The 114998-nt window shown below is 59.2% G+C and carries 99 protein-coding genes, 2 tRNA genes and 3 pseudogenes (2 of these 104 only partly in view); 40 read left to right on the forward strand and 64 right to left on the reverse strand.

The annotated features are described in order from the left end of the window. The 6 genes from AAGW23_RS11345 to AAGW23_RS11370 all read right to left on the reverse strand — a co-directional run. A protein-coding gene (locus AAGW23_RS11345; protein WP_342406595.1) for an isopenicillin N synthase family dioxygenase crosses the window boundary here: on the reverse strand, window positions 1-698 show its 5' portion. The gene continues 283 nt to the left of window position 1, outside the view; 698 of the gene's 981 nt are visible here — the first part of the coding sequence; its start codon is at window positions 696-698; the stop codon falls past the left edge of the window. A 372-nt stretch (window positions 699-1070) separates the two neighbouring features. Continuing rightward, window positions 1071-2015, reverse strand: a complete 945-nt coding sequence (locus AAGW23_RS11350) for a LysR family transcriptional regulator (RefSeq protein WP_342406596.1) — start codon at window positions 2013-2015, stop codon at window positions 1071-1073. Window positions 2016-2057: 42 nt separating this feature from the next. Beyond that, complete coding sequence (locus AAGW23_RS11355) at window positions 2058-2723, reverse strand: TetR/AcrR family transcriptional regulator (RefSeq protein WP_342406597.1); 666 nt, start codon at window positions 2721-2723, stop codon at window positions 2058-2060. A 224-nt stretch (window positions 2724-2947) separates the two neighbouring features. Further along, a complete protein-coding gene (locus AAGW23_RS11360) occupies window positions 2948-3754 on the reverse strand; it encodes an outer membrane protein OmpK (protein WP_342406598.1) in 807 nt (268 codons plus the stop codon). A 393-nt stretch (window positions 3755-4147) separates the two neighbouring features. Then, window positions 4148-5470, reverse strand: a complete 1323-nt coding sequence (rimO, locus tag AAGW23_RS11365; protein WP_342406599.1) for a 30S ribosomal protein S12 methylthiotransferase RimO — start codon at window positions 5468-5470, stop codon at window positions 4148-4150. A gap of 134 nt (window positions 5471-5604) precedes the next feature. Then, window positions 5605-7209, reverse strand: a complete 1605-nt coding sequence (locus tag AAGW23_RS11370) for a sensor domain-containing diguanylate cyclase (protein WP_342406600.1) — start codon at window positions 7207-7209, stop codon at window positions 5605-5607. A 294-nt stretch (window positions 7210-7503) separates the two neighbouring features. Here AAGW23_RS11370 and AAGW23_RS11375 point away from each other — a divergent pair, with 294 nt between their 5' ends. Then, a complete protein-coding gene (locus AAGW23_RS11375; RefSeq protein ID WP_342406601.1) occupies window positions 7504-8982 on the forward strand; it encodes an ATPase domain-containing protein in 1479 nt (492 codons plus the stop codon). Then, entirely contained in the window at window positions 8975-9385 is a 411-nt protein-coding gene (locus AAGW23_RS11380; protein WP_342406602.1) for a response regulator, read from the forward strand. The genes AAGW23_RS11375 and AAGW23_RS11380 overlap by 8 nt, the downstream gene beginning before the upstream one ends. A gap of 19 nt (window positions 9386-9404) precedes the next feature. On the opposite strand, the gene AAGW23_RS11385 is transcribed toward AAGW23_RS11380, so the two are convergent. The 18 genes from AAGW23_RS11385 to AAGW23_RS11470 all read right to left on the reverse strand — a co-directional run bounded on the left by AAGW23_RS11385 (window position 9405) and on the right by AAGW23_RS11470 (window position 27798). Next, complete coding sequence (locus tag AAGW23_RS11385; RefSeq protein WP_342406603.1) at window positions 9405-10475, reverse strand: acyltransferase; 1071 nt, start codon at window positions 10473-10475, stop codon at window positions 9405-9407. Window positions 10476-10516: 41 nt separating this feature from the next. Next, window positions 10517-11515 carry a glycosyltransferase gene (locus AAGW23_RS11390; protein ID WP_342406604.1) on the reverse strand — a complete coding sequence of 333 codons (999 nt, stop codon included), beginning with the start codon at window positions 11513-11515 and terminating at the stop codon, window positions 10517-10519. 114 nt (window positions 11516-11629) lie between these two features. Continuing rightward, entirely contained in the window at window positions 11630-11857 is a 228-nt protein-coding gene (locus AAGW23_RS11395; protein WP_342406605.1) for a hypothetical protein, read from the reverse strand. Window positions 11858-11879: 22 nt separating this feature from the next. Then, on the reverse strand, window positions 11880-12209 hold the full coding sequence (locus AAGW23_RS11400; protein ID WP_342406606.1) for a hypothetical protein: 330 nt from the start codon (window positions 12207-12209) through the stop codon (window positions 11880-11882). 34 nt (window positions 12210-12243) lie between these two features. Beyond that, a complete protein-coding gene (locus tag AAGW23_RS11405) occupies window positions 12244-13461 on the reverse strand; it encodes a glycosyltransferase family 4 protein (protein WP_342406607.1) in 1218 nt (405 codons plus the stop codon). Between the two features lie 144 nt (window positions 13462-13605). Continuing rightward, complete coding sequence (locus AAGW23_RS11410) at window positions 13606-14724, reverse strand: glycosyltransferase family 1 protein (RefSeq protein ID WP_342406608.1); 1119 nt, start codon at window positions 14722-14724, stop codon at window positions 13606-13608. A 16-nt stretch (window positions 14725-14740) separates the two neighbouring features. Then, on the reverse strand, window positions 14741-16078 hold the full coding sequence (locus tag AAGW23_RS11415; RefSeq protein ID WP_342406609.1) for a hypothetical protein: 1338 nt from the start codon (window positions 16076-16078) through the stop codon (window positions 14741-14743). Further along, the gene (locus AAGW23_RS11420; protein ID WP_342406610.1) at window positions 16075-17394 is read right to left on the reverse strand and encodes a hypothetical protein; all 1320 of its coding nucleotides are present in this window, start codon (window positions 17392-17394) and stop codon (window positions 16075-16077) included. Before AAGW23_RS11420 ends, AAGW23_RS11415 begins: the two co-directional genes overlap by 4 nt. Continuing rightward, window positions 17339-18598 carry a glycosyltransferase family 4 protein gene (locus AAGW23_RS11425; protein WP_342406611.1) on the reverse strand — a complete coding sequence of 420 codons (1260 nt, stop codon included), beginning with the start codon at window positions 18596-18598 and terminating at the stop codon, window positions 17339-17341. Before AAGW23_RS11425 ends, AAGW23_RS11420 begins: the two co-directional genes overlap by 56 nt. A 20-nt stretch (window positions 18599-18618) precedes the next feature. Next, a complete protein-coding gene (gene rfaH, locus AAGW23_RS11430; RefSeq protein WP_342406612.1) occupies window positions 18619-19146 on the reverse strand; it encodes a transcription/translation regulatory transformer protein RfaH in 528 nt (175 codons plus the stop codon). Window positions 19147-19194: 48 nt separating this feature from the next. Further along, window positions 19195-19938, reverse strand: coding sequence for a WbqC family protein (locus AAGW23_RS11435; protein ID WP_342406613.1), 744 nt, complete (start codon window positions 19936-19938; stop codon window positions 19195-19197). A 20-nt stretch (window positions 19939-19958) separates the two neighbouring features. Beyond that, window positions 19959-22169, reverse strand: coding sequence for a polysaccharide biosynthesis tyrosine autokinase (locus AAGW23_RS11440; protein ID WP_342406614.1), 2211 nt, complete (start codon window positions 22167-22169; stop codon window positions 19959-19961). A 64-nt stretch (window positions 22170-22233) separates the two neighbouring features. After that, window positions 22234-23163: a glycosyltransferase family 2 protein gene (locus AAGW23_RS11445; RefSeq protein ID WP_342406615.1), complete on the reverse strand. Its 930-nt coding sequence runs from the start codon at window positions 23161-23163 to the stop codon at window positions 22234-22236. After that, a complete protein-coding gene (locus AAGW23_RS11450; RefSeq protein WP_342406616.1) occupies window positions 23164-24690 on the reverse strand; it encodes a polysaccharide biosynthesis protein in 1527 nt (508 codons plus the stop codon). A gap of 22 nt (window positions 24691-24712) precedes the next feature. Continuing rightward, window positions 24713-25894 carry a DegT/DnrJ/EryC1/StrS family aminotransferase gene (locus tag AAGW23_RS11455; RefSeq protein ID WP_342406617.1) on the reverse strand — a complete coding sequence of 394 codons (1182 nt, stop codon included), beginning with the start codon at window positions 25892-25894 and terminating at the stop codon, window positions 24713-24715. A gap of 61 nt (window positions 25895-25955) precedes the next feature. Next, window positions 25956-26729 carry a hypothetical protein gene (locus tag AAGW23_RS11460; RefSeq protein WP_425540826.1) on the reverse strand — a complete coding sequence of 258 codons (774 nt, stop codon included), beginning with the start codon at window positions 26727-26729 and terminating at the stop codon, window positions 25956-25958. 733 nt (window positions 26730-27462) lie between these two features. Continuing rightward, window positions 27463-27539 (reverse strand) — tRNA-Met (locus AAGW23_RS11465). Window positions 27540-27721: 182 nt separating this feature from the next. Continuing rightward, a tRNA-Met gene (locus AAGW23_RS11470) sits at window positions 27722-27798 on the reverse strand. 490 nt (window positions 27799-28288) lie between these two features. Here AAGW23_RS11470 and AAGW23_RS11475 point away from each other — a divergent pair. After that, a complete protein-coding gene (locus tag AAGW23_RS11475) occupies window positions 28289-28519 on the forward strand; it encodes a hypothetical protein (protein WP_342406618.1) in 231 nt (76 codons plus the stop codon). 279 nt (window positions 28520-28798) lie between these two features. Here AAGW23_RS11475 and AAGW23_RS11480 read toward each other — a convergent pair. Together AAGW23_RS11480 and AAGW23_RS11485 are read right to left on the reverse strand one after the other, a co-directional pair. After that, window positions 28799-29599, reverse strand: a pseudogene (locus AAGW23_RS11480) (EAL domain-containing protein); the annotation flags it as partial. 95 nt (window positions 29600-29694) lie between these two features. After that, entirely contained in the window at window positions 29695-31791 is a 2097-nt protein-coding gene (locus tag AAGW23_RS11485) for a carboxy terminal-processing peptidase (protein WP_342406619.1), read from the reverse strand. Window positions 31792-32125: 334 nt separating this feature from the next. Between AAGW23_RS11485 and AAGW23_RS11490 the strand changes: the two are divergent. Next, a pseudogene (locus tag AAGW23_RS11490) lies at window positions 32126-32259 on the forward strand (NAD(P)H-quinone oxidoreductase); the annotation flags it as partial. Between the two features lie 217 nt (window positions 32260-32476). Here the strand turns inward: AAGW23_RS11490 and AAGW23_RS11495 are convergent. From AAGW23_RS11495 to minC, 5 genes are all read right to left on the reverse strand, one after another. Then, window positions 32477-33766, reverse strand: a complete 1290-nt coding sequence (locus tag AAGW23_RS11495; protein ID WP_342406620.1) for a M18 family aminopeptidase — start codon at window positions 33764-33766, stop codon at window positions 32477-32479. Between the two features lie 123 nt (window positions 33767-33889). Then, window positions 33890-34525, reverse strand: coding sequence for an RluA family pseudouridine synthase (locus AAGW23_RS11500; protein ID WP_342406621.1), 636 nt, complete (start codon window positions 34523-34525; stop codon window positions 33890-33892). Between the two features lie 84 nt (window positions 34526-34609). After that, on the reverse strand, window positions 34610-34867 hold the full coding sequence (gene minE / locus AAGW23_RS11505) for a cell division topological specificity factor MinE (protein ID WP_019341568.1): 258 nt from the start codon (window positions 34865-34867) through the stop codon (window positions 34610-34612). Then, window positions 34864-35679, reverse strand: a complete 816-nt coding sequence (minD, locus tag AAGW23_RS11510) for a septum site-determining protein MinD (RefSeq protein WP_102834594.1) — start codon at window positions 35677-35679, stop codon at window positions 34864-34866. The genes minE and minD overlap by 4 nt, the downstream gene beginning before the upstream one ends. A 92-nt stretch (window positions 35680-35771) precedes the next feature. Next, entirely contained in the window at window positions 35772-36503 is a 732-nt protein-coding gene (minC, locus tag AAGW23_RS11515; protein ID WP_342406622.1) for a septum site-determining protein MinC, read from the reverse strand. A gap of 160 nt (window positions 36504-36663) precedes the next feature. Between minC and AAGW23_RS11520 the strand changes: the two genes are divergently transcribed. Further along, entirely contained in the window at window positions 36664-37614 is a 951-nt protein-coding gene (locus AAGW23_RS11520; protein WP_342406623.1) for a lipid A biosynthesis lauroyl acyltransferase, read from the forward strand. Here the strand turns inward: AAGW23_RS11520 and AAGW23_RS11525 are convergent. The 4 genes and pseudogenes from AAGW23_RS11525 to AAGW23_RS11540 form a co-directional block, all read right to left on the reverse strand. Further along, window positions 37604-38449, reverse strand: a complete 846-nt coding sequence (locus AAGW23_RS11525; protein WP_342406624.1) for a pirin family protein — start codon at window positions 38447-38449, stop codon at window positions 37604-37606. The two genes, AAGW23_RS11520 and AAGW23_RS11525, sit on opposite strands and share 11 nt — an antisense overlap. Window positions 38450-38540: 91 nt before the next feature. Then, window positions 38541-39284, reverse strand: a complete 744-nt coding sequence (locus tag AAGW23_RS11530) for an MlaA family lipoprotein (RefSeq protein WP_425540827.1) — start codon at window positions 39282-39284, stop codon at window positions 38541-38543. Between the two features lie 19 nt (window positions 39285-39303). Beyond that, on the reverse strand, window positions 39304-40596 hold the full coding sequence (locus tag AAGW23_RS11535; RefSeq protein ID WP_342406625.1) for a serine/threonine protein kinase: 1293 nt from the start codon (window positions 40594-40596) through the stop codon (window positions 39304-39306). A 406-nt stretch (window positions 40597-41002) separates the two neighbouring features. Next, window positions 41003-41226: pseudogene (locus tag AAGW23_RS11540) on the reverse strand (DUF2061 domain-containing protein). Between the two features lie 268 nt (window positions 41227-41494). On the opposite strand from AAGW23_RS11540, the gene AAGW23_RS11545 reads away from it, so the two are divergent. The 5 genes from AAGW23_RS11545 (at window position 41495) to AAGW23_RS11565 (ending at window position 46262) form a co-directional block, all read left to right on the forward strand. Further along, window positions 41495-41809, forward strand: coding sequence for a DUF485 domain-containing protein (locus tag AAGW23_RS11545; protein WP_102834588.1), 315 nt, complete (start codon window positions 41495-41497; stop codon window positions 41807-41809). Then, window positions 41809-43464, forward strand: a complete 1656-nt coding sequence (locus AAGW23_RS11550) for a cation acetate symporter (protein WP_342406626.1) — start codon at window positions 41809-41811, stop codon at window positions 43462-43464. Before AAGW23_RS11545 ends, AAGW23_RS11550 begins: the two co-directional genes overlap by 1 nt. A 182-nt stretch (window positions 43465-43646) precedes the next feature. Beyond that, window positions 43647-44453, forward strand: coding sequence for an SDR family oxidoreductase (locus AAGW23_RS11555; protein ID WP_342406627.1), 807 nt, complete (start codon window positions 43647-43649; stop codon window positions 44451-44453). A gap of 108 nt (window positions 44454-44561) precedes the next feature. Next, the gene (locus tag AAGW23_RS11560) at window positions 44562-45707 is read left to right on the forward strand and encodes a CynX/NimT family MFS transporter (RefSeq protein ID WP_342406743.1); all 1146 of its coding nucleotides are present in this window, start codon (window positions 44562-44564) and stop codon (window positions 45705-45707) included. 132 nt (window positions 45708-45839) lie between these two features. After that, window positions 45840-46262 (forward strand): hypothetical protein, encoded by a 423-nt coding sequence (locus AAGW23_RS11565; protein ID WP_342406628.1) that lies wholly within the window; start codon window positions 45840-45842, stop codon window positions 46260-46262. 3 nt (window positions 46263-46265) lie between these two features. Here AAGW23_RS11565 and AAGW23_RS11570 read toward each other — a convergent pair whose 3' ends face one another. From AAGW23_RS11570 to AAGW23_RS11590, 5 genes are all read right to left on the reverse strand, one after another. Beyond that, window positions 46266-46496: a YheU family protein gene (locus AAGW23_RS11570; RefSeq protein WP_342406629.1), complete on the reverse strand. Its 231-nt coding sequence runs from the start codon at window positions 46494-46496 to the stop codon at window positions 46266-46268. 10 nt (window positions 46497-46506) lie between these two features. Then, a complete protein-coding gene (locus AAGW23_RS11575; RefSeq protein ID WP_342406630.1) occupies window positions 46507-49269 on the reverse strand; it encodes a 7TM-DISM domain-containing protein in 2763 nt (920 codons plus the stop codon). Between the two features lie 188 nt (window positions 49270-49457). Then, complete coding sequence (locus AAGW23_RS11580; protein WP_148924915.1) at window positions 49458-50657, reverse strand: osmoprotectant NAGGN system M42 family peptidase; 1200 nt, start codon at window positions 50655-50657, stop codon at window positions 49458-49460. Between the two features lie 141 nt (window positions 50658-50798). Beyond that, complete coding sequence (gene ngg / locus AAGW23_RS11585; RefSeq protein ID WP_342406631.1) at window positions 50799-52541, reverse strand: N-acetylglutaminylglutamine synthetase; 1743 nt, start codon at window positions 52539-52541, stop codon at window positions 50799-50801. A 79-nt stretch (window positions 52542-52620) separates the two neighbouring features. After that, window positions 52621-54393: an N-acetylglutaminylglutamine amidotransferase gene (locus tag AAGW23_RS11590; RefSeq protein WP_342406632.1), complete on the reverse strand. Its 1773-nt coding sequence runs from the start codon at window positions 54391-54393 to the stop codon at window positions 52621-52623. A 222-nt stretch (window positions 54394-54615) separates the two neighbouring features. Here AAGW23_RS11590 and AAGW23_RS11595 point away from each other — a divergent pair, with 222 nt between their 5' ends. After that, on the forward strand, window positions 54616-55089 hold the full coding sequence (locus AAGW23_RS11595) for a MarR family winged helix-turn-helix transcriptional regulator (protein WP_342406633.1): 474 nt from the start codon (window positions 54616-54618) through the stop codon (window positions 55087-55089). 27 nt (window positions 55090-55116) lie between these two features. Here AAGW23_RS11595 and AAGW23_RS11600 read toward each other — a convergent pair whose 3' ends face one another. Next, a complete protein-coding gene (locus tag AAGW23_RS11600) occupies window positions 55117-55971 on the reverse strand; it encodes a LysR substrate-binding domain-containing protein (protein WP_342406634.1) in 855 nt (284 codons plus the stop codon). Between the two features lie 95 nt (window positions 55972-56066). On the opposite strand from AAGW23_RS11600, the gene AAGW23_RS11605 reads away from it, so the two are divergent. Next, window positions 56067-56306, forward strand: coding sequence for a DUF1127 domain-containing protein (locus AAGW23_RS11605; RefSeq protein ID WP_342406635.1), 240 nt, complete (start codon window positions 56067-56069; stop codon window positions 56304-56306). A gap of 63 nt (window positions 56307-56369) precedes the next feature. On the opposite strand, the gene mnmC is transcribed toward AAGW23_RS11605, so the two are convergent. Further along, window positions 56370-58343: a bifunctional tRNA (5-methylaminomethyl-2-thiouridine)(34)-methyltransferase MnmD/FAD-dependent 5-carboxymethylaminomethyl-2-thiouridine(34) oxidoreductase MnmC gene (gene mnmC / locus AAGW23_RS11610; protein ID WP_342406636.1), complete on the reverse strand. Its 1974-nt coding sequence runs from the start codon at window positions 58341-58343 to the stop codon at window positions 56370-56372. A 182-nt stretch (window positions 58344-58525) separates the two neighbouring features. Here mnmC and pap point away from each other — a divergent pair, with 182 nt between their 5' ends. Next, on the forward strand, window positions 58526-60007 hold the full coding sequence (pap, locus tag AAGW23_RS11615; RefSeq protein WP_342406637.1) for a polyphosphate:AMP phosphotransferase: 1482 nt from the start codon (window positions 58526-58528) through the stop codon (window positions 60005-60007). A gap of 143 nt (window positions 60008-60150) precedes the next feature. After that, the gene (locus tag AAGW23_RS11620) at window positions 60151-61335 is read left to right on the forward strand and encodes a thiolase family protein (protein ID WP_148924923.1); all 1185 of its coding nucleotides are present in this window, start codon (window positions 60151-60153) and stop codon (window positions 61333-61335) included. A 118-nt stretch (window positions 61336-61453) separates the two neighbouring features. On the opposite strand, the gene AAGW23_RS11625 is transcribed toward AAGW23_RS11620, so the two are convergent. Beyond that, window positions 61454-62845 (reverse strand): class II fumarate hydratase, encoded by a 1392-nt coding sequence (locus tag AAGW23_RS11625; RefSeq protein WP_342406638.1) that lies wholly within the window; start codon window positions 62843-62845, stop codon window positions 61454-61456. 147 nt (window positions 62846-62992) lie between these two features. Here AAGW23_RS11625 and AAGW23_RS11630 point away from each other — a divergent pair, with 147 nt between their 5' ends. The 6 genes from AAGW23_RS11630 (at window position 62993) to AAGW23_RS11655 (ending at window position 69465) form a co-directional block, all read left to right on the forward strand. Next, entirely contained in the window at window positions 62993-63502 is a 510-nt protein-coding gene (locus AAGW23_RS11630) for a DUF2059 domain-containing protein (protein WP_342406639.1), read from the forward strand. Window positions 63503-63517: 15 nt separating this feature from the next. Then, window positions 63518-63817 carry a BolA family protein gene (locus AAGW23_RS11635; protein WP_342406640.1) on the forward strand — a complete coding sequence of 100 codons (300 nt, stop codon included), beginning with the start codon at window positions 63518-63520 and terminating at the stop codon, window positions 63815-63817. A gap of 135 nt (window positions 63818-63952) precedes the next feature. After that, window positions 63953-64888 (forward strand): rhodanese-related sulfurtransferase, encoded by a 936-nt coding sequence (locus AAGW23_RS11640; protein ID WP_342406641.1) that lies wholly within the window; start codon window positions 63953-63955, stop codon window positions 64886-64888. Window positions 64889-64944: 56 nt separating this feature from the next. Next, complete coding sequence (locus AAGW23_RS11645; RefSeq protein WP_342406642.1) at window positions 64945-65577, forward strand: DsbA family protein; 633 nt, start codon at window positions 64945-64947, stop codon at window positions 65575-65577. Further along, window positions 65570-67351: an ABC transporter ATP-binding protein gene (locus AAGW23_RS11650; protein WP_342406643.1), complete on the forward strand. Its 1782-nt coding sequence runs from the start codon at window positions 65570-65572 to the stop codon at window positions 67349-67351. Before AAGW23_RS11645 ends, AAGW23_RS11650 begins: the two co-directional genes overlap by 8 nt. Before the next feature lie 164 nt (window positions 67352-67515). After that, window positions 67516-69465 carry a methyl-accepting chemotaxis protein gene (locus tag AAGW23_RS11655; protein ID WP_342406644.1) on the forward strand — a complete coding sequence of 650 codons (1950 nt, stop codon included), beginning with the start codon at window positions 67516-67518 and terminating at the stop codon, window positions 69463-69465. Between the two features lie 119 nt (window positions 69466-69584). Here AAGW23_RS11655 and AAGW23_RS11660 read toward each other — a convergent pair whose 3' ends face one another. Further along, window positions 69585-70628 (reverse strand): metal-dependent hydrolase, encoded by a 1044-nt coding sequence (locus tag AAGW23_RS11660; RefSeq protein ID WP_342406645.1) that lies wholly within the window; start codon window positions 70626-70628, stop codon window positions 69585-69587. A 135-nt stretch (window positions 70629-70763) separates the two neighbouring features. On the opposite strand from AAGW23_RS11660, the gene arfB reads away from it, so the two are divergent. After that, window positions 70764-71177 (forward strand): alternative ribosome rescue aminoacyl-tRNA hydrolase ArfB, encoded by a 414-nt coding sequence (gene arfB, locus AAGW23_RS11665; RefSeq protein ID WP_342406646.1) that lies wholly within the window; start codon window positions 70764-70766, stop codon window positions 71175-71177. Window positions 71178-71300: 123 nt separating this feature from the next. Here the strand turns inward: arfB and AAGW23_RS11670 are convergent, their stop codons facing one another. Both AAGW23_RS11670 and AAGW23_RS11675 read right to left on the reverse strand, forming a co-directional pair. Further along, window positions 71301-72611 carry an MFS transporter gene (locus tag AAGW23_RS11670; RefSeq protein WP_342406647.1) on the reverse strand — a complete coding sequence of 437 codons (1311 nt, stop codon included), beginning with the start codon at window positions 72609-72611 and terminating at the stop codon, window positions 71301-71303. Between the two features lie 285 nt (window positions 72612-72896). After that, window positions 72897-73787: a LysR substrate-binding domain-containing protein gene (locus tag AAGW23_RS11675; protein WP_342406648.1), complete on the reverse strand. Its 891-nt coding sequence runs from the start codon at window positions 73785-73787 to the stop codon at window positions 72897-72899. Between the two features lie 125 nt (window positions 73788-73912). Between AAGW23_RS11675 and AAGW23_RS11680 the strand changes: the two genes are divergently transcribed. From AAGW23_RS11680 to AAGW23_RS11710, 7 genes are all read left to right on the forward strand, one after another. Further along, entirely contained in the window at window positions 73913-74734 is an 822-nt protein-coding gene (locus tag AAGW23_RS11680) for an FAS1-like dehydratase domain-containing protein (protein ID WP_342406649.1), read from the forward strand. A 70-nt stretch (window positions 74735-74804) separates the two neighbouring features. Then, window positions 74805-75968 carry an acyl-CoA dehydrogenase family protein gene (locus AAGW23_RS11685; RefSeq protein WP_342406650.1) on the forward strand — a complete coding sequence of 388 codons (1164 nt, stop codon included), beginning with the start codon at window positions 74805-74807 and terminating at the stop codon, window positions 75966-75968. 114 nt (window positions 75969-76082) lie between these two features. Next, window positions 76083-76487, forward strand: coding sequence for a VOC family protein (locus AAGW23_RS11690; protein ID WP_342406651.1), 405 nt, complete (start codon window positions 76083-76085; stop codon window positions 76485-76487). Beyond that, window positions 76484-77836 carry an MmgE/PrpD family protein gene (locus tag AAGW23_RS11695; protein WP_342406652.1) on the forward strand — a complete coding sequence of 451 codons (1353 nt, stop codon included), beginning with the start codon at window positions 76484-76486 and terminating at the stop codon, window positions 77834-77836. Before AAGW23_RS11690 ends, AAGW23_RS11695 begins: the two co-directional genes overlap by 4 nt. Before the next feature lie 125 nt (window positions 77837-77961). Further along, window positions 77962-79167, forward strand: coding sequence for a CaiB/BaiF CoA-transferase family protein (locus AAGW23_RS11700; RefSeq protein WP_342406653.1), 1206 nt, complete (start codon window positions 77962-77964; stop codon window positions 79165-79167). Between the two features lie 20 nt (window positions 79168-79187). Then, window positions 79188-80015, forward strand: a complete 828-nt coding sequence (locus tag AAGW23_RS11705; protein WP_342406654.1) for a CoA ester lyase — start codon at window positions 79188-79190, stop codon at window positions 80013-80015. Between the two features lie 54 nt (window positions 80016-80069). Then, window positions 80070-81059 carry a TRAP transporter substrate-binding protein gene (locus AAGW23_RS11710; protein ID WP_342406655.1) on the forward strand — a complete coding sequence of 330 codons (990 nt, stop codon included), beginning with the start codon at window positions 80070-80072 and terminating at the stop codon, window positions 81057-81059. 166 nt (window positions 81060-81225) lie between these two features. Here the strand turns inward: AAGW23_RS11710 and AAGW23_RS11715 are convergent, their stop codons facing one another. Together AAGW23_RS11715 and AAGW23_RS11720 are read right to left on the reverse strand one after the other, a co-directional pair. After that, window positions 81226-81633 (reverse strand): PA2817 family protein, encoded by a 408-nt coding sequence (locus AAGW23_RS11715; protein ID WP_342406656.1) that lies wholly within the window; start codon window positions 81631-81633, stop codon window positions 81226-81228. A 281-nt stretch (window positions 81634-81914) separates the two neighbouring features. Then, entirely contained in the window at window positions 81915-84362 is a 2448-nt protein-coding gene (locus tag AAGW23_RS11720) for an acyl-CoA dehydrogenase (RefSeq protein WP_342406657.1), read from the reverse strand. A 260-nt stretch (window positions 84363-84622) separates the two neighbouring features. On the opposite strand from AAGW23_RS11720, the gene AAGW23_RS11725 reads away from it, so the two are divergent. The 3 genes from AAGW23_RS11725 (at window position 84623) to queF (ending at window position 87299) form a co-directional block, all read left to right on the forward strand. Next, entirely contained in the window at window positions 84623-85555 is a 933-nt protein-coding gene (locus AAGW23_RS11725; protein WP_342406658.1) for an ABC transporter ATP-binding protein, read from the forward strand. Further along, window positions 85552-86331, forward strand: coding sequence for an ABC transporter permease (locus AAGW23_RS11730; RefSeq protein ID WP_342406659.1), 780 nt, complete (start codon window positions 85552-85554; stop codon window positions 86329-86331). The genes AAGW23_RS11725 and AAGW23_RS11730 overlap by 4 nt, the downstream gene beginning before the upstream one ends. A 137-nt stretch (window positions 86332-86468) precedes the next feature. Continuing rightward, on the forward strand, window positions 86469-87299 hold the full coding sequence (gene queF / locus AAGW23_RS11735; RefSeq protein WP_342406660.1) for an NADPH-dependent 7-cyano-7-deazaguanine reductase QueF: 831 nt from the start codon (window positions 86469-86471) through the stop codon (window positions 87297-87299). A 60-nt stretch (window positions 87300-87359) separates the two neighbouring features. Here queF and AAGW23_RS11740 read toward each other — a convergent pair whose 3' ends face one another. Further along, a complete protein-coding gene (locus AAGW23_RS11740; RefSeq protein ID WP_342406661.1) occupies window positions 87360-87629 on the reverse strand; it encodes a DUF4404 family protein in 270 nt (89 codons plus the stop codon). Window positions 87630-87850: 221 nt separating this feature from the next. Here AAGW23_RS11740 and AAGW23_RS11745 point away from each other — a divergent pair, with 221 nt between their 5' ends. Next, a complete protein-coding gene (locus AAGW23_RS11745; protein WP_342406662.1) occupies window positions 87851-88552 on the forward strand; it encodes a VacJ family lipoprotein in 702 nt (233 codons plus the stop codon). Between the two features lie 90 nt (window positions 88553-88642). Here the strand turns inward: AAGW23_RS11745 and AAGW23_RS11750 are convergent, their stop codons facing one another. Next, window positions 88643-88942, reverse strand: coding sequence for a PilZ domain-containing protein (locus AAGW23_RS11750; protein ID WP_342406663.1), 300 nt, complete (start codon window positions 88940-88942; stop codon window positions 88643-88645). A 204-nt stretch (window positions 88943-89146) separates the two neighbouring features. Here AAGW23_RS11750 and rssB point away from each other — a divergent pair, with 204 nt between their 5' ends. Beyond that, entirely contained in the window at window positions 89147-90331 is a 1185-nt protein-coding gene (gene rssB / locus AAGW23_RS11755) for a two-component system response regulator RssB (protein ID WP_342406664.1), read from the forward strand. Then, on the forward strand, window positions 90328-90810 hold the full coding sequence (gene rssC / locus AAGW23_RS11760; protein ID WP_342406665.1) for an anti-sigma factor antagonist RssC: 483 nt from the start codon (window positions 90328-90330) through the stop codon (window positions 90808-90810). The genes rssB and rssC overlap by 4 nt, the downstream gene beginning before the upstream one ends. Before the next feature lies 1 nt (window position 90811). Here rssC and tal read toward each other — a convergent pair whose 3' ends face one another. The 12 genes from tal to AAGW23_RS11820 form a co-directional block, all read right to left on the reverse strand. Further along, window positions 90812-91738, reverse strand: a complete 927-nt coding sequence (tal, locus tag AAGW23_RS11765; RefSeq protein ID WP_342406666.1) for a transaldolase — start codon at window positions 91736-91738, stop codon at window positions 90812-90814. Window positions 91739-91862: 124 nt separating this feature from the next. Then, window positions 91863-92867, reverse strand: coding sequence for a tRNA dihydrouridine(20/20a) synthase DusA (dusA, locus tag AAGW23_RS11770; RefSeq protein WP_342406667.1), 1005 nt, complete (start codon window positions 92865-92867; stop codon window positions 91863-91865). Window positions 92868-93263: 396 nt separating this feature from the next. Further along, complete coding sequence (locus AAGW23_RS11775) at window positions 93264-94352, reverse strand: polysaccharide biosynthesis/export family protein (RefSeq protein WP_342406668.1); 1089 nt, start codon at window positions 94350-94352, stop codon at window positions 93264-93266. A gap of 564 nt (window positions 94353-94916) precedes the next feature. Then, window positions 94917-95822: a GDP-mannose 4,6-dehydratase gene (locus AAGW23_RS11780; protein ID WP_342406669.1), complete on the reverse strand. Its 906-nt coding sequence runs from the start codon at window positions 95820-95822 to the stop codon at window positions 94917-94919. A gap of 282 nt (window positions 95823-96104) precedes the next feature. Continuing rightward, complete coding sequence (gene gmd, locus AAGW23_RS11785) at window positions 96105-97136, reverse strand: GDP-mannose 4,6-dehydratase (protein ID WP_342406670.1); 1032 nt, start codon at window positions 97134-97136, stop codon at window positions 96105-96107. A 160-nt stretch (window positions 97137-97296) separates the two neighbouring features. Continuing rightward, window positions 97297-98058 carry a WecB/TagA/CpsF family glycosyltransferase gene (locus AAGW23_RS11790; RefSeq protein ID WP_342406671.1) on the reverse strand — a complete coding sequence of 254 codons (762 nt, stop codon included), beginning with the start codon at window positions 98056-98058 and terminating at the stop codon, window positions 97297-97299. Next, window positions 98048-98932 (reverse strand): glycosyltransferase family 2 protein, encoded by an 885-nt coding sequence (locus AAGW23_RS11795; RefSeq protein WP_342406672.1) that lies wholly within the window; start codon window positions 98930-98932, stop codon window positions 98048-98050. The genes AAGW23_RS11790 and AAGW23_RS11795 overlap by 11 nt, the downstream gene beginning before the upstream one ends. Beyond that, complete coding sequence (locus tag AAGW23_RS11800; RefSeq protein ID WP_342406673.1) at window positions 98892-100148, reverse strand: hypothetical protein; 1257 nt, start codon at window positions 100146-100148, stop codon at window positions 98892-98894. The genes AAGW23_RS11795 and AAGW23_RS11800 overlap by 41 nt, the downstream gene beginning before the upstream one ends. Window positions 100149-100506: 358 nt before the next feature. Beyond that, window positions 100507-101559, reverse strand: a complete 1053-nt coding sequence (locus AAGW23_RS11805; protein ID WP_342406674.1) for a glycoside hydrolase family 5 protein — start codon at window positions 101557-101559, stop codon at window positions 100507-100509. A 169-nt stretch (window positions 101560-101728) separates the two neighbouring features. After that, window positions 101729-103939, reverse strand: a complete 2211-nt coding sequence (locus tag AAGW23_RS11810) for a polysaccharide biosynthesis tyrosine autokinase (protein WP_342406675.1) — start codon at window positions 103937-103939, stop codon at window positions 101729-101731. A 14-nt stretch (window positions 103940-103953) separates the two neighbouring features. Beyond that, window positions 103954-104391 (reverse strand): low molecular weight protein-tyrosine-phosphatase, encoded by a 438-nt coding sequence (locus tag AAGW23_RS11815; RefSeq protein ID WP_342406676.1) that lies wholly within the window; start codon window positions 104389-104391, stop codon window positions 103954-103956. Window positions 104392-104550: 159 nt separating this feature from the next. Beyond that, window positions 104551-105987: an undecaprenyl-phosphate glucose phosphotransferase gene (locus AAGW23_RS11820; RefSeq protein ID WP_342406677.1), complete on the reverse strand. Its 1437-nt coding sequence runs from the start codon at window positions 105985-105987 to the stop codon at window positions 104551-104553. Between the two features lie 376 nt (window positions 105988-106363). On the opposite strand from AAGW23_RS11820, the gene yegS reads away from it, so the two are divergent. The 3 genes from yegS (at window position 106364) to AAGW23_RS11835 (ending at window position 109200) form a co-directional block, all read left to right on the forward strand. Then, window positions 106364-107293 carry a lipid kinase YegS gene (yegS, locus tag AAGW23_RS11825; RefSeq protein ID WP_342406678.1) on the forward strand — a complete coding sequence of 310 codons (930 nt, stop codon included), beginning with the start codon at window positions 106364-106366 and terminating at the stop codon, window positions 107291-107293. A 123-nt stretch (window positions 107294-107416) separates the two neighbouring features. Next, the gene (locus AAGW23_RS11830) at window positions 107417-108349 is read left to right on the forward strand and encodes a chemotaxis protein CheV (protein ID WP_342406679.1); all 933 of its coding nucleotides are present in this window, start codon (window positions 107417-107419) and stop codon (window positions 108347-108349) included. A gap of 26 nt (window positions 108350-108375) precedes the next feature. Further along, entirely contained in the window at window positions 108376-109200 is an 825-nt protein-coding gene (locus AAGW23_RS11835) for an MOSC domain-containing protein (RefSeq protein ID WP_342406680.1), read from the forward strand. A gap of 83 nt (window positions 109201-109283) precedes the next feature. Here the strand turns inward: AAGW23_RS11835 and AAGW23_RS11840 are convergent, their stop codons facing one another. Beyond that, on the reverse strand, window positions 109284-111215 hold the full coding sequence (locus AAGW23_RS11840) for a transglycosylase SLT domain-containing protein (protein ID WP_342406681.1): 1932 nt from the start codon (window positions 111213-111215) through the stop codon (window positions 109284-109286). A gap of 273 nt (window positions 111216-111488) precedes the next feature. Here AAGW23_RS11840 and AAGW23_RS11845 point away from each other — a divergent pair, with 273 nt between their 5' ends. Then, window positions 111489-113405: an ATP-binding cassette domain-containing protein gene (locus tag AAGW23_RS11845; RefSeq protein WP_342406682.1), complete on the forward strand. Its 1917-nt coding sequence runs from the start codon at window positions 111489-111491 to the stop codon at window positions 113403-113405. A gap of 128 nt (window positions 113406-113533) precedes the next feature. Beyond that, on the forward strand, window positions 113534-114226 hold the full coding sequence (locus AAGW23_RS11850) for a DUF6901 family protein (protein WP_342406683.1): 693 nt from the start codon (window positions 113534-113536) through the stop codon (window positions 114224-114226). Between the two features lie 27 nt (window positions 114227-114253). Here the strand turns inward: AAGW23_RS11850 and AAGW23_RS11855 are convergent, their stop codons facing one another. Beyond that, entirely contained in the window at window positions 114254-114694 is a 441-nt protein-coding gene (locus AAGW23_RS11855; protein WP_342406684.1) for a universal stress protein, read from the reverse strand. A gap of 208 nt (window positions 114695-114902) precedes the next feature. On the opposite strand from AAGW23_RS11855, the gene AAGW23_RS11860 reads away from it, so the two are divergent. After that, a protein-coding gene (locus AAGW23_RS11860) for an MFS transporter (protein WP_342406685.1) crosses the window boundary here: on the forward strand, window positions 114903-114998 show its start. It continues 366 nt past the right edge of the window; the window shows 96 of its 462 coding nt (coding positions 1-96); the start codon lies at window positions 114903-114905; the stop codon falls past the right edge of the window.

Here is a 114998-nt window from a genome sequence, read left to right on the forward strand (position 1 = left end):
CGGTGATTCCAGACTTGCAGGCCGGGTTTGTCGTCCTGCAGCAACAGTGTCAGGCCGCCGAAGTCGGTGTGCGCGCCGCACCCCTTTTGGCCGGGCGCTGCCTGTGCGGGTTGCGGTGGATAGTGCAGCAGCCGCAGGGTGGCCATGGCGTTTTCACAGAAGCCGGCGAAGTACGCCTCCGGCAGCCCAAGCGATAGCGCCAGCCCTGCCATCAGCTGCTCGGCGAGATCGGTCATGGCGGCGTGATAACGCTCCATGGCAGGGCGGAAATCGGGCAGGGTCGCCGGCCACTGGTTCGGCCCGTGGTTGAAGCGTCCCGCCTGTACACGCGGGTCCTCGGCAGAAAGCTCACGGCCCAGGTAAAAGCCTTCCTTCAAGTCGGCCGGCGCGCCTGGTTCCAGGCGCTGTCCACGCAGCGCTTCATAGCCGCGGTTGGCGGACGAGGCGGCTTTGTCCAACGCCCGTTTGGCGTCGTCAGGCAGGTCGAATAGCTGCCGCGCCTGTTCGAATACAGCCGCTTGCAGCGCAGTGTCGATGCCATGGTGGTGGATGTAGAAAAATCCCCAGTCACGGCAGGCAAGTCCCATCTCCTCGGCAACAACGATGCGTGCCTGTGGGTCATCACCGAGCAGGCCGGTCAGATCAATCAGGGGCAGCTGGCATGCGGGTGTGGGGCCTGGGACGAGAGAATAAGCCATGAAAAGCTCCTGCGTACGTAAGGGCTGGGACCCTTTGCGTTGCAGTATCCGCCGCGTCGGTTGTACTCAAAAGAAGAGAATATCGCGCATGCCGATGCCGTTTCGGCATCAGCGCTCGCTGCCTCTTTATAGGGCTTGGGGCGCTCTAAAACGGGGCTTGTGGTTATCCATGCCGTGCGTGATCTGCAGGTCTGAGGGCAGCTTTTAGCCGAAGCCGTGTGCTCCGAAAGGGCGCACTCAGGCGGGTTTTGAGTGAGGCGAAAAAACTTCGCTCTCATCGGATGGCTGGAGCACTTAGCGTGCAGTTCTGAAGGGTTTGTTCTGAGCTGTTGGGAGTGGCAGGGCAGGGGCGCGCCGGAGGGTTGGGGGGCGTCAGTTCAGTCCGGCATCGGTGCGCTCGCGTTGTTCGCGAAGAGTGATTTCCTCGCAGAGCGCGCGAACGAATGCATCCACCGCCACGGGCAGGTAGCGCGAGCTGCGCACGTACACGCCGAGATCGCTGAGCACCTGGCCATTGTCGTTCAGGGGCAGGTGCACCAGGCTTCCTGCAGACAGCTCCGCCTCGATGCCGATGCGTGTCTGGAAGGCGATGCCGGCGCCACGTTTGGCCATCTGCGCGGCAAGTTCCACCGAGCTGGTTTCCAGTGCCGCTTTCTGCGGCGAACGGGTGCGTGCCAATACCGGGGCGAGCAGGTGGTGAATCGAGAGGTCGCTTTTGGCCAGAATCAGGCGATGCTCAGCACAGGTCGAGAAGCTCACCTCGCGCCGGTCGGCCAGCGGATGGCCCGCAGGAACGATGGCGCCAAGGCGAAAATGACCGACGCCCAGCTGTTGCAGATCGGCAGTCCGCCGCAGCGCGAAGGCTATGCCGATGTCGGCCTGGCCACTGACGACTGCGTCGGGAATGGCTTGCGATCCCAGGCTGGTCACTCCGACGGTGATGTGCGGATAGCGTGCTGTCATGCTTTCCAGCACCGAGGGCAACAAGTCGACGGTGACTCCTGAGACAGTGGCGATCTCCACATGGCCGGTGCGCAGGCCTTGCAGCGCGTCGAGTTCCGAGCTCGCGCGCGCCGCGTCTTGTAATACCACGAGGACGTGACGCGCGAAGACTTCGCCGGCCGCGGTCAGGCGCAGGCCCGCTGGAAGGCGCTCGAACAGCGGCGAGCCGATTTCACCTTCCAGCTTGAGGATCTGCCGGTTCACGGCGGAGGAGGCTACGTTGAGCCGCCGCGCCGCTTCGCGGATCGACTGGCAACGCCGCACCATGTCGAAGTAATGGATGGCGGGAGAATGAATGCGCAGGCGTCGGGACATGCAGGATGACGGCTCGGGAACAAACGGTGAGTGGTGCGGCGATCAGCGTGGCGGAGTCAGGCCACACCCTTTGAGAATCACCTGGATGAGCGTCTCGGTGCCGCGCTCGAAATCATCCTTGGTGACGCGGCGTTGACCGGTGATGCGTCGGATCTGATCGGAGAAGTCCGCGTAATGCTGGGTGCTGCTCCAGATCAGAAAGATCAGGTGCATAGGGTCGATCGGGTCCATCTTGCCGGCATCGCTCCAGGCTTGCAGCACCGCTGCGCGACCGCGAAACCACTCGCGATAGTCTTCGTCGAAATGCGCGGAAAGGCATTCGCAACCGCTGATGACCTCCATTGCGAAGATCTTCGAGGCCTGTGGCTGTTTGCGGGAAAACGCCATCTTGGTGCGGATGTAATCAGCCAGCGCAACGGCCGGATCATCCTCGACGGTGAGGTGATCGAAAGCGCTGTCCCAGAGTTCGAGGATATGCCGCATCACTTCGACGTAAAGGCCGAGCTTGTTGGTGAAGTAGTAGTGCAGGTTGGCCTTCGGCAGGCCTGCTCGAAGGGCTATCGCGTTCATGCTGGTGCCCTTGTAGCCGTGGTGGGCGAACTCTTCCGCCGCGGCTGACAGGATCAGCTCTTCGTTCTTCTGGCGAATCCGCCCGGTGCGTTTGCCGTCGGTTGGCGTCGGGGGGAGCAAGGCGTCGAAAGTAGTCATAAGGTCCTTTCCCTGTATGGGCGGCATCAGGCCCGATGCGCTATCGAATGCTAGCCTACTCGGGCTACGGAGACGGTGGCTACAGACCTTCGGACGGGTCGTGCACCTACGCCGAACTGACGCGGGGTCGAGACAGCACAACGGCGGCACCGTTTGGGCGCCGCCGCTCGTGAACAAGACCGTTCAAGGCGGCATACCGCCCGTAGAACGAGCGGCTGTGCATATTAGAAATGCACCTTCACGATGGCATTCCAGGCGCTCTGGTCGGTCGGGCCAACAAAGTTTTCGCTAACGAAGCCGCCGTCTTTGATGCCGTACTTGTTCGACCAGTAGTCATATTCGATACCGACATAGAGCTGACCGGCTTTTTGATACACGGCCTTGCCGAGGTCGTATTTAACCTGAGGGTTGATGTGCAGGTTCTTCGATTGGAAGTCGTCCGAGCCTTCATTCCCGGCATCATTCACGACCCAGTCGATAAAGCCGTCGAACAGAATGTCCGAGCTGCCGACAGGAATGGTGATGGCCCAAGTCGGGGTGATCTGCCACTGGCCTGATGCTTTGTTACGGATGCCATCGGGCTTGCGGTAGTAGGTGTTTATGGCCAGGCGGTCGAAGCCTGGGACCGCCAGGTCGACGGCCGGCCCGAGCAGGTAGTTCTGCACTTCGTCCTCGCCGCGCTCGTAGGTGAAAGCGATCAGTACATCCTTGATCGGGCCGTAGGAGAAATCCATTCCGGTGGTCTTGCCGAGCGAAAGGCGCGGGCTGAACTCGCCGTAGTAGGTCCGTGCGGCGTCGCTGTCGTCCGTACTTTCATTCCACTTGTAGTCGACGAACATGAACACGTCGCCGTAGGTCCAGCCGCTGGCATGTTCGAAGGTCAGGGTGTGCTGGGTATCCGGGTCGACCTTGAAGTCGTTCCCATACAGATACGTCAGGCTGTTGTTCTGCCAGAGCATCGGTGCGGCGATTGCCTGGCCAGCGAGCATCATGCTGCTGGCGAGTGCGGCAGTGGTCAGTATGGATTTCATGTAGCGCTCCTGTTGCGTTATGTGTGCTTTTTTCTTGGCCGAACGGTCAGATGAATCTGACGAAGCAAGTCTTGAGCCAAGTGCTCTCGAGCTGCCTTATGTTCGAATTATTCTTTATTTATCAGTCAGATAAGGCGTCCGGCCGGCTATGGCACCGGGCTTGTTCGGCGCCAGCGCAGGTTCTTGCCCCAGAAAGAACCTGACCAAGCGGACAATGCTTCATCTCGATGCAGCAATGAGCCATTTGCTCTCGCCCAGAAGCCGCACTCATTCATTAAGCGGCCGCAGTGTTGATGCAGGTCGCCGATTCATGGATGACGCATGGGCGCGTTGCCTTGCTGGACAGAAAAAAGCCCCGTGGGTACGGGGCTTAGCGCGTTCAGTTGGGTTTTATCAGATCACTTCGCCCCAGAGGTCGTATTCATCGGCACTGGTGACCCGAACACGGACCCTTTCACCAGCCTGCAGTGGGCGCTCGCTGTCGACATAGACCATGCCGTCGATTTCAGGGGCATCAGCCCATGAGCGACCGATGGCGCCGTCTTCGTCGACTTCGTCAATGAGCACGTCAAGTTCCTGGCCAATCTTGCGTTCCAGGCGCGCCGCACTGATGGCTTGCTGATGGGCCATGAAACGGTCCCAGCGGTCTTGTTTTACGTCGTCCGGTACAGGCTCGAGGGCCATGGCTTCGGCGGGCGCGCCCTCGACGGGCGAATACTGGAAGCAGCCCACGCGGTCGAGCTGGGCTTCGGTCAGCCAGTTGAGCAGGTACTGAAAGTCTTCCTCGGTCTCGCCGGGAAAGCCCACGATGAAGGTGGAGCGGATGGTCAGCTCCGGGCAGATCTCGCGCCACTTCTTGATGCGCGCCAGGGTCTTGTCTTCGAAGGCTGGACGCTTCATGGCCTTGAGCACTTTCGGGCTGGCGTGCTGGAAGGGGATGTCCAGGTACGGCAAGAGCTTGCCGGCAGCCATCAGCGGGATCACGTCATCGACGTTCGGGTAGGGATACACGTAGTGCAGTCGCACCCACACGCCCATGCTCGACAATGCCTGGCACAGCTCCAGCATCCGGGTCTTGACCGGCTGGCCGTTCCAGAAATCGGTCTTGTACTTGACGTCGACGCCGTAGGCGCTGGTGTCCTGAGAAATCACCAGGATCTCCTTTACACCGGCCTTGACCAGACGCTCGGCTTCACTGAGCACATCGCCTACCGGACGGCTGACCAGCTTGCCGCGCATGGACGGAATGATGCAGAAACTGCAGGTATGGTTGCAGCCTTCGGAAATCTTCAGATAGGCGTAATGACGCGGGGTCAGCTTGATGCCCTGCGGCGGGACCAGATCGACGAAGGGGTCGTGATCGATGTTCGGTGGCACCACCTGGTGTACGGCGTTGACCACCTGCTCGTACTGCTGCGGGCCGGTCACGGCCAGGACGCTGGGGTGCACGCTGCGGATATTGTCTTCGGCGACGCCCATGCAGCCGGTGACAATCACTTTGCCGTTCTCGGCGATGGCTTCACCGATGGCGTCCAGCGATTCGGCCTTGGCGCTGTCGATGAAGCCGCAGGTGTTGACCACCACCACATCGGCATCCTCGTAGGACGGTACGATCTGGTAGCCCTCCATGCGCAGCTGGGTCAGGATGCGTTCAGAGTCGACCGTGGCCTTGGGGCAACCCAGGCTGACGAACCCGACTGTTGGCGTTTTGCTCATCGACTTTGAACCTCGAAAACCGCGCAAGAAAAAGGCGCGCGAGTATACAGAACTGGGTATTTTTTAGCCATGTCTGCCGTCGCCCCGGTCAAGGCAGAATCATGTCAGCACCCACGCCGCGGGGTTTACAGCGCTCAAGCGTCCGTCTTGGAATTGTCCTGCAAGTACTGATCGGGTTCAGCGATTTCCGAGCGATTGCGCCCGTGTTGCTTGGCCCGGTAGAGCGCGGCATCTGCGAGTTTCAAGACGCGCTCGATGTCGCTGGCGTGCATGGGCCAGACTGCAATTCCCAGCGAAACGGTGATGTGACCAACCACCGGGATCTGCTCCAGCTCGACGCACATACGCAGGCGTTCGGCTACCAGCAACGCCGAATCGAGCGTGGTATTAGGCAATAGCATCAAGAACTCCTCGCCGCCGCTGCGACAGAGAATGTCGGCGTCCCGCGAGCAGGTCTTCATCAGTCCAGCCATCTGTTGGATGACGGTATCGCCTACATCATGACCATGGGTGTCGTTGATGCGTTTGAAATGGTCGATGTCTAGTGCAATGACTGCAAAGGACTGACCTTCGCTGCGGAGCAACTCTAGCGCGAAGGTAAGGCCCCGACGATTGTGCAGCCCAGTCAGCGGATCGGTCTGAGCATCCAGATTGAGCTTGCCGATGCGCTGATGCAGCAGGCTGATACCCAATTGCATGGCGCGCTTGAGCTGGGCCGCTTCGAAATACCACGAGCGGATACGCTGGATGCGCTCAGCGGTGTTGGGGGCGTCCATTTGGCTGGCGCGCTGGGCCAGTTGCGACAGCGGTCGAGTAATCAGCGTCGCCAGGCCCCAGATGCACAGTAACGTCAGCAGGGCCAGCGGCGCGGTCTGGCGGGCAACCTTGAACATCAGGTCATCGAGCGGTTGCAAGGTAATAGCTGTTGGCCGCTGAGCCACGATGCCCCAGCCGGCGGCCGGTGAGGCCGCATAGCCTGCCAGCATGTCTACGCCTTGGCTGTTTACTACCCGAAGGCTTCCCGACTCCCCTTGCAGCGCCCTGTCGATCACTGCGTTCTCGCTCACTACCGTACCCAGCCGTTTCGGCTCAGGGTGATAGAGCAACCTTCGCGTCTGGTCGACGGCATAGAGGTAGGAGCCGTCCTGATAGAAGTGTTGACCCAACATGCTATGCAGGATGTTGCGCTCGCGCAGATAGATCACCCCACCGATATAGCCGAGGTAGGTCCCATCATCGGCCACGATGGGATGGGAAATCAGGACGACCAAGGTACCCAGAGCCGATATATAGGGGCTGCTGATCAGGGGCTTGCGTTCAGCGAGCGCTTGGCTTGCGCCCGGCGAGCTCAGCTTCTGGCCAACCAGTAGTCCGGTATTCGGGGCGGTTGCGAGAACCTTACCTTCGGCGCTGGTGATGACCACCGCATTGAAACTGTCGGTCTGTTCCCGAAGCCGCCTGGCTTCAGCGTCCCATTGGTTAACGTCCGGGAACCGCGCGGCTATGAGCTCGGCGCTCACAGCCAGTTGTTGTTGGGCGCTACGAAAGAACTCTTCGGCTCCGTCTGCCAACTTCGCTGCATACGCTTGGTTGGCGGCGAGTGTGCTGCCGATCAGCGAGTCGCGCTGGACCTTGTAGCTGGCGTAGAAGCCAATGCCAAGCGTGATCAAGCCACTTAGCATTGCCAACAGGATGATCAGTCGGCGCAAGTCCAAGCGAGGTAGGCGAGCGGTTTGCATAGTTCCAGCTGTAGTCAATCTCGGCGGGATGTTAGGGCGTTTGTTGCCTTGCCTCCAGCAATGACGGCAAACAATCGACAACAGGTCTGGCAGGTTCTGGCGCTGGGCGTGCAGCTCGCGAGACCCTAACACGGTCATCAGGCAGGCAAGCAAGATTATTGATCGCTTCCCCTGTCATACCTTGTATGAAACATGAACAACCGGGCCCGGAAGGTGACCAATGTGCACTGGCGAGTGATCTGGTCCGGGGTGCCTTTGCTACCATGCGCGCACTGATCGAAACGGAAAGCTGCTGTGATCGACAACTCTACCTACTCGCCAACCGCGCCAGCTCATGTTCCGACTGGCGTGCCAGGGTTGGACGCGGTCCTCAAGGGCGGTCTGCTGCCCCGAGCGGTATACATCGTCCAGGGTGGGCCGGGTGAGGGGAAAACCATTCTGGCCAACCAGATCTGTTACAGCTGGGCAGCCCGTGGCGAGCGTTCCCTGTATGTGACCTTGCTAGCCGAAACCCATCACCGTCTGCTTCGCCATCTGCAGAACATGGCGTTCATGGACAACCAATACGCCGGCACTTCGGTGGTCTATGAAAGTGCGTTCGACATTCTCCGTACCGACGGGCTGGACGGCATCCTGCGTTACCTCACGCGCAATGGAAAGCGTCAACAGGCCTCGTTGATCGTGATCGACGGGCTGTTCGCGCTGGAAGAAAACGCCGCCTCGGAGCGTGCCTTCCGCGAGTTCATCAATGACCTGTCGATTTACGCTGACGTAGTTGGCTGCACCATCCTGTTGCTGACCAACAGCAAACGCGACTCTGGCAGCCCTGAGTTCACGATGGTTGATGGTTGGTTGCACCTGGGCAGTGACGAGGATCAGTTCCGGACCTACCGGTATTTGCAGGTACGCAAGTTCCGCGGCAGCGACTTTATTTCCGGTCGACACATGAGTTCGATCACCAGCGACGGTTTCCGTGTGTTCCCACGGCTCGAGGCAGTTACCGGCGAATTGGAATCGGCACCCATGCGCGATGAGCGTCTGAGCACCGGTGTTGTTGGGCTCGACGACATCATTCAGGGCGGTATTCCTTTTTCCTCGACGACCTTGCTGGTAGGCCCAACAGGGGTGGGCAAGACCACCTTGGGACTTAGCTTTATCTGCGACAGCAGTGAAGCCGAGCCCGGTCTGATTTTTGGCTTTTACGAAGATTCACACAGGCTGCGACGTCGAGCGAAAGCACTCGGACTCGAGTTGGAAGCCATGATCGACAGCGGCGTTGTGGAGGTGGTTCATCACACGCCAACCGAGCTGCTGCAGGATCAGCTCGCCGAGGAAATTATCGAGGAAGTTCGCCGGCGAGGCGTGAAACGGCTGTTCATCGACGGCATCGACGCGTTCAAACAGGCGGCGGTCAACGAGCAGCGGCTGGGGCGTTTTGTCAGCACCCTGACGGCCATTCTCCGTTGCGAGGGTGTTACGACTGTATTTACCGCGGAGTTGGCAGAGATCGTCGGGGGGGAGAATGGACTGCAGTTCGCTGCAGTCTCCGCGATCGCCGAGAACATCATTCTGCTGAGGTATGCGGAACTCGAGTCGCGGCTCTATCGAACGCTGGCGATCCTGAAGATGCGCGAAAGCGGCTTCGACCCCTATGTGTACGCGTTCTATCTGGGCGAGGGCGGATTCAAGCTCGGAGGGAGGATGGAGCGTACTGAGGGGGTCGTGACGGGGCAGCCCCACCGTCAAACCTTGACGGGAGGGCGGGATGTGTGACGAGCAGCCCCAAGGTCTCCAACCGCTCGTGTTGCTGGTCGAGGATGAGCTCGGCCTCAGCAAGCTGATGGTGATGATCTTAGAGGACGAGGGTTACCGAGTCGTCGAAGCGGCAAACGGTGCGCAGGGCTTGGTCAAGCTCGAGCAGGAAAAGCCCGCGCTGATCATCACCGACTACATGATGCCAGAGCTCAATGGCTTCGAGATGGTGCGCGCGATACGCAAGAACCCGGCGTACGACGACGTGCCCATTCTGCTGATGAGTGCTGCGTTGCCCCAGCAGCTTCCAATCGACGGTCTGGTCGATCATTTTCTGCCGAAGGGCACCGGCTTGGAGGCACTGGTGGCCACCATTCGCCGTCTCCTCGAGGACGACGGCTCATCCTCGAAGGCGACTCGCTAGGCCGATAAGAGTGTCGCACTCAGGGTGCCGGGCTCAGGCCCGTACCGCTGATACCTTGCCGACTGCCCGGCAGGAAGCGCTTGAGGCGCAACGCTGGCGACTCAATCAGATACCAGGACACTGCAGCGATGGCGATGCTCGCTACCAGACTGATCACCATGAATGCAGGCAACGACAGGTGCGGACCCAACCAATGCATGAGCAGCTGCTGTACTGGAAAACTGAAAATATAGATGCCGTACGAGAAGTCACCGTATCGGCCGAAGCGTGAGAGCCGCGGAATTTTCAGATGCGCCAGATAGATGGTCAGGTAGGGCAATGTCAGGACATGAACGAAGAACCACGATTCGGTCCTGGCACTGAGCAGCGACAGCGAAAGCAGCACAAGCGCGACTTTCCAGTTCCACCGCAGCAGATTGCGATAGAGGTATAGCGCTGCGCCAAGAAAGAAAAACATTCCCAGGCGGGTTACCTTGCGCAGGATATCGCTCTCCAGCCCCAGCTTCGGTACCAGGAAAAAGTGGACAAACATAAGCACGATCGGCACTGCGACAACCGCCACGCGTCCAAACAGCCTGAGCAGCCCTAGCATCAACAGCACCGTGTACATCAGTACTTCGTAAGGCAGCGTCCATACCGATCCGTTGACGGTCTCCGGGAATGGATTTTCAGTAAAGACGCCGGGCAGGTGGAACTGCGTGAACAGCGCCGCATTGGATAGATAGCGGACGGTCTGGGTGTTGAGCAGATACTCCCCGAGCGAAAGCTCGGTGGCCAGTGGGCCGACGACGAAGGCCGTGAACAGCGTCGATACCGCCAGCGCGGGAAATATCCGCAGTGCTCGTTTGCCGGCGAAGTCCAGACCGCTTCGGCTGTGAATCCAGGAGGCGGCGATCAGAAAACCGCTCATGACGAAGAACAGGTTCACCGCAATGTCGGCGGTGTCCATGGAGCCGGTAAACAGCCGCACCGGTTCGACAGCGCCCAGTCCAGAGAGCCAATAGCAATGACCCAGCACCACTGCGGATGCAGCGAAAAAGCGTAGAAAGTCGAAGTTGTTTTCGTCGCGTTGCATTGAGGCGATGTCCATGCACGGCTCCTGATGTTTCTGAAACGCCCGAGGTGGCCAGGTCAACGCAAGGGGAATGTCTTGCTCATTCCTAAGGCACCGGATTCGCCGTCGTGAATGGCTTGCTCAATGAGCGCCAGACGCTTGCGGCTGTTGCGCAGCCGAGCGACGAGGCGCAACAGGGTGAGAAACATCGCTCGGTTGATGCGATGGAGACGGGGGGAAGCAGCCCAGACGTTCTTGTCGAACCAGGCCTGATTGCGTGCGGTGTAATAGGCGCGGAAGTCAGAGTCGCCGAGCAGGAAGGTTTCATAGATGTTTCGAGTGCGCTGTTTTGTGTTCCAGGACTGCTCCAGCTCCTCGATCACGGCTTCGGTAAAGAGAAACAGCCGCCCACCGCTGGCCGTGATGCGCCGGGTGTATTCGGTGTCGTCAACGTAAAGGACGAGCTCCCTGAGCGGCAGACCTATCCGCTCATACAGGCTGCGGTGCGCGAGCATGCCGCCGTAGGGCGCGAAGGGCAGGCTGATGCTTGTCGGTAGCGGGCCGGCTCGCTTGCCCCAAGGCAGTCGCCTCCAGATTTTGTAAGGCAATTGGGCGATGTGAAACCCGAAATAGCTGGAGCGCGGTTGCCGGATGTATCGGGCAGGTATGCCCTGCGCAATGTCGGCCTGTTGGGTCTCACGGTAGCCCAGGACTGCGACTCGATCCGAGCCGAGCAGGCCAGTCAGACGCGTGAGCTCACGGTGCAAGATCGATACTGCGGCGGCGGTGGGCAGGTTGTCGTCGTCCATCATCCAGATGAAATCAGCATCGGACGCCAGGGCGGCCTCAAGCCCCACGGCGTAGCCATTGGCGGACCCTGTGTTTTCGGCCAGTTCAATCACACGGACCTGATCTGGCCAGCGCTGTACCAACTGATCCAGAGACGCCAGCGATGCGTTGCTTACCACCACCACGTTGCTGACTGCGGGAAAACTCAGGGCGCGCTCAATCGATTGCTGCACAAACGGCAGCCGGTCTCCGTAGGTCACGGTGACCACTGTGGTTTTCGAAGTCATGGTTGTCTCGGCGTAGAAACGTGAGCGGCCCGCTACCCTGGGGCGTGACGCTCCCGGCAAGGCCCTTGCGGCGCTGCGGTAGCGGGTAGCGGGAGCGCTAGCTAGTTCTTCTAATCAGGCGATTTGGTTGGATGAAGTGGCGGCGTATGGCTGCGCTTCAGAGGCCGGCTCGACTGCGGTGAATAAGACATCGCGGTCCGGGGTGAACAATGCATGGAAAACACTGATCAATCTGCTGGGCCCGGACGCGTCGCCCGGGTCGGGCGGCGCTTGGAAAAATTCCGTATAGGAATATCCGTCGGCATACACCAGGGTTCGCTGGGTTTGGTCTGCACTGTCCATAGCGACTCCAATATCACGTGGGTTAAAACGAGTAGCGGATGGTTTCGTTTGAACGGTATGGGTTGCCTGCAAGCGGCTTTGCCAGGCGGATCGGCGCGGGTATCACTAGGTCTGAATTGGAACTGCCCGCACACTGCGGGGCGTTCGGACGCATTCCGAGGTTGAACAGAGTTGCTCCGCGAGGCTTCGCACAGCCTGTTTTGCTCTGCATGGAATGGCCAGAGTCATGCAAATGCCCGTCTTTGCTTGGCAAGTCCGATCGGTGATTGGCGCTTGCCGTACCGCCGATCAACAGCGCGAGGCTTAATGCCGAAATGGTTTGAAAGTATTGTGCTGCGGTAGTTGTGTTCATCCTTGAAGCCTCGCAATGGGGAGTGAGGACTCGGTTAGGCATGCTTCATAGGAATTGCCGTCGGGTAAACCTGAGCCACATTCAGAGAGGTGATCGTTGGTAGATCCAGTAGCGCATCCTGCCCTTGGATCAACGAAACCTCTCGAACCCTAGTATCGACGAATGCTTTGATCTCCTGCCTGAATCGTTCGGTTGAAAATCGCTCCGCGCTTGTGCGGCATGTCTCAGGCTGGATCTGATGCGCGTACACCTCGAATCGCTCTACGGCGGCCATTAACGATTCAGGTGTCTGCTCGTTATAGAACACGCCCGTTGGCTCAGGATGGTCGATCCCCCGTACGGTTTCCAGCACACCTCCTTTGCCGTAGGCAATGACCGGCGTGCCGCAGGCCTGGGCTTCGATGGGTGCGATGCCAAAGTCCTCTTCTGCGGCAAATACGAAGGCACGGGCGCGCTGCATATGGTGCAGCAGCACGGCGAAGCTTTGATAACCCATGAGCGTCACGTTCGGCGTGGCGAGCTCCTTGGCCTTTTCCATTTCCGGCCCACTGCCGATCACGATGAGCTTCCTGTCCGGCATTCGGGAGAACGCCTCGACGATCATCGGGATGCGCTTGTAAGGCACCATTCGCGAGGCCGTCAGGTAGTAATCCTCTTTCGCCTCGTGGAGCGTGAACTGACGTGTGTCGACCGGTGGGTAGATCACCGTGGATTCGCGACGGTAGCTCTTGTTGATGCGCCGACCGATGAAGTGTGAGTTGGCGACGAAATCGTCAACACCACTGGCGGTTCGCTGATCCCACATGCGCATGTAGTGAAGCAGCATGCGCGCCAGTTTGGCCTTGAATCCATGATCCAGACTCGCTTCATGCAAGTATTGATGCTGCAAATCCCAGGCATAGCGGATGGGCGAGTGCACGTAGCTGATATGCAGTTGGTTGGGCCCGGTCAATACGCCCTTGGCGACGGCATGGCTGCTGGAGATCACCAGGTCGTAACCCGACATGTCCAGCTGCTCGATGGCCAGCGGCATCAACGGCAGATACTTCTGATAGTGCGTCTTCGCCTTCGGCAATTGCTGGATGAAAGTGGTGGTGGCGCGCTTGCCGCCGAGGTTGGCGCGGTCCTCATCGGAGAGGAAATCGATCACGGAATACAGGTCGGCTTCCGGCCAGACGTCCAGCAGTCCGGCAAGCACCCGCTCGGCACCGGCATAGGTCACTAGCCAGTCATGAATTATGGCGATTTTCATTGCGATGGCCTTTTCTAGGTAGGGGAGTGGCAGCCGTCACTCCTGTTGCAGTGACGGGAAGCGCAGTCGCAGACGCTGACGTGATGCTTCATTCGCCAGCAAGGCGGGGATGTCGGGACCGCTGGTTGCGGACCCGCATCCCGGCTAGTGCTTGGGCTGGCTGATCGGCAGCGGATTGATGCCTTTGACGGCGGCATCGCGCACGCCAGTGAACGCCAGGTCTATAAGTCTGGAGACCTGACGAGCCGAGGTGTTCCAGCAATATCGCGCGACGTTTGCCCTGCCTCGACGGCGCAGGTCCTGACGCAAGGTTTCGTCCCGCAGGATCCGCTGCATGCTCTGGGAGATGTCCTTTACCTTCAGGGGGTCGAAGTACAGCGCGCTGTCGCCGAGAACCTCGGGAATGGATGCGGCACGCGCGGCGATAACCGGGCAACCACAGGCCTGCGCTTCGAGCGGAGGGATGCCGAACCCTTCATATAGTGAAGGAAACACAAAGGCAGCCGCACCTTGGTAGGCCTCTACCAGCTCCTCGTCCGTCAGCCTGCCCAGCATGCGAATGCGTCGACTACCGGCCACGTCGTGGAGGCTCCCCGAGAAAACCCGGTTGGAGTCTCCGATGATGCGCAGCTCAACCTCATCGAGGCCCTCCATGCTCAGGAAGGCCGCGACCATTCGGGCGAAATTCTTGTGCGCGCTGGGCGATGACACGGCCAGGAGGTAAGGCGCTGCCTCGCGTGGACATTGTTGTGCGCAAAAGGGTTGAAAGCGTGCGTCCACGGCGTTCGGCACGACGCAAATACTGCTTGCCGGATAACCGTAATGGCCGGCTATTTCCCCTCTGGAAAATTCGCTGACGGTGATCAACGCCTTGGTTCGGCTAAGCAGAACCGGGGTCAGGTTTCGGTACATGGCTCTGAACGTCCTGGAATAGCTTTCCGGGTGCCTGATGTAGGTGATGTCGTGGTGTGTCGCAATCTGGTTGCCGTAGAACAGCGGGGCGGTGTTGCACAGGGAGACCAGAGGGGGAGAGCCATTGCGTGCCAGCCACATGGGGAGATCCAGTTGCTCCCACAAGTGCCCCCGGTGTCGGCCTATACGCTGGACCTGCAGTTGTTCGGCGCTGTCGTGCAGCCGTATGTCATCAGGCGCGACGAAGACCAGGTCGTCGCGCAAGTCTTTGAGCTGCAAACAGATCTGCTCCGCGAACCGCTGTACGCCTCGCATGTCCTGGGTCAGGAAGCGAGCATTGATCACGATCATCTTGAGTTCCTTCTGTTCAACGAGTCGAGATGGTCAGAGCCTGCCCCGTATCAGGCGAAGCCGCTTCGCCGAGGCTGACAATTTTGGGGAACCGGTCGAGTTCAATCTGCGCAGTGCAGGTACCTGTGGCGCTCGTGCACTGCCAGGCTTTAAAGGATGTCCATCCCTTATCGGGCTGTGCGGTATCAAGCAGCTTCAAGTCACCCGCCGTCTTTCCAGTAGCGGTAATGGTGGCCGGGCGTGGCCGGTCGGGCGCCCACGCGACCAGCAGTTGCTCCTGGCCATTGGAGAACTGCAGCTGGATGCTGTCCGGTGAGTTGCCGACCCGCGCTACGAACTGAAAGTTATCGATGATCGGGCTGATTGTTGCGAGTACGCGATACGCCGGTTTAAGCGAATAGTCCTGCCGGACCAGACCGAAGTTGTGCTCTCGCTCTTGCTTATCGGTCCCATCGTTGCGGAAGTCATACCACCAGTAGCCGCGCACGTTGGGTAACGTTCTGGCAAGGAAAAAGCTTCGTGCCAGATAGGCCGCCTGGAGGGTTTCATCGATTCCGCAGGCACCTTGGTGCGCAGGCCAGGCCATTTCGGTCAGGTAAAGCGGCACCGGTTTGTTGGCGGCGCTCGACAGTTCGAGGTCGACCTCGGCTAGCCATTCGATCCAGGCTTCGGGCGTGTTCTTCCCACGGCTACGGCAGTGGACGTACGGGTGCAACGAGAGGCCATCGACCGATTGCATGATTCCAGCCTCGACCAGGCGCAAGGCGAATCCAGACTCGATGCCCTTGGTGGTCACTGCACCGGCCAGTACCTTGGCGTCTGGGTCATGCTGACGGATGATGCCCGCCGCATCGGTGATCAACCGGGCGTAGTCCTGCGAGAACTGCGGATCGATCGGATCCTCTACGTCCCATTCGTTCCAGACCTCGTAGTGCTTGATGCGACCGCGAAATTGTTGAGCCGTAAAGGCCACGTAGCGATTGAACGCTGCGCGCACCGGCTCGCTGCGTGGCTTTTCTCCTGCGCCGTGAAAGCGGTTGCCGTAGCCCAGAATGAACAGGCTGTCGATTCCCAGCGCTTCGTTGCCAGCAAGGTAGGCTGGCCAATGCCGTTCCACCTTGAGCTGATCGCGCTTGCGCTCGAGGAAGGCCCAGTGCGCATCGGTGCGTACCGACTCGATGCCAGCTTGTCGTAACAACTGCACGCCCTTGCTGGTGCTGTCGCGTAGATGCAGGTCATGCGAACAGACCCCCACGATGAATGGGTCCTCTGCCGGTTGTGCCGATGCTGGCGCAGCAAGAGCCGTCACCGCAGCGGCAAGCGCCAGGCAGCGTATTGGATGTCGGTGTTTCATGGCCGGCCGTCCCTGGGTTTTCGCTTATCAAGCGCTAGTCCGTAATGCTCCGCTGCTGTGGCAACAGTGCACTGACGCTCGCGCGGGCTCAGAACATGGGCAATGGCCATGCCGAGAAAAAGGGTAGCCGTGGTGACTTCCAGTACGTCGGTTGCCCAACCGATCAGGCATGTGCAGAACACGATGCCCAGCAGCGCGTCGCGAATGCGCGGGCCTCGGTCATGCAGGCGCAGCAGCAATGGAAACAGCAACAGGTACAGCAACACTCCAAATACACCGAGCATTCCCCAGAGATACAGTGCTGTGTTGTCGGCGATGCTCAACAGCTCCAGCCAGGCCAACGGGAAGGCTGCCGCGCTGCTGCCCACCGCACCGAAACCAGCGCCCCACCAACCCCAGCCCTCGTTGACGACGACATCGATGAAATTTGGCCAGCTGTGAATCAGCCGGTCATTGAACGACGCTAGCAGGCTGGCGCTATAGGCCTCGCTCTGTGGGATGTTCAACAGCAGGCTGGCGATTGGTAATCCCATGCCCACCAGCACTGCAATGAAAAATGCCGCGGCGCTGGGCAGGCGGTAACCGGCCAGAAACAACATGGCCAGGGTCAGCAGGTATGCAGCGGCGGTGGACTTGTTGGTCGTGAGGAATATCGCGCCAAAGGCCAGCGGGTACAGCAGCATCCGTAGTAACCGCGACCGCAGGAAGGCCGCCAGGAACAGGCTGTACAGGGCGATCATCACGGCCAGGTTGGTCGACATTCGGGCGAATCCGGCAAGTCGGTCGGTACTGCCGAAGGCCCAGGATTTGTTCGCGGTGAGCTCGACGTCGCCCATCATGTAGCTATAGCCCTTCCAGGGCACGCTGGTGAACATGTCCAGCGCAATTCCGAGCAATGACGCAACCAAACAAAAACCGATGACCCAGCTGAGCAGGCCGGTTCTTTGCTCCAGATAGCCGCCGCAGAACAACCCGAACAACAGCGGGATGTAGATGAACAGGCTGAAGCCAACATTGCCCAGCGTGGCACCGTGCAGCAGCGCAAACAGGCTTGAGACCAGTACTGCAAACAGCACCAGCCAAACGCCGGGTTGGCTTCGTGCCCTGGGTACTTCCAGTGCAACGGCTGCGATGCAGGCCAGCTTTGGCAGGTAGAGCAGGGCCGAAACGCCGGCAATATCGAGGTAATAACGAAGTGCGCCGGCGAAGGTTTCGCTGATCAGCAGCGAGGCCGCGATCAGCGTCAGCACCGTGGGTTTATCAATCGCCAGCGGTCTCGACCTGCGATGCGAAATGGTCAGCGAACTCGGGTTCATCGTAGGCGCTCCGGCCGTGCAGCGTGGAATACAGGATCGACTGGTACTGATCGAGCATTCGTTCCGTATCCAAAAAGGGGGCGACGCTTTCTCGCGCCTGGCTGGACAAACGATGACGCAGGCCGCTGTCCAGATAGAGCTTGAGCATGGCCCTGCCGAGGGAGTCGGGGTCGCTCGGGGTGCAGAGCAAGCCATTCAGGTTGTCCTGAATGATTTCCGGCAGGCCGCCCATGTTCGTGGCGATGATCGGCAGATGCTGAGCGCAGGCTTCAACCGCCACCAGCCCGAAGGGCTCGGCCCAGATCGACGGGATGACCAGTACGTCGATTGCCTGCATGAAGCGCTCCGAGGGTTGGTAGCCAACAAACCTCACCTTGGCAGGGTCGGCCTGCTCCTTGAGCTTGGCCTCGTAATCCAACTTGCCGCGACCGGCGATTTCCAGCGTGGCATTGATCGAGAGCGCCTGAAATTGCTCGATCAACCAGCCGACACCCTTGTTTTCAGAAAGCGTGCCGATATAGCCGAAGCGCAGCAGCCCACTATGGCGTGGCCGTGGTCTGGCGGGCAGGCCGCCGTCGGCGTCGATGCTGTTGTGCACGACATGCTGGCTGGCTCGGCCGAAATAGCCCTGGGCGGTCAGACGCTCGAGGACGAACCGACTGACGCCGATGACTGCCGCGACCTGAGCCGAGGCCGTCGCATGCGAATGGCGAAAGGCTGAACACATGCCGCACTGGCGCTCGCAGCTACGGCCCTTGCTGAACATGGTGTCTTTGGGGCAGAGCAAATAGAGATCGTGTAGCACCTGAACGATGGGCAGCCCGGCCGCGCTGATTTCGTCCCATGCGGATATCGACCAGCCTGTGAGGTTGTTGCAGACCACCACGTCGGGTCGCTCCCGCTCGATGACCTGACGCACATGCCGTCGCATGGGGCGGTTGTAGCGGTCTCGATAATGCCAACCCAGCCGCAACAGTCGACTGGGGCGGGACTGAGTGAAATGCCAGTAGAAGTTATCCAGCCCGGCGCGGTAGATCCGCACGCCGTCGAGCGCCTCATCGTAAAGCCCCGGCTCTGGTCCAGTTGCCAGGACAACGATGTCGCAGCCACGGCGCTGGAGTCCTTCGGCTAACTGTCGGACAACTATTTCCGCGCCGCCGCCAATGTGTGGCGCATACAAACTGTGTAGAAAAAGAACCTTCATGGTGCGCCCCTGCTGATCAGTCAATCCGCTCGACAGGCCAGCGACAAGGCTGACTGTGCAGGGATGCTGCAGAGGTAGCGGGTGGGCACACGAACCTTTTGTTCACGCTGAAGCAGGTTCAGCAGGATCACCGAACGCTTTTCACCGTCCGCACTGACGAAAATAGCCTCGAGATCCATGAAGCTGCCGCCATGCACCTGAACCTTTTCGCCGGGCGCGAACTGAGGCGCCTGAGGCGCGCTTGCCAGACGTTGACGCAACTGCTCGATGAGTTCGTCTCTGACGGGTGTCGGCTCGCTGCCGAATGACACGACGCGGGCGACGCCGCGCGTGGAGCGAATCGGGTACCAGTTATCCAGCTGACGATCGAGGCGGATGAACAGGTAGCCCGGAAAGAGCGCTTCGTCCGTTTTTCCGTTCCCTGTGCAAGGCTTTATGGGCTGGTAGCACTCGAAGTGCTGCCGTCGAAGATTGTCTTCGGCGCGGCTTTCCTGCCGTGGTTTGGTCTGGATCAGGTACCAGTGGGAGTTGCTGCTGAGCGAGGTCATTTGAACCGCCTTCCATAGTGAGATTTGTCGATGTCCGTTCTGTCGAGGTCATGCGCCTTGCAATGTGGCTGTCTGCTCTAAGCCCTTGACTAGAGAAAAACGTTTGAGCAGCGCCTGCGCTTCGCTTCGGCTGTTGAACATCAACACGTCGATGATCGACAGCGAAGGTACGAAGGGGTGGTTGAATTGGGGATAGCTCAAGTCATCCATCTTCAGGAATCTCAGCGTCAGCCCGTGCGCTCTGAAAAAGGCGTGGCTGTAGAGCTCCGTGCCGCCGATTGGGTTGATGTACAGCTCCGCGTTCATCTTGTGGGCGATGGTGACCACGCGTTCCTGCTTGTCCATGCGTGCCGGCAAGCCCAGTTCAGAGCCGATGCGGATCGGCGTCGCGATCTGCAGGTAGGCGCAGATCCGGCGGATGGAATTCTCGATGAAGCGCGCCAGGTTGCGCTCGGGGTGCGCCAAGATCTGACGCACCAGGGTCATCACCTCGGTTTTGTGTGGCGCACGGGAGTACACCAGCTCCAAGGTTTTCAGCATCTTTTGCGCTTCTTGCTCGAACTCGTCGCAGAGCCAGCGTTGGTTGATCGGGAAGAACTGGTTGGCTTTTCGCAGTGGAAAGGTGATGAGTTTCGGTTGCCCGGCCGCCAGTATCCTGTTGCGGTTGATCCATGAGCCCTTGACGTACTGAAGGTCGTCGCCCAGCACAAAGACATCACTGCGCGCGATCAGCTGGAAATAGCCGAGATACGGGAACAGGTAGGGCTGCATCATCGAGACGGTTCTGAGCACGGGCATATCCCTCGCGTGTGTCAGGCTTTTTGAGAATAGCTGTAGTAACCGTAGGCGCCGGTCTCGTAGGCGGAGCTCGAAGCCCTGCGTTTGACGCCGTTGAGAATGGCGCCCTTGAGCAGTACGCCGTTCTGCGCCAGGCGCCGTTTGGAGGCTTCGATCTGGCCGGCAGTGCTCAACCCATAACGGGCCACCAACAGGCAGGTGCCGGCCTGTTGCGCAACCAGAACGGCATCGGTTACCGCCAATACCGGTGGTGTATCGACGATCACGAAATCGTACTCACGCTCGGCGTCCTTGAGCAGACGAGCGAAATTCTCGTGCATCAACAGTTCCGAGGGGTTGGGCGCACTATGTCCGCTGGCAATGAAATGCAGGTTGGCTTGATCGGTCTTGCAAACCACGGCGGCGAGCTGCAAGCCGCTGGCCAGGGCGTCCGACAAACCGTTGCGCGGCGCCATGCCGAACATGCCGGCCAGATAGCCGCGCCGCATGTCGGCATCGATCAGCAGCACGCGCTGGCCAGCCTGAGCTATGACAGAAGCGAGGTTACTGGCGACGAACGATTTGCCCACCGCGGGCGTCGGGCTGGTAATCACCAGCACCTGATTGCGTGCCTCGAGCATGGCGAACTTGAGGCTGGTGCGCAGGCTGCGGAGCGATTCGATAGCCAGGTCGGCGGGATCGGCGCGACCCAGCAGCTTGCTTCTGCCGTCGTGAATCTTCCTCAACCGGTACAGGTGCTCCTGCTTCGGCGAAAAAGGCAGCGCGGCATACACCGGCGTCCCTAGATTCTCAATGGTCTCGGGGCTTTCGATGCCGCGGTAGAACACCTGCCGCAGCAGGATCACCATTGCCGACACCAGTAGCCCGATGAAGATCGCGACCAGCACCACCAGTGGCTTGATTGGTTTTGCCGGTTTCTCCACCACCGCGTAGGCGCTGTCGATGATGCGGACGTTACCGATGGTGCCTGCGCGAAGGATGTCCTGCTCCTGGGCCTTGTCCAGCAGCAGCGTGTAGGTGCGCGTGGTGACCTGCATGTCGCGATTCAAACGCAAGAGTTCCTGCTGCGTCATTGGCAGGGTGTCGATCTTGCCCATCAGCGCGGCTTTCTGGGCCTCCAACTGGCCGATCTTCTTCATCAGCGTCTGGTAGGTCGGGTGTTCCGGGGTATAGAGCTGGTTGTATTCGGTGCGCTTGAGGTTGTGTTCGGAGATCTGTGATTCCAGCGCGACGATCTGATCGAGCACGCCCTTGGTCTCGATGCTGATGTCCACCGACTGGGCGCTGGTCTGGTAGTCGTTGAGGGCGGCTTCGGCCTTTTCCAGCTCCTTGCGCACCATGGGTACCTGCGACCTCAGGAACTCCAGGCGCTGAGCCGCTTCGGCGGAGCTGCGTTCGATGTTCTGTCGAACATACAGGCGACTGATTTTGTCGAGCACCCGATTTGCTTTGTCCGAATCCGGGTCCTCCATCGTGAGATAGATGATCCCGGAGTCCTTTCCGGCTTCACCCACCTTGAGGCGCTTCTGGTAGTCCAAGGCTGTGGTCTGCGGACGGCTGCGCACAACGACGAACTCGGTGCCGGGGCGAGCCTTGAGTTCGGCGACTTGCAGACGAAATCCGTCGAGTTGAACGGCTTCGTTGACTTTGCCGGTCAGCAACAATTTCTCTTCAGCGTCATACAGGCGGTATGAGCCCGCAGTGCCGGCACGCAGCAGCAGTTTCTCGCCCAGGTAGGCGTCCGGCACGTCCAGCTGGAAGATGTCGAGTTTTTCTCCACCCCAGGCGTAGCTGTCCAGGCCCAATAGCGGTGCAGCGAGCTCTCCGTCTTCTACGGGGTCGTGCTGGCGGGCCAGGTAGCTGCCGAGCAGCGGGACGTACTTGGGCCGGGCATTGATGTAAAGCCTCAGGTCATTGACGGTATCGCCCAGTACCGCACGGGATTTGATCAGCTCTATTTCGGTGATTGCTTGAGATACCGAGTTCGGCCTGGGCACGGATTCGGGAATACCGGTAATCCCTGACTTTTTAGGCTCGATCTGGATCATCGCGGTGGCTTCGTAGATCGGCGTGGCGACGATGGCGTAGGCGACGCCGAGCAGAGCGAAGAGGGCAGTGATGGTGAAAATCAGCCGCTTGTGATCGAACGCCACGCGCAGAATGCGCGCCAGATCGATCCGGTTGTCTCCATCGTAGTCCAGCGAAGAGCGGGCCATGGCGGTCATTGCGGGTTCCTTCTTTGAGTGTTGCGCCATCGGTGCGGCAGCAGAGGTGATAGCCAGGGGTTGTTCAAACACCTGGAGTCAGCCTGCGTAAAAGATTGATGCTGATGTTCTGAAAAACCTGACCAAGTGCCTGGATCTTGCTGACGGGAGAGATCGACGCGAGCACATGAGCGAACACCTGGACCATGAAGTATTCGTACAGCGACTGGTTGCCGATGCGCTGGTAGTAACGGGCGAGGTTGTAATAGGCGTGTGTGGTCATCTGGATGCGCTGTTTGCTGCTGCGCATGGAGAAGATCCCGCCTTCGTGCACACGATAGGCCGCGGGCTTTATCTCCTCGATGAACTTGCCCTTGCCGTGCGCGCCAAGCAGTGACCACCAGCAGATGTCCAGCACTTCGACGCCGTGCAACTCCGCTGGCAACTCCTTTAAAAGGTTGCGAAAACAGACGGTTAGCGTGGAAACCGGACGCGCCTTTTGCAGCTGGAGAGCGGTTGCGTCCTTTCGATACTTGCCGGTCAGGTGAGGGGTACGGACGACGCCCAGGCTGTTGAACATGAATGCATCGTGGTAAGTCATCACGTAGTCACGATGTTTTTCGAGAAAGTCCACCTGTAGCTGGAGCTTGCGCGGGTCCGTCCAGTAGTCATCCCCCTCGCAATAGGCGATGTATCGGCCACTGGCCTGAGCAAATAGGCGAGTGCTGAACGGTACCCCCAGCCGGTATTGGTTCTCCCGCTGGTAGATCGGCTTGATGACGCTTGGGTAACGCGCGGCATATTCGCGGATGATCGCAGCGGTGTTGTCGGTCGACGCGTCGTCATGCACGATCACTTCGAATGGGAAATCTGTTTTCTGCCGCAGAAAGCCTTCCAACGTTTCCCTAATGAAATCGGCGTGGTTGTAGGTCAGGCAGACAATGCTCAAGAGAGGGTCGCGTCTGTTGCCCCAGTTCGCCATCAGCTCGTGTTCTTCGTTGGTTTGGATATCCATTCAAACGCTCGACTTGGTCATCAGTACGTAGAGCCGCATTACTACCGGCTTGGAGGTGAAGATCACTAGCGCCAGGCAGATCAACCCGCTGACGGCCAGCCCCAGAAGAATGTCGAAGCGGTTGTCACTGGCGATGGCAGCGAACACCGGTTCGCCGATCAGGAGCCCCAGGCCGGTCATGGCCGTGATACGCAACAGGTCCTGTAGCCATGGGCGATGCAGGCGGGCACCGAAGCGCTTGTGCACCATCGACGGCCAGATCAGAAAGGTCAGCATGCGCAACCCGAACCAGGCCAACGCTGCGCCGTAGACGCCATGTTCGAGGGTTGCGTAGACAACCACAGGGATGCTCAATACGGCGCTGATCAGGCTGAACCACACATGAAGACGCAGCTGCCCATAGGCGTATTGCAGATAGAACTGGAAGGCAGTGACGGCCATGATCGCGCTGCCGATCACGTACCACGGCAGTACCAGTCGGCTCCATTGCGCGGCTTCTGCATCGCCGGTCCAGGCAAAAACCAGCTCGGCAGAGTGAAACGCGATCACCCCGGCCAAGGGAAACAACAAACTGCAGACAAACCGGGTTGCGTTCAGGTAGAGCGCCTGCATGTCGGCGGTCCGGTCCTCGGCGACAAGCATCGTCATGCGCGGTAGCAGCGTCTGCACCAGCGGATTGGTCAGCGTCATGATGCCGGTCGACATCAGCGCAACCAACGAGAAATAGCCGTATTCGTTTAGCGGCAGCACGTTGGAGAGCAACACCTTGTCCAGCTGCGTGAGGACGATCCACAGCACCGAGCTGAGCGAAATGCCAGCGGCAAATGGCAGAACCGGCTTGACGACTGCCGAGTTGAAACCGGTCAGCAGCTTTGGATTGGGCATCAAGCTGTACGCCTTGACAGCGAAAATGAGGGTTTCGAGCAGCCCGACAGCCGTCTGGAAGAGAAAGAAGTCTTCCGGGTTTTGGCTGATATTGGCCACCAGAAACAATCCGCCGAAATAACGCAGCGTGGCGACGATGACATTAGCGCTGTTCAGCCACGCATGTAGCTCGAGCCCTTGCAGGCCGCTTTTATACAGGGTGGCGTAGAGCTTGAGCCCGATCATCAAGCCCATCAGGCTGATGCAGTGGACGATGGTGGCGTTGCTCAATTCCGCTGCCTGCAGCCATTGGTGTGCAATCCATCCGCTGGACAGATGAATGCTGAGAGCGGTGAGTAATGCCAGCGGCAGAAATATGATCTCGAACGAACGCAGCAATTGTCCCGGTTCGTAGCGCTGTGTCGCAGTGTCCATGCGGCCGCGGAAATGGGCGATCTGACGAACCAGTGACGGGGACAGACCGGCGTCCAGCAGCTGCAGCCAGGCTTGTAGTACCGCGAAGAATCCGATCAGACCGTAAGCTTCCGCGCCCAGATGTCCAAGGTAGAAGGGCAGGATGAGAATGCCGATGAGCAGGGCATACGCTTGCCCCGCATAGCTCAGACCGGTGTTGCGAAGCATCGATAGATTTCGATCAGACATGACGTCAGCCGTTGCGAATGAATCAGTAAATGCGCTTGCACATAGGGGCCGACAGGTTTGCCCGGTCTTCCACCAGCCAACCGGCAGTGACCTGAGGCCAGATACGTTCGGCCTGCGGTTGGCTGCGATGTGATGAGTCTTTCAACAGCGTCTCGATGACCGTGTTCTGGACATGCCGTGGCAGACCCGGATAGATCGGCAGGCACAGCACCCGACGACTCAGAGCGCGGGACTCGGGTTGAGGGATTTGCGGCTGCACGTAGCTGAGGGTGTCTAAAGAGGGGTAGAAGTAGCGCCTGGGGTTGATGCCCTTATCCATAAGTGCCGCTCGACACCGCAGAAGCTGGGTTTCATCAGTCAGGGCAATGGGGAAATAGCTGTGGTTGCGTTGCGAGTCCGCTTGCTGAAGTTGCAAGTCGAAGTGGTCACCGAGCTGGTGTTCGTAGCGGCTGGCGATTTCTTCGCGCTGCTCCAGAATCAATGCCATATCGTCGAGAATGCACAGCCCCATCGCGGCGGCAAACTCATTGAGTTTGGCGTTGATGCCGATGCCGTCGATGATGTCGGTGTCGACGATGCCGAAGTTGCAGAGCAAACGAATCCTGGCGGCCAGCGCATCATCGTCGGTGACGATGGCACCGCCTTCGATCGTGTGGAAGAGCTTGGTCGCGTGAAAACTGAGCGTGCTGATATCGCCCCAGTTGAACACCGAGTGGTTCTTGTAACGGACGCTGAATGCATGGGCGCCGTCGTAGATCACTTTCAGGCGATGCTGCTGCGCGACCTGCGCGATTGTCTCGACGTCGCACGCATTGCCGAAAACGTGGGTGGCGACAATCGCTTGAGTGTCGGCCTCTATCCTCGCTTCGATCGCCTTGGGATCAAGATTCCAGGTGGCTTTGTCGATATCCGCGAAGATCGGTCGAATGCCCTCCCACTGCAGTGAACTGGTGGTCGCGACGAAACTGAACGGGGTGGTGATTGCGCTGCCGGTGAGGTTAAGAGCCCGATAGGCAATCTGCAGCGCCAAGGTGCCGTTGTTGGTCAGAATGATGTTTCGGACACCCAGGTAATCACGCAGCCGCTCCTCCAGCTCAGTGACCAGAGGACCATGATTGGTCAGCCAGCCGGTGGCGTAGATGCTGTCGACGTAGCCCAGAAATTTGGCTTTGTTGCCAAGATATGATCGGGTGACATTGATCATCTCGATATCCCTATCTGTCGTCACGTCTGAACCAGGCGCAATGAATGTTGCGCCTGTGAGGTCACGCCGCAGGTTGCGTACCCAAGGCTGTTGCGCGTCGTGCTCGTCGCTGATTCAGCTTGAGAATCAAGCGGGTCGCGAGGCTGCCTGCATGCGGATCGCCAAAGTGAAAGATGGCCGTTGCGCGGCGATGATCAGGATCACAGGGCTCGTTTGCATGAAGCGTGCGGTAGCCCCAGAACAGATAGAGGTTGCCGGGAACGAGTTGAAGCTTTTGCGGGTGCAGAAAATTGTGCCGTATGGCTGCGCTAATCAATTTCCGACTCAACGCGTTCTGCAGCAACGCTTTTTCAAGGACATTGATCAACACGTTAGAGCGTATGCGGCGACCATTGGGGAACAACAGCAAATCACCCCGGTCAACGCCATCCTGAGGAATTTCTATCGGTAGCAGCGCTGTGACCAGGCTAGCGTCGTAGTGAAAGCAATTGGACTCACGACGACCTGAAGTCCCTTGTACACAGCGCAGAACTTTAAGTATCTCGTTGCTATAAGCCGCTTGCCCCGCGCCCGCCTGATAGACACTTTCCAGCATGTTTCGAAATTCTGGCGAAGCGCCTAGCGCGCCGAGCAGGGAACTTTCTATTTCGCTGCCACCATGATGCGCGAAATAACTTCCTTTATGTTTTTCGGCTTCTGCTCGGACGCTTTCTTTAAGAGATTTCAGTTGGTCACTTGTTAGAAAGTTGGCAATGCAGGCGCTTCCCTTATTGGATATCTCATAAGTAATTAACTGAAGAGCGGGCGCTTCCATACTGCGGAAATATGTATTCACGATGCACTCCAATTGGATAATACAATCGAATAGAGGCTTTAGAGCGTTTAAAGCGATTGATAATTTCTCGCGGACAGGGCGGTCTATTTGCGGCTCATTTTTGGCATTAAAGGCTTTGAGTCAGAACCGCTTTTTTGGCTTTTCGTTCACGAGTTTCGATCAGGCAAAGCTACCGCACCAGCCGAGGCAGCTGCCTTTGCGTTCTAAGGCATTGGTTGTAGATTGCAAGCTTCGCTCGCTTCAGGCAAAGCTACCGCACTCGGCTAGAATTCGAGATAAGCAAACAATTAGATTTTTGGCGCAGGCGGCAACATTGCTGCAACTGGAGATGCCATCCATGCGCATCAGTACAGCCCGGCTGACTAGTTAGTTCGCCGCTCGAGAAGAGCCGTCTCTTAGCTGTGTGATGTAGTTAACATTCAGAACCTGACGGCAGTCAAGAACCGAAACAAAAAAAATCGCCAGCAATGCGGCCCGTTAGCTCAATACTTTGATTGCAAAGGAACTTTTTAAAAGTTGATAGCGTTGCGCTTTGGGCGGGTTTAAGCGCGCTCCATCTTCTGAACTAAGTCGTTTGATCTACGACTATTTTATCGATGAGCAGAGAGAAGTCGGAAGTTGTTAACCTTATTACGAAATCAAAAGGCTGGTGGCGTTACATATTCGTTTGAAGTTCTTGCGGATGCAAAGCAGAGACCAAAAAAAGGCCACTCAATCGAGTGGCCTTTCTATTTGGTTGCGGGAGCCGGATTTGAACCGACGACCTTCGGGTTATGAGCCCGACGAGCTACCAGACTGCTCCATCCCGCGTCTGTGGGCGGCATTCTACAGGCTAAAGATCCCATGTCAACCTTGCACGTCGATAAAGCGTTTTATTTTCAGGCGTTTAGGCTGGTCGTCAGGTTTTGCCCAGCGAGCGCAGCGCGTAAGTTCAGGTCTTTGCGCGAATCCAAACGAAAAAGGCCACTCAGTTGAGTGGCCTTTTTCGTATTTGGTTGCGGGAGCCGGATTTGAACCGACGACCTTCGGGTTATGAGCCCGACGAGCTACCAGACTGCTCCATCCCGCGTCTGTGGGCGGCATTCTACATCTTTCGGCTAATCTGTCACGGTTTTATTCCAAACCGACCGATATTTCGTCACGTGCTAAGCGAAACATGAGCGCTGTGCGACTCGCTTGCCCGAGGCTGGTTCCGATCCAGTCGGCTATCCGCGGATGGCTTGTGATGATGACGAGCAACTCGCAGCATGCCCCAAAGCATCGCCAGGGCGGCTGCACTCCAGCCAATTACTATCAGAAGAATTACCAGTGGCGCTGTGATCATCGTTGGATTCCTTTCTAACCAGACATCAAGTGCTCTCTGGATATGGGACCGTCGAAAGGAAACAACGGTTCCGCTTGCCTTCTGTCGTTAGCCCGGATCAATGGCCGCAGCCCGTTGCCTAATGTCGAGTATCAGCTCAAGACAAAAGGAGAAACGTATGCGGAGCGATTTGCTTATTGTGCTTGGGGCCGCGTTTGCGGCAGTGGTTACGGCCCAGGCGTCAGCGGGAGATTCGATGCCTGGTTATACGTTGCTGGCCCAGAATACCGGCTCGGTCGACCGTACCCTCGGCAATGGCTCCATGGGCACTGGTGCGGGCATTGAACGACTACCCGAACAGTCTGGGGAAAAGCGCGACGATCGTGAGGTCCGCGATCAGCGGATGGAGCAGGTTTACGAGCAATCCAATCATGGCGACACTGATCCGGATATGGAGCATCGCCCGCGCCGGACGTTGGGGGACTGAGATCAGGATTGATCAGATCCATTGTTTGGACGATTAGGGCAATTGTTCACGGTTATGTTTGTGAGCCGATGATTGCTTGCATCAGCCGCTTGTGGAACGCGTGCGTTCTCGCTCGTTAGGCGCACGAGGTTAACCAGCGCCGGCCGATGAGCCGCCATCGACAAGAATGATCGGCTTGCCTGTTGCGCTAGTTTCTTAATTGCAGCGTCAAGCTTGTTTGCAGGCGGAGCAAGCCCAACAAGCTGAAGAATGCGGTCTGCTTGAGCCTCCGGGCGGCCAGTCAGGGTCGTGGTTGTTTAATGGCGCGTCACGGGTACCTATATCTGGCAGGCACAGGCTAGCGCTGGCTTTTGGCTCCGCTTCCGGACGGCCCAGCAGATAGCCTTGAACCAGATCGACGCCCATGTCTGACAGGACGTGCAGCTCTTCGCCCAGCTCGATGCCCTCAGCAATGACCTGAGCACGTGATGCTCTGGCGATCTTCATGATCGACCCGACGAATTCGCGCTTAACAACGTCCCCGTGAATACCGTCTATGAAGTAGCGGTCGATCTTGACGTAATCGGGGCGCAGCTCAGACCACATGCGCAGGCTGGAGTAGCCCGCACCGAGGTCGTCCAACGCAATTGAAAAGCCCATGTCACGATAGTGATGCAAGGCGGCACGAAGCAGTTCGAAATCGTCGGTGGGCGTTTGCTCCGTTAGTTCGATTACCACACTGTCGGCCGAGATGCCGTACTTGTGCAGCAGCTCCAGGGTGCGGCCCGGCTTGTGTGTGGCATCCAATAATGTTTCCGGCGACACGTTGAGGAACAGTTTGCCCTGTAGCTGCTGCTGGCTGTAGCGGCTACAGGCGCTCTCGCGACAAGTCATCTCCAGCTCATTGAGCCGTCCGGCATGTCGAGCGGCGGCGAGCAGATTGATAGGGGAGTGGAGCGAGGTGTTTGAAGGGCCGCGGGTAAGGGCTTCGTAGCCGAGTATGACGCGTTCGGCAAGCGATACGATCGGCTGGAACAGGCTGGTAATGCTGCTGTGAGCAAGGATGGAATCCAGCGTGCTCAACTGCTCGGTGACGGTCATGAGGGTCTCGTGGCGGCCTTAAAATGCGAAGGGCCGCACAATGGCGGCCCTTCGTATTTCACGACACTTTGATGTCACTTTGATGACGCTCGATGTCAGCGCTCGACAGACTGGTTTTTGGCCATCGCTTTATTCAGTCCCAAGTAATCCAGCAGAATTCTGCCGCTTTCCGAGAGATAGGCATCGGCCTCGGGGTTGATTTTTTTATCCTCGACGTGTGGTGTCGTCTCATCTTCTTTTTCGAGCTTGGCCAGTGGCTCCTCGCCTTTGGCCTCGCGTAAGGTGTTCTCCAAGGCCAGCTGGCGCTTCTCGATGCGCTCCTGCTGCGCCCGGCGCTTTTCCTCGTTGAGGCTAATGGTCGTCTCGTGAGTCAGCTCCTGAGTCAGTGCGAGACGGTCACGCGTGAACACAAAGTCGGGATCCTCATGGGTCCGTCCTTCGTGACGAGACTTGAGTTCAGCAAGGAACGGCTTGAAGGGATTCATATCGGGGTTGACTGCTGCGCGGATGCTGTCCCAGGGCATCGCTTCCGGCAATGCGCTTTCGCCAATTTCCTTGGTATCGACTTCGGCTGGGTAGGAAATGTCCGGAATTACGCCCTGATGCTGCGTGCTTTGTCCCGAGACCCGATAGAACTTGGCCAGTGTCAGCTTGAGTTCGCCATGATTGAGTGGCTGGACCGTTTGTACGGTGCCTTTGCCGAAGGTCTGACCGCCGACGATAAGCGCCCGGTGATAGTCCTGCATGGCGCCGGCGAAGATCTCCGAGGCCGATGCGGACAGTCGATTGACCAGCACAGCCAGCGGGCCCTTATAAAACACACCTTGCTGCTCGTCGGCGAGGACGTCGACACGGCCATCGCTGTTGCGGACCAGGACCGTAGGGCCTTGATCGATGAACAGGCCGGTCAGTTCGGTGGCTTCCTGCAGAGAGCCACCGCCGTTGTTACGCAAATCGATGACCACGCCATCGACGTTTTCCTCTTCCAGCTCCGTCAGCAGCTTTTTCACGTCGCGGGTCGTGCTCTTGTATTCCTTGTCGCCAGCACGCAGGGCTTTGAAATCAAGGTAGAACGCAGGGATTTCGATGACCCCGAGCTTGTAATCGCGGCCGTCCTGATTGAGCTTGAGCACGGATTTCTTCGCCGCCTGCTCTTCAAGCTTCACCGCTTCACGGGTGATGGCAACGACCTTGCTGCTCTGGTCGTTTGGCGCATTGCTTGCCGGGATCACCTCAAGCCGGACGACCGATCCTTTCGGGCCGCGGATCAATTTGACGACTTCGTCTAGCCGCCAGCCGATCACATCGACGATTTCCTCGTCACTTTGACCGACCCCGACAATCTTGTCGGCTGGCGCGATCTGCTTGCTCTTCTCGGCAGGCCCAGCAGGGACCAGACGCACCACCTTGACGTGTTCGTTGTCGCTCTGCAGCACGGCGCCAATCCCTTCCAGGGAGAGGCTCATGTTGATATCGAAATTCTCCGCATTGTCGGGAGAGAGGTATTGCGTGTGAGGATCGTACGATTGCGCAAAGGCATTTATGTAGGTCTGAAACACGTCTTCGCCACGGGTTTGCTCAAGGCGCGCCAACTGGTTCTTGTAGCGCTTGGTGAGCAATTCCTCGATGGCCTTGGGCTCCTTGCCGGCGATCTTCAGTCGCAGCACCTCGTCCTTCACGCGTTTGCGCCAGAGGTCATCCAGTTCCCGTTCGTTCTCCGGTCGCGCTGCATTCTCGCGATCAACCAGCAGCTCCTCGTCCAGCGTGAAGTCAAAGCTGTCGACGCCTTGCTCCAGCAGGCTCAGAGCGTACTGCAGCCTGCTCTGCAGACGCTCCAGATGCACCTTGTAAATGATGAACCCAGGCTCGAGGTTGCCATTCTTGAGGAAGTCGTCGAACTGGTTGCGCCAGGCTTCGAATTCGGCAACGTCCCCTGCAGTGAAATAGCTGCGCGAAGGGTCAAGCATCTCGATGTAGCTATCGAAGATCTTCGCCGCGCGGGCGTCGTTGAGCGGTGGTTTGTTGTAATGATGGCGCTTGAGCAGCTCGACCACGTTCAGGCTGGCAATCACCTGGTCACGGTCAGGCTGCAGATAATCCCAGGTGTGCGGGTCGGCAGGCTTGGCCAGAGTGGTACTTGCCTGAAGACCTACCAGCAAGGCTAGCAGGCCTGCGGTTAATGATCGTTTCATATGGAGAGAGCGACGCGAGGCTGAGTAATAACGCATATTAGGCCATCAAATCAGGCGCCGAGACGGAATCCGCTCGGCGGGAAAAACACAGCCCGATGGTATCTGGCGGCTGGCACGCCGCGATTCAGTTCGCACCGAGGCGGTAGGGCGATTCTCCGCACCGAGGATGCCGATCAGGCAATCCATGGTTTTGAATGGGCGTATCGCTGTGAGGCCTAGGTAGAACTTGATCAGCGGCCTGCACTGCCGGAGTCACGGTTTAGCGGGCGCAGGTATGAACCACTATGGAGGCAGCATGAAGGCATTGCAAGGCATCGAAGGACAGCTGGAGTGAGTGGAGCGCACCGTTGCGAAGTGCGGCAAGAAAGAGGTCAGGATTCAAGTAGCGGCTGCAGGCCTGAACCGTGCCGATTTGCTGCAGCGCGCGGGCACTATCCGCCGCAGCTCGGCGTGAGCGATATCTTCGGATGACCAGGCTAAGTTTCTGGCTGACATTGCAGGCGGATTCGGGCCGCTCTTGGCCAACCAGACGCTTTCTCCACGCCTGGGATGCAGTTTCCCGGCGACGTGGAGGCGCGTTTGCTGCCCTGGCGAGCATTCATATATCGGGGAAGGTTGAGTTGGTTATCGATGCCAGTCTGGTCTGAACAATCCAAGCCAGGCGCGTGCGCCTGGATTTCACGGGTCAAGGCAGCTCGGCGCTCGAATAGAACGCGCTAAGTACCTTCACCAGATGTGCCAGATCCTGGCTGCCGGCCAGCTCGCGGATCGAGTGCATGCCGAAGGTCGGCAAGCCGATATCCACGGTGCGTACACCCAGCTGGCTGGCGGTGATAGGGCCGATGGTCGAGCCGCAGCCCATGTCGCTGCGGGTTACGAAACTCTGCACTGAGACTTCATTTTCCAGACACAAGTGGCGGAAGAAGCCGGCAGTTTCGCTGCTTGTGGCGTATCGCTGGTTGCTGTTGACCTTGATCACCGGCCCGGCATTGAGTTTCGGACCGTGGTTGCCGTCATGCTTGTCGCTGTAGTTGGGATGCACGGCATGCGCGTTATCGGCCGAGATCATCAGTGAACGGTTGATGCTGCGCTGGAAGGACTCGCCTTCAGGCAATACGCGGCGCAGGACTTGTTCGAGAAACGGCCCGTCGGCACCGCACATCGAGGTGGAGCCAACCTCTTCATGATCAGTGCAGACCAGCACACAGGTTTCCTCGGGGCCAGCGCGCAGCAGTGCCTGGAGGCCGGCAAAACACGACAGCAGATTATCCAGGCGAGCACCTGCGATAAAGTCGCCGTTAAGGCCTATCACGGCAGCGCTCTGGGTATCGTAGAAGCTCAGCTCGAAATCCAGTACGACGTCAGCCACCAGACCATGCTCGCGGCTCAGTTGGTCCGCCAGCAGCGCCCTGAAATCCGGGCTGTCTTCGCTGGCGACTTGCGCCAGTATCGGCGGCAGCTCGTTCTGCGGATTGATCGCCCAGCCCTGGTTGGCATCTCGATTGAGGTGTATGGCAAGGCTGGGAATCACCGCAATAGGCAGCTTGAAATCGATCAGCTGGCTCTCGATCCGGCCGTCGCGGCTATAAGTCACGCGTCCAGCCAGGGACAAGTCACGGTCGAACCATGGCGCCAGCAACGCACCGCCATAGACTTCCACGCCGAGTTGCCAGAAGCCCTGCCGCTGCAATTCAGGTTGTGGCTTTACTCGAAGGCAGGGGCTGTCGGTGTGGGCCCCGACCAGGCGGATACCCTGTTCGATGACCGATTGGTTACCTAGCTGGAACGCAATAATCGCGGAGTCGTTACGGGTGACGTAGTAACGGCCGCCGGGTTCGGTGTCCCAGGTTTCGCGTTCTTCCAGCGCCTTGTAGCCGGCGGCCTGCAGGGCCTGGGCAAGGCTGGCAGTGGCGTGGAATGGGGTAGGGGAGGCTTTGAGGTAATCAATCAGACCCTGGTTGAGTTCTTCGCGCATGGTTGGCTCCGGACGGCAATGGCTCGGAGTTTATCGCGGAACAAGGTGCTAGCTACAGGCTGCATGCTGCAAGCAGCCGAAACCGCACCTTGTGTTTTGCTTGAAGCCTTCAGCCGCTTCATTCTAGAAAGGCGCCGGGCAGTCGAAGCGCATACGCTCGCCACTTTGAGGATGGGTCAGGGCAAGCATGCTGGCATGCAGGCAGAGCCGGTCATGTGCGTCAAGGGCTTGCTCATGCGCATACAGGCGGTCGCCTAATAGAGGATGGCCAATCGAGAGCATGTGTACACGCAACTGATGGGAGCGGCCGGTAATCGGGGTGAGCTCGACCCGGCTGTAATCACCGCAGCGCTCCAGGACTCGCCAATACGTTAGCGCATGCTTGCCCAGCTCATGGTCGACCACATGTCGCGGTTTGGTCGGCGGGTCGTAGCGCAGCGGCAGTTCGATGCTTCCACTGTCTTGTTCGGGCTCGCCCCAGCATAAGGCGGTGTACGCTTTTTCTGTCTCGCGGTCGTGGAACTGTCGCGACAGTTCGCGATGGCCGTCCGCGTCGCGGGCAAGCACGATCAGGCCTGAGGTTTCCCAGTCCAGGCGGTGGACGATCCGCGCCTCTGGATAACCATTTTCCTGCAGGCGGGTAACGAGACAATCCTTGTTGTCTTCGGCGCGGCCGGGCACCGACAGCAGCAGAGTAGGCTTGTTGATGACCAGTAACGCGGCGTCTTGGTGAACGATCTGGATGTTGCTCAGTGGCATTTTCGAATTCCGCAAACGACATCGGCGACCGAAGTCGCCGATGAATCTGTCGCTACACAAAGGTGTTTGCGACTACCCAGTCGATCAACGATCCGGCAGGGTGATGTTCAGCTCAAGGATCGAACAGCTGCCCTGATCCTCCAGGGCGACCTGAACCTGATCGCTGTCGATGTTGACGTACTTGCGGATCACCTCGACCAGTTCCTTCTGCAAAGCCGGCAGGTAGTCCGGTTGCGTCCGTTGGCCACGCTCGTGGGCGACGATGATCTGCAGGCGTTCCTTGGCGATGTTGGCGGGTGTTTCCTTCTTCTTGCGTTCACGAAAGAAGTCGAGAAGGTTCATTCGCGGCCTCCAAACAAGCGTTGCAGGAAGCCCTGCTTTTTAACGTCGAGGAAACGATGGTTCACTTCCTTGCCCAGCAGGCGATCCACGGCGTCGCTATACGCCTGGCCGGCATCGCTTTGGTCATCGAGAATCACCGGCACACCCTGGTTGGAAGCCTTCAACACGGCCTGTGATTCGGGAATGACGCCGAGCAGACGGATCGAAAGGATTTCCTCGACGTCCTCGACACCAAGCATTTCACCTTTGACTACACGCTCGGGGTTGTAGCGGGTCAACAACAGGTGTTCCTTGATCGGTTCTTCGCCGTTTTCAGCACGGCGGGACTTGCTGGCCAGTAGGCCCAGCATGCGATCCGAGTCGCGAACCGAAGAGACTTCCGGGTTGGTGACGACGATGGCTTCGTCGGCGAAGTACATCGCCAGGTGGGCGCCTTTCTCGATACCAGCCGGGGAGTCGCAGATGACGTATTCAAACGTTTTGGCCAGCTCGTCGATGACCTTGCCGACGCCTTCGAGCGTCAGGGCATCCTTGTCGCGGGTCTGGCTGGCGGCCAGGACGTAAAGGTTTTCGAGTCGCTTGTCCTTGATCAGAGCCTGAGTCAAGGTGGCATCGCCCTGAATGACATTGACGAAGTCATACACCACGCGACGCTCGCAGCCCATGATCAGGTCCAGGTTACGCAGACCGACGTCGAAGTCGACGATGACGGTCTTGTGGCCGCGCAAGGCGAGGCCGGTACCGATGGCGGCGCTGGAAGTGGTTTTACCGACGCCACCTTTGCCGGAAGTGACTACGAGGATCTTGGCCAAGGTGATTCACCCTAAATATGAAGTACGGAACCGTAGCCGACTCGGCTTACAGTAGGCCCGTTTTGGTGCTTGAAAATTCGCGGCAGTATCCGTTAAAGGCGGGTGATGTTCAACACGTCACCGGATAGCTTCATCTGCACGGCTTCGGCCCAAAGCGGGTCGCGTCTAAGGTCTTCAGCGACCTTGTAATGTCCGGCAATCGAGACCATTTCAGCGGCCAGTTGCTGGCAGAAAATACGTGCGTTGGCGTCGCCCTTGATGCCTGCCAGCGCACGGCCGCGCAACGGGCCGTACACATGGATGTTCCCGTCGGCGAGAAGTTCCGCGCCAGGACTCACTGCGGCAAGTACGATCAGATCGCCGCCCTGGGCGTAGACCTGTTGGCCGCCGCGGATGGGGGCAGTGATTACCCGTGTCGGTCGGTAGAGGGGTTCTGCCGGTTTGACGGGCTCGGCCGGGGTTTTGCTGGCGATGTCGAGCTTGCGTTCACGAGCGTTTGACGGCGGCAGCACGGGCAGATCCAAGCGGCAGGCGGCTTCGACAATCTGCGGGTCGCCTGCACGCAACGCAAGGGTGCGCAGGCCGTGCTTGCGGCAGAGCGCGATGAGGGCGGGCAGGTCGAGATTGCAATCGGCCGGGAGTTTGTCCAGCGCCAACACCAGCGGCGTATTGTTGAAAAAATCCGGGGCCTGTTCGACCTTGATGGCGAGTTGCTGATCCAGGCGCTGCAGGTCGTTCTGCGCCAGCTCCAGCACAGTGATGGCGAGCATGCTGCCCTTGAGCTGGAACACGGGGGCTTGGTCGGTGAGGTCGGCTTGGCTCATGGTCTGCCTGCTGCGGTAAATGGCGAGGACTTATAGCGGGGCAAACTGTCGCCTGCAAGTCTCGCTAGCCTTGTCGGACGGATGCCGTGTATCGCGACACCACCGCATTGATGGGCGATTTATCGCTAGAATGCGCGCTTTTATTGGTTCGGGCTTGCCAATGGATCGTCCTCGTTTCCGTTCATCTTTTCTCCACCCCCGTTTCTGGTTGCTGTGGCTTGGCTTCGGTCTGCTGTGGCTGGTGGTGCAGCTACCCTATCGGGTATTGCTGCTGCTGGGGTGCGGCCTTGGCGCGTTAATGTACCGAGTTGCGCGCTCTAGACGGCAGATCGCACGGCGCAACTTGCAGCTGTGCTTTCCCGAACTGGGCGAAAAGGAGCGTGAGCGGTTGCTGCGCGAGAATTTTGCCTCGACTGGCATTGCCTTCTTCGAAATGGCCATGAGCTGGTGGTGGCCCAAGTCGCGTTTGCAGCAGCTCGCGCAGATCCAGGGGCTCGAACATTTGCAGCAAGCACAGGCGCAAGGGCAGGGCGTGATCCTGATGACCCTGCATTTCACCACGCTGGAAATCGGTGGGGCGCTCCTCGGCCAGTGGCACACCATTGATGGCATGTACCGCGAGCACAAGAATCCGGTGTTCGATTATGTGCAGCGGCGTGGCCGCGAGCGGCACAATCAGGACGCGACAGCGATCGAACGCGAAGATGTGCGTGCCATGCTCAAGGTCCTGCGTGCGGGCCGTGCGATCTGGTATGCCCCCGACCAGGATTACGGCCGTAAGCAGAGCATCTTCGTACCCTGGTTCGGTATCCAGGCCGCAACCGTAACCGCTACGACCAAGTTTGCCCGCCTGGGAAGGGCGAAGGTGATCCCTTACACGCTGGAGCGCCTGCCTCGCGGAAAGGGCTACAGCCTGGTGGTGCATCCGCCGTTGGAAAATTTTCCCGGTGAAAGCGAGGAGGCTGACTGTCGCCGCATCAACGAGTGGATTGAAGACTCGGTCAGGCAGCATCCTGAACAGTATCTGTGGGCACACCGGCGTTTCAAGACCCGACCGGGTGGGGATCCCAGTCTTTACCGCAAGCGCCCGAAGAAACCCGTCAGTCTGTAAAGACGCCGTCGCGGAAGTCCCGCAGCGCCTGCTCGATCTCTTCGCGGCTGTTCATTACAAACGGGCCGTACTGCACAATCGGCTCGCCGATCGGGCGGCCTGCAAGGAGCAGAACGCAGGCGCCGCTGCTGGTTGAAAGTGCCAGCTCGCCCTGATCGGAAAGTCGGGCGAGCTGGTTTTTTCCGAGGCGTTGCCCGCCTACCAGCAATTCGCCCTCGAACACATACAGGATCACTCGCAGCCCGTCGGACAGCTGTGGGCTTAACCCTGTGCCGGCGGGAAGGCGAAGATCGAAGAACTGTGGTTCTGTATTAGGACGCCGCACGGCACCAGCTTGGGTGATGCCTTCGGCGCAGAGCTGGCCGGCGACCACGACCGCTTCGATACCATTAGGCAGCGTTATCCGAGGGATTTCGGCAGGGGAGAAATCACGGTAGCTCGGATCGTCCAGCTTGTTCTTCGCCGGCAGGTTGAGCCATAGCTGGAACCCGCGCATCAGCCCGTGTTCCTGCTGAGGCATCTCGCTATGGATGACGCCGCGAGCGGCGGTCATCCATTGCACGCCTCCACTCTCCAACAGACCGACATTGCCGAGGTGGTCTTCGTGACGCATGCGGCCTTCGAGCATATAAGTGATGGTCTCGAAGCCGCGGTGGGGGTGCGCCGGAAAACCGGCGATGTATTCGTCCGGGTTATCCGAGCCGAACTCGTCAAGCATCAGAAAGGGATCGAATCGCTCCGGCGCGACGCCGCCAAACAACCGTGTCAGGCTGACGCCTGCACCATCGGAGGTGGCACGGCCGGTGCTGATGGAAAGGATTTCGCGCGTGGTCATAGCTTCGCTCCAAGAACAGATGGGCTAAGACTACGGTCAGGCACTCGATCCGTTCATGCGAAATTTGAACCCTTCCTATCGGTCAGATCGATCATTCTTCTATCTGCAGCTTCCGCGCGCGCGTATAGACGTAGCGGACCTTCTCGTATTCGAACGGCGAGTTGAGCTGTCCGTAACGCAGGGGAGTCGTGTAGCGGATGTCGATCAAGCGAAGCGCCGTTAAGCCGAATTCACCGCCGCTGGCTTCGGCATAGCTGAAGTAGTCAACCTGCCGTTCGACACCAAAATCCACTGCCTGGCCAGCGGTATCCCGCAGGTTGGACGGGCCGAGTGCGGGGAGGATCAGGTACGGGCCGTGGGGTACGCCATAGAAGCCCAGGGTCTGGCCAAAATCCTCGTTGTAGCGTGGCAGGCCCATGCGTGTCGCGGGGTCCCAGATGCCTCCCACGCCAAGGATCGTGTTGAACAGCAGGCGCGCCGTCGTGGTCATGGCGCGTTCGCCCTTGAGCTGGGCGATGCTGTTAAAGAGCGTCGGGATTTCCCCGAGGTTATCGAAGAAGTTGCTGACGCCGGTCCGCACGATCTTGGGCGTGACGTAACGGTAGCCGCGAACGGCAGGCAGCATCACGAACTGATCCAGGCGGTAGTTGAAGTAATACATGCGCCGGTTCAGCGATTCCCAGGGGTCATAGATGTTCAGCGCGTCGAAGGTGGCGCGCTCGAATTCGCGCTGGTCGAGGCCGGGGTTGAACTCCAGGTCACGCAACGGATGGGTGAATCCATCCTCATCGACAGTTCCCGTCTGGGCATGGGCAACGCTACTGATCAGCAACATGACGGCAAGCAGAGAGCGTTTAGCCACGGAAAAACTCCAACATATCGTGAGCATTGACCCGGTAAGTGAGATTGCCGCAGTGGCCACCGCGAGGGTAAAGCGTCATGCGCTCGCCGAAGGTGCGGCGAAGAAACCCCAGATCCCCAGCACCGAGAATGATGTCGTCAGCGTTATGCATCACACCGATCTTCGGGCTGTTGCGCATGTAATCCTCAAGCGCGTACAGGCTGACCTGTTGTACAAGCTGCGCCATGCTGCCGCCGTCCTGCTGAGCCCGCCACATGGGGATCAGCTGCTCGGTGATATAGCAATCGAAGTCACAGAGCAGCGCTCGGCGAAAGAACGGCTCGAGGCTGGTGCCTTCATCGATTGGGTATTTTGGTGGCACGATCAGACCGCGGCGGTTGATCAGATCAGAGGTGAACGCGATATCGGCCGCCGAGAAGCGGAATACCGAGCCGATCAACATGGCCATCTGTTCATCCGTCAGCCGCAGCGCGGACTGCTGGAAATCGAACAGCATCGCCTCATCCAGGTTGATCGTGCCTTGCTGCCGGTAGTAGCGCGTGAGCTTTTCCAAGATGACTTCGTAGAAGGTGGTGGTGCTGTCGATGGCATCGACCTGCGTCTGTACCAGCTTGTCGAGGTTGCTGATTGAGGTGTAGAGGTTCACCGGCGGATTGATCATCAGCACGCGCTTGAAGTTAAAACTCTGTCGCGTCTCATCTAGTTTGCTGACGAATGCAGCATTAAGCGCCCCGAGGCTATAGCCGACCAGGTTGAACTCAGTGACGGGCAGTTCATGTTGCTGTGCGCGAACGGCCTGCATCACGCGGTAGAGGTCCTTGGCATCGCCTGGACTGTAGCCTGGTGTGGCGTAGCGCGAGGCAGCGGCGATGAAGTCGAAACTGGTGGGGGAGGACAGTTGCACCACATGATAGCCAGCTCCGTAGAACAGCCGCTTGAGCGACTCGGTCTTGCCGGCAGAGTAGCTGGCACCTGTGCCTGAGATGATGAACATCAGCGGCGCTGGACCGGGTTGTTTTGCCAGCCGGTAGGTCAGCCGTTTCACCGCCCAGAAATTATCGGGCAGAGTGAATTCCCGTTCGGGGCGCAACCTCAGGCTGTAGTCGGCCTGATCGATGTCGTCGTCCTCAGGCAGGTCGGCACGAAAGGGCGCCGGTGTCGTAGCTATCGTCGCCTCGAACGGGTTGCTCAGAGGATAGCCATACTGCTCGATGCTGATGTCTGCCGCGTGGGCAGGCGTAACGACCAGTGCAAGCAGTGCGCTCAGGCACAGCAGCAATCGCATATGAGGTGATCTCCGGTGACTACGGTGGGGTTTGGCTATTGGATATTCAATTTGCGGGTATCGGCAGCAGGGCCGGTATCTGTCAGGCGTGATCTCGACGATTCGGACATCGGTGGCGTCTCAACAGCGGGTTGGTCCGGTCGCAGCGCCCGTGTATTTTCGTGCTCAGATGATGCCTGGAATCGCCTGCGCTATGTCGTTTCGCTGAGCATTGACCACAATTAAGCCGGCAGGTTGCGTGGCTTTCGCCCATTGATAGCAAAAAGCCGGTCATGAAGTCGTGAACACGAACGTGACCATTTGGTCACGGTGCGATAGGCGCAACGGCTAGTGGAGAGTCTTCGCAGGGGCGGCCACTACATGTCGTAACGGCGCAGCTGGGTTCAAGCGAATACGATTCAGTTGCTTAAGCCTGGTGATGCAGCCAGGCGTGAGCTGGAATGTGCTTCTCAGAAGCCTGACGCTTTTCCAGACGCTGCCAGACCTTCTCATGAAAGTAGAATCCTACCGAGTTGCACAGCGGTTCGATAGCGGCAACCAGGCCACCGGCTGCTGCGCTGCCGGTCAGGCGTAGGTGACCGAGAACGCGATGCAGAAGTGCATCAGGGTGAAGGTAACTGTCTTGGTCATGGTCGATTCCCCGCGGCTATCGAGAATTATTCTCTCTTGTTGCGAAGTGTGCTCGTGCCCGCGAAGCGTAGGAAATCGCTGTGTTCGATGGCTTACATAGGCCAGTCCTATAAGCTTACGTTTGCGTAGTCCTCACCGGCGCCAAAGCGTCTGGCACGGGCCTTTCATGAAATAAAAACAAGACCATGGTCGAGTGGCGTTAACACGGGCCGGCCCTAAAGTAGCCGCCCTGCCTTCATGTGTGGGCAGAGACCGTGTGGAGACCCCAATGAACAACGAGACCGTAATTCAGCAAATTAATGCTGACCCACGATTCCAGGACCTGGTTGCCAAGCGTGGTCGTTTCGCCTGGATGCTGGCGACCATCATGCTCACCGCTTACTTCGCTTTCATTCTGGTTATCGCCTTTGACCCTGCGGTGTTGGGAACCCCTTTAAGTGCAGGCTCTGTCACCACTTGGGGCATCCCGGCGGGTCTGGGCCTGATCTTCCTGTCGTTCGTGCTGACCGGAGTCTACGTGCAACGCGCTAACGGGGAGTTCGATCGCATCACCCAGGACATTCTCAACGAGGCTCAGAAATAATGCTTGCTCGTCTGCTGACCGCAGCTGCTCTGATGGCAGTTGCTCCGGCGCTGTTTGCTGACGCCCTGACCGGCGATGTGCAGAAACAGGCCACCAACTGGACCGCCATTTCCATGTTCATCGTGTTCATCGTGTTCACGATGGGTATCACCAAATGGGCGGCCAAACGCAATACCTCCACCTCTGATTACTACACGGCCGGTGGCAGTATCACTGGGTTCCAGAACGGATTGGCAATTGCTGGCGACTTCATGTCAGCAGCGTCATTTCTCGGCATTTCCGCGCTGGTTTTCACCAGCGGCTACGACGGCCTGATCTATTCGATCGGCTTTTTGGTGGGCTGGCCGATCATCCTCTTCCTGATGGCAGAGCGCCTGCGCAACCTGGGCAAATTCACCTTCTCCGACGTAGCCTCCTACCGCCTTGGACAGACGCAGATCCGTATCCTATCTGCCTGCGGTTCGCTGATCGTGGTGGCCTTCTATCTGATCGCGCAAATGGTCGGTGCGGGCAAGCTGATTCAACTGCTGTTCGGCCTCGACTATCTGGTTGCAGTGGTCATGGTCGGTGTGCTGATGGTCATGTACGTGATGTTTGGCGGCATGCTGGCAACCACCTGGGTGCAGATCATCAAGGCTGTGCTCCTGCTGTCCGGCGCAACCTTTATGGCTGTCATGGTCATGTATAACGTCGGCTTCGATTTCAGCCGTCTGTTCTCCGAGGCTGTAGCACTGCACCCGAGCCATCAGGCGATCATGAGCCCGGGCGGCCTGGTTTCCGATCCGATCTCGGCTATCTCGCTGGGCCTCGCATTGATGTTTGGTACTGCCGGCCTGCCGCACATCCTGATGCGCTTCTTCACCGTTGCCGATGCCAAGGAAGCGCGTAAGAGCGTGTTCTACGCGACTGGCTTCATTGGCTACTTCTATATCCTGACCTTCATCATCGGTTTCGGCGCGATTCTGCTGGTCAGCACCAACCCGAGCTTCAAAGATGCCACGGGCGCCATCGTTGGCGGTACCAATATGGTGGCCATTCACCTGGCATCGGCGGTCGGCGGCAATCTGTTCCTGGGCTTCATCTCAGCGGTGGCCTTCGCCACCATCCTTGCTGTGGTCTCGGGCCTGGCACTGGCCGGTGCTTCAGCGGTCGCTCATGACCTCTATGCCTGCGTAATCATGAAGGGCAAGGCCAAGGAAGAGGACGAGATGAAAGTGACCAAGCGCACCACGCTGGCATTGGGCGTACTGGCCATCCTACTCGGCGTCGCTTTCGAGAATCAGAACATCGCCTTCATGGTGGGACTGGCGTTCTCGGTTGCCGCCAGCTGCAACTTCCCGATCCTGTTCCTTTCGATGTACTGGAAGAATCTGACCACTCGCGGTGCATTGATCGGTGGTGCGATGGGCCTGGGTACGGCGTTGCTGCTGACCATCCTGAGCCCGACGGTCTGGGTCGACGTGTTGCACTTCGAAAAGGCCATCTTCCCGTACAAGTATCCGGCCCTGTTCGCCATGATCGCCTCCTTCGCCGGCCTGTGGTTCTTCTCGGTCACCGACAAGTCCAAGACGGCTGCCGAAGAGCGAGCGCGCTTCTTCCCCCAGTTCATCCGCTCGCAGACCGGTCTGGGTTCGACTGGTGCGGTCGCACACTGATCTAGGGTTTTGTGATCGAAAGGCAGCCTTCGGGCTGCCTTTTTTTTGCTATGGGACCAGCCGTCTCAACGCGGCCAATCGGGAGCGGAGCATGCCTGTCATTCAGCATTTCGATAGAGGCCGGAGCCTGCTGCAGCTTTCGCTAGACTCGTGGCAACCCAACGAACAAAAGGTTACAAACGATGCAAAATCGCATGATGGTCACGGGGGCCGGTTCCGGCCTGGGTCGCGAAATAGCGTTGCGCTGGGCACGCGAGGGTTGGCAGCTGGCCTTGTCGGACGTCAACGAGACCGGCCTGGCCGAAACCCTGAAAATGGTCCGTGATGCAGGCGGCGACGGTTTCACTCAACGCTGTGACGTGCGCGACTACAGCCAGCTGACGGCGCTGGCACAGGCTTGCGAGAGCAAGCTTGGCGGTATCGATGTGGTGGTCAACAACGCCGGTGTTGCCTCGGGTGGCTTCTTCGACGAGCTGTCACTGGAGGACTGGGACTGGCAGATCGCGATCAACCTCATGGGTGTGGTCAAGGGCTGCAAAGCCTTCCTGCCATTGGTGCAGAAGAGCCAGGGCAAGATCATCAACATCGCGTCGATGGCGGCGCTGATGCAGGCGCCGGGCATGAGCAATTACAACGTGGCCAAGGCCGGGGTAGTGGCGTTGTCCGAGAGCCTGCTGGTGGAGCTGAAGCAGCAGGAAGTTGGGGTTCATGTAGTCTGCCCGTCGTTCTTCCAGACCAACCTGATGGACTCCTACCGCGGTCCGACCCCTAACATGAAAGCGCAGATCAGCAAGTTGCTCGAAGCGTCGCCTATCTCTGCTGCCGACATTGCCGACTACATCTACCGTCAAGTGGCTGAGGGCGTGTTCATGATCCTGCCGCACGATGAAGGGCGCATAGCCTGGAAGGTCAAGCAACAGAATCCACAGGCGATCTACGACGAGATGGCGCTGTTGGCAGAAAAGAAGCGTAGCAAGAGCAAAACCTGACCGGCTGGTCCGTTTTGCTTGCCCTGGTCCAGGGGCGGGAGTAGGGTTGCCAATCCTTCCCAGTCTGCCTCTGGATTCATTGTGAAAAACCCGTCTCGCTGGCTGCTCATGCTGGCTCTTGTGTTGGCCGCCATCAACCTTCGGCCCGGTATCACTTCTTTTGCACCATTGATCGAACGCATCGCCGAGGAGCTCAGCCTCAGCCGCAGCGTGATCAGCCTCACCACCGCATTGCCGGTACTGCTGATGGGGCTGCTGGCGCCGTTGGCACCTCGTCTGGCCGTACGTTTCGGCCTTGAGCGCACCATCAGCCTGTGCCTTGGCTTGATCGGCCTAGCGCTGTTACTGCGTCTGTTCGGCAAGAGTGCGCCGGTGTTGATCGGCACGGCGGCTATGGTTGGTGCCGGAATCGCGGTTGCCGGGCCGCTGTTGTCGGGCTTCATCAAGCGTTATTTTCTCAAGCAGATGGGCAAGACTGCTGCCTACTATTCGTTGAGCATGGCCGTTGGCGGCACCATCGGCGTGGTGCTTACTGCGCCAGCGGCCGAATGGCTGGGCCAGCGCTGGACCTGGGGCCTGGCGCTGTGGGCGCTCCCTGCGGTGCTGGCGTTGCTGATCTGGTGGCGTCTACCAAACCAGCCGGAGCCGGCCGTGGAGAGCCGTGCCGGTCTGCCGTGGCGCGAACCGCGCGCTTGGTTGGTAAGCATCTATTTCGCCTTGCAGGCCGGTCTCTTCTACGCGCTGGCTACCTGGTTAGTGGCGCGTTACCACGAGGTTGGCTTCAGCCTGCTGCAGAGCAATGCCTTTTTCAGTGGCTTCATGCTGATCGGTTTACCCAGTGCGTTCATCATGCCTTGGCTGGCGCAGCGCTTCGGACGGCGGCACTTGCTGATGGCCAGCTGCGGCGTGCTGGCAACGGTCTGTCTGCTGGTTATTGCCTGGCTTCCGCAGGTCAATCCGCTGCTGGTGTGCATGTTGCTGGGCATAGCGCTGAACGGAACCTTTTCCATGTCGCTGGTGTTGCCAATGTACGAAGCCAGCACGCCGCTTGCGGTCAGTCGCCTGACGGCGATGATGCTTTGCACCGGGTATTGCCTGGCCTGTTTCACCCCTGTGCTGACCGGATTGGGCCGAGATATCGCCGGTGACTATCGTGAACCCTTCTTAGTACTCGCGACCATGTCGGCGGCGATGTCGCTGCTGGCCCTGCGGCTGGCGCCTCGGCGCGATCTGGCTGCAGCGAGCACGCGCTGAAGGAGACCCGACCACCCCGAGGTTGTGGTCTGCGTCACCTCTGCAGCTTGTGCCTTGACCTTGTCTGCAACGGGCGCTGGAAGGCTGAGCGGATTTGGTCGAACATGACGGGCTTTCGCCTGGAGTGTTTCTGTGGAGCCGGAATCCATCGTCTACGGCAGCATCCGTGACTGGCCTTCGACCGATGTCGAGCAGTGCCGGTTGCGTCGCGCGGTCAATCGGCGTGCGCTGTACAGCCTGCCGCAAGGCGAGGGTTGGCCTTTTCTCGGAAGAGAAATGTTCTCTTGCTGTATGGATGAAGGGGTGTACCAGACGCAGGTCATTCACTTCGGTGCCAGCTACCGCGCGGTCGAATATGAGTGGACGCTCTGGGTGCGTCATTTCGAAGAACTGCTGAACGAACTCTACTGGACCAGCGCCGTGGTTCATCTGGAGACCGAACTCAATGGCATTCATACCTTCCGCTGGGAAACCGAAAGCGGCTCGCACAGCCCTCATCAGCGTGATCTGCGCCTGCGCTGCGCCTGGGAACGTGACGGTGGGGTGCTCAGCTGAGGTCTAGTCCTCCAGCCACTCCTTCGGTACGTCGCGCCGGAGCGCCAGCTGGCATTGCTGATGGCCTACGTCGAAGACGATCACCGCGGTGCCTTTGTGCAATGCGTGGCGTACCCGCTCGACACGGATTTCCAGCGGCGTCTCGTCGCCATTGTCGGTGCCCTCGCGGGTCACGAAATCTTCGATGACGCGGGTCAGAGTGTCAGGTTCTAGCTGGTCGTAAGGAATGAGCATTGGTGCCGGATCAGGTGGGATGGTGCAGGTCGGGTTCGTTGATCGGCGCGTTGAGGAACCGGTCCAGGTAAGCATACAGCTGCTTGCTGTCCAGTGGCTTGCCAATGAATTCATCCATGCCGGCCTCGCAACCAGCACGGCGATGTTCATCGAGCATGTGAGCGGTCAGCGCAATGATCGGCACCGACCTCAGCCGCAACTGCCTCTCGAGTTGGCGGATCTGTCTACTGGCCTCGAAACCATCCATCTCCGGCATTTCACAATCCATCAGGATCAGCTGCACCGCAGCCGGATTTTCGCTGTAGGCACTGACCGCTTTGCGCCCGTTTTCGGCCATCATGACCTCATAGCCGCGTTTGCGCAGCAGACTGGACACCACCATCTGGCTGACGGGATTGTCCTCTACGGCGAGGATGAGCGGCTTGGAGCGTCCTGGGTGTTCAATGTGCGCCGCACCGCCATCGGAGGCGGGGTTTGCCTGATGGAGGCGATGCAGTGCTTCGCGTAATGGGACGAGCAGCAGTGGCAACGGCAAGTGGGCCAGGCGCAACGATGACGATGCCGGCGAGGGTTCGCTTTGCGGCGGGTAGAGCAGCATTACCCGTTGATTCGGTTTGAGCTGGTCGGCTACGGCGTTGAGCCAAGCCTGAGGTTTACCTGGCCACGGCGCCATGATTACCAGCAGTGGGGCTGAGGCTTGATCGTCGAGGTAGCGGCGCAGATGCTGGGGCTCCTCGCAGCGGACGGTTCGCATGCCCCAGCGCTGCAGCAAGTTGCCCATTGCATCCAGGGCGCAGATGTCCTTGGACGCGATCACGGCGGTTCGTCCCTCGAGCAGTGCCGTCAGTGGGTCGAGCTTGCCGCTCGCCTCGCGCAGCGGGATGTCGAAGCTGAACTGGCTGCCTTGGCCGGGCGTGCTCTGCACATCGATCTGGCCGCCCATCATTTCTACCAGCTCCTTACTGATAACTAGCCCCAGACCGCTGCCACCATAGCGCCGGGTAGTGCTGGAGTCGCCTTGAGCGAAGGATTCGAACAGCTGGGCAAGGACCTCAGCGCGCATGCCGATGCCGCTGTCGGTGATCGAAAAGACCAGGCTTCGACTGCTTTCCGGGCCCTGGCAGGCGACCTTCAGAACCACACAGCCCTGTTCGGTGAATTTCAATGAATTGCTGAGCAGGTTCATCAGAACCTGTTTCAGGCGGGTCGGATCGCCGCGTAGGCGGCCCGGCACGCCCGGCGCGAGGCTAAGATGCAGGTTCAACTGCTTTTGCAGCGCTTGGGCCGTGAACAGGCTGATGGTTTCGGAGACCAGCTCTTCCAGATCGAACTCGATGTCCTCCAGTACCAACTTGCCGGCACCGATCCGCGCATAGTCAAGGATGTCGTTGATGACCGTCATCAGCGAGTGGCTGGAGCTGGAAACAGTGTCCAGGTAGAACCGCTGGTTACGGTCAAGCGGGGTTTCACGCAGCAATTGCAGCATGCCCAGTACACCGTTCAATGGCGTGCGGATTTCATGGCTCATTTTCGCCAGGAAGCGGCTCTTAGCCTGGTTCTCGCTCTCCGCCCGCTCGGCTGCCTGGCGTGAACGGAAGCCTTCTTCCTTAAGCAGGTTGATGCGGTCCGCGAGCCCGATCGACAGGGTGATCAGCTCGAAGGCAATGCCAGCTTTGACGGTCGAGGAACCATACAGGCCTAGGAGGTTGAAGCCCAGAGAACCGGCCGTGACGATGACGAAAGTCGCCAGCAGCACGCCCCAGGCCAGCGTGTAATACAGGCCATAGCGCACGCCGCGGCTCCAGACGAAAGCACCGGTCAGCAGCAGCCCGATCGACGAGCTGATGACCATTACACTGGCCAGTACGCTCCAGACCTGCGTTTCCAGAACGAAACCGGACAGCAGCGCGCCCACCGACAAGATCAGTGCCACCCGCAATGCGAAGTCCAGTCGCGGAAAGTACTCTCGGGTATGCAGGAAATGGCGGCTGAACTGGATCGACACCAGGCAATGACTGAGCATCAGCGCGTAAATGCCCAGCGCGATCAAGCCGCCTGCATCGTTCAGCCACTTGACCAGCATGCCATCGAAGCTGAGCGCAAACAGGCCAACGTTGAGGTTGTAGATCAGATACCAAAAATACGCAGGCTCGCGCAGGGAGAGGAACAGAAAGAAGTTGTAGCAGAACATCGCAAACAGCACGCCATAGAAGGCTCCGGCCAATCCTGACGAATCCTCGAATGATTCGGCATTTGCTGCATAGCTGCTGAAGTACAGCGGCACGTAGAGAGTGCTGGTGCTTTCCACACGCAGCAGCAAGGTCGAGGTACCGGGTTCCAGTTCCAGAGGAAACCAGAAGTTGCTGACCCTGACCGCTCGTTCAATGAACGGATGGTTGTCGCCGGAGCGCTGCTGGCTGATGCGGCCGTCCGGGTGACGGAGATAGAGCTGAATGTCGTCGAGCAGGGGGTAGTTGATCTCGACGAAGCCGCCGATGGGGTCGTGCAGTTGGTTTTCCAGGTCGACACGGAACCACCAGACCGAATCGTTCTTGCCCTTGTTGGGATGTACCCCGGACACCGGTACGAAGGTTTTTTCCGGCAGTGCGAAGACTTCATCCACGCCGAGCTCAGCAGCCGGGTCTCGCAAAAAGTAGCTCCAGCTACCCAGTGCCTGGCGGAAATGCTGGGAGTCCACCGGCACGGGCTCGAACGCCGATGCCTGAGCGGTCAGACAGAACAGAAGAACGGCCAGAAAAAGACGCGGCAGCATGTTATTGATCCAAGGAGTACACACTCGCAAAACGCAGTTTCCAGTCGCGCGAATGGCAAACCCTGTTCGCTTCATGCCTGACTGGCCAAGCATTCATATGTTTCAGAGGCTTGCGACTTTGCCCGGATCAGCGCCGCCTCGCAATCGGCAAATGCCTCAAGTTGGCGGCGCATCATGAAACACCATAATCAACCTGAAGAATCATCGGTGGGCTTGTCGAAGATTGAATCGACTGCCGGCACGCGAGTGTCGTTTTCCATCTGCGTCACGTGTTCGAGTTGGTGGCTGAAATTCTCCAGGGAATCTTTGCCTGCATGGGCATCACTGGTGAACACCGGTGGGCTCAGCAAGTAGGCTGAAATCAAGCGGCTCATGGCGGCCAGGCTGTCGATATGAGTGCGCTCATAACCGTGTGTTGCATCGCAGCCAAACGCCAGCAGCGCGGTGCGGATATCGTGCCCAGCCGCGATCGCCGACTGCGCATCGCTGTGGTAGTAGCGGAACAGGTCGCGCCGCACCGGTACCTCATTGGCTTCTGCCAGTTTGAGGAGGTGTCGGGACAGGTGGAAGTCGTAAGGCCCACCCGAATCCTGCATGGCGACGGTGACTGCGTGTTCGCTGGATTCCTGGCCCTTGGCCGTCGGCGCGATGTCGATGCCGACGAACTCGCTGACATCCCAGGGCAGGGCGCCGGCTGCGCCAGACCCGGTTTCCTCGGTGATGGTGAACAGCGGGTGGCAGTCGATGGGCGGCTCACGACCGCTTTCGATCACCGCTTTCAGTGACGCCAGCAAGGCTGCCACTCCAGCCTTGTCATCCAGGTGGCGCGAGCTGATGTAACCGCTGTCGGTGAACTCGGGCATTGGGTCGAATGCGACAAAATCGCCTACATTGATGCCCAATGCGAGGGTGTCTGCGCGGCTCGCGGTATAGCCGTCAAGGCGCAGCTCGACGTGGTTCCAGCTGATCGGCATCTCGTCGACGGCGGTGTTGAATGCATGCCCCGAGGCCAGCAGGGGCAGCACGCTGCCGCGTACCACGCCGGTGTCAGTAAAGACGCTGACGCGGCTGCCTTCGGCGAAGCGGCTTGACCAGCAACCCACCGGGGAAAGGCCGAGTCGGCCATTGTCCTGAATTTCCCGGACGCTGGCGCCGATGGTGTCCAGGTGCGCGGCGATGGCACGGTCCGGGCTGTACCGGCGACCTTTGAGCGTGGCGCGGATGGTTCCGCGGCGGGTCAGTTCGAAGGGAATGCCGAGCTCCTTCAGGCGCTCTGCCACATAACGAACAATGGTGTCGGTGAAGCCGGTGGGGCTGGGAATGGCGAGCATCTCCAGCAGTACACGTTGCAAGTAGTTGAGATCCGGTTCGGGAAGCTTGGCAGTCATGATCATTCCTTAGTGGCAGAAAACTGGCTGCCACTATGTAGGTGAGTGAAGTTGAGCTGCGGTGGTGCCGCAAGCGAGGCGGCGGGCCGTACCGGCACCTGCGGGTGCCGGTACCAGGCCATCTACTGCCTGAGTGCCCCGCTAGTGGGTGCCGTAGCTGAGTGGAAAGAGCAGGTCGACGAAGCGTTCGGCGGTGGGCTGAGGATGGTGATTGGCCAGGCCGACCCGTTCGTTCGCTTCGATGAACACGTACTCGGGTTGGTCTGCTGCCGGCACCAGCAGGTCCAGGCCGACTACCGGAATATCCAGTGCTCGAGCGGCTCGAACGGCGGCGTCGATCAACTCGGGATGCAACTGGCCGGTTACATCATCGAGCGTGCCTCCGGTGTGCAGGTTGGCAGTGCGGCGGACCGCCAGGCGCTCTCCGCGTGGCAAGACGCTGTCGTAGTCGAAGCCGGCGTCGCTCAGGCAGCGCTGTGTCTCTTCGTCCATAGGGATTCGACTCTCGCCGGCGGTCGCGGCCTGGCGGCGCCGGCTCTGGGTCTCGATCAACTGGCGAATGCTGTGGCTGCCGTCGCCCACCACTTCAGCGGGACGGCGGATCGCCGCGGCTACAACTTCGTACCCGATCACAACGATGCGCAGGTCAAGTCCGGGATGAAAGCTTTCCAGCAACACGCGCTGATCGAATTGACGTGCGCGAGCGATGGCTTCTTCGACATCCTGGCTGCTGCGCAGGTCGACCGAGACGCCTTGGCCCTGTTCACCATCGAGCGGCTTTACGACCACGCCGCCGTGCTGCTCGAGAAACGCTGCATTCTCCTCGGCCGAGCCCGCGAGTTGCTGGGCAGGTAGTTTAAGCCCCGCGCGAGCAAGGGTCCGGTGAGTCAAGCTCTTGTCCTGGCACAACGTCATGCTCACCGCAGACGTAAGGTCCGACAGTGACTCGCGGCAGCGCACCTTGCGGCCACCCTGGGTCAGTGTGAACAGGCCGGCTTCGGCATCGTCGATGGTGATCTCGATGCCGCGGCGGCGTGCCTCGTCGACGATAATCTTCGCGTAGGGATTGAGTTCCGCTTCCGGGCCTGGGCCAAGAAACAGCGGCTGGTTGAAGGTGTTCTTGCGCTTAACTGTGAAGGTCTGCAGGTCGCGGAAGCCGAGCTTGGCGTAGAGCGCCTTGGCCTGCTTGTTGTCATGCAGCACCGACAGATCAAGATAGGCCAGCCCACGGCCCATGTAGTGTTCGATGAGGTGACGAACCAGCGCTTCGCCTACACCGGGCCGCGTGCAGTTCGGCGCGACCGCCAGGCACCAGAGGCTGGAGCCGTTCTCCGGATCATTGAAGGCCTTGTGGTGGTTGATGCCCATGACACTGCCGATGATCTCGCCGGAGTCGTCATCCTCGGCTAGCCAATAGACCGGGCCGCCTTGCTCTCGCGGTGTGCACAACTCAGGGTTGACCGGCAGCATGTGGCGGGACTGATACAGGCTGTTGATCGCCTTCCAGTCTTCCTCGCTCTGAGCGCGGCGGATCCCGAAGCCGCGAAAGCTCCGGCGAGCCGGGCGGTAATCGGTGAACCAGATGCGCGATGTGTCCGATGGATCAAGGAACAGCTGCTGCGGCGCATAGGCGAGCACCTGATGCGGCGCGGCGACATACAGAGCGATATCCCGCTCGCCGGCCTGTTCATGGAGCAGGTCGGCCGCGAGCTTTTCCGGGTCCGAGTAGGTGTGGCCGATCAAGATCCGGCCCCAGCCACAGTGCAGCGTGACTGGCGCCTGATGTTCCGCCTGGCCGTCCTCGGCAAGCCGTTGTTGCAAGCGCTCGTAGGTCGGTGTCTGACCGCGCAACAGTCGCTGTCCGTAGGCTTGAGACTTCTGCATGGTGCATTCCTTGGAGCTTGTATGACTTCACCACGGCAACGCTTCGGCGCTCGCTCATCGCGTCGTCATGAACGGGTTGTTAGAGGCCTTGTTCGCTCAACCATAGATTGACCGCTGCCAACTGCCACAATTTCGAGCCACGCAGGGGCGTCAGTTGACCTTCAGGGTCATTGAACAGCTTGTCTAGCATGGCCGGGTTATACAGCCCCCGGTCCTGGCTAGGATCAGTCAGCAGTTCCCGCACCCAGTTCAGCGTGTCGCCCTGCAGATGCTTGAGGCCCGGCACCGGGAAGTAACCCTTGGGACGGTCGATGACTGCAGCTGGAATGACTTTGCGCGCCGCTTCCTTGAGCACGTATTTGCCGCCGTCAGGCAGCTTGTACTTGGCTGGGATTCTTGCCGACAGCTCGGCCACGTTGTGGTCGAGAAACGGCACCCGTGCCTCGAGGCCCCAGGCCATGGTCATGTTGTCGACGCGTTTGACCGGGTCGTCGACCAGCATCACCGTGCTGTCGATGCGCAGGGCTTTGTCGACAGCCGCATCGGCGCCGGGCTGGGCGAAATGCTGACGTACGAAGTCGCCGGAGAAATCGCCCTTGACCCACTGCTGCTGCACGGTATCGGCGTACTCCTCGAAGCTGCGGTCACGGAAGGCTTTGAGATAAGCCTCGACCGGGTCCTCGGCACCGTCTACCTGTGGATACCAGTGGTAACCGGCAAACAGCTCGTCCGCGCCTTGGCCGCTCTGCACCACCTTGCAGTGCTTGGAGACTTCACGCGAGAGCAGATAGAACGCAATGCAGTCATGGCTGACCATCGGTTCGCTCATGGCGCGGAACGCGGCTGGTAGCTGTTCGAGAATTTCCTTTTCCTGAATGCGCAGCTGGTGATGACGCGTTCCGTAATGCTGAGCGATCAGATCCGAGTACTTGAACTCGTCGCCACGTTCGCCGCCGGCATCCTGGAAGCCGATGGAAAAGGTCTGCAGGTTGTCGCCAGTGCCTGCTTCGCGAAGCAGGCCAACCAGCAAACTGGAGTCGACACCGCCCGACAGCAGAACACCTACGTCGACCGCGGCGCGGTGGCGCAGAGCGACAGACTCACGCAAGGTTGTCAGGGTGCGTTCTTGCCAGTCTTCAAAACTGTAGTCTTGTTCTTCTTCCGAGGCGCCGAACTCCAGCGTCCACCAGCGGTGTTGACTGCTCTTGCCGCTGGCATCAATCCGCATGAAGGTGCCGGGTGGCAGTTTTTCAATTCCGGCGATCAAGGTATCCGGCGCCGGCACCACAGCATGGAAGCTCATGTAGTGATTCAGTGCCACCGGGTTTAGAACGCCAGCAATGTCACCGCCCTTGAGTAACGCCGGAAGCGTCGAGGCAAAGCGCAGACGCTCACCCGTGCGTGACAGATAGAGCGGCTTGATACCGAGACGATCTCGCGCGATGAACAGTTCTTGCACGTCTCGCTGCCAAATGGCGAAGGCGAACATGCCGTTCAGCCGGGGCAACAGGGCTTCTCCCCAGGCATGAAAGCCTTTGAGCAAGACCTCCGTGTCGCCGCCGGAGAAGAAGCTGTAGCCCAGTGCTTCGAGCTCGGCGCGCAATTCGGGGTAGTTGTAGATGGCGCCGTTGAACACCATGGACAGGCCGAGCGCTGAGTCGATCATCGGCTGGCCTGAGGCCTCGCAAAGATCCATGATTTTCAAGCGTCGGTGACCCAGCGCGAGCGGGCCCTGACTGTTGAAGCCGCAGGCGTCAGGGCCACGGGACGTCAGGGATTGGGTGATGCGTTCAACCGCGGCCAGATCGGCCGGTTGATTATCGAAGCGAAGTTCGCCAGCTATGCCACACATAGGATCCTTACCGGTATTGCCGTTGGGGAGTGTGACTGACTCTCGGGCCGCGAAGTTCAGGATTTCAGACGGGCGTATACCGCTCTGGCTCGGTGGCTGAGGGGCTTGTTCAGGTGCGCCTCGGCTGGCCTGAATCGCGCTCTGCTTGCGTCAGTCAGGTTTTACAGGGAAACAAAGATAGTGCTTTCATGTCAAACCGTAATCAGCAAGATTTAACTGTTTATGAGTGGAAAAAACATTCGATCTGAAACTATTGAAGCGGCGGAGGGTAACCTCGAGTTGTCCCTGTTCCAAGCCTTGCGCCGGTTGCAGCAAGACGCCGAGATGCATGCCAAGCGACTGGCGCGTTTCGGTGGGCTGAGCCCGGTACAGCTGATGATTCTGCAGGTGCTGGCCAGCGAACGGCAGCTGACCGCCAGCGCGTTGAGCAAGCGCGTCAGCCTGACCCCGGCGACGCTGTCCGGACAGCTTGACCGCCTCGCTGAACGCGGACTGCTACTGCGCCAACGGGATGATCAAGATCGCCGTCGTCAGTGGCTGCTATTGACCGACGAGGGGCGGGCACTCCAGCAGCAGGCACCTTCGCTGTTACCGCCGGAGTTCGTTGCGCGATTTTCGGCGTTGCCGGAGTGGGAGCAGCACGGGATTACTGCGGCACTACTGCGCGCCGCGTCGATATGCGGTTCGGAGGACTAGTCGACGCCGCGCTGATCGAACGACCCGCTACAGGCGAAAGCCTTCGACGATATGCTCGGCCAGGGTTTCGCTGACCTGAGACTGGTTGCGATCATTGCGCAGCAGGACAATGCTGCACGAAGGCAGCTCCGGCATGCCCTCGGCTTCCCCCAGCAAGCGCATATCCGCTGTCACTAGGCTCTGCAGCTGCGCGGTCACTGCGAGTCCTGCGTTGGTTACAGCCATCAGCGCCGAGAGACTGGGGCTGGTGTAGGCGACCCGGTAGGGTACTTCCAGGCTGTCCAGCGCGTTGCAGGCCCAGGCGCGGCAGAAGCAGTCGGTATTGAACATGGCCAGTGGCATGGGCCGTTGTTCATGGGTGTTGAAGCCCGGCGCTTCGGCCCAGACGAAACGCTCCCGGCGCAGCAGCTGGCCGATCTCGGTGCCCGGTTCGCGGGTGACGATGGACAGGTCCAGGTCGCGCCGCTGCAGCAGCTGGTAAGACGGTTCGCAATGAACCTCCACCTGTACCAGCGGATAGGCCTGAGCGAAGCGCGACAGGATGCCCGGTAGGAAGCGCATCACATAATCATCTGGAGTGCCGATGCGCACCGAGCCCACCATGTGTGGTTCGCGCAGGGTCGTCAGCACCTCGCCGTGCAGCTTGAGAATCCTCCGTGCGTAACCGAGCAGGATCTGGCCTTCCGCGGTGAGCTTGACCTGGCGGCCGTCGCGCTCGAATACCGAACGTTGCAGCACGTCCTCTTCCAGACGCTTCATCTGCATGCTGATCGCCGACTGCGTGCGATTGACGGCTTCTGCGGCACGGGTAAAGCCGCCGTGATCGGCAATCGCCACAAAGCTGCGCAGCAGCTCGGCATCGATGCTGGGGTAGTTGGCCATTCATCAATCTCCGAGATGTGCGCCATCAGAAACATTCGTTGGATTGATCATAAGCTCGGCAGGACACTGGCGCCATCCACTCGGAGGTATCCCAGATGAAAAGCCATGCTGAGTTCGTTCAACCGTGCGTCAGGAGCACAACGGCCCACTACTCGTTCAGCCAGTCACTGCGTGCGGCGTGGCAGCAATTAAGACGCTGGCATGCGTTGTATCGTCAGCGTCAGCAGCTCGCGGCGTTGAGTGACGAGATGCTCAAGGACATCGGCTTGAGCCGGGCCGATATCGAAACCGAAATCACCCGTCCGTTTTGGGACGAGCCGTTTCGTCGAAGCTAGTGCTACGGCCTGTTCGAGGCCGCCTGCCTGCCTGGCGTGCGAGCGCTAGCCGATTGCGGTCAGTCAGTCGGTCCGGCGGATGAGTTTGCGTAGCAGAAATCGATTGGGATGGCAGGCTTCGGCGATGGCGCGCGGCACGGGCAGCGGTTCGTCATTCAGCCACGCGGCGAGTAGCTCGCCCGACAGGGGCGCGGTAATCAGGCCGCGCGAGCCGTGGGCGGTGTTCACGTACAGCCCATCAAGCCAGGGACACGGGGTATCAGGCACTTGTCGAGCATCCTTCGCCAGCACGGCATAGGCTTGGGCGAAGCCTGTTGGATCGGCCAGCGCGCCGATGATGGGTAGATAGTCGGGACTGGTGCAGCGGAACGCGACGCGTCCATGCAACTGGTCGATAGCGACGGTGTCGGCCTCGAGGCGCTGATGCAGATCAGCAGAAATCTCCGCGAGCATCTCCAGGTTGGAATGGTGCTCCGCTGCGCTCGGAGCCGGGTCGGTTTCGGCGAAATTGAAGCTCGCCCCCAATGTGTGCTGACCCTCACGGGACGGGGCGACGTAGCCCTTGGCACAGAGCACGGTGCGCAACGCACAGCCTTGTTCGGTAGCTGGCAGGGCGGTGATCTGTCCGCGGATTCGCTTGAGCGGCAGCCACGCACTTTGGCTGAAGCGCGCAGCGTCAGCGGCGCCGGCCAGAATCACTACCGGCGCCTCGGCCAGCAGCTCATCGCCGATCAGCGCCTGCCACTGCTCGCCAGCGCGACGCAGCTCAACCGGATGCCGGTGGCGAAGCAGCTCGATGGCCGGGTGCGCGATCAGCCAGCGACACAGCGCTGGTGGGTGCGCCCAACCCGCGTCCGGATAGAACAGCCCCCCATGGTCCAGCGCCACGCCCGCCAGCTGCTCAGCTTCCTCGCGCTGCACCGCGCGCAGCAGACTGGGCGGAAAGGCGTCGGATAATGCCGCCTGGCGTACGCTTTCCTTGTTGTCGAAAGCAAGCTGCAGCACGCCACAGGCATCCCAGTCCTGGCCCTGCTGCAAGTTCTGCAACAACCGACGGGTGTAGCCAAAGCCGCTGGCGACAAGCTGCGAGAGCGCGGTGCCATGCGCTGACAGCTTCAGATAGAGCACTCCTTGAGGATTGCCAGAACCCTCTTGGGCGACATCCTCATGCCGCTCCAACAATGTCACCTGCCAGCCGCGCGCCGCCAGGCTGGCGGCACTGGCGCAACCTGCCAGGCCTGCGCCGATGACCAATGCCTTGCGCTGCGTTGGTTGATGCGGCGGGCGCGCGAACCACGGGCTCTCTAAGGTTTCTGGCGATGCGGCAAGTTGGCCCTGGAGGTTTTCCCACTTCTGGCCGAAGCCCGGTATCCGCTTGATCTCAAAGCCCGCCTCCTTGAGGGCTCGTCGCACACTGCCGGCACTGCTGAAAGTCGCCAGCGTGGCACCCGGAGCGGACAGCCGCGCCACCTGCTCAAATAGCTCGGGCTGCCACATGTCTGGATTCTTTTGCGGTGCGAAGCCATCGAGAAACCAGGCATCTATTCGCGCATCCAGCTCTTTGAGCCTCTCGAGCGCATCGCCTACCAGTAGCGACAGCGTCACCCGGCCGAAGCGAAACTGCTCGAACCCCGGGTTGATCGCCACATACTGGTCCCACAATTGCTGAGCCTGGACATGCAGCTCCGGCCACAGCGCCTGGGCGCGACGCAGGTCATCGCGCGTGAGGGGATGCTTTTCAACGCTGACAAAATGCAAGGCGCTATTGGCAGGCGCAGTACGCTCGAACAGCGCCCAGGCGCACAGGAAGCTGAGACCCGTACCAAAGCCCGTCTCGCCGATCACCAGGTGCTCCCCGGCTCGCAGCGCAGCGAATCGTTCAGCCAACCGATTGGGTTGCAAAAAAACGTGGGTGGTTTCGGCAATCCCCGAGCCGCGGGAAAAATACACGTCCCCATACTGCCGGGATTGCGGTTGGCCGTTCTCGTCCCAGTCGAGTTCGGCATGCTGAAAACCGGTGTGGCGCGGGGCGGGCATCGACGTTTCCTGCGATGAAAGACCGCGATTCTAGCAGCCGCGCGAAACCTCCTGCGGGCGCGCTTTGTCGCATCGATAGGCGTGCAACCTTGCGCGCCAGCGCAAACAGGCGGTGCTACATCAGTACTACAGTTGTCTCGGCCTGCTAGGGTTCATCACAGCATCCCTTCTTGGAGTACACGATGTTCGAGTCTGCGGAAATCGGCCATACCATCGACAAGGACACTTACAACAAAGAAGTGCCTGTTTTGCGCGAAGCGCTGCTGCAGGCGCAGTACCGTCTCAGGGAACAGGCACGGTTTCCCGTTCTGATCCTGATCAATGGCATTGAGGGCGCTGGCAAAGGCGAGACGATCAAGCTGCTCAACGAATGGATGGACCCGCGGTTGATCCGTGTCGATAGCTTCGACGTGCCGACTGACGAAGAGCTCTCGCATCCGCCTGCGTGGCGCTACTGGAGAAAGCTGCCGCCCAAGGGCCAGACCGGGATTTTCTTCGGTAACTGGTACAGCAAGATGCTTGAGGATCGCGTTCATCGTCGAATCAAGAAGACCGATCTTCAGCTTGCCATCGACCGCGCCCAACGTTTCGAGCGGATGCTCTGTGCCGAGGGCATGCTGATCTTCAAGTTCTGGTTTCACCTGTCCAAGGATCGCATGCTGCAGCGGCTCGAATCGCTCAAGGATGACCCGTTGCACAGCTGGCGCATCAGCCCGCTGGATTGGCAGCAGTCGAAAACCTACGACCGGTTCGTCAAGCACGGTGAACTGATCCTGCGTCGCAGCAGCCGGGACTTTGCGCCCTGGTACGTGATTGAAGGAAGCGACGAACGTTACCGCAGCCTCACCGCCGGGCGGCTATTGCTCGAAGGCCTGAATGCCGCGCTGGACGCCGCCGACCAACCCCTCACTCAGCCCCACACGGCAACCGTTGAGCTGCACCTGGATCAGGCGAGCTTGCTCGAAAGTCTCGACATGCGGCAATCGCTTAGCAAGGACCACTACAAAGAGCAGTTGGGGCAAGAGCAGGCAAGGCTGAGTCAGCTGCTGCGCGACCCGCGACTGCGCAAGCGAGGGGTGCTGGCGCTGTTCGAGGGCCACGATGCGGCAGGCAAGGGCAGCGCCATTCGCCGGGTAACCGGTGCGCTGGATCCCCGGCTGTATCGCACCATACAGATCGCCGCGCCCAGCGAGGACGAACTTGCGCAACCTTGGCTGTGGCGTTTCTGGCGCAACGTCCCGGCTCGCGGGCAGTTCACCATCTTTGATCGGTCCTGGTATGGCCGGGTGCTGGTCGAGCGGGTCGAGGGCTTCTGCTCGCCGGACGAATGGCTGCGGGCCTATACCGAAATCAACGAGTTCGAGGAGCAGCTGGTCGATGCCGGCGTGGTGGTGGTCAAGTTCTGGCTGTCAATCGACAAACAGACGCAACTGGAGCGATTCAAGGAACGTGAAGACACGCCGCACAAGCGCTTCAAGATCACCGAGGAAGACTGGCGAAATCGTGAAAAATGGGACGACTACAGTAATGCGGTAGCGGACATGGTCGACCGCACCAGCACCGAAATCGCGCCCTGGACGCTGGTGGAGGCCAATGACAAGCGCTTCGCTCGAGTCAAGGTGTTGCGCACGCTCAACTATGCGCTGAACGCCGCGATCAGCTGAGTTTGCAAGGGGAGGGCAGGCAATGGCCGGCCATATCCCTGCTGAATGGTCGTCGCCTTTGGCAATGGGCCGGAACTATGCTCGACCCATCGTCAACAGGCTGGCCGCCCCCGTCGCGGCCGCCCAACCATTCGAGGTATGCCATGCGTGAAGTAGTGATCGTCGACAGCGTCCGGACCGGCCTGGCCAAGTCCTTCCGCGGCAAGTTCAACATGACCCGTCCTGATGACATGGCCGCCCATTGCGTCAATGCGCTGCTGTCGCGCAACGACCTGGATCCCAAGCTGGTTGAGGATTGCATCGTCGGTGCCGGTTCCAACGAAGGCGCACAGGGTTACAACATCGGCCGTAACGTGGCGGTCCTCTCGAACCTGGGCATTCAATGCGCGGGCATGACGCTCAACCGCTTCTGTTCGTCCGGTCTGCAATCGATCGCCATCGCGGCCAACCAGATCGCCTCGGGCTGCAGCGACATCATCGTCGCTGGCGGCGTAGAGTCGATCACCATGACGGCCAAGAGCCGCAACAGTGACAACCTCTTCAATCCGATTCTGCAGGAGCGCGTCCCTGGGCTGTATCACAGCATGGGCCAGACCGCTGAAATGGTAGCGCGTCGCTACAACGTGACCCGCGAGCAGCAGGATCAGTATTCGCTACAGAGCCAGCAGCGCACGGCACGGGCCCAGGCCGAAGGTTTGTTCCAGGACGAAATCGTCCCGATGAACGTCCGCTACTTCACCGAAGACAAGGCTACCGGCGAGCGCACCGAACACGAAGGCGTGGTTGATCGTGACGACTGCAACCGTCCCGATACGACGCTGGAGAACCTCTCGTCGCTCAAGCCCGTGTTCGCGGATGACGGCTCCGTCACCGCTGGCAACGCGTCGCAGTTGTCCGACGGTGCCTCGATGACGCTGGTGATGAGCCTGGACAAGGCGTTGGAGCTGGGGCTGAAGCCGCGTGCCTATTTCCGTGGGTTTACCGTCGCCGGTTGCGAGCCGGACGAAATGGGCATCGGTCCGGTGTTCTCAGTTCCGCGTCTGCTTCAGGCGCGCGGCCTGCAGGTCAGCGATATTGATCTCTGGGAGCTTAACGAAGCCTTCGCTTCTCAGTGCCTCTATTGCCGCGACACGCTCGGCATCGACAACGAGAAATTCAACGTCAACGGCGGCTCGATCTCCATCGGTCACCCCTTTGGCATGACCGGCTCACGTACTGCGGGCCATCTCATTCGTGAGCTGCAGCGCCGCAATCAGCGTTACGGCGTGGTGACCATGTGTGTGGGTGGCGGCATGGGCGCATCGGGGCTGTTTGAAGCCGTGCGCTGAGGCAGTCAGATAAATAAAAACCCGCGTCTGGCGCGGGTTTTTATTGCCAAAGTCTGGCACCTGAGGCCCGTAGGGTGAGTTTCAGCCCACCACCCCTCGGCTAGGCCGCTGCCTTAGCTCAGCTGCGACTGGATTCGAGCATGGTTTCCGGCCGTACCCACTGATCGAACTCTTCATCAGTGAGATAGCCAAGTGCAAGCGCCGCTTCGCGCAAGGTGGTGCCTTCGGCGTAGGCCTTCTTGGCGATTTCGGCCGCCTTGTCGTAACCGATGTGCGGGTTCAGTGCGGTCACCAGCATCAGCCCTCGCTCCAGATGCTCGGCCATACGCCCGGCGTCCGGCTCCAGTCCGACGATGCAGTGGGTGTTGAAGTTACGGCAACCGTCAGCCAACAGCCGGATCGACTCGAGCATGTTGTGCACGATCACCGGCTTGAACACATTGAGCTGAAGATGACCCTGGCTCGCGGCGAAACCAACGGTAACGTCGTTGCCCATGACCTGGCAGGCAAGCATGGACAGTGCCTCGCACTGAGTCGGATTGACCTTGCCTGGCATGATCGAGCTGCCCGGCTCGTTGGCTGGCAAACGCACTTCGGCGAAACCACCTCGCGGGCCCGAACCAAGCAGGCGCAGGTCATTGGCGATCTTCATCAGAGCAGTGGCCAGCGTTTTCAGAGCGCCCGAGAGCGCTACCAGCGGCTCATGGCCGGAGAGAGCGGCAAATTTATTGGGTGCGGAGACAAACGGAAGGCCCGATAGCGCGGCCAGTTCAGCCGCAATCGCCTCGGCAAAACCGTGCGGGGCGTTGAGGCCTGTGCCTACCGCGGTGCCGCCCTGGGCCAGCTCGTAGACCGCGGGCTGGGCGTGTCGAATCGCGTGTTCAGCGATATCGAGCTGGGCGACGAATGCCGACAGTTCCTGGCCGAAGGTCACCGGAGTGGCATCCATCATGTGGGTGCGCCCGGTCTTCACCAGCTGACCGTGACGTGCCGCCTGTTCGGCGATGCCACCCGAGAGTTCGGCGATGGCGGGCAAGAGGTCGTCGTGGATCGCCCGCGCAATGGCGATGTGCATGGCGGTAGGGAAGCAGTCGTTGGAACTCTGTGCACGGTTGACGTGGTCGTTGGGGTGGACGGGGCTCTTGCCGCCGCGTGCACCACCGGCCAGTTCGTTGGCGCGTCCGGCAATGACCTCGTTGACGTTCATGTTGCTCTGGGTGCCGCTGCCGGTTTGCCAGACCACCAGCGGAAACTGATCGTCGTGTTGACCATGAAGGATCTCGTCCGCAGCCTGTTCGATCAGACGGGCGATGTCCGGCGGTAAGTCGCCTATGCGGTCGTTTACTCGCGCCGCAGCCTTCTTGATCAGCGCCAGTGCATGGCAGACGGCGAGCGGCATGCGCTGCTCACCAATAGCGAAATTGATCAGGGAGCGCTGTGTCTGAGCGCCCCAGTAGGCATGCTCAGGTACTTCTACAGGTCCTAGACTGTCTGTTTCGGTGCGTGTCATGCCGTGCTCCATCAATGAGGTATCCCTGTTAGGTCGCTGGCAGCGGGCACAGGTTCAATCTGGCCTGCAGCGTGCCTTGAGCGACGGGAACTCAGCGCGCAGAATGTGTCCATTGAGGCTCACCTAACGATCGCCAAGGATCATCTCATGCACATGCTTCGTACATTCGGCCTTTGTAGCGCTCTGTCGATCGCGCTGCTCAGTGGTCACGCCGGCGCGGACAGCGCCAGCCACGCAACCCAGGCCGAACGTTTCCTGGAATTGGTCAACGCCGATCGGCTGTCGGTGCCAGTCTACGGCCAGGTGCAGCAGATGTTCGCCCAGCGCTTCGAACAGACTCGGGCACCGGAAAGCAAGCGCGCGCTTCTCGAGCAATATCAGTCCAAGGCTGATGCCGCGCTGGACAAGGCCATCGGTTGGGATAAGGTCAAACCCGATCTGATCAAGCTCTACACCGAAACCTTCACCGAGCAGGAACTGACCCAGTTGAACGACTTCTACGAGTCGGCGCTGGGCAAGAAGATGCTGACCAAACTGCCGGAGCTGAATGCCCGCTCGGCGCAGATTACCCAGGCCAAGCTGGAAAGCGCTGTGCCCCAGGTAAACAAACTGCTGGCAGAAATGACGGTCGAACTCGATACCCAGAAAAAGCCCTGACGGAGCACGCCCGGCATGCCCAAGATCGACCTTATCCAAGACGCGCTGCAAAGCACACTGCAACCTCAGCATCTGCAGGTGCTGGATGAAAGCCACATGCACAGCCGTGGTCAGGAAACCCATTACAAGGCGGTGATCGTCAGTGAGGCGTTTGCCGGTCTGAATGCGGTCAAGCGCCACCAGCGCGCCTACGCTGCCATGGGCGACCTGATGCCGCAGATTCACGCCCTCGCACTGCACACCTATACCCCGCAAGAGTGGGCCGAGCAGGGCGTCGCACCTGCGTCCCCGGTCTGTGCCGGGGGACATAAGTAGTCAGCTGCCGGGCGGCTTGAAGCCTGTCCTGCAATTATTGCTAGAATGCGCGCCGCGCCGGCTAACGCCGGCGTTGTCGTTTTCGCATTCCCGGTCCGCCCTTTGCGTGGGTGACCACTGGAGGAAGTAACCCGCATGACCCAGAAGATCGTCGTTGCGGCGCTGTACAAGTTCGTCTCCCTGCCGGACTACGTCGCGTTGCGTGAACCCCTGCTCAAAACCCTTGAGACCAATGGCATCAAAGGCACGCTGTTGCTGGCTGAAGAAGGTATCAACGGCACCGTGTCCGGCACCCGCGAAGGGATCGATGCCTTGCTCGCCTGGTTTGGCAGCGATGCCCGCCTGGCGGACATCGATCACAAGGAATCCTACTGTGACGATCAGCCGTTCTACCGCACCAAGGTCAAGCTGAAGAAGGAAATCGTCACCCTCGGTGTGGAGGGCGTGGATCCCAATCAGCGCGTCGGCACCTATGTCGAACCGAAGGACTGGAACGCGCTTATCGAAGATCCGGAAGTGCTGCTGATCGACACCCGCAACGACTACGAAGTGGCCATCGGGACGTTCGAAGGCGCAATCGACCCGAAAACCAAGTCGTTCCGCGAGTTTCCGGAGTACATCAAGGCCCACTACGATCCGGCCAAGCACAAGAAGGTCGCGATGTTCTGCACCGGCGGTATCCGCTGCGAGAAGGCGTCCAGCTACATGCTCGGTGAGGGTTTCGAAGAGGTCTATCACCTCAAGGGCGGCATTCTCAAATACCTCGAAGAAGTACCGCAGGAAGAAACCCGTTGGCGCGGCGACTGCTTCGTGTTCGACAACCGCGTTACCGTCCGCCATGACCTCACCGAGGGCGACTTCGACCAGTGCCACGCCTGCCGCGCACCGATTTCGCTGGAGGACCGCCAATCCGAGCACTACGCTTCTGGCATCAGCTGCCCGCACTGCTGGGATAACCTCAGCGAAAAGACGCGCCACAGTGCGCGTGAGCGGCAGAAGCAGATCGAACTGGCCCTCAAGCGCAACCAGCCACACCCCATCGGCTACAACTATCGCAAGGCGGGTGTTTAACCGTACAGTCATCAGGCGCACTAGACGCGCTTTACCCTGATAGAACCGGAGCGCCGATGAGCAGCCGACTGATCTACGTGATGGACCCGATGTGCTCGTGGTGTTGGGGCTTCGCACCGGTTGTGCAGGCGCTGATCGAGCAGGCGCAGGCTCGTGGGGTAGGTGCTGATCTGGTCGTCGGGGGATTGCGCCAAGAGCGTACCGCAATGGACCAGGCGGCCCGTGACCGAACGGCGTCCTACTGGCATGCGGTACATGAGGCGAGCGGTCAACCCTTCAACTTCGAGGCGGGTCTCCCTGACGGGCTGGTCTATGACACCGAGCCCGCTTGCCGGGCACTGGTTGCTGCGCGCAGTCTTGATCCTCAGGTCGCCTGGCGACTCGCCGAGTTGATTCAACGCGCTTTCTATGTCGAAGGGCGCAATGTGACGCTGCCTCAGGAGCTGGTTGAACTGGCCGAAACTGCTGGGATTCCGCGCATCGAGTTCGCCGATCGTTTCGACTCCCAGACCGCCCGCGATGCTACCGTTGCGGATTTCGAGTGGTCGCGCAATCTTGGCATTGCCGGGTTCCCCACCTTGCTCGCTGAACACGATGGTCAGCTGGCGTTGGTGACCAGCGGATTTCAACCGCTCGAGACGTTAACTCCGTTGTTGACGCGCTGGCTGGACCACAACATCAATGCCTGATCAGCTCAGCTGGGCCGAAATCCGCCGCCTCGCGCTGCACCATCGTAAAGCTTTGGTGTTGGCCAACCTTGTCGCGGTACTGGCGACGCTGTGCAGCGTGCCGATCCCCTTGCTGCTGCCGTTGTTGGTTGACGAGGTGCTGCTGAAGCAGGGCGACGCCGCACTTCAAATCATGAACAACTTTCTTCCGCCAGGATGGCAGACGGCGGTCGGCTATATCGGCCTGATGCTCTGCGTAACGCTGCTGCTGCGTGCTTCGGCGTTGGTCTTCAACGTGTTGCAGGCCCGGCTATTCGCTCGGCTGTCGAAGGATCTGGTCTATCGCATCCGAGTGCGCTTGATCGAACGGCTCAAGCGTATCGCGCTGAGCGAGTACGAAAGCCTGGGTGGCGGGACAGTCGCCGCCCACCTGGTTACCGATCTCGAGACAATCGATAAATTCATTGGCGAGACGCTCAGCCGCTTGCTGGTTGCCGTGCTTTCCATTGCCGGTACGGCGGCGATCCTGCTCTGGATGCATTGGCAGCTGGCGCTGTTGATCCTCTTGTTCAATCCGCTAGTGATCTACGCCACGGTGCAGTTGGGCAAGCGTGTCAGGCACCTGAAAAAGTTGGAGAACGACAGCACCTCGTTGTTTACCCAGGCGCTCACTGAAACCCTGGATGCGATCCAGGAAGTCCGCGCCGGCAACCGGCAGGGTTTCTTCCTCGGGCGCCTCGGTCTGCGGGCTCGCGAAGTCAGGGACTATGCAGTCGCTTCGCAGTGGAAGACGGACGCCTCCAACCGCGCCAGCGGTCTGCTGTTTCAGTTTGGTATCGATATCTTCCGCGCCGCGGCCATGCTCACGGTACTGTTCTCCGACCTTTCCATCGGGCAGATGCTCGCGGTGTTCAGCTACCTGTGGTTCATGATTGGTCCGGTTGAACAGCTGCTCAATCTGCAATACGCCTTCTATGCGGCAGGCGGTGCGCTGAGCCGTATCAATCAGCTGCTGGCGCGTGCCGATGAACCGCAGTATGCCGGCGGTCAGGATCCGTTCGTTGGCCGCGAAACGGTCGACATCGAGGTGCAGGGGCTGCGTTTCTCCTACCAGGATGAGCCTGTGCTGGAAGGGCTTGATCTGACTATCTCGGCGGGCGAGAAAGTCGCCATCGTCGGCGCCAGCGGCGGCGGCAAGAGCACGCTGGTGCAGTTGCTGCTGGGTCTCTATCAGCCGCAGGCCGGGCATATCCGGTTCGCTGGGGTCGAGGTGCAGGACATAGGCCTGGCCACGGTTCGCGACAACGTCGCGGTGGTGCTGCAGCATCCGGCCCTGTTCAACGACACGGTGCGCGCCAACCTGCTGATGGGCCGTGAACGGGATGACCAGGCGTGCTGGCGGGCGCTGGAAATCGCTCAGCTGGCCGACACAATTCGCCAATTGCCAGCCGGGCTGGACAGCATTGTCGGTCGTTCCGGTGTGCGTCTTTCCGGCGGTCAGCGTCAGCGACTGGCGGTGGCACGCATGGTGCTCGCCGAGCCCAAGGTGGTCATTCTCGACGAGGCTACCTCGGCGCTGGATGCGGCAACCGAATATGCACTGCATCAGGGGCTCAATCGCTTTCTGCAAGGGCGAACGACGCTGATCATTGCTCATCGGTTATCAGCAGTGAAGCAGGCCGATCGGGTGCTGGTTTTCGATGGCGGCCGCATCGCGGAGCAGGGCGATCACCAGCAGTTGATCGCAGACGGAGGCCTCTACGCCAAGCTTTACGGGCATCTCCAGCAGCATTGAAACTGTGCTTGCCTAGCGGGTCGGGGACTTCTGTCCACTGCTGCTCTCTCGGGCCGGCTATGTGCCATTAATGCCCGATTAAAATGATCAAAATTTGCGTTCAACTTTAGTCGCAGCCTGCCGACTTCATGGCTGTGCCTATCTCATCTATCTAGGAAGTTAAGATGCAGTCCGTCGATTTATTCGCCAACCTTTCCGTAGGCAAGAAGCTGCTGTTTGGCTTTGCCATGGTCCTGTTGCTGACGCTGGGTGTCGCCGGAACCGGCTTCTATGCTGTGGACTCGATTCTGACCCGTTCGTATCAGATGAATCAGCTTTTACGGATCAACGCCGCCATCCTCGAGGCCCGCGGCCTGGAGCGTGATTTTGCGCTGACTCGGAGTGACGAATCCGCGGCCGCCTTGCGCAGCACCTTGGCCAAACTCAATCAGGAACTGGACGTGCTTGCTGAAAGCGCGCCCGAAGAAGACCAGCAGACGCTGCAGCAGATTCGCAGTAACGCTGAGGAGTATGCAGGCAAGTTCACTCAATACGGTCAGCTGATCGACCGCGGCATTGCGCTTCGGGAGCGCATGGCCGATGCGGCGCAGAAGAGCCGTGAGGAATTCGAGTACATCGAGCTGGATATGTACGACGCGGTGCGTGTCTTGCGCCTTGAAGGAGACCGTTTGAAAGGCAGTGACCCGCTGACCATCGCTGAAGCGGCTTCCGGCCTGACCAAACGTATCCTCGATCTGCGTACATTCGAAAGCATGTTCATTGGCAACAGCGCTCAAGCCGCGGTGGACAGCTGGAACGAGTCCTATCAGGACGTGACGACCATCGGCAGCAGTCTCAAAACCTGGCTGAATGACGAACAGAAAGCCACCATGGACGGAGCGCTGGCCGCACTGGCAACCTACCAGCAGGCATTCGGTGAGTTCCGCAGCAACCGGGCCGAGCGTGTCGCGCTGGAGCAGGCGATGGTAGCCCAGGCTCAGCGCATCCTGGACACGGCCGACAAGGCGTTGGCTGGTGCCACCGAAGCGATGCAGGACCAGCGCCGCAGTGCCTATATGCTGCTCGGAGTCATCAGCGTTCTGGCTGTGGTGATCGGCTTGATGGCGGCCACGGCAATTTCTCGGATGATCGTCGTTCCGCTGCGCTATACGGTACAGCTGGCTCAGCGGGTAGCCGAAGGCGATCTGACCCAGTCGCAGAAAGTCAGCCGCCGCGACGAGCTTGGTCAGCTGCAGCAGGCCATGTACGGCATGACCGACAGTCTGCGCACCCTGATCGGCCGCATCGGTGGGGGTGTCGGTCAGATTGCTACCGCAGCGGAACAGCTTTCGGCGGTGACCGCGCAAACCAGCGCTGGCGTGCAGAAGCAGCGGGTTGAAACCGAACAGGTGGCTACGGCCATGCATGAAATGGCCGCTACCGTTCAGGAAGTTGCACAGAACGCCGAGCAGGCCTCGCATGCCGCCCGGCAGGCTGACCAGCAGGCGCGCCAGGGCGATCGGGTCGTGCAAGAGGCCATCGGCCAGATTGGCAGCCTGTCCGGCGAAGTCGAGCACTCCGCTCACGCCATCGAAGAACTGAATACCGAAAGCGGCCGCATCGGCACCGTACTGGAGGTGATTCGCGCGGTGGCTGAACAGACCAACCTGCTCGCACTCAACGCAGCGATCGAAGCTGCCCGTGCCGGTGAGCAGGGCCGCGGTTTTGCCGTGGTGGCTGACGAGGTTCGTGCCTTGGCTCGTCGCACGCACGACTCCACCGAGGAAATCGAAGGCCTGATCGCTAATCTGCAGCGGGTGGCGCATAAGGCTGTCGAGCAAATGGAGACCAGCCGAAATCTGACCCAGCGCACCGTCGGCCTGGCGAACGAAGCGGGCAGTGCGCTCGGTCGCATTACCGAATCGGTTTCAACCATCGAGCAGATGAACCAGCAGATCGCCGCTGCAGCTGAGCAGCAGAGCGCCGTGGCGGAAAACATATCCGAGAGCGTCACCCGTGTGCGCGACATTGGCGAGCAAAGCGCCAGCGGCAGCGAGCAGACCGCCGCAGCGAGTGCCGAGCTGGCGCGCTTGGGCGTCGAACTGCAGGGGCTGGTGGCGCGTTTTCGTACCTGAGGCTCGCACCCGTGAAATAAAAAAGCCCCGGTATGCCGGGGCTTTTTATTGGGGTCTGAAACTACCGAACTCCGCCCAAAACTATTTCAGACGAGCTGGCCAGCAGACGGACATCGCGCTCAGCCGGGCCGGTTAAGGTCTGCTGCCCACTCGGCCAGCGGCAGGCCCGGCTGTTGTTGCCAGATGCGCTGCCAGAGCTGTTTGAGCCGGTCCAGATCGCCGCGTTCGGCGGGCAGTCGCTCGACGTAGGGAATCAGCCCCCAGCCCGTTCCGTTGCGCTCGGCGAGAGCAAAGCGGAAGGGATGAAAACCAGTCATGCCGAGACGCAGATCGGTCACCAGCAGCTGGCCTCCCACCTCATCGTAACGGAGCACGTTGCCGGTAAACCATTGCAAGCGAGCATGCTGCGGCGATTCGCGAAGAGCCGTGGCGAGCCGCTCGCTGCGAGGAATACTCACCAGTTCAGGTGGTTGGTCATCGAACCAGCTCACCAGCGCTTCGTAGTATTGATCACCTTCAATAATAATGACTCGCCACAACAGGCTGTTGAACGGCGTCGGTGTACTGAACAGCTGGCTGGCCTGTATACCCCGTGCGTCCATTGCCGCTTCCACGCGCTGCTCGGCCATCTGCTTGCCAGCAAGGGTAAAGCCCAAGTAGAGCGACGACAGCAGCAGTGCGCTCGCAGCCCAGCGGGGCATGCGGCCCTTCACGCCGACGAACGCACCGACCAGCACGGCTAGCAGCAGCGGGAGGCTGTACAGCGGATCGATAATGAACACGCTGGACCAAGCCACCGGCGGCGTGGTCAGCGGCCAGAACAGCTGGGTGCCGTAACTGGTGAAGGCGTCCAGCAGCACATGGGTCACCAGCACCAGCCAGATCGTGAGAAACAGGCGCATGCCGCTGTAAGCTGGATCAGGTCGTATTCGTCGCGCCAGCCAGGCCAACATGACGGCCAGTGTACTGAGAACGAACAATGAATGGCTGAAGCCTCGGTGATAGGTCATATCGGCGATGGCATCACCATAATCGATGACTACATCCAGGTCGGGCAGGGTGCCGAGCACGGCCCCATAGAGCAGGGCCTTGCGACCTTGCCAGCGGCCAAGCAGCGATGCCTGAACTGTGGCGCCGAGAAGGGCTTGTGTTATCGAGTCCATGCGCGATTCCGTCTTTTCCGAGTGCGCTACGGTAGCCGAACCGGCTGCGCCGTAGCGGCTCCAAATCATATAAAAACATGTCCGCAAGGCTCCTGTTGTGGACAATGACCTCTGATCCCGACCGATGTAGGACCGATGATCGACATATCCAGCAACGTACAACTAGCCGACAGCGAGATCGAACTGACTGCCATCCGCGCCCAGGGTGCCGGCGGGCAGAACGTCAACAAGGTATCCAGTGCGCTGCACTTGCGCTTCGACATCAATGCGTCTTCATTGCCCGCGTTCTATAAGGAGCGCTTGCTGACGCTGCGCGACAGTCGCATCACCAGCGACGGCGTGATCGTGATCAAGGCGCAGCAGTACCGCACTCAGGAGCAGAACCGCGCAGACGCTCTGGAGCGTCTGGCCGAAATCATCCGTAGCGTGACAAAAGTGGAAAAAGCGCGCCGCCCGACACGCCCGACGCTGGGCTCCAAGAAGCGGCGTCTGGAAGGCAAGACCAAACGCGGTGCGATCAAGGCCGGAAGGGGCAAAGTAGATTTCTGAAGATTGTCAGTGGCACGGCCCCGCCAGCAGACAAGATGCGGCGGGGCCGGTTTGACTGCACCTGTGTCAGGCCCTAGAGCAGAACGGCCACAGACTTGTCGCAAGCGGGCCGGCTTCAGTTGCTTAAGAGTGCGTGCCGGTGCGTGGTTCGGCGACCTCTTCTTCGTCGAGTGGCTGCTGGCCTTGGTCGAGAATGTCCGCCTCAGCGACCTCGCCCTCCGGCGTATCCGGCATAAGCTCGAGCACGGTATGGCTGGTGCGTAGCATCGGCGTGAAGTGGCCGTGCGGCTCGGTCACCAGATCGAACACGCGGCGCGCACGGAAGTAGGAATACAGCGCCAAAAACGCCAGGGTGACCGCGAAGAACACAGGCAGTGCCTTGGGCCCGAAAAAGCTCATCAGACCGCCTGCGATCACAGGGCCAAAGGCCGCACCAAAACCGTTTGCCAGCAACAGTCCGCTCGAACCGGACAGAATCTCGTCTGGGTGCAACTGGTCGACCATCTGCGCGACGGCAATCGAGTAAATGGAGAAGGCCAAACCACCCCAGAGAAACATCATTCCCAGTAGCAGCGGACCGGAGGTCAAGGGCGTGATCAAGCCGCCGATCACCGCGGCAATTGCCACGACCCAGAGCAACACCAGGCGGCGGTCATGCTTGTCGGAGAATAAGCCGATGGGCCACTGCAGAACGGCGCCGCCAAGAATGGTGATACTCATCAGCAGGCCTACACCTGCGGCATCGAAACCTGTCTGCGAGGCATAGACCGGCGCGAGGCCCCAGAACCCCCCGAGGGTCAGGCCGGAAATTCCCGCAGCCATCAAGGGCAATGGCGCGATTCGCGCCAGCTGCAAGAGGTCTGTAGCCGGCATGTCGGGCTGCGCGGGCTGCGCCTGACGTGTCAGGGTAATCGGCATCAGGGCTGCGCAGATCAGGATCGCGGCCAGCGCAAACAACGTGAAATTCATCGGGCTGTCGAGACTCAGCAATTGCTGAGCCGCAGCCAGCGAGCCGAGGTTGACGGCCATGTACAGGGCGAACACCTGGCCGCGCTTTTCGCCGCTGACCTGCGCATTGAGCCAGCTTTCGATCACCATATAGAGCGTGACCAGGGCGACGCCGTACATCACCCGCAGCACCAACCACACCCATGGGTTGACGATCAGCACGTGCAGCAGCACGGCGACCGAGGCGAGCGCGGCGTAGAAAGCGAAGGTGCGGATGTGGCCGATGCGCCGGATCAGCGAAGGCGCCAGCCAGGTGCCGACGAGAAAGCCGGCGAAATAGCCGGACATCAGCAGGCCGATCAGCCCGGTGGAATAGCCTTCTTCAATGCCGCGCAGCGTCAGCAGCGTGTTCAGCAATCCGTGGCCGAGCAGGAGAAATGCAACTCCACCCAGCAGCGAGCTGATGGGGGCTAATAACGACGTCATAGCAAAACAACCTTGAGCAAATAATCCGTGAAGGCAGGCCGCCATGTTACGCGGCGTGCCGTTTTCCATATAAGTGACAAAAGCCACTTCAACATCCGATCATCGATGCGTTGGACTACGCAGGTTGGGCAGCATCTTTGCCCGAGGATTCAAAACGAAGCGGAATTTCCAGCAGAGCGCCTCTTCTGAGCTGGCTCAGCTAGCCTGAACCGATCAGCTCCGACAGCCGATCCAGACCCGAGCGCAGCTTTACAAGGCTCCAGAGTACAAGCTTGGCTCAACTTTTCACCTTTGTCTTGATGCGAGCGTCGCGATCAATGCTCGGACACCACCAGGCAGGGCGTCGAGCTCGCGAACTAGAATGCTGCGCTCCCGGACGGCCCAAGGCTCGTCGAGGTCGACCAAGGCCAGGTTCATGGTGCGGCTGTGACGACGTGCCGCGGATTCGGGAATGATGCCAATGCCGACCCCTGCCTCGATCATCCGGCACACCGCTTCGAAACTCGATAGCTGAATGCGCAGTGAAAGCTGACCGCCGGCCGTCTCTACCTGATCACGCAAGAATGACAATAAAGTACTCCCCTCGTGCAAGCCGATGTGCTGGAAGCTCAACGTCTGGCGGAGAGTCACTTGTGGCTCACCGTCCAGTGGATGACCGATCGGCACGGCAAGCAACAGCCGGTCAGTACTGAAGTGCAGCACCTGTAGTCCCTCGGCACTCACCGGACCGGCGATGATTCCCATGTCGGTGCTGCCGTCGAGCACACCGCGGACGATGTCGCGGCTCAGCCTTTCCTGCAGGTCAACGCTTACGCCGGGGCGCTCGGCGAGAAAGCCGGCCAGCACTTCCGGCAGGAACTCTGTTACCGCTGTGGTGTTGGCGAAAATACGGATATGTCCGGCCGAATCGGTACCGTATTCGGTGAACTCGCTCTTCAGGTAATCCACCTGACGCATGATCAGCCGGGCGTGCTGCAGCAGCTTGTGGCCGGCGGGCGTCAGCTCGACACCGCGGCTGTCGCGGTAGAGCAACCGGCTGTCGAGCTGACTTTCCAGCGCCTTGATGCGAGCGCTGGCGGCTGCCGGTGAAAGATGGGCACGACGCGCGCCCTGGGTCAGGCTCGGGGATTCGGCGATATGGATGAACAGGCGTAGGTCGGCCAGATCGAAATGCATGCTTGATACCGGTGCTTGGAACGGCGTTCAGCTTAGCCGAACGCTGGTGTCGGTAAATACAAATTCACGGAACGCCGCCTTCGTAGCATTCTCCAGCGAAACAAAGACAAAGACCGGAAGCCGCAATGACCGATATCTCTGCCTGGATTGGCCGCCGCGAAGAAGTGCATGACCAGCTCAGCCGCAACCTGCTGATGCGCATCGCCGCCACATTTGGCGAAACCACCCCTGCCCATGGCGAGGCCTTGCCGCCGTTGTGGCAATGGTGCTTCTTTCAGGAGCCCATCGCCGAGAGCGGCCTGGGCGAGGACGGTCACCCGGCGCGCGGCGGCTTCCTGCCCCCGGCCGATAACCGCAACCGCATGTGGGCCGGCGGTCGCGTCGAGTTTCTCCGTCCGCTGGAAGCCGGTGGCGAGGCGCGGCGGGTATCGACCATCAAGCACATCGAGGAAAAACACGGTCGCACCGGCGCGCTGCTGTTCGTCACCGTGCAGCACGACTACCTGCAGGACGGCCGTCTGGCCATCCGCGAAGAGCAGGACATCGTCTACCGTGAGCCGAGCCCGCCAAAGACCAGCAGCGGCGAACCCATGGTCGCCGGTGGCTGGCGCGAGGCGGTAACGCCGACGCCGACGCTGCTGTTCCGCTATTCGGCGGTCACCTTCAACGGCCATCGCATCCATTACGACTGGCCCTACGTCACCGAGGCCGAGGGCTATGCCGGTCTGGTCGTTCACGGCCCGCTGATCGCAACCTTGAACCTGCGCGCCTTCTGCCGCGCCAATCCCGACGCCCGCCTGCGCCGCTTCGCCTACCGCGGCCTGCGCCCGCTGATCGCGCCGCAGCCGTTCGAGGTCGGCGGTCGCATCGTCGCGCCGGGCAAGGCCGAACTCTGGGCCGGCGACCACAACGGCCTGGCGCAGAAAGCCGAAGTGGAATTCGACTGAATCGTAGGGTGGATAACGGCGCAGCCTTATCCACCGTTGAGGCCGCGTGCCGCACAAGCGAGAAACCGAGATGACCCCGAACAAGACCGAAGAACTGAGCTTCATCCGCGAAGGCGTGCGCGCCCTCTGTGCCGAATTTCCCGCCGAATACTGGCGCAAGATCGATGAGGAAAAGGGCTTCCCGGAAGCCTTCGTCACGGCCATGACCGAAGCCGGCTGGCTCTCGGCGATGATCCCGGAAGAGTACGGCGGCTCCGGCCTAGGCCTGGCCGAGGCCTCGGTGATCCTCGAGGAGGTCAACCGTTGCGGCGGCAACTCCGGGACCATCCACGGGCAGATGTACAACATGTTCACCCTACTCAGAAACGGCAGCGAGGAGCAGAAGCGCCATTACCTGCCGAAGCTGGCGAGCGGCGAGCTGCGCCTGCAGTCCATGGGCGTCACCGAGCCGACCACCGGCACCGACACCACCAAGATCAAGACCACCGCCGTGCGCCAGGGCGACAAGTACGTGATCAACGGGCAGAAGGTGTGGATCTCACGCATCCAGCATTCCGATCTGATGATCCTGCTGGCACGCACCACGCCGCTGGCCGAGGTGCAGCGCAAGTCCGAGGGCATGTCGATCTTCCTTGTCGACCTGCGCGAGGCCATCGGCAACGGCCTGACCGTGCAGCCGATCGCCAACATGGTCAACCACGAGACCAACGAGCTGTTCTTCGACAACCTGGAAATCCCCGCCAGCAGCCTGATCGGCGAAGACGGCAAGGGCTTTCGCTACATCCTCGATGGGCTGAATGCCGAGCGCACGCTGATCGCCGCCGAGTGCATCGGGGACGGCCGCTGGTTTGTCGAGAAGTCCGCCGCCTATGCCCGCGACCGCGTGGTGTTCGGCCGGCCTATCGGGCAGAACCAGGGGGTGCAGTTCCCCATCGCCGAAGCGCACATCGAAATCGAGGCGGCGGACCTGATGCGCTGGCGCGCCTGCGATGAATACGACGCCGGTCGGAATGCCGGGGCGGCGGCCAACATGGCCAAGTACCTGGCAGCGAAGGCCAGCTGGGAGGCCGCCAACGCCTGCATGCAGACCCACGGCGGCTTTGGCTTTGCCAACGAATACGACGTCGAGCGCAAGTTCCGCGAGACGCGGCTGTACCAGGTGGCGCCGATCTCCACCAACCTGATCCTGTCGTACGTGGCCGAGCACTTGCTCGAGCTGCCGCGTTCGTTCTAACGGAGCCAGACGTAGGGTGGAAAACGGCGAAGCCTTTTCCACGCATATCGAACAGGCGACACGGGTGGTGGAAATGCTTCGCGATTTCCACCCTACGAAAAAGGGAAGTGCGTCATGAATATCAGCCATCTCGACCACCTGGTGCTGACCGTCGCTGACCTCGAGGCAACGATCAACTTCTACACCCGCGTGCTCGGCATGCAGGCGGTGACCTTCGGGGAAGGGCGCAAGGCGCTGGCCTTCGGCAACCAGAAGATCAACCTGCACCAGGCCGGGCGCGAATTCGAGCCCAAGGCCGAGCGGCCGACCCCGGGTTCGGCGGACCTCTGCTTCATCGTTGCCACACCGCTGGCCGAGGTGATCGCACACCTCCAGGCGCAGCAGGTCGCCATCGCCGAAGGTCCGGTGCAACGCACCGGCGCGACCGGACCGATCTGCTCGGTGTACCTGCGCGACCCCGACCAGAACCTCATCGAACTGTCCAATCTGTTAGAGAATCCGCTGGAGCCCAACGCATGAGCCAGCACACCCGTGCCCTGACCGAATTCCTCGCCGGGCTCGCCTACGAGCAGATCCCCGAACCGGTGCTCGCCCGCACCGAAGACCTCTTTCTCGACTGGCTCGGCTCAGCCCTGGCCAGCGCCGGCTCGCATCCGATTCCGCTGTTCGAGCGTTATGCGCAGAGCATGGGCCCGGCCGACGGGCCGGCGCGCATTCTGGTCAACGGCCAGAGCAGCTCGGCCTATTTCGCCGCGCTGGTGAATGCCGCCAGCTCGCATCTGGTGGAGCAGGACGACCTGCACAACAGCTCCGTGCTGCACCCGGCCACCGTGGTGTTTCCCGCTGCGCTGGCGGCGGCGCAGGATCTCGGCAAGTCCGGCCGCGAGCTGCTGGTGGCCTCGGTGGCCGGCTACGAGGCGGGCATCCGCATCGGTGAGTTCCTCGGCCGCTCGCATTACCGCATCTTCCACACCACCGCGACGGTCGGCACCCTGGCCGCGGCGGTGGCCGTTGGCAAGCTGATGGAGTTCGACCAGCAGCAGTTCACCCATCTGCTCGGCAGCGCCGGTACGCAAGCGGCGGGGCTGTGGGAGTTTCTCCGTGACGCGGCGGACTCCAAGCAGCTGCACACCGCCAAGGCGGCTGCCGATGGCCTGCTCGCCGCCTACCTGACCGCCGATGGCCTGACGGGCGCGCAGAATATTCTCGAAGGCGAGCAGGGCATGGCGGCGGGCATGTCCCGCGATGCCGAGCCGAGCAAGCTGTCCGACCGGCTCGGCACGCGCTGGGCGCTGGCGGAAACCTCGTTCAAGTTCCACGCGTCCTGCCGGCATACCCACCCGGCGGCCGATGCGCTGCTGGCGCTGATGCAGCGCGAAGGGCTCGGGGCCGATGACATCGCCTCGGTCACCACCCGCGTGCATCAGGGCGCGATCGACGTGCTCGGCCGCGTGACGGTGCCGCAGACGGTGCATCAGGCCAAGTTTTCCATGGGCACCGTGCTCGGGCTGATCGCCCTGTACGGCAAGGCCGGCCTGACCGAATTCCACAGCCATGCGCTCAGCGACCTGCGCGTCGGCGCGATCCGCGAGAAGGTCTCTATGACGCTCGATCCCGAGGTGGACGGCGCCTACCCGGCGCGCTGGCTCGGCCGCATCGAAGTGACCACCGTCGATGGCCGCACGTTGCACGGCGCCATCGACGAACCCAAGGGCGACCCGGGCAACACCCTGAGCCGCGCCGAGCTGGAAGACAAATTCCGCCGCCTGGTGCAATTCTCCGCTGCGCGTAGTGATGACGAGGCTGGCGTGCTGATCGACACGGTCTGGCGCCTGCGCGAGCTGGAGCTGCTGGACGCACTGGCCTGAACGTAGGGCGGATGACGGCGAAGACTCATCCACCAAAGTGGCGCCAAAGTCCCGAGGGGCTTGAACAAACGCGTGGAAATGGCTTCGCCGATTTCCACCCTACGCCGAATTTGCAGGAACCGAACATGAACGACACCCAAGTCAAACCCCGCCCACTCGATGGCATCACCGTGGTCAGCCTCGAGCACGCCATCGCCGCACCGTTCTGCACGCGCCAGCTGGCCGATCTCGGCGCGCGGGTGATCAAGATCGAACGGCCCGTTGCCGGCGACTTCGCCCGCGGCTACGACGAGCGGGTCGACGGCCTGGCCTCGCATTTCGTCTGGACCAACCGCTCGAAGGAAAGCCTGAGCCTGGACGTGAAGCAGGACGCCGCCGCCCAGGTACTCGACCAGCTGCTGGCCAAGGCCGACGTGCTGGTGCAGAACCTCGCGCCCGGTGCCGCGGCGCGCATGGGGCTCTCCTTCGAGGCGCTGCATGAGCGCTTTCCGCGGCTGATCGTCTGCGACATCTCGGGATACGGCGAGGGCGGCCCTTACGAGCAGAAGAAGGCCTATGACCTGCTGATCCAGAGCGAGGGCGGCTTTCTCTCCGTCACCGGCGGGCCGGGTGAGACCGAGATGGCCAAGGCCGGCTGCTCCATCGCCGATATCGCCGCGGGCATGTATGCCTACACCGGCGTGCTTTCAGCGCTGATGCTCCGCGACAAGACGGGCGAGGGCAGCCGCGTCGACGTTTCCATGCTCGAAAGCCTGGTGGAGTGGATGGGCTACCCGTTGTACTACGCCTACAAGGGCGCAAAGCCGCCGCCGCGTGCCGGCGCCGCCCACGCCACCATCTACCCCTACGGCCCGTTCCCCACCGGTGACGGCGGCACGGTGATGCTCGGCCTGCAGAACGAGCGCGAGTGGCTGTTGTTCTGCGAAAAGGTCTTGCTGCAACCCGCGCTTGCCAGCGACGTGCGCTTCTCCAGCAACTCGCAGCGCTCGGACAACCGCGAGGCGCTGCGCGCGATCATCGTCGACGCGTTCGGCAAGCTGAGTGCCGACGAAGTGATTGCGCGCCTGGATGCCGCGCCCATCGCCAATGCCCACGTCAACGACATGGCTGGTGTCTGGGCGCATCCGCAGCTGGAGGCCCGCCAACGCTGGAGCGAGGTGGACAGCCCGGCCGGCCGCCTGCCTGCGCTGCTGCCGCCGGGACGAAACAGTGCCTTCGCCCCGCGCATGGACCCCATCCCCGCGCTGGGCCAGCACACCGATAGCCTGCTGACCGAGCTGGGTTACGCACCCGGCGACATTCAGCGCTTGCACGAGCAGGGCGCGGTATGAGCGTGCCCAGGAGCCAGCCCATGAACTCATCGATAATCCGTAGCGCGCTGTTCGTCCCGGCGACCCGCCCGGAGCGCATCCCCAAGGCACTGGCGACGGGCGCAGACGCGGTCATCGTCGACCTCGAGGATGCAGTCGCGGAGAACCTGAAGGCCGAGGCGCGGGGCAACCTCGATGCCTTCCTCGCTGCCAATCCGGAGGCGCGCCTGCTGGTGCGCATCAACGCGCCAACCCACGCCGAGCAGGCCGCGGACCTGGCGCTTTGTGCCCGTCATGCCGGCATCGCCGGCGTGCTGCTGCCGAAGGTCGAAAGCGCGGTGCAGGTTGCGCTGGCGGCCAGCTGCGGCAAGCCGGTCTGGCCAATCGTGGAAAGTGCCCCCGGGCTGGCCAATCTGGCGGAAATTGCCCACGCCCAGGGTGTCAAGCGGCTGTCCTTCGGCGCGCTGGACCTGGGCCTCGATCTCGGCCTGGCCAACGGCACCGCTGGCGCCGAGCGCATGCTTGACCAGGCACGCTATGCGCTGCTGCTGCAGTCGCGATTGGCCGGGCTGGCAGCACCGCTGGACAGCGTCTTTCCCGACATCAAGAACCTCGATGGCCTCACCCGTGCCGCTGCCGACGCCCGCGACATGGGCTTTGGCGGCCTGCTGTGCATCCACCCGAGCCAGGTGGCCGTGGTGCACGAAACCCTGATGCCCAGTGCCGTGGAACTGGACTGGGCGCAACGCATCCTCGCCGCCGGAGCTTCCGGCGATGGGGTTTTCGTGGTGGACGGACAGATGGTCGACGCCCCCGTCATCGGCCGTGCCCGTCGCCTGCTGCAACGTGCCGGGCAAGCGGTGCCCTGACCGCAACGCTTGCCCGCGAAACGTACCAACCGACAAAAACAAGAGGGTACTTCCATGCTGAGTAACAAGCTCAAGGCACTCGCCTGCGCGCTGTCTTTCTCTATCGCAGCTGTAGTCCAGGCAGAGCCGATCACCATCAAGTTTTCGCATGTGGTAGCGGACAACACGCCCAAGGGGCAGGGCGCTCTAATGTTCAAACAACTTGCTGAAGAGCGCCTCCCCGGCAAAGTCGTCGTCGAGGTCTATCCGAACTCTTCGCTGTTCGGTGACGGCAAGGAAATGGAGGCACTGCTGATCGGCGATGTGCACATGCTGGCGCCATCACTGGCGAAATTCGAGCACTACGCCAAACCCATCCAGATTTTCGACCTGCCTTTCCTGTTCGATGATCTGGCTGCGGCTGACCGCTTTCAGAGCAGCCCGCAGGGCAAGGCGCTGCTTACGTCCATGGAGGACAAGAACATTACCGGGTTGGCCTATTGGCACAACGGTACCAAGCAGATGTCCGCCACCAAACCGCTGCGTGAGCCCAAGGATGCGCGAGGCCTCAAGTTCCGGGTGCAGGCCTCTCAAGTGCTCGAAGAACAGTTCAAGGCCGTCCGTGCCAATCCGCGCAAGATGAGCTTTGCAGAGGTCTACCAAGGCTTGCAGACTGGCGTCGTCAACGGCACTGAAAACACATGGTCGAACTACGAGAGCCAGAAGGTACACGAGGTGCAGCCATTCATCACCGAGTCCGACCACGGCCTGATCGATTATATGGTGATCACAAACACGCAGTTCTGGAGGAGTCTGCCGGAAGATGTGCGTATTGAGCTGGAGAGCATAGTGGAAGAGGTGACGGTCGAGGTGAACCGCCAGGCCGACGAGCTGAATCAAAAGGCCAAACGCGCCATTGCCGCGTCGGGAAAAACTGAAATTATCCGGCTGACACCTGAGCAGCGCCGCGAGTGGCGCGAGGCGATGAGGCCGGTGTGGAAGAAGTTCGAGGATGAAATCGGGGTGGAACTGATCAAGGCAGCCGAGGCGGCCAACCAGCCTTGAGCAAAAACAAGCCGCTTGTCTCTACATGGCGGCTTGTTTCAGCTACTGACCTGACCTGACCTGACCTGACCTGACCTGACCCGTCCAGGCAGTAGCTGACTGCTAACTTGCGTTACCGAGGAGCAGGGTTGCTATATCGAGCCACACGGAACGGTCATCCTACCTGTCAGTGGCGAGGCCCTTCTTCCGGCATCGTTATCAATTGCCGTTCCATGTTCCAGTCGAACGGCTCGTCATTTTCTTCGGCTTGGTAGCGACGTTCTTCCAGCTGCTGAAAAATTTCGATCTCTTCGTCCGGCATGAAGTGCAGGCAATCACCGCCGAAGTACCAGAGCAGGTCGCGCGGAACCAGATGTGCTATCTGCGGGTAGCGGTGAAAGACCTGGCAGATCATGTCCTGACCCATATGGCGCTCTTCCGGCACGTTCTGAAGGTTCATGATCAATTCGTCGAACCGCTCGAGAAACAGCGCATGGCTTTCCTCCGACACCTGTTCGGTTTCACCCATGGCAAGCAGGATGCCGCGCAGATGGGCCAGTAGTGCCAGGTTGTGATCGTGATAAGGGTTGGCCATGGTTCACCTGAATCGATTGGGCGCGCGATTATAAATGCGCACGGATTAATTGGGGCGTGTCTAGTTGACTCGGGTCGTAGTGCTGGGTTCGGTACGGACGTCGGATAGCCGCGCAAAGGCTCAGGCGCCAAGATGGGCGTTGGCTTGCTCGTGTACGCCAACGTTGCCTGACTCGGTGCTGACCGATGTTGGCAGGCGACGCTCAGAGGAGCGCGCCGCCAAGCATCGCGCGTGAGCGCGGCGCTTGGCAGAGCCTAAAGTGGATTAGGTAGCCGGCATGGCTAGCGAGTCTTGCCCTCGGGTAGTTCAAGTGGCTCCTTGGCGAAATCATCGACGCTGATGACTTTTCGGCGCGCCGCTTCCGCAGCGGTCAGCTGCTCCGCCTCGGCGGCATCCAGTACGCCTGCTGCGAGTGCGGCGCTGATCGGGTCCTCTCCGGCGGCAGGTTGGAAATCACCGGCCTTGAGCGCTTTGTGCAGCTTCTTTTGCAACGGTTGCGATACTGCGAGGGTGTCGAACGCGTCTCGCAGTGCTCCCAAGGCTTCGTCGCGCCCTTGTGGCCGGTAGACGCCCTCGAGAATCTGCTCCAAGGCCGGGTCGCCTTCCGGGCGACCGAGGATAGCGGCCACTTCAGCATCAAGCGCATCGGACGGCCCCTTATGGCGGGCGCCGAACGGAAATACCAGGACCTTCAGCACTCCGCCAAGCAAGCGGTTGGGGAAATTTTCTAGCGTGTTGGCCAAGGCTTGCTCAGCCTTGCAGAGGCAGTCTTCCATCGCCCAGCGCAACAGCGGTGCCTGCTCGATTGGGTGGCCCAGGTCGTGATAGCGCTTGAGCGCAGCGGATGCCAGATACAGGTGGCTGAGGACATCGCCCAGCCGCGCGGAGAGGCGTTCACGACGCTTGAGCTCGCCGCCGAGCAACATCATGGACAAGTCGGCGAGCATGGCGAACGCGGCGGCGATCCGATCCAACGCGCGGAAGTAGGGGCGGGCCAGGTCGTTGCCTGGCGCCTTGCCGAACAGGCCGAACGTCAGCCCGAGCACCAGGGTGCTTGCTGTGTTGCTGACGGCGAAACCAATGTGCTTCATCAGCAACCCGTCGAACTTCTTGATTGCGGCATCGCGGTCAGGCTCATGAACCAGCTCCATTTCGCGAAGTACGAACGGATGGCAGCGGATCGCGCCTTGGCCAAAGATCATCAGGTTACGCGAGAGGATGTTCGCCCCTTCGACCGTAATCGAAATGGGTGCAGACAACCACATGCGGCCGAGGTAGTTACTGGGGCCCATGATGATGCCTTTGCCGCCATGGATATCCATGGCGTCGGTGATGCACTCGCGGCCACGCTCGGTCAGGTGATATTTGAGAATCGCCGACAGCACCGAAGGTTTTTCTCCCAGGTCGACTGCGTTGGCTGTCAGGATTCGTGCACTGTCCATCAACCAGGCATTGCCGCCGATTCGAGCAAGCGGTTCCTGAATACCTTCAAACGCTGCCAGCGGCACGTTGAACTGCTCGCGTATTTGCGCATAGCGGCCGCTGACATAGCTGCAGGTCTTGGCCGCGCTGGCGCCTGTCGCTGGCAATGAAATCGAACGCCCGACTGACAGGCAGTTCATCAGCATCATCCAGCCTTTGCCGATCATGTCTCGTCCGCCGATGATAGCTTCGAGCGGCACGAACACATCCTTGCCCCAGTTCGGACCATTCATGAAAGCAGCGCCAAGGGGCAGGTGGCGGCGACCGATCTCGACACCAGCAGTATCGGTTGGAATAAGCGCGAGGCTAATGCCCAGCTCTTCCTCATCGCCCAATAGATGCTCAGGGTCGTACGTCTTGAAGGCGACACCGAGCAGCGTGGCGACTGGGCCGAGCGTGATGTAGCGCTTCTCCCAGTTCAGGCGCAGGCCAAGTACTTCTCCGCCTTCCCATTCGCCGCGGCAGATGACTCCGCTGTCATTCATCGCGCCAGCGTCGGAGCCGGCATAGGGACCGGTCAGGGCAAAGCAGGGGATGTCCGTGCCATTGGCCAGACGCGGCAGGTAGTGGTTGCGCTGTTCATCGGTGCCGTAATGCATCAGCAGCTCGGCCGGGCCGAGGGAATTGGGCACCATGACGGTCGTCGCAAGGTCGCCACTGCGGGTGGCCAGTTTCATCACGATCTGCGAGTGGGCGTAGGCCGAGAAGCCCTTGCCACCGTATTCCTTGGGGATGATCAAGGCGAAGAATCCTTCGGCCTTGATGTAATCCCACGCTTCTTGGGGAAGGTCCATGCGCTGGCCAACTTCCCAGTCGTTGACCATAGAGCATAAGGTTTCTGTTGGGCCATCGACGAAAGCTTGTTCCTCCTCTGTCAGGACGGCCTTTGGGTAGCCGAGCAGGACGTCCCAGTCAGGTTTGCCGCTGAACAACTGTCCATCCCACCAGACCGTCCCGGCGTCGATGGCATCGCGTTCGGTGTCGGAGATAGGGGGCAGGACTTTTTTGAACCAGTCGAACATCGGGCCGCTGAAGTACCTGATGCGCAGGTCGGTCACCAGCAAAGGCACCGCGACCGCAATCAGCATGAGCCAGAGGATGATCATCAACCAGGTAGGCGTCTCGTCGGCCGCGCCCATCAAGACCAGATACGCCGCAACAATGGCCAACGCCGGAACGGGGGAAACCCGTAAATGGGCAATCACGGCAATGCCGATGAGTAATACGAGCAGCCAGAGCAGGGTCATATGGTTTTCCTTGTTGAGCGAATGGCATCCAAACTGAGCATAGGCGTTTGTGGCAAGTGGGGTGAAGGGACAGGACGACGCGTTTGGTATCAGATAATGACCGATCCTTGACAGGCGAGTTCGAAGTGACTGGTTCTGGTTACTAGGTTTGTTTTGCTCGGTGTAGCTTGGCGGTCCTCTGCGGTTTGAATTCGGCGTTGCAATTGACGCACCGCGCCCTTATCTACTTTTAATCTCTCTGTGCTGTGTGCGTTCTTAATATGACTACTGCTCTATCCATTCGGCAGTTGACCAAGGTTTACGGAAACGGCTTCGAGGCCCTCAAGGGCATTGACCTGGACGTTGCTGAAGGCGATTTCTTTGCGTTGCTGGGGCCCAACGGTGCCGGCAAATCCACCACCATCGGTATCCTTTCCACGCTAGTGAACAAGAGTGGCGGCACGGTCAACGTGTTCGGTCACGACCTTGATCGCGATCCTTCAGGCCTCAAGCGCTGCCTGGGTGTTGTGCCACAAGAGTTCAACTTCAACCAGTTCGAGAAGGCCTTCGACATCCTTGTCACACAGGCCGGCTACTACGGCATTCCGGCAAAAGTCGCCAAGGAACGCGCCGAGCAGTATCTCAACCAGTTGGGGCTGTGGGACAAGCGTGACGTGTCCTCGCGGATGCTGTCAGGCGGCATGAAGCGGCGCCTGATGATCGCTCGAGCGCTGATCCACCGGCCGCGGCTGCTGATCCTCGACGAGCCCACCGCGGGGGTTGACATCGAGCTACGCCGTTCGATGTGGTCGTTCCTGACCGAGCTCAACCGTGAAGGCATTACCATCATTCTCACGACACACTATCTGGAAGAGGCCGAGCAGCTGTGCCGCAACATCGGCATCATCGACCACGGCCAGATCGTCAAGAACACCAGCATGCGCGAATTGCTCAAGCAACTGCATGTCGAGACTTTCCTGCTTGATCTGAAGGAGTCGCAGCTGGTGCCGCCAGAGCTTGGCAGTTATCCGGCACGTTTGGTTGACCATCACACCCTCGAGGTGCAGGTAGACAAGAGCCAGGGCGTGACCGACCTGTTTCGTATGCTGTCGGCACAGGGCATTGAGGTTCTGAGCCTGCGCAACAAGACCAATCGGCTGGAGGAGCTGTTCGTTTCGATGGTGGAAAACAACCTGCCGAAGGTGGCCAAATGAACGCAGAATTCCGGCCCAATCTGGTCGCGTTGCAGACCATCGTCCACCGCGAAATCCGCCGCTACACACGCATCTGGCCGCAGACACTGCTGCCTCCAGCGATCACAATGGTGCTGTACTTTGTCATCTTCGGAAATCTGATCGGTTCGCGGATCGGCGAGATGGATGGCTTTACTTACATGCAGTACATCGTGCCGGGGCTGATCATGATGTCCGTGATCACCAACTCCTACAGCAACGTGGTTTCCAGCTTCTTCAGCAGCAAGTTCCAGCGATCCATCGAAGAGCTGCTAGTCTCGCCCGTATCGCCTCATGTCATCCTGATTGGCTTTGCCTTAGGCGGCATTACCCGCGGGCTGGCGGTTGCGTTGATCGTAACGTTGCTGTCGATGTTCTTCACCGATCTGCAGGTACATCATCTGGGGGTGACGCTTCTGGTGATTACGCTGACGTCGACGATCTTTGCCTTCGGCGGCTTCATCAACGCGGTGTACGCCCGCAACTTCGATGATATTTCTATCATTCCAACCTTCGTGCTGACTCCGCTAACCTACCTGGGCGGCGTGTTCTATTCGATCAACCTGTTGTCACCGTTCTGGCAGACGCTGTCGCTGGCCAACCCCATCCTGCACATGGTCAATGCGTTCCGTTACGGCATCCTGGGGGTTTCAGACATCCGTATCGGCATTGCGATCAGTTTCATGGCCGTAGCGGCAGTACTCATGTACCTGTTGTGCATTCATCTGCTCAAGAGTGGTCGAGGCATGCGCCAGTAGTCATCGCGCCGGGCACGCCCATTGGCAATGTTGGTGCGCTTGATCTGACGACCAGTCAATGGCCCGATGACCAGGCGCGGTGATAAACCAAACGGGAACCGCTACACTTGCGGTCATTTTTCGTACAGGTTCCCGCTATGCAGCACCCCGCCGAACTGTCGCCGCTGGGCAAGTCCAGCGCCTATGTTGCGACCTACAGCCCCGAGCAGCTCTTTCCCATCCCGCGTGCGCCCAAATGGGCCGAGCTTGGGCTGACGGCCGAGTCCTTACCCTATGGTGGCGTCGACATTTGGAACTGCTATGAGCTGTCCTGGCTGTTGCCATCCGGCAAGCCGGTGGTGGCCATTGGTGAGTTCGGTATTCCCGCCGACTCGCCAAATATCATCGAATCCAAGTCATTCAAGCTTTATCTCAACTCGCTGAACCAATCGGTCTTCGAGAGTCGGGCAGCGCTTGTGGAGGTTATAACGCGAGACTTATCAGCCGCAGCGGGTAAGCCCGTCAGCGTTCGCTTGCGCACGTTGGATGAAGTTGGCGAGGAGGGGATCGCGCCGCTAGACGGGTACTGTATCGATGATCTGGATATCGAGATCCGGCACTACGATTCGCCGCGGGCTGAACTACTCAGCAGCGACCCTGAGCGTCAGGTGGATGAGCGCATCTACAGCCATCTGCTCAAATCCAATTGCCCGGTTACCGGGCAGCCGGACTGGGGCACAGTGGTAATCGAGTACCGGGGCCCTGCGCTTGATCACGCTAGCCTGCTTGCCTATCTGGTGAGTTTTCGCCAGCACGCTGACTTTCATGAACAGTGCGTCGAGCGGATCTTTCTCGACTTGCAGCGCGTGTTGATGCCAGAGCGACTCAGTGTGCATGCGCGCTATGTGCGCCGCGGCGGGCTGGATATCAACCCCTACCGTACCACTCAGTCCGTTTCGCCAGACAACCGACGGTTGGTTCGGCAATAACCGCTGCGGTAGGAGGGCGTGAACGCGCGTTCACGCTCTGATGGCCCGAACCGGTTTCGCTCAGATGCCCATGTTCGCCAGGGTCTGCATGATGTTGCGAAGCGTCATCGCTGTGTTCGGATGGCTGACCTCGAAACGCTCGACGGCTAAATTGACGCCATCGACCAGTGAATCGTTCTGATGATCGACTACCCCCTGGTTGGCAAGCCGCAGCTCGATGTCATGGGCAATCACCTGCAGCGACGCGCGCTCTTCTTCAGTTAGCGGTGTGTCCTGGGCCAGTTGACTACGCAGCTCTGCTAGCTGCGACTGCAGATCATGTTCCGGCATGTTGCTACCCTCTTGGTTTGTCGTACGGCAAAGTCGCCAGCGCTTGATGTGAGCAGGGTAAACCAGCGTGCTGGGCTTGTCCTTGCTTTTGAGTCTCAAAGAGTCTGCAAAGATCCGTTGAGATTCCGCGTGTCTGCCCGCTGCCGAAACTGGCCGTTATCGCTTTATACTGCGGCGCTTTGTTGGGCAATTGCCCCCATTCGAAACAGGAGAGGGCCGCGATGCAAGTCATCGGCAAGGATTGGGTTGTTTACTTCAGGAGAACGCTGGTGACGGCGCTGGCCGTGTTTGGCGCATCATCGCTCCAGGCCGCCGAGCAAGACCCCTGGGAAAGCGTGAATCGCGCGATCTTCACCTTCAACGACAAAGTCGATACCTATACGCTCAAGCCGCTTGCGCAGGGTTACCAGAAGATCACACCAAACTTTGTCGAAGACGGCATCGGCAATGTATTCAGCAATCTTGGCGATGTCGTGGTACTGACCAATGACCTGTTGCAGGGCAAGGTTCGGGACGCGGGCATCGACACCAGCCGTATTTTGTTCAACAGCACTTTCGGCGTGCTGGGTTTCTTCGATGTCGCAACCCGTATGGGCTTGCAGAAAAACGATGAAGATTTTGGGCAGACGCTTGGCGCGTGGGGACTGGGCAGTGGACCTTACGTCGTGTTGCCGCTGCTGGGGCCGAGTACCGTGCGCGATGCGGCTGGACGCGTGCCGGACTCTTTCCTGCAGCCGTATCCGCATATCGATCATGTGCCGACACGCAACGTGACCCGCGCCGTCAATGTTGTGGACATGCGTGCCAGTCTGCTCTCAGCGGAAAAAATGATCACTGGCGACAGGTATATCTTCGTGCGCAACGCCTACCTGCAGAATCGTGAATTCCGCACGCAGGATGGTCAGGTCGAAGACGATTTCTGATAGGACAGCGGACCGCATTGGCCAATGCCGATGCGGTCCGCTGGTTTGTTCACGCTTTGTTGTTCCGAAATGGTTTCACCTAAGCAAAAGTCATTTCATTGAAAGGATTGCCAGACCAAGGCTCTGTCGTCCGTCTTCGTGCTGACCGACTCGAACCACTTCCGTTTCGGCATCCAATCCCTTCAGTTCGCTGTGCTCCGAAGGAATGTGTACCTGGACCTTGTCACCCATCTGCAAATCCGTCGCTGCGACCACCTGCATCCCTGTGCTGGAAAGGTCCAGGCAGGTTGCCTCGTAGCAATGGTCACCCTGCGTCAGGGTTATAGCTGTCTCGATATTCATGCGAATGAAGTCGCGTTTTTCACTGTAGTCCCGATCTCGCTGGGTCATTGCTTCGTCCTCTGAGTTCTTGTTTCGCCAGTTCTTATAACGCCCGTCAAATCGGCCTGTAAAGGACAGGCGGAGCGACCGCGCCTGGCTTGAAACGCCGATCGTATGGGAGTACCGTCTGCGCCTTGAAACGATCCCATGCCCGGCGCTCGCGCAGGGCCGATGCTTTCGCCAATCATCCTGGCGATACCGCCTGGTAGGAACATGCATAACCCAAGCGCGACGCTGCTGATCATAGATGACGACGATGTGGTGCGAGCCAGCCTGGCAGCCTATCTGGATGACAGTGGTTTCAAGGTGTTGCAGGCGCCTAACGGACCGCGCGGTGTGGAGCTGTTCGACGCGGAACACCCTGATCTCGTGATTTGCGACCTGCGTATGCCGCAAATGGATGGCCTGGAGCTTATCCGCCTGATCAGTGAGCGTCAGGCTGACCTACCGGTAATCGTAGTCTCGGGGGCCGGTGTGATGAGTGATGCAGTCGAAGCCCTACGGTTGGGCGCTGCTGACTACTTGATCAAGCCTCTTGAAGACCTTGCGATGCTTGAGCACTCGGTGCGTCGTGCCCTTGATCGTTCACGCTTGCGGCTAGAAAACCGGCGCTACCGTGAGCAGCTGGAGACCGCCAACCGCGACCTGCAGGCGAGCTTGCATCTTCTGCAGGAAGATCAGGATGCTGGTCGGCAAGTGCAAATGAATATGCTGCCGGTCACGCCCTGCAGCCTCGACAAGTTCCAGTTCGCCCATCAGATAATCCCTTCTCTGTACCTCTCGGGTGATTTCGTCGATTACTTTCGCGTGGACGAGCACCGCATCGGCTTCTACCTGGCGGATGTGTCCGGCCATGGGGCCTCTTCAGCGTTTGTCACCGTCCTGCTTAAATTCATGACCACGCGGTTGCTCTATGAGTCTCGCCGGGGAAGGGCATTACGCGCCTTCAAGCCGTCCGAGGTGCTCGATCACATCAATCGCGGCTTGATCAACTGTAAGCTCGGTAAGCACGTCACAATGTTGGGCGGCGTGATTGATCAGGAGCGTAATGTGCTGCATTACAGTATAGGCGGTCACCTTCCAATGCCGGTGCTATACGCCGACGGCGCTGCTAAGTATCTCGAAGGGAAGGGTTTGCCGGTCGGTTTGTTCGTCGAAGCAACCTACGAGAATTACGAGATCGAATTGCCAGAGTCTTTCAGTCTGACGCTACTTTCCGATGGCATTTTGGACCTTTTGCCCGGCGAGACCCTCAAAGATAAAGAGGCCGGGCTACCTGGGTTGATTCGCGAAGCAGGCGGTACGCTGGTGGGGTTACAGCGGGTGTTGGGCCTAGCCGATCTGGAGGATATGCCCGATGACATCGCGTTGTTGGTATTGAGCAGGAACCTTGCATGAGCACGGGTAAGATCCAGTTTGCTGAGCAGAACGGTACGTTTGTGCTCAAGTTCGTCGGCGAGATCCGACTGACGCTTTGCTCGGCGCTGGATGCAACGATCGAGAAGATATTCTCTTCGCGCAATTTCTCATCGATCGTAATCGACCTCACTGAAAGCCGTAGCATCGACAGCACCACGCTCGGTCTGCTCGCCAAACTTTCGATTCTTTCGCGGCAGAAGGTCGGCATGCTGCCGACATTGGTCACCACTCATGAGGACATCACGCGCCTTTTGCAATCGATGGGTTTCGATCAGGTGTTCAATATCGTTGATCAGCCATTGCCGTCGCCTGAGCAACTGGCCGATCTGCCGACCCAGGATCAATCCGAGGAGATTGTGAAGGGCAAGGTTCTAGAGGCTCACCGTATTCTGATGAGCCTCAACGAATCGAACCGCGAGGCGTTCCGCGACCTCGTGACAGCGTTGGAGCGGTCCTGAGCTACAGCTTGGTTGGCAGGAGGGCTTCAAGCTTTTCCTGATCCCGCGCGAACTGGCGGATTCCCTCAGCCAGTTTCTCAGTTGCCATCGGATCTTCGTTCAATCCCCAGCGGAAGCTACCTTCATCCATGCTGATGCGCGACTCCGAAGCGCGTCCGGGGGACAATTTACGCTCCAGTGTGCCTTGTTCCTGTGCCAGCTGGCTGAGCAACTCAGGGCTGATCGTCAAGCGATCGCAGCCTGCCAGCGCTTCGATCTGACCCGCGTTACGGAAGCTCGCACCCATTACTACGGTCTTGTAACCGTGCGTCTTGTAGTAGTCGTAAATCCGGCTGACCGACTGTACGCCTGGATCTTCGTCACCGACATAGTCACGGCCTTCGGACTTTTTATACCAATCGTAGATACGGCCGACGAAAGGCGAGATCAAAAATACACCGGCCTCGGCACATGCCACTGCTTGGGTGAAAGAGAACAACAGTGTCAAGTTGGTCTGGATGCCGGATTTTTCCAGCTGCTCAGCCGCACGGATGCCCTCCCAGGTAGAGGCCAGCTTGATCAATACACGGTCACGGGATACCCCGGCCTGCTCGTATAGGCCGATCAGGCGCTCGCCCCGCTGGATCATGGCTTGTGTATCGAATGAAAGCCGAGCATCGACCTCCGTAGAAATCCTCCCCGGGATCAACTTGAGCACCTCCTGACCAACCGCGACCGCGAACAGGTCGCAGCCGAGGCCGATATCGCCGCCGCAGCGCGACATAGCGTCCTTGAGGTGTTCTGCATAGCGCGGCAGTGCAGCAGCTTTGAGCAGAAGCGAGGGGTTGGTGGTGGCATCAACCGGTTGAAGGCGGGCGATGGCGTCGAGATCGCCGGTGTCGGCAACCACGGTGGTGAATTGTTTGAGTTGCTCCAACTTTGACGTCATAAGGGCGCTCTATCCTTTGGTTGTCATGACTTGATTTCCGTGGCCATCGCGCCATCTGTATTCGGATGGTCATGTGTGGCAGCTGTTGGATCGAAAATGCGGCTGCGTGTTCCCTGCACGGGTATCAGTGCCCCTCAAGCAATCCGGTCGCTTGGTCAAGCAGCGTTAGTGGTTCTTTGGTTTTATGGATGTCGACCGACAGCAGCTGGCGAAACCGCCTAGCGCCTGGAAAACCCTGGCCCAGCCCCAGTACGTGACGGGTAACGTGATGCATCGAGCCACCGCTATCAAGATGATTCTGAATATAGGGGCGCATGCGCCTCAATGCTTCGGCTCGGGTAATGACGGGTTCTTCGCTGCCAAACAGTCTGCTATCAACTTGCGCGAGCAAGTAGGGGTTGTGGTAGGCCTCGCGCCCGAGCATCACACCATCGAACTGCTCCAGGTGGGCTTCGCATTGCTCCAACGTTTTGATGCCGCCGTTGAGGATAATTTCCAAGCCTGGAAAGTCGCGCTTCAATTGTTGCGCAACATCGTAGCGAAGGGGTGGAACGTCTCGGTTCTCCTTCGGTGAAAGCCCCTCCAGAATTGCGATGCGTGCATGGACGGTGAAGCTGCGGCAGCCTGCCGCTTGAACCTGCCCAACGAAATCACAAAGTTCGGCATAGCTGTCGCGCCCATTGATGCCGATGCGGTGCTTGACGGTTACTTCGATCCCCACAGCATCACGCATCGCTTTCACGCAATCGGCTACCAGTGCTGGATGGCCCATCAGGCATGCGCCGATCAGGTTGTTCTGCACGCGGTCACTAGGGCATCCCACATTGAGATTTACCTCATCGTAACCAGCCGCTTCGGCCATTTTTGCGCAGACGGCGAGATCACTTGGCACACTGCCGCCAAGTTGCAAAGCCAAGGGGTGCTCGGCCTCATCATGACGCAGGAAACGACTGGCATCGCCGTTGATCAATGCGCCTGTAGTGACCATCTCGCTGTAGAGCAGGGCATGCCGTGAAAGCAGACGCAGAAAATACCGACAGTGCCGGTCAGTCCAGTCCATCATCGGCGCGACGGAGAACCTGCGCGACAGTTGCAGAGACGTAGTGGCAGGTTTGTAGTTGGTGTTCATGCGGCTTTCCGACGGAGCGTTTAGAACGCGCTGCTAATGCTTAGACACCATTATGCTGGTTGGCTGTGCCGGTATATCGAGTGTCTGAGCGCGTTAAAGGCGACTGGAGCGGTTGCTTAACCAAACGCCTCGAAAAATGGATGCCAAGTTTATCAGGAGAGCGAAGTCTCGGTGCGTGAGACTGCCGTGCGACGCCGCACGATGGCGTGAAAGGGGCGGCAATACCTGCAAAGCTCCACTCGCTGATTGGGAAGAGCTCTACAGTCGGTTGAATGGTGGTGTGATTAAGCGTGCATAGGCGCCCCGATGAGCTCGGAAACACAATAAAAAACCGCAGTCGCTCAAGAGCTGACTGCGGTTTTGATCAGGCCGATCTCGACCTGAGGACTCCTGTTGTTACCGGTTGAACGCAGCGCCGGTGCCAATGACGCTAGCCGAAGGCAGCAGCTGGCTGATGAAGCGGTTCCAGCGAGTGATACCTGCCGGTCCGACGAACACCACATCCTGCGGTTGCAGAGGGAAGTGCTGAGCCAGAGCAAATGCCGCAGGAGATTCGGCATTCAGCTGGAACACGGTGGCTTTTTCAGTGGCTATGTTTTCAGCGCCACGAATAACGTAGACCGCTTCGCCATCGGCAGTTTCCTGGCGAATACCGCCTGCGGTGCCGATAGCATCCATCAAGTTGAGGCTGGTGGCCTTGAAGGTCATGGCTTGCGGGTTCACTACTTCGCCCAGAACATAGATCTTCTTCTGGTCGTTATACGGCAGATGTAGCTGGTCGCCGTCTTTCAGATACACCTGATGCAACCAGGAGTCCGGACGGTTCAGGTCGTCGAGATCAAGCATGTACTCGCGGCCGTCACGCTTGAGCATCAGGCTGGACAGATCCGCTGTATCGGTATCGACACCGGCTTGGCCAATAGCCTGCACGATGGTCATCGGAGCAGTAGTTACCTCGAGCTCGCCAGCTGTGTTGAATGCGCCGGAAAGCACGATGCGCTGGCTACCGAAACGCAGCAGGCTGACGTCTACCTGAGGACTGTCGATGTAATTGGCCAGCCTCTTGGAAATATCGGAGCGAAGCTGCTCGATCGTTTTGCCGGCTGCTTCTATGTTGCCGATGTAGGGATAGAACAGCGTGCCGTCGGGGCGAACCAGGCGACCATTGGCGTCCAGCTGTTGTTGTGGGCCCGATGGAGCGGTCAGTTCAGGATGGTCCCAAACGGTGATGAACAGAACGTCGTTGGCGCCAATACGATAGGCCTCAGGCTTGAAACTAAGCAGCTCTTGCTTGCTGGAGGTGCCTTGGTCAGACGAGAGCTCGCCCTTGAGCATTTCAGGGGTGATGCGCATCAGCTGGACAGTGCCGTCTTCCGTTTCTGCGCCGTCCTTGAACTGATCGGGGTTCAGATGCTGACCGGGCGAGAAGACGCATCCCTGCAGCACCAGCACGGAAGAGAAAGCGAGAGCAAATAATGGTTTCATGGTTTCTTCATCCTTGACGGAATAGTTGTTTTTACGAAGTGAAACAGCGCAATTCACCTTTAGCTAAAGGAGCGAGCGAACACTGACTTGTCTATCGACAATCGCCGAAGTTGTTTCGGCGGTGCTACAGACGCATCCAATCTCTGCTGTTCCGGGTGTCGCTACTGCAAGCTCTGAGGGATATACCTACAGATACGTATGAGGCCAGGTCCGATTGAGCCACCGAGCAGGTTCCGCTCAATCGTTGTTTGGCGTCCTTCCTCAATAGAAAACGACGCTGCATGGCTCACAGTAGCCATAGACCGCTTCGTTTCTCTGCGGTTCACGACCATGTGCATAAATGAATTGGTAATGCAAAGCTTGTCGGCACATGGCGAAGAGCGTGATCGATAATAAGCGGACGGTGGCTAGCCATCAGTCGTGACCGCTTTTATGCGGCTATCAACTAACTATCGGGCTCACTGCACACAGCGGACGTGAGCCGGCGAAAGCGGGGGTCGCCATAACTTGAGATCGGCTGCCACATTTCCGATGGCAAAGCTGATTGGGTCACTTTTTGGCAGCTTAGGGATGCTCGATCATCCAGCGCAGCGTGTCCTTCAATTCGATCTGGGACATGTCGCCAATAAGCGAATCCAGTTTGGCTCTGCTACCGAACAGGTTCTTTACGTCCGCGCTGCGCACGAAGGCTGGATTGACCCTGACCTCCATGCGATGGCCGGAAATGGCAGCTGCCTGCTCGAGAACGTACTCGAGCGTATAGGCCAATCCGGAGCAGATATTGACTGTCTGGCCAACCGCGGCGGGTGTTTCAAGCAAGCGCCGATAAGCATGAACCACCTGACGGACATCGCAGAAATCACGGGCAATATCCAGATTACCTAGCTCGATTACCGCGGCCCTACGGCGCGTATGCGACACGATCTTCGGGATAAGAAATTGCTCCGCTTGACCAACACCCGTGTAGTTGAACGGACGGCTGACTATCAGCGGCAAACGATCCTGGTACAGCCGGGCAAGAAACTCCATGGCCGCTTTGCTAACAGCATAATCATTGGCCGGAGCAAAGGGCGCGGATTCATCCAGCACACCTTCGGTGGCGTTTCCGTACACGTTTGCACTGCTGGCTAGCAGCACGCCTTCAAGCTCGGTTGCTGCGGTACGTAGCGCTTCCAACAGGTGGCGAGTGCCGAGCAGGTTGGCTGTGTAAATTGCATCGGCATCGCTGTGTGCGACGAAAGAGACCGCTGCTAAGTGCACGACGTAGGTTGGGCGGATTTCGATCAAAAGGGCGCGTAGCAGCTCAGCATTGTTCAACGAGCAGCAATGAACGGCTGAGATTGCCGCGGGCAGCTCCCCGACGGGTTGGCGATAGCTGAGGCCATGAACCTCGTAGCCGCACGCTGCGAGTTCCTCTGCCATGTAGCGCCCGGTAAAACCGGTTGCGCCGGTTATCAGCACTTTACGCATGATCTTCCCGATAGGATGAAATTCCAGTTTCAAAGCCGATGCAGGTCCAAGGTATAGTCGATTGGCATGGCGTTGCGCTTACTGTCGACGGCAGTTGGGCGATCTGTGCCGCAACGCCAGCGCTTTCTCAGTGTGCCAGTTGGGTCTGTCTCGACAGCTGAGACGACCAACAGACCGTCCCGAATCAAAGCGCCAACTGACTTTCGACGTGGCGACCCTCAAGAGGGCACTCGGATATCAGCAGGCGCCTGAACCAGAACGACCGTTGCCAGTCGATTGCCCCTAGAACGAAAAGCCCTGCTGATTACGACGCATGTCGGCGTCCACCATCATGCGGCACAGTTGCTCCAGTGTAGTTTTAGGTTCCCAGCCCAACACGTCCTTGGCTTTTTGTGGGTCGCCGATCAGCAGATCGACTTCCGCTGGGCGGTAGAACTTAGGATTTACCCGCACAACGACCTTGCCCGTTGCTGTGTCGGTGGCTTGTTCCTGTTCGCCGGAGCCTTCCCATTGGAGCTCGACATCAGCCGCCTTGAACGCCAAAGTCACGAAGTCGCGCACGGTTTCGGTTCGGTTGGTCGCCAGCACAAAAACGCCAGGCTCGTCCGCCTGCAGCATGCGCCACATCCCTTCGACATATTCCTTGGCGAAGCCCCAATCACGTTTGGCGTCGATGTTGCCCAGCTCCAGCACATCGAGCTTGCCCAATTTTATCTTAGCCACAGAATCAGTGATTTTTCGCGTCACAAACTCACGCCCGCGCAGCGGCGACTCGTGGTTGAACAGAATGCCGCTGCAGCCGAATATGCCGTATGACTCGCGGTAATTGATCGTCATCCAGTGCGCATACAGCTTGGCTACGCCATAGGGGCTGCGTGGGTAGAAGGGCGTGGTTTCGGACTGAGGAATCGCCTGTACCTGACCGAACATTTCTGAAGTCGAGGCTTGGTAGAAGCGGATCTTCGGGTTGACGATACGAATGGCTTCCAGCAGGTTCACGGCGCCTGCACCGGTGATGTCAAGGGTAGTCAGCGGCTGCTCGAAGGAAACACCCACAAAGCTCTGTGCGGCGAGGTTGTACACCTCAGTCGCGCCAGTGCTTTCCAGCAGTCGAATGCTGGAGGACAGGTCCGTCAGGTCGTACTCGACAAGATTCAGATTGGGGTGCTTGTCGATGCCCAGCTCTTCGATTCGCCAGAAATTGACCGAACTGGTGCGACGGAACGTGCCGTAGACGGTATAGCCTTTTTCTAGCAGGAGTTCTGCAAGGTAGGCGCCGTCTTGCCCTGTGATACCCGTGATAATCGCTTTCATTGTCTTCCCTGTTCGAGGATAGGTTTTCTGATGTGTACTTGCTTCGCTCTTGCCTAGCACAAGGCTCTGAAAGGCAGCGAAGTTAATCGGTAAGCTTCAATGACAGCCGATCACCGCATACCGGTGCTCCGTATGTCCGAAGGGTGGCCTCAATGGTTGATCAAGACTCCTGTTTTGCTGGGCTGGCTTTCTGCCTCGAGTGTTTTTCCCTCAGGAAGGCCGGCACGATATACACCGCGTCCGCCCAGTAGCGTTTGGCCAGCCTGCGGGGTTCCATGCACATGCGATGAAGCCATTCAAGTTTGAATTCGCGCATCCACTTCGGCGCGCGCTTGATGGTTCCCGTTGCAAACGAAATGGAGGCGCCGATGCTGAAGCCCATCCCTGTGCGCTCGTAAGGCTGAGTGGCCGCAGCCAGCACTTCACCGCGTGGGGTGCCCACGGCGTAAAGAACCAACTCCGATGGATTTTCACGAACAAACTGCAAGCAACGCTGCACTTCTTCCGGTTTTTTTATGAAGCCCATCGGTGGGTTGTAGTGATAAAGAGAAATGCCTGGATAGAGTGCTCTGAGTTTGTCGGCTTCGGTTGTCGCTGAGCCAATCAGGACAATGCGCAGCCGATCCCGGTCCGCCCACTTGAGCAGGTCGAGTGTCAAATCGCTGCCGGGAATAGCTTCATCCAGATGTATGCCAAGACGGTTCAACAGCGAGAGCAGGATGCGGCTGTCACATACCCTCCAGCGCGCTTTGAAATAAGCGTCACGCAGCTGTTCGTCATGTTCGAGTTGAACAAGATGGTCAACGTTCGGCGTCACCACAAACGAATAGGGTTGCTTGACGCCCTCGCGTATGCAGGTCAATAAAGTCTTCTTATTGCCGGAATAGAAGTCTATTCCGAACGCATTAGTATCACTTGACACTCATTGCTACTCCCTTAAAGGCGCCCTTGATACCTGACCAGGCGAGGGTGGGACTTTTGTATTCCTTGACAGTTGTAACGGCCGAAAGCAGAAACGCGGAAACAATCGCAAATGCCGGACCGTAGAAACGCTTATTGAAACGTGTGGCTGCACGGTTGCGATAGTAGTGATAGAACGCTGATCGACTACCCAGGCTAAGTGAACCGTAGTGATACAGGCGGCTTTCGGGGATCACTCTCGTCGAAACACCAAAATTTCTGGCACGGTACTGCCAATCAACCTCTTCGAAATACATGAAGTAATCTTCGTCCATCAAACCGATTTCTTCGGTCAATGCGGCCGAAAAGGCCAGGCTGCAGCCCATGATGTAGTCTGGAGCGTGCTGAGGGTGTTGCTGTTGAGACGCTTCGATGCTCTGGTCTTTTCCGAGCAATCTGGCTTTGCCTAGGATCGGATAGAGCTTTCCGCCGCCGTAGCACTCCAGCCGACCTGTGTCGGCGCTCAATACGAGCGAGCCGACAAACTGACGGCCGTTACGCTGCAATGCTTCCAGTAGCGGTGAGAAGGCATCGCTGTCTACATAGGTGTCGTTATTGATAACCCAGAAATACTCGGGCTGCAGATGCTCCATTGCCCAGCGCAAGCCGTAATTGTTGCCGCCCGCGTAACCGCTGTTATCTGGGTTACAAAGCACGGTCACGTTTGTATGAGCTTTTTCATCGAGCCAGTTCTGAAGGGCGATGGCGGAACCGTCCTGCGAATCATTGTCGATGATGACGATATGGCCAATCGTCGGGCAATGTTCGAGCAGGCTTTCAGCGCAGCTGATTGTTTCAGTAGCAGCTTTGTAGTTGAGAATAAGTGCGACGTTCATGTACTCGTTCCTTGCTGCGAAGATGGCGTGCCCGTAGAGCATGTAATACGAAAAGCATGCAAATAACTGGTTGGGTATATTCGAACAGACCGTTGAGTGGCCATATCACGAAGAAGGCCAGGATCACCGCATAGGTGAACTCCATTTCGGAATTGATACTACGCGCGATACGGTGGTAGACGAACAGGGTCAGAGGAACCAGCAGAAAAGTGAGAAAACCGAAGCGAAACAGTGTGCCAATGATGCCAATGTCTGAGAGGAAGAAGTGTTCGCCGAAGTAGGGGATGAAACCGTCCTGCCACATCAGCGACAAGGACCCGCTGGGCAACCAATTAACTAGATTCAAGTGACTGAACACGGATGCGATGGTATGGGGCCTCACGCCATCCTCCACGTCGCCGTCCAGACTGCTCTCGTAGAACTCGACGTTCAGTCCGAGGATTTCAAGTAACTCTGGATAAAAGAACAGCGGGGACAACAGAACGCAAAGCGAGGCAGCCCAAATGATTGCTTTGGCCCGCAACGAGAAGAGCGTAAATGCCAGGCACAGCACAATCAGCTGACGGGTTTGCGTGGCGAAAACCAATGTCAGCAACAGAACGGCTGCAAGGATGAGATACAGCTTTCGCTGTCGCTGTTCACCATTAATAGGCGATTTGCCTTTTGCCCACACCTGAATGCAATAGAAATAGGCGAAACAGATCAAAAAGGGCCCGATGGACGAACGGTCCGGTCGATCCCAGGACGTTTGTTCCTCGCGCAGATCCGGAACCAACCCGAACTTGAAACACCAGGACAGGATCACTGCAATTAGTGCAGCGTAGATGAATGCATGCTCGAACTGGCGGGTACTGATGTGCTTGGCAAGCAGTAGCAGCGGGACGAAGCCGAATGTAAAGAGAATCCGGCGTTCTTCGATCAGGCCGAAAGTGATGGGTTGACCAAAGGTGTAAAACGAAAAGATTGCAGGTAGCACCGTGAATACGAAAACGCTGTAAAAAGCGTAATACATCAGGATGCGAAACTCTCTGGATGACTCTTCGGTACTGGCAAGAATCAACAGAAGCGACAATCCCAGGCAGACAGCCAAATAGGCTTCGTTCAGAAACTTGAAGCCGATCGGGTTGTGCGTACTGTCACCAAACACCGAGAAGTGCAGGACAATCGCTAGTACGGTCAACGGCAAAAAGAAAAATTTTGAGCTGATGTTTGTCATCACCTGGGTCCTTAGGTGCATTTCCATTCCAGATCTACTACGTCGCAACAAACTCAAGCTTTAGCATTGCCACATCGATACCTTCGGTGCGCGTCACTCTGCGTCTCGCTGATCGCTTCAGCGCCTCGGTTAATTCACGCCGGCAGTCAGCCAGTAACAACTCGATTCGATAGCGGCAGGAGTGTTTGAGTTCCCCTCGCATTAAGCCGCTCGATGTAAGGTCGAATTTGGACAAGCGGTTGCCGGCAGGGTTGCGTCGATTTTTAAGATTTCAGCGAAATAGTTCTGAACGGCTTCACACTGTCCGATGCGGCCCCTGCCACTATCCACAGGCAGGGCAGCAATGCATCTGTCAAGGCTACTGCTCAGGGCCGTATTCCGTGCAGCTATTGGAAATATGCTTTTGCAAGATTTCCATTTGAGGTCTGTCTTTGCCATCTACGGGCTCGACAGCCAATACGTATTTACCCCAGCCTGGGCCGCCTGCCCAATAGGCGCTAGGCATGCAGTTTTCGTTGAGGTAGCCAAGCAGGTTGTCCATGGCGAGCAGCATCGATTCGGAATGGCCAGGTACACCGTACTCGCCGAGGAAACCCTTGAGGTTGTTTTCCTTCAGCCACTCGACGAACGGCCGAACGCGTTCAACCCCCAGCATTGGGTCGACCACTTCGTCCTTGGCATAACGCCCGGAAAAATCCTTGTCGAGGTACAGGTGTCCCTCGTAAATGATCTTGTCTGCCGGATCGTTGATCAGAAAGTCCTCGTTGACGTAGCGCCAGTGAAAGGTGCTGGCCCAACGGTCGCCTTCAACGAATATCAAGCTGTCCATGTCTACCTCACGGATGGCATCGACTGCTGCCTGGGCGGCCCCAGGCCAAAGGCCATCTGTGGAATGGGGCTCGTTCATAATGTCGTAACCCAGCAACGCGGGGTGGTTTTTGAACGCTTTCGCAAGCTTGCGCCAGACAGTTGCGTAGGCCTCGTAGGGCACCTGTGGCGAACCGATCAGCTTGCCTTTGTACCGGCCATAGTTGTGCATATCCAGAATGACTTTCTGGTTATGGTTGGCGGCGAAGTCCAGCGTCCGTTTGAGCAACCGCATCTGATCAAAGTTGACGCCTTTGTAAAGGTCATGTTGCAGGCGTTCCCATATGAACGGAAACCGAATCAAGCGAATGTTTTTGCTTGCGTAGTATTTGAAATACTTCTCTTCCGGATAAAAGTAATTGGTGCCGACTTTTCCGGGTGTGATATGCGGAGCGAAGTTCGCGCCCGACATGTTGATGCCGATCAGGTCGATGCCTGTGTGTTCGTTGGGCTGTGCTTGTGCGACCGATAGGCACCCGGCGATGGACAAGCCGGCTATTAACCTTGCAGCGCGGAACAGAAGAGAAAGGGAACGACGTTCCATAATGACCTTGATCTCCAAAGGGCCGTTGCCAGCTCGACGGCTCGGTTGTGCTCAGTCGATTGCATAATGCGAACCGTTCTCCTTGTGGAAGGCGAACGGTTCGATTAGCAGCAATGGGAGCAGTGGCGGCAGAGCCTGATGACTTACAGAACTCTAAAAGCCAGAAGGCTTACTTACTCTGGTAGTCGTACTGGTAGTAACCGTACTCGCTATAAGTCGATGCCTTTCGCACCACGGCGTTGAAGATTACGCCTTTGACCAAGAGCCCGTTCTGCTCAAGACGGCGCTTGGCGAACTCGATTTCTTTCACGCCGTTCAGCCCGTAACGCGTGACCATTAGGGTAGTGCCGGCCTGGCTGCCGACCAGTGCAGCGTCGGTTACGGCCAGGATCGGAGGCGTATCGAAAATGACCAGGTCGTACATGCTGCTGATCTCTTTGACGAAGCGCGAGAAGTTCTCGTGCATCAGCAGTTCCGATGGGTTAGGAGGCAGCTGGCCGTGAGTAATCACATGCAGATTGTTCAACTGGGTTTTCTGAATGGCATCGAACAGTGTGATTCGGCCGGACAGGATGTCGGAGAGGCCTTTCTCACCCTGGCAACGCATGACTTTATGCAGATAACCCTTGCGCATGTCGGCGTCGATCAGTAGCACCTTTTTGCCAGACTGCGCGATGACGGCGGCAAGGTTGCTGGTCACGAATGACTTGCCCACTGCTGGGCTAGGGCCAGTGATCATGAGAATGTTGTTTTTTGCTTCGATCATCGCGAAGTGCAAGCTGGTACGCAGGCTGCGCATCGCTTCGGTTGCCAGGTCAGCTGGATCATTGATCGAAAGCAGATACGAAGCGCTGCTCTTGTCCCGCTTGAAGTTAACCAGGCGTTTTTCCAGCAGTCCTTGTTTCTCGCTGAACGGGATCGCTGCATACACAGGGATACCTACACGCTCGATCTCTTCAGGGTTTTCGACGCCACGCTTCAGCGCTTCACGAACATATACAAAGGCGACGGCAAGAATGCCGCCAAGCAGCGTGGCGACGATGACGATCAATGGCTTGTTGGGTTTGATCGGCTCGTCGATATCTGCCGCAGCGTGGTCAACGATACGAACGTTGCCCACTGTTCCGGCGCGGATGATATCCAGCTCCTGCGTCTTGTTCAGCAGCATCGAGTAGGTTTCGGATGACACCTCTACATCGCGGTTGAGGCGCAGCAGCTCCTGCTGAGTAGACGGCAGGGTGCCAATTTGCTTTTCCAGTTCAGTCTTTTGCGCTTGCAACTGATTGATCTGGTTCATCAGCGCCTGGAAATTAGGGTGCTGACGGGTGAAGCGGCTTTCCATCTCGGTGCGCTTGAGGTTCTGCTCGGAGATCTGGCTCTCAAGATCAACGATGCGATCAAGCACCGACTGGGTTTCCGCCGAGATATCCACCGAACGATTGCCGGTTTGGAACTCGTTCAGCGCTGTTTGCGCGGCGTCGAGTTTCTTGCGGACCTCAGGCACCTGCTCGCTCAGGAATTCAAGGCTCTGGGTCGCTTCGGCCGCATTGCGCGCAATATTCTGATCGACGTAACGCTGGGCTACCGCCTCAAGCACCTTGACCGCTTTTTCCGGATCGGTGCCTTCCAGCGTCACGTTCAGGATGCCCGACTGCTTACCGCGCTCGCCGGCGTTCAAGCGATTCTGATAGTCCTCGGTAGTGGCATAGGTGCGGTTCTTGACCACAGTAAATGTAGTGCCTGGACGTGCATTAAGTTCCGCCACGGTGATGCCGTAATCCGGGGTTTCGATGGGCTCGCCAACGACGCCTTGAACGACCACTTCGCCGTCGGTATCGCGCAGGATGAAGCCGTTGTTTTCGGCCGCTTCCAGCGTCAGTTCTTCGCCGTGCATCTTGTCTGGAACGATCAACTGTGTGACGCGCAGCGATTCGCCACCCCAGGCATAAGACTCGAAGCCTTCCGGATACCAGCCCAACTCACCTTCCTCGGTAGGCTCGAATCGACGGAAGATATAACCGCCGAACACCGGGAAGTGGTGCGGCTCGATGATGATGTCGAGGTTCAGATCTTCGACTGCACTACCAACAACCGAACGCGATTTGAGCAGGGCAATCTCTGTTTGCGCCGGCGAAACGGCCGGGGCGGTGCCGACCACGTCTGTGAGACTTGGCAGGCCACCCTTAGCCTGGATCTGGATCATTGCGCTGGCCAGATATACCGGCGTCGCGAGCAGCGCATAGGCAACCCCCAGTGCGGCGAAAAACCCCGTTATGGTGAGTATCAGCGCTCGGTTGTTCAGAAACGTGTCAAAGAGGTGGGCCAGGTCAATGTCCTTTTCCTCTTTTGTTTCGTAAATGGGTCGTGGCATGGTGGTCATTGAAGTTCCTTCTTCTATTTCAGGTAAGGAAGCCAGCTTTCGACGGACTGGGTCAGAAGGCTGTGAACATGTTCGAATGCGGGCTTTGACTGGCGGTAGGGATCGGGGATTTCCGTATCGTCAAGCCATTTACCCAGCAGAAAAGTTTTGCCGTGTACTTCGGGTGCGATCTGACGAATGTGTTGGATGTGGCTCTGCTCCATCACAAGGATCAGGTCTGCGCGGTGCAGCATTTCGCTATCAACCTGGCGCGCACGGTGAGCCGTGTGTTCCACTCCGTGATCGTTAAGCACCTCATGTGCAGTCTTGTCCATCGGGTTGCCTACTAAGGCACCTATGCCTGCCGAGCTGATCGTCAGGCCTTTGCCCTTGAGTTTGTGGGCCAGCAATGCTTCGGCTGCGGGGCTTCTGCAGATGTTGCCCACACAGACGATCAATATGTTCTGGAACATTTACTCAGCCTCGTAGCCCGGATTTCGTGGGCGAACAGGTCTGCCTGTTGCAGAACGCAAATCTGATGTTGGCTCGCTTCATTAGTTCAATCTTCCTGCTGCGCTCGCGCATGTAATGTGGCGTGTTGCCAGTTTGGACCTGGTCAATGCGGGGGGCAGTCAGTAGACGTCCTTGTTGAGCAGCAGGGCGGGGACGGTCCGGGCAAGGATGTAGATGTCGAACCAGACGGACCAGCGCTCTATGTAATCGAGGTCGTACTCCACGCGCTTCTCGATTTTCTCGACGGTGTCGGTCTCGCCACGGTAGCCGTTGATCTGCGCCCAGCCAGTGATGCCGGGTTTGACGCGGTGGCGCGCGGAGTATTCCGATACGGCGTCTTCAAACAGCACGCCTGCGGCCTTGGTCGCTGTCGCATGAGGGCGCGGTCCGACCATGGACATACTGCCCAGGAACACGTTGAGCAGCTGTGGCAGCTCGTCGAGGCTGGTTTTGCGAATAAAGCGACCTACTCGGGTGATACGGTCATCATTGCGCGTCGTTTGCCGTTCGGCATTGGCGTCCGACTTGGCGTGGTACATCGACCGGAATTTGAAGACTTCGATCAGTCGGTTGTTGTATCCGTAGCGCTTCTGCTTGAACAACACCGGGCCGGGCGAGTCGAGCTTGATTGCCAGGGCGAGCAGTAGCATGACCGGGGCGGCCGCCAGCAAAGCCAAGCTGGACAGCATGATGTCTTCGATGCGCTTGAACATTGGCGACCAGCCACGCAGCGGCAGGTCGGAGGCAATCAGCGTCGGTAATCCACCGACTTCGGTGATGCGCTTGTTGGCATGGCGGAAGGCAACCATATCCGGCACCAGCAAAACGTTGACCGGAAGTCTGCGCAACTCATTGATCAGCTGGCCGATGCGGCTGTCGGCAAACCAGGGTAGGGCGACCAGTACTTGAGTCACCTTTTCTTCGCGAATCATCTGCTCCAGGTCACGGGTATTGCCCAGCAGTGGCAGGTCAGCCAGCGTATCCGGAAGACGCTCGAGGCGGTCGTCGATGAAACCGAGCACGCCAGTGCGTATATCGCGGTGGTGAGCCAGGTACTCGGCAACACGCACACCATTGTCTGTGCCGCCCAGAATTACAGCATTCTGCAGATACACGCCTTTTGCCATCAGCCGGCGAAAAAGGGCGAGCATCATCAGTCGCTCGGCACCGAACAGGATGCCACTGGTGACGAACCAGAAGGTCAGATGTTTGGCTTCAAGGTAGCCGAACATGCCCAGCCCCTGGTGCATGAAGATCATCAGACTGAAAGCCGCAGCCCACGCGACAAGCATGGTGCGGAAGCGTAGCAGCGTGCTGAAAACTTCCTCACTGTAGATGCCTACCGATTGGAAGATGACAACGCTGATCACGCCAAAAAACATCAGGAAGGTGCTGAATGTGCCTCCGCCTGCGGGCAGGTCGAGGGGCAGAAACAGCAACAACAGAACGCCCGGCAGCACAGAGGTCAGCCCGTGAATCAGACGAATACTGGCAAGAAAGTAATCTACGAAGCTGGGGTGGGCGTACTCAAGGGTTCCAACGGACTGTAAGCGCATACAAGGCTCCTTCCTATGGCTATTGCTAGCTCAATACTCGTTTTGATCGCCGCGATCCGCGGTTCTGATGGCAGGCCGCTATCGCAACCTTCACCTGGACAACAGCTCGGACCGCCCTGCAGGAAATGAGTTCACCGAATTCATGCAAAGAGCCTATTGCTGCGAAAGAATTAAATGCATGTCGCAAATGCTTGATATAAAAGGGATAAGGTGATGACGGAGTGTTATCTAAGCGGCTTTTCAGCGTCCTGCGCTGACCGGTGGTCAACGATTTGGTTGCTCGGCTTAAGTCCCTATGCGGTTGCCCTTTCACAACTTTATGCAGTTGAAACAGGTCTATCTGCGCATACCGATACGGATGACTGGAACGATTGGCATGAATGAACCCAAAGCATTGCTCGTCCTCCACGGGAAGCAAGGGCTCAACGAAGAAGTAAGAGAAGCCGTTACCGAATGGCGCAAGCTGGGCAACGAGCTTGCGGTGCGGGTGACATGGGAACCAGGCGATACCGCGCGGCTGGTACGTGAAGCGCTGGCAACAGGATATCGGACGCTGGTCTCTGGAGGCGGTGACGGAACATTGCGCGAGATGGTGCAGGCGTTGCTCGACAGTGGCTCTGACGCAAGTTTGGCGGTGTTACCGCTCGGCACCGCTAATGATTTTGCACATGCGGCGGAAATACCACTTGCACCGTTCGATGCACTCACTTTGTTGAATCGAGAGCCTGTTTGGGTAGATGTCGGCGAAATGAACGGCGAGCTGTTCATGAATATGGCGACGGGTGGCTTTGGCTCGAAGGTCACCGCCACCACCTCGTCGGAACTGAAGCGAGTTCTTGGCGGCAGCGCGTACCTGCTGACCGGCTTGTCCCGCTTCAGTGAGTTACGCGCCACCTGGGGCCGCTTCGTGGCGCCGGATTTTACCTGGGAGGGCGAGTTTCTAGCACTGGGTATCGGCAATGGTCGACAGTCCGGTGGTGGACAGCAGCTTTGTCCTCAGGCCTCGATCGATGACGGGTTGCTCGACATCTGCATCGTTCCGGCCCCAGCCGATACGGTCGGGACCCTCGGCACCTTGCTGAGTGGTGGGCTGCTGGGCATAGACACCGTCTCGGTCAAAGCTCGTGCACCTTGGTTCGAGGTAGAAGCGCCAGAAGAAATCAGTATTAATCTTGATGGCGAGCCGATCGCGGCAAAGCGGATGCATTTTTCCGTGAAACGGCGAGCACTGCGTTTGCACCTTCCTGTGGACAGCCCATTGCTGCGGGACGAGCCGCTGATAGAGAACGAACATCCATCCGCCTGACCGTTTGCGGTTCCGTATGCGAGCAGGGCATGCGGGCGAGAGATAAATTCTATTGCCGGTGGATAAAGCCCGGACGTTTGCGGCCGATAGCTCCTTAGTCCCTATTCGCCAAAGGAGCCCGCAATGGCCGGCATTCTGGAGTCAGTCGATCAACGCACCCGATTGGTGGGGCAGAACCGTCTGGAAATTCTCATGTTCCGTCTTTCCGGACGGCAACAGTTCGCGATCAACGTGTTCAAGGTGCAAGAGGTTGTGCAGCTGCCGAAGATGACACTGATGCCGCACCGCCACGGCTCGGTGTGCGGCGTTGTGAACCTTCGCGGGCAGACCTTGCCGGTCATCGACCTGTCGCGAGCCATAGGCTTGCGGCCGTTGGTACCGGATGAAAGCAGTACCATCATCGTGACCGAATACAACCGCTCGATTCAGGCCTTTCTGGTCGGCGGTGTGGATCGCATCCTCAACCTCAACTGGGAGGAGGTGTTACCGCCGCCGACCACTGCGGGACGGCAGCACTATCTCACTGCAATTACCAAAGTCGAGGATAAGCTGGTCGAAGTGATCGACGTGGAAAAGGTCCTGGCAGAGATCGTTCCGTACAACACCAGTATCGCACCGGAGCGTTTGACCGATCCGGTGCTCGAGCGTGCCAGGGGGCGTGAGGTACTCTGCGTCGACGACTCGACTGTGGCCTTGGCGCAACTGCGCGAGACCTTGAGCCAGCTGGGTATTACCGTCCACTCTGCCAGCGACGGTGTGAAGGGCTTGAACAAGCTGAAGGCCTGGGCGGATAGTGATGAGGTAATCACTGATCGACTGCTCATGGTGTTTACCGACGCGGAGATGCCGGAGATGGACGGCTACCGTCTCACCACTGAGATACGCAACGATCCTCGCCTGCGCGATCTCTACGTGGTGTTGCATACGTCGCTTTCCGGCAGCTTCAATCTGGCAATGGTGCAAAAAGTCGGCTGCGACAACTTCCTTTCCAAGTTTCAGCCAGAGAAACTGGTCGACGTCGTCCGTGAGCGTTTGTTGCTGGACGAAAAACACTGACCTGATCGTCCGATAGAGGGCCCAGCATGCACCTTGCCTCGCTGTATCGTTTTCCGCTCAAGTCCGGTTCGGCGGAGCTGCTGGAGCATGCACGATGCGACGAGCTTGGCTTGTGCGGTGACCGGCGCTGGATGGTAGTGGACGCTGCAAGCGGGAAATTCCTTACCCAGCGAATGCTGCCACGCATGGCCCTATTGGATGCCCGCTGGCAGGGCGATGCGGCGCTGCTGTTGACGGGGCCAGGGATGGATGCGTTGCGTGTGGCGGTTCCGGAGCAAGGTGCAGTTGAGCGTGGCGTGCTGATCTGGCGCGAAAGCGTACGGGTACCCGATGCGGGTGACGCTGCGGCTGGATGGCTGACGCGGATGCTTGGTCGTCCCTGTCGTCTGGTGCATTTGCCGACTTCGCGTGGCATCCAGGTCGATCAGGACTACGCACGGCCAGGTGAGCGAACGGCGTTCAGCGATGGCTTTCCCTTCCTTCTGATTGGCCAGCGATCACTCGACGATCTTTCGGCGCGGGTCGGACAGTTGCTTGACGCGCGCCGATTTCGGCCGAATCTGGTGATTGCCGGGGCGGCGCCTTACGCAGAAGATGGCTGGCGGCGCATCCGCATCGGTGATCTGACATTCCGCGTGGTTAAGCCCTGTTCGCGCTGCATCATCCCGACCATCGACCCCCTTAGCGGGGAGCGCAACCCTGATCGCGAGCCGCTGGCTACGCTGATGAGCTACCGCAAGGGGGAGGGTGGCGTGTTCTTCGGTCAGAACTTGATCGCCGAAGGCACTGGCTTGTTGCAGGTTGGTATGCCCGTTGAAGTGCTCGAACAGGCGTACCCAGAACAACGCTAATCTCTCAAAAATGGCGCTACGGCTAAGTCGGGCGATTTGAAGGCTGCGGCGCATGCCGCAGCTCATCAAGTCGGATCCGCAGCCTATCGCTGACTGTCGAAGTAGCGCTCGTGCCATTCAACCAGCGGTTGCGGCGAATTGAGTTTCTGCCCGTAGATGACCGAATAGGTCAGGACGTTTTGCACGTACTGGCGGGTTTCATCGAACGGAATATTTTCGACCCAGACGTCAAACGGCAGATGTTGAGCATTCTTCAGCCACTGTCGAACCCGCCCAGGACCGGCGTTGTAGGCAGCCGAGGCTAGCACCCGATTCCCGTTGAACTGACCATAGATCTGGCTGAGATAGGCAGCACCTAGCTGGATATTGACGTTGGGGTTGAGCACTTGCTGGGGCGACGCCAACGGAATGCCAAAGCGCCTGGCGGTTTCTTTCGCGGTAGCCGGCATCAGCTGCATCAGGCCCGAGGCACCTACGTGAGAGCGGGCATCGGCCATGAATGCGCTTTCCTGGCGAGTGATCGCAAATACCCAACTCGGGTGAATCTCACGCGCCTTCGCGGCGTTCACCAGGCTGCTGCGATGTGCCATGGGGAAACGGATGTCCAGGTCGTCCCAATACTTCGCCTGGCTGATGGTGCGGATGGCCGGGAAGTACCATTCCAATTCATAGGCCAGTCGCGCCTGGGCGACCAGTTCGTCGCGGCTGAACAGTAGGCTGACGTGATACCACTCGCGGCGTCCGTCGACGATCTGCCCTCGCGCATGGAATTCCATGGCGCGGCGAATACCAGCGGTATTGCGAACCTTCTGTACCAGTTTCGGGTCGAGCGCCAGGGGCTGATGGTTGAGCTTGTAGGGCGCCTGGATGCGGTCTGCCGAAAGGAAGCCGTAAAAGTCGCGCTCTCCGGCGACCGGCTGGTAAAGCTCGATGGCCTGCTTATCGTTAGGCTTGGCCAGTTCGAGGCTGCGCGCTTTCCAATAACGCCAGCGATTGCTGTTGGCGAGTTCGTCGGGGAACCGTTGGGTCAGCGCATAGACATCGTCCCAGCGGCCCAAGCGCAGCAACAGGCGAGCCCGCCATTCGCTGACCGTGTCATCACGCAGTTCTGGGTCGTACTCGGCCATGATTTTCAGCGCGCGGGGATCGAAGCGCTTGGCCAGCGTAAGACCAATCTGGCGTGCAATGGAGACCTTCTCTTCCGGCGAGAACGACATTCGCCTGGCGTAACTGTCGAGCAGTCCAAGTGCTTGTTCAGGGTTTGCGCGGGCCAGCCGGCGCAAACCTATCGAGACAATATCACCCATGGTTTCGGTGGCTGGCGAGAAGCGCTCGGGCTGACTGAGCAGCTGTGGCTTCTGTGCGACATCGATCAACAGTTCTCCCTGTGCTTTCAGCGTCGGTAGGCTTTTGATCAAAAACTTGGCCAGGCCATAGTTTCTGCTTTCGACCGCCAACTTGACCCGCTTCCAGCGCAGGGCCTCGGTAAGCTGCCCCTCGTCTTCCCAGCGCTCGAACAAGGCATCGCAAGCGTTGTGCTGAGACTTGCCCACCAGCCAAAGCTTTTCGGCGGTGGCATAGCCCTGTGCTTTCTGCCCGCTGATAAGCTGATACTGACCAAACAGGCAGTCAAGCTCGGTGAAGTTCATCTTCGGGTCGTAGTGAGCGACGAAGGGATGCCAGTCGCCGCGTGCCGCCAGCAGTCGCAGCCAGCGAAGTTTCATCCAGCTCGCCTGTGGCAGATCCCCGTGCTCGGCGAGAAATTTTTCCACCTCGTCATTGCTGGCGGTTTTCAACCGTGAGGTCAGTTCGTCATATGCCAGATAGGGCTCGAGCGGATAGTCGCGCAGCGCGTTGGCATAACGCCGGTACGGCCCGCTATCGCCCTTCGCCAATGCCCGCTTGGCTTCGTCGTAGAGCTGACGCTGCTGCTGCAGGCTCGCGGCTTGAGTGGTTTCGAGGGTGACAACGGTGAAGAAAAGGCACAAACAGATACTGGAGAGTCGACCGCGCATGAGACTTCCGAAAACGGGGGTACGAAGAAATTCTGCGGCTAGCTTAGCTTGGCCGGTCGGGCAGTTAAACGAGGATTAAGCGCTTGAAACGCTTAAAGCGAAACTTCCGACGAGCGTCATGTCATTGCCCGTTCCAGGCTGCCCCGGCCCGCTCGGATAGAGGTTGAGAAGGTCGGCGATCACCTGTTCTCAAGCAGGTTGATCGGCATTCGTCACAGCCCGACGGACCGATGCCTTCTGCTAGAATGCGCGCCCTGTTTTCCGGAGATAGTCATGACCCTGCTCAAGTTGACCGATGTGTCCCTCGCCTATGGCAACAATCCATTGCTCGATGGAGTGTCCTGGCAGATTGCGCGGGGTGAGCGGGTGTGCATTATCGGCCGCAACGGTACCGGGAAATCCAGCATGCTCAGCCTGGTCAAGGGTAGTCAACTGCCGGACGATGGCGAGATTTGGCGTGCGCCAGGACTGAAAATCGGCGAGCTGCCCCAGGAATTGCCGGTCGCAGATGAGCGCACCGTATTCGATGTCGTGGCCGAGGGGCTCGCGGGCGTGGGGCAGCTGCTAGCTGATTATCATCACCTGAGCCAGAACATTCATAACGAGGCTGACCTCGATAAGCTCATGCACGTCCAGCAGGAGCTCGAAGCCAAAGATGGTTGGCGCTTGCAGCAGCTGGTCGACAGCACCCTGAGCCGCTTGCAACTGCCAGCCGACAAGACCCTCGCCGAATTGTCCGGTGGGTGGCGTCGGCGCGTGCTACTGGCACAGGCGCTGGTGTCTGAGCCGGATCTGCTGCTGCTCGACGAACCCACCAACCACTTGGATATCGGCGCCATCGCCTGGTTGGAAGAGGCGCTCACCGGCTTCAATGGTGCAGTACTGTTCATCACCCACGACCGGGCATTCCTGCAGAACCTGGCAACCCGAATCCTGGAGCTTGATCGTGGCCACATGATCGACTGGAACGGCGACTACGCCAGCTTTTTGGTACACAAGGAGCAGCAACTGGCAGCTGAAGAAACCGCCAATGCGCTGTTCGACAAGAAACTGGCCCAGGAAGAAGTGTGGATTCGCCAGGGTATTAAGGCGCGTCGTACCCGCAACGAGGGCCGCGTGCGCGCGCTTAAAGCGCTGCGTGCTGAACGTAGCGAACGTCGCGAACACCAGGGCAAAGCCAATCTCCAGATTGATGCGGCTGAAAAGTCCGGCAAGCAGGTCATCGTCGTGGAGCATGCGAGCTTTGCCCATCCTGGCGGTGAGCCGCTGATTCGTGATTTCTCCATGGTGCTGCAGCGCGGTGACCGTATCGGTTTGCTTGGCGCCAATGGCACGGGAAAGACCACGTTGCTCAAGCTGCTGCTTGGCGATTTGCAACCCACCAGCGGCACGGTAGAAGCCGGGACCAAGCTGGAAGTGGCATATTTCGACCAACTGCGTCACCAGCTGGAGCTGGAAAAGACCGTGGTCGACAACGTGGCCGAGGGGCGCGATTTCATCACCATCGACGGCCAGAACCGGCATGTGCTGAGCTACCTCGGTGATTTCCTATTCAGCCCTCAGAGCGCTCGCACGCCAGTCAAGGCGCTCTCAGGCGGCGAGCGGGCACGGCTCTTGCTGGCTAAATTGTTCAGCAAGCCCGCCAACCTGCTGGTCCTGGACGAACCCACTAACGATCTCGATGTGGAAACGCTCGAGCTTCTTGAGGAAGTCTTGCTGGGATTCCAAGGCACGGTACTGATGGTCAGTCACGACCGGGCATTTCTCGATAATGTGGTGACCAGCACCCTGGTGTTCGAAGGCAATGGCGTGGTTCGTGAATATGTCGGTGGCTATCAGGACTGGCTGCGCCAGGGCGGCTCGGTAAAGTTGCTTGGCGTTGGTGAAGGTAAGGAAAGCAAGGAGGCCAAAGCCGAGGCGGCGCAGGCCCAACCAGCAGCACGGCACGCGTCGGCTGAGCCCGCCCCTGCAAAGAAGAAGCTGAGTTACAAGATTCAACGCGAGCTGGAAGCGCTGCCTGGCAAGATCGACGCAGTCGAAAAAGGCATCGCGGCGCTACAGGAGGAGATGGCGCAGCCGGCGTTCTATCAGCAAAGCGCTGAGCGGACCGGCGAAACCATTGCCAAGCTCGAAGTGATGCAGCTGGAGCTCGATGCGCTGCTTGAGCGCTGGGCCGAGCTGGAAGACTGAGCCGTCCGCAACGACGTGACCTCGGCATGCAAGACCCGCACGTTCACCGATTAGAGCGTGCGGCTTAGAAGTCTGCATTGAGCGGGACTTCGTGAAGATAACGATATCTGCCCGCAGACGGAGCGTAGATGGCAATCGAATACCGCATCATCCTCGATGACGAGCATGAGTTCAGCTACCGGATCGAGCCGGACCGTGTGTTTGATCACGAGGCTGCAAAGCAGGCGCCGAAATGGACGCGCCTGGATCATCAGCAGTGCAACAACTGTCCGTTGAGTCGTAATGAGTTCAGCCATTGCCCGGCGGCGGTCGACCTGCATCGAGTCATCGAGGATTTCCAAGGTCTGCCAGCCATTCGTAAAGCGCAGGTGCATGTCCGCACGCCAGAGCGCGAGTACAACAAGCTCGTCGGGCTGGAAGAAGGGTTGCGTGCACTACTGGGTGTGATCATGGCCACCAGTGCATGTCCGATACTCGGCCGGCTCAAGCCGATGGCCCATCAGCATCTGCCGTTCGCGAGCAATCAGGAGTTTGTACTTCGGGCTGTATCGCTATATCTGGCGAGACAGTACTTCAACCTGCGCGAAGGGCGGCATGCCGATTGGGAGTTGCGGGGATTGGTGAGGTCATTCCAACAGTTGCAGCTGGTCAATCAGGCTTTTTGGCAGCGCATCCACGACACCTGTCACGGGGACTCGAACCTCAAGGCCTTCCTGACCTTCTTCTCCATGGCATCGAGTCTGACCTACTCACTGGAGACCCAGTTGCAAAAAATCCGGCCGCTGGTGATGAGCGCGGGGGAGGGTGTCGAAACGGCCTGAGCCAGCTGGCTCAGGCCGGGCGATGGATCACTCGGGTTTTTTCAGGCGCACGGCGAGCACATCGCAGGGCGCTCCATGCAGGATGTCGTTGGACGTGGAGCCGAGCAGCAAAGCGAGGCCATGGCGCCCATGGCTGCCCACCACCACCAAATCACAGCCCTGCTCCTTGGCCAGCCGGTGCACCTCCTGACGAGGCTGCCCATAGGCCAGGTGGCGTTGTTCGGCGGTTAGCCCAGGATAACGATCGGCAAACGCGGCCAAACGCTCGCGGGCCTGATCGAACTGCTGCTGTTGCAGCATTGAAAGATCCATCGGCACATCCCCGCCGAAAGCCATGGCCATGGGCTCGATGACATGGACCAATGCTAGTTTCGCGCCGCTGGCTGTCGCCAGCGCCTGGGCGCGCGCTACCACCGGGTGACAGTCGTCGTTCAGGTCGGTGGCGACCAGGATATGCTGGTAGATCATGGTGAATCTCCTGAAGTGTCAGTTGCTACAAGTATGGCTTCTAAGCACGCGATGTGGGCTGCGAGGCGTTTTTTTCAGGGTTTATACGGCGTTGGATGCTTAATGGCCAGCGTGCAGCGCATCAGGTGGCTAGCCGCGCCGCCGTTCGCGACTGTTATCATGTCCGCCGTCAATGCCGGTGCTTCCTCCGGCCTGTACAGAGATCGCCATGTTCCTACTTGCCAATGAATATTTGCTCGCCTGGTCCGCCTACGGAATCGCCGCGCTGGGCTGCCTGCTGGTCTGGTTGCGCATCACGCGTCCC

Source organism: Stutzerimonas chloritidismutans (assembly GCF_038562055.1).
In the GTDB taxonomy this organism is placed as follows: Bacteria; Pseudomonadota; Gammaproteobacteria; order Pseudomonadales; family Pseudomonadaceae; genus Stutzerimonas; species Stutzerimonas chloritidismutans_A.

Excerpts from the sequence above, each read along its gene's own strand:
- AAGW23_RS11350 (WP_342406596.1), bottom strand. The coding sequence starts at position 2,015 with ATGTCCCGACGCCTGCGCATTCATTCTCCCGCCATCCATTACTTCGAC.
- AAGW23_RS11355 (WP_342406597.1), bottom strand. The coding sequence starts at position 2,723 with ATGACTACTTTCGACGCCTTGCTCCCCCCGACGCCAACCGACGGCAAA.
- AAGW23_RS11360 (WP_342406598.1), bottom strand. The coding sequence starts at position 3,754 with ATGAAATCCATACTGACCACTGCCGCACTCGCCAGCAGCATGATGCTC.
- rimO (WP_342406599.1), bottom strand. The coding sequence starts at position 5,470 with ATGAGCAAAACGCCAACAGTCGGGTTCGTCAGCCTGGGTTGCCCCAAG.
- AAGW23_RS11370 (WP_342406600.1), bottom strand. The coding sequence starts at position 7,209 with ATGCAAACCGCTCGCCTACCTCGCTTGGACTTGCGCCGACTGATCATC.
- AAGW23_RS11380 (WP_342406602.1), top strand. The coding sequence starts at position 8,975 with ATGTGTGACGAGCAGCCCCAAGGTCTCCAACCGCTCGTGTTGCTGGTC.
- AAGW23_RS11385 (WP_342406603.1), bottom strand. The coding sequence starts at position 10,475 with ATGGACATCGCCTCAATGCAACGCGACGAAAACAACTTCGACTTTCTA.
- AAGW23_RS11390 (WP_342406604.1), bottom strand. The coding sequence starts at position 11,515 with ATGACTTCGAAAACCACAGTGGTCACCGTGACCTACGGAGACCGGCTG.
- AAGW23_RS11395 (WP_342406605.1), bottom strand. The coding sequence starts at position 11,857 with ATGGACAGTGCAGACCAAACCCAGCGAACCCTGGTGTATGCCGACGGA.
- AAGW23_RS11400 (WP_342406606.1), bottom strand. The coding sequence starts at position 12,209 with ATGAACACAACTACCGCAGCACAATACTTTCAAACCATTTCGGCATTA.
- AAGW23_RS11405 (WP_342406607.1), bottom strand. The coding sequence starts at position 13,461 with ATGAAAATCGCCATAATTCATGACTGGCTAGTGACCTATGCCGGTGCC.
- AAGW23_RS11410 (WP_342406608.1), bottom strand. The coding sequence starts at position 14,724 with ATGATCGTGATCAATGCTCGCTTCCTGACCCAGGACATGCGAGGCGTA.
- AAGW23_RS11415 (WP_342406609.1), bottom strand. The coding sequence starts at position 16,078 with ATGAAACACCGACATCCAATACGCTGCCTGGCGCTTGCCGCTGCGGTG.
- AAGW23_RS11420 (WP_342406610.1), bottom strand. The coding sequence starts at position 17,394 with ATGAACCCGAGTTCGCTGACCATTTCGCATCGCAGGTCGAGACCGCTG.
- AAGW23_RS11425 (WP_342406611.1), bottom strand. The coding sequence starts at position 18,598 with ATGAAGGTTCTTTTTCTACACAGTTTGTATGCGCCACACATTGGCGGC.
- rfaH (WP_342406612.1), bottom strand. The coding sequence starts at position 19,146 with ATGACCTCGCTCAGCAGCAACTCCCACTGGTACCTGATCCAGACCAAA.
- AAGW23_RS11440 (WP_342406614.1), bottom strand. The coding sequence starts at position 22,169 with ATGACCGCCATGGCCCGCTCTTCGCTGGACTACGATGGAGACAACCGG.
- AAGW23_RS11445 (WP_342406615.1), bottom strand. The coding sequence starts at position 23,163 with ATGGATATCCAAACCAACGAAGAACACGAGCTGATGGCGAACTGGGGC.
- AAGW23_RS11450 (WP_342406616.1), bottom strand. The coding sequence starts at position 24,690 with ATGTCTGATCGAAATCTATCGATGCTTCGCAACACCGGTCTGAGCTAT.
- AAGW23_RS11455 (WP_342406617.1), bottom strand. The coding sequence starts at position 25,894 with ATGATCAATGTCACCCGATCATATCTTGGCAACAAAGCCAAATTTCTG.
- AAGW23_RS11475 (WP_342406618.1), top strand. The coding sequence starts at position 28,289 with ATGCCTGGTTATACGTTGCTGGCCCAGAATACCGGCTCGGTCGACCGT.
- AAGW23_RS11485 (WP_342406619.1), bottom strand. The coding sequence starts at position 31,791 with ATGAAACGATCATTAACCGCAGGCCTGCTAGCCTTGCTGGTAGGTCTT.
- AAGW23_RS11495 (WP_342406620.1), bottom strand. The coding sequence starts at position 33,766 with ATGCGCGAAGAACTCAACCAGGGTCTGATTGATTACCTCAAAGCCTCC.
- AAGW23_RS11500 (WP_342406621.1), bottom strand. The coding sequence starts at position 34,525 with ATGCCACTGAGCAACATCCAGATCGTTCACCAAGACGCCGCGTTACTG.
- minE (WP_019341568.1), bottom strand. The coding sequence starts at position 34,867 with ATGAACCTTCTCGACTTCTTTCGTGAACGCAAGAAGAAGGAAACACCC.
- minC (WP_342406622.1), bottom strand. The coding sequence starts at position 36,503 with ATGAGCCAAGCCGACCTCACCGACCAAGCCCCCGTGTTCCAGCTCAAG.
- AAGW23_RS11520 (WP_342406623.1), top strand. The coding sequence starts at position 36,664 with ATGGATCGTCCTCGTTTCCGTTCATCTTTTCTCCACCCCCGTTTCTGG.
- AAGW23_RS11525 (WP_342406624.1), bottom strand. The coding sequence starts at position 38,449 with ATGACCACGCGCGAAATCCTTTCCATCAGCACCGGCCGTGCCACCTCC.
- AAGW23_RS11530 (WP_425540827.1), bottom strand. The coding sequence starts at position 39,284 with ATGTTGCTGATCAGTAGCGTTGCCCATGCCCAGACGGGAACTGTCGAT.
- AAGW23_RS11535 (WP_342406625.1), bottom strand. The coding sequence starts at position 40,596 with ATGCGATTGCTGCTGTGCCTGAGCGCACTGCTTGCACTGGTCGTTACG.
- AAGW23_RS11545 (WP_102834588.1), top strand. The coding sequence starts at position 41,495 with ATGAACAACGAGACCGTAATTCAGCAAATTAATGCTGACCCACGATTC.
- AAGW23_RS11550 (WP_342406626.1), top strand. The coding sequence starts at position 41,809 with ATGCTTGCTCGTCTGCTGACCGCAGCTGCTCTGATGGCAGTTGCTCCG.
- AAGW23_RS11555 (WP_342406627.1), top strand. The coding sequence starts at position 43,647 with ATGCAAAATCGCATGATGGTCACGGGGGCCGGTTCCGGCCTGGGTCGC.
- AAGW23_RS11560 (WP_342406743.1), top strand. The coding sequence starts at position 44,562 with ATGCTGGCTCTTGTGTTGGCCGCCATCAACCTTCGGCCCGGTATCACT.
- AAGW23_RS11570 (WP_342406629.1), bottom strand. The coding sequence starts at position 46,496 with ATGCTCATTCCTTACGACCAGCTAGAACCTGACACTCTGACCCGCGTC.
- AAGW23_RS11575 (WP_342406630.1), bottom strand. The coding sequence starts at position 49,269 with ATGCTGCCGCGTCTTTTTCTGGCCGTTCTTCTGTTCTGTCTGACCGCT.
- AAGW23_RS11580 (WP_148924915.1), bottom strand. The coding sequence starts at position 50,657 with ATGACTGCCAAGCTTCCCGAACCGGATCTCAACTACTTGCAACGTGTA.
- ngg (WP_342406631.1), bottom strand. The coding sequence starts at position 52,541 with ATGCAGAAGTCTCAAGCCTACGGACAGCGACTGTTGCGCGGTCAGACA.
- AAGW23_RS11590 (WP_342406632.1), bottom strand. The coding sequence starts at position 54,393 with ATGTGTGGCATAGCTGGCGAACTTCGCTTCGATAATCAACCGGCCGAT.
- AAGW23_RS11595 (WP_342406633.1), top strand. The coding sequence starts at position 54,616 with ATGAGTGGAAAAAACATTCGATCTGAAACTATTGAAGCGGCGGAGGGT.
- AAGW23_RS11600 (WP_342406634.1), bottom strand. The coding sequence starts at position 55,971 with ATGGCCAACTACCCCAGCATCGATGCCGAGCTGCTGCGCAGCTTTGTG.
- AAGW23_RS11605 (WP_342406635.1), top strand. The coding sequence starts at position 56,067 with ATGAAAAGCCATGCTGAGTTCGTTCAACCGTGCGTCAGGAGCACAACG.
- mnmC (WP_342406636.1), bottom strand. The coding sequence starts at position 58,343 with ATGCCCGCCCCGCGCCACACCGGTTTTCAGCATGCCGAACTCGACTGG.
- pap (WP_342406637.1), top strand. The coding sequence starts at position 58,526 with ATGTTCGAGTCTGCGGAAATCGGCCATACCATCGACAAGGACACTTAC.
- AAGW23_RS11620 (WP_148924923.1), top strand. The coding sequence starts at position 60,151 with ATGCGTGAAGTAGTGATCGTCGACAGCGTCCGGACCGGCCTGGCCAAG.
- AAGW23_RS11625 (WP_342406638.1), bottom strand. The coding sequence starts at position 62,845 with ATGACACGCACCGAAACAGACAGTCTAGGACCTGTAGAAGTACCTGAG.
- AAGW23_RS11630 (WP_342406639.1), top strand. The coding sequence starts at position 62,993 with ATGCACATGCTTCGTACATTCGGCCTTTGTAGCGCTCTGTCGATCGCG.
- AAGW23_RS11635 (WP_342406640.1), top strand. The coding sequence starts at position 63,518 with ATGCCCAAGATCGACCTTATCCAAGACGCGCTGCAAAGCACACTGCAA.
- AAGW23_RS11640 (WP_342406641.1), top strand. The coding sequence starts at position 63,953 with ATGACCCAGAAGATCGTCGTTGCGGCGCTGTACAAGTTCGTCTCCCTG.
- AAGW23_RS11645 (WP_342406642.1), top strand. The coding sequence starts at position 64,945 with ATGAGCAGCCGACTGATCTACGTGATGGACCCGATGTGCTCGTGGTGT.
- AAGW23_RS11650 (WP_342406643.1), top strand. The coding sequence starts at position 65,570 with ATGCCTGATCAGCTCAGCTGGGCCGAAATCCGCCGCCTCGCGCTGCAC.
- AAGW23_RS11655 (WP_342406644.1), top strand. The coding sequence starts at position 67,516 with ATGCAGTCCGTCGATTTATTCGCCAACCTTTCCGTAGGCAAGAAGCTG.
- AAGW23_RS11660 (WP_342406645.1), bottom strand. The coding sequence starts at position 70,628 with ATGGACTCGATAACACAAGCCCTTCTCGGCGCCACAGTTCAGGCATCG.
- arfB (WP_342406646.1), top strand. The coding sequence starts at position 70,764 with ATGATCGACATATCCAGCAACGTACAACTAGCCGACAGCGAGATCGAA.
- AAGW23_RS11670 (WP_342406647.1), bottom strand. The coding sequence starts at position 72,611 with ATGACGTCGTTATTAGCCCCCATCAGCTCGCTGCTGGGTGGAGTTGCA.
- AAGW23_RS11675 (WP_342406648.1), bottom strand. The coding sequence starts at position 73,787 with ATGCATTTCGATCTGGCCGACCTACGCCTGTTCATCCATATCGCCGAA.
- AAGW23_RS11680 (WP_342406649.1), top strand. The coding sequence starts at position 73,913 with ATGACCGATATCTCTGCCTGGATTGGCCGCCGCGAAGAAGTGCATGAC.
- AAGW23_RS11685 (WP_342406650.1), top strand. The coding sequence starts at position 74,805 with ATGACCCCGAACAAGACCGAAGAACTGAGCTTCATCCGCGAAGGCGTG.
- AAGW23_RS11690 (WP_342406651.1), top strand. The coding sequence starts at position 76,083 with ATGAATATCAGCCATCTCGACCACCTGGTGCTGACCGTCGCTGACCTC.
- AAGW23_RS11695 (WP_342406652.1), top strand. The coding sequence starts at position 76,484 with ATGAGCCAGCACACCCGTGCCCTGACCGAATTCCTCGCCGGGCTCGCC.
- AAGW23_RS11700 (WP_342406653.1), top strand. The coding sequence starts at position 77,962 with ATGAACGACACCCAAGTCAAACCCCGCCCACTCGATGGCATCACCGTG.
- AAGW23_RS11705 (WP_342406654.1), top strand. The coding sequence starts at position 79,188 with ATGAACTCATCGATAATCCGTAGCGCGCTGTTCGTCCCGGCGACCCGC.
- AAGW23_RS11710 (WP_342406655.1), top strand. The coding sequence starts at position 80,070 with ATGCTGAGTAACAAGCTCAAGGCACTCGCCTGCGCGCTGTCTTTCTCT.
- AAGW23_RS11715 (WP_342406656.1), bottom strand. The coding sequence starts at position 81,633 with ATGGCCAACCCTTATCACGATCACAACCTGGCACTACTGGCCCATCTG.
- AAGW23_RS11720 (WP_342406657.1), bottom strand. The coding sequence starts at position 84,362 with ATGACCCTGCTCTGGCTGCTCGTATTACTCATCGGCATTGCCGTGATT.
- AAGW23_RS11725 (WP_342406658.1), top strand. The coding sequence starts at position 84,623 with ATGACTACTGCTCTATCCATTCGGCAGTTGACCAAGGTTTACGGAAAC.
- AAGW23_RS11730 (WP_342406659.1), top strand. The coding sequence starts at position 85,552 with ATGAACGCAGAATTCCGGCCCAATCTGGTCGCGTTGCAGACCATCGTC.
- queF (WP_342406660.1), top strand. The coding sequence starts at position 86,469 with ATGCAGCACCCCGCCGAACTGTCGCCGCTGGGCAAGTCCAGCGCCTAT.
- AAGW23_RS11740 (WP_342406661.1), bottom strand. The coding sequence starts at position 87,629 with ATGCCGGAACATGATCTGCAGTCGCAGCTAGCAGAGCTGCGTAGTCAA.
- AAGW23_RS11745 (WP_342406662.1), top strand. The coding sequence starts at position 87,851 with ATGCAAGTCATCGGCAAGGATTGGGTTGTTTACTTCAGGAGAACGCTG.
- AAGW23_RS11750 (WP_342406663.1), bottom strand. The coding sequence starts at position 88,942 with ATGACCCAGCGAGATCGGGACTACAGTGAAAAACGCGACTTCATTCGC.
- rssB (WP_342406664.1), top strand. The coding sequence starts at position 89,147 with ATGCATAACCCAAGCGCGACGCTGCTGATCATAGATGACGACGATGTG.
- rssC (WP_342406665.1), top strand. The coding sequence starts at position 90,328 with ATGAGCACGGGTAAGATCCAGTTTGCTGAGCAGAACGGTACGTTTGTG.
- tal (WP_342406666.1), bottom strand. The coding sequence starts at position 91,738 with ATGACGTCAAAGTTGGAGCAACTCAAACAATTCACCACCGTGGTTGCC.
- dusA (WP_342406667.1), bottom strand. The coding sequence starts at position 92,867 with ATGAACACCAACTACAAACCTGCCACTACGTCTCTGCAACTGTCGCGC.
- AAGW23_RS11775 (WP_342406668.1), bottom strand. The coding sequence starts at position 94,352 with ATGAAACCATTATTTGCTCTCGCTTTCTCTTCCGTGCTGGTGCTGCAG.
- AAGW23_RS11780 (WP_342406669.1), bottom strand. The coding sequence starts at position 95,822 with ATGCGTAAAGTGCTGATAACCGGCGCAACCGGTTTTACCGGGCGCTAC.
- gmd (WP_342406670.1), bottom strand. The coding sequence starts at position 97,136 with ATGAAAGCGATTATCACGGGTATCACAGGGCAAGACGGCGCCTACCTT.
- AAGW23_RS11795 (WP_342406672.1), bottom strand. The coding sequence starts at position 98,932 with ATGAACGTCGCACTTATTCTCAACTACAAAGCTGCTACTGAAACAATC.
- AAGW23_RS11800 (WP_342406673.1), bottom strand. The coding sequence starts at position 100,148 with ATGACAAACATCAGCTCAAAATTTTTCTTTTTGCCGTTGACCGTACTA.
- AAGW23_RS11805 (WP_342406674.1), bottom strand. The coding sequence starts at position 101,559 with ATGGAACGTCGTTCCCTTTCTCTTCTGTTCCGCGCTGCAAGGTTAATA.
- AAGW23_RS11810 (WP_342406675.1), bottom strand. The coding sequence starts at position 103,939 with ATGACCACCATGCCACGACCCATTTACGAAACAAAAGAGGAAAAGGAC.
- AAGW23_RS11815 (WP_342406676.1), bottom strand. The coding sequence starts at position 104,391 with ATGTTCCAGAACATATTGATCGTCTGTGTGGGCAACATCTGCAGAAGC.
- AAGW23_RS11820 (WP_342406677.1), bottom strand. The coding sequence starts at position 105,987 with ATGCGCTTACAGTCCGTTGGAACCCTTGAGTACGCCCACCCCAGCTTC.
- yegS (WP_342406678.1), top strand. The coding sequence starts at position 106,364 with ATGAATGAACCCAAAGCATTGCTCGTCCTCCACGGGAAGCAAGGGCTC.
- AAGW23_RS11830 (WP_342406679.1), top strand. The coding sequence starts at position 107,417 with ATGGCCGGCATTCTGGAGTCAGTCGATCAACGCACCCGATTGGTGGGG.
- AAGW23_RS11835 (WP_342406680.1), top strand. The coding sequence starts at position 108,376 with ATGCACCTTGCCTCGCTGTATCGTTTTCCGCTCAAGTCCGGTTCGGCG.
- AAGW23_RS11840 (WP_342406681.1), bottom strand. The coding sequence starts at position 111,215 with ATGCGCGGTCGACTCTCCAGTATCTGTTTGTGCCTTTTCTTCACCGTT.
- AAGW23_RS11845 (WP_342406682.1), top strand. The coding sequence starts at position 111,489 with ATGACCCTGCTCAAGTTGACCGATGTGTCCCTCGCCTATGGCAACAAT.
- AAGW23_RS11850 (WP_342406683.1), top strand. The coding sequence starts at position 113,534 with ATGGCAATCGAATACCGCATCATCCTCGATGACGAGCATGAGTTCAGC.
- AAGW23_RS11855 (WP_342406684.1), bottom strand. The coding sequence starts at position 114,694 with ATGATCTACCAGCATATCCTGGTCGCCACCGACCTGAACGACGACTGT.